Source organism: Amphibiibacter pelophylacis, from assembly GCF_037688875.1.
GTDB lineage: Bacteria > Pseudomonadota > Gammaproteobacteria > Burkholderiales > Burkholderiaceae_C > Amphibiibacter > Amphibiibacter pelophylacis.
The window spans coordinates 1-109,607 of record NZ_JAWDIE010000008.1; the positions used below are offsets into that span (position 1 = coordinate 1).

At 66.6% G+C, this 109,607-nt stretch carries 113 protein-coding genes and 1 pseudogene (1 of these 114 running past the window's edge); 35 read left to right on the forward strand and 79 right to left on the reverse strand.

Annotation, left to right across the window (positions count from 1 at the left end; translation table 11 throughout):
- From modC to dnaA, 9 genes are all read right to left on the reverse strand, one after another.
- A partial coding sequence (modC, locus tag RV045_RS06345) for a molybdenum ABC transporter ATP-binding protein (RefSeq protein WP_423234938.1) occupies positions 1-1,043 on the reverse strand: 1,043 nt, incomplete at its 3' end.
- A gap of 10 nt (positions 1,044-1,053) precedes the next feature.
- A complete protein-coding gene (gene modB / locus RV045_RS06350) occupies positions 1,054-1,743 on the reverse strand; it encodes a molybdate ABC transporter permease subunit (RefSeq protein WP_423234939.1) in 690 nt (229 codons plus the stop codon).
- Positions 1,727-2,560, reverse strand: coding sequence for a molybdate ABC transporter substrate-binding protein (modA, locus tag RV045_RS06355; RefSeq protein WP_423234940.1), 834 nt, complete (start codon positions 2,558-2,560; stop codon positions 1,727-1,729). The genes modB and modA overlap by 17 nt, the downstream gene beginning before the upstream one ends.
- Positions 2,561-2,597: 37 nt before the next feature.
- On the reverse strand, positions 2,598-4,085 hold the full coding sequence (locus RV045_RS06360; protein WP_423235072.1) for a tripartite tricarboxylate transporter permease: 1,488 nt from the start codon (positions 4,083-4,085) through the stop codon (positions 2,598-2,600).
- Positions 4,086-4,107: 22 nt separating this feature from the next.
- Positions 4,108-4,671, reverse strand: coding sequence for a tripartite tricarboxylate transporter TctB family protein (locus RV045_RS06365; RefSeq protein ID WP_423234941.1), 564 nt, complete (start codon positions 4,669-4,671; stop codon positions 4,108-4,110).
- Positions 4,668-5,648, reverse strand: coding sequence for a Bug family tripartite tricarboxylate transporter substrate binding protein (locus RV045_RS06370; protein WP_423234942.1), 981 nt, complete (start codon positions 5,646-5,648; stop codon positions 4,668-4,670). Before RV045_RS06370 ends, RV045_RS06365 begins: the two co-directional genes overlap by 4 nt.
- 137 nt (positions 5,649-5,785) lie before the next feature.
- Positions 5,786-8,269 (reverse strand): DNA topoisomerase (ATP-hydrolyzing) subunit B, encoded by a 2,484-nt coding sequence (gyrB, locus tag RV045_RS06375; protein WP_423234943.1) that lies wholly within the window; start codon positions 8,267-8,269, stop codon positions 5,786-5,788.
- Positions 8,270-8,316: 47 nt separating this feature from the next.
- Positions 8,317-9,462 carry a DNA polymerase III subunit beta gene (dnaN, locus tag RV045_RS06380; protein ID WP_423234944.1) on the reverse strand — a complete coding sequence of 382 codons (1,146 nt, stop codon included), beginning with the start codon at positions 9,460-9,462 and terminating at the stop codon, positions 8,317-8,319.
- A 182-nt stretch (positions 9,463-9,644) separates the two neighbouring features.
- Positions 9,645-11,117 (reverse strand): chromosomal replication initiator protein DnaA, encoded by a 1,473-nt coding sequence (gene dnaA / locus RV045_RS06385; RefSeq protein ID WP_423234945.1) that lies wholly within the window; start codon positions 11,115-11,117, stop codon positions 9,645-9,647.
- Positions 11,118-11,398: 281 nt separating this feature from the next.
- Between dnaA and rpmH the strand changes: the two genes are divergently transcribed.
- The 9 genes from rpmH to aphA all read left to right on the forward strand — a co-directional run bounded on the left by rpmH (position 11,399) and on the right by aphA (position 19,349).
- Positions 11,399-11,533: a 50S ribosomal protein L34 gene (gene rpmH, locus RV045_RS06390; protein ID WP_423234946.1), complete on the forward strand. Its 135-nt coding sequence runs from the start codon at positions 11,399-11,401 to the stop codon at positions 11,531-11,533.
- 139 nt (positions 11,534-11,672) lie between these two features.
- A complete protein-coding gene (locus RV045_RS06395) occupies positions 11,673-12,113 on the forward strand; it encodes a ribonuclease P protein component (protein WP_423235073.1) in 441 nt (146 codons plus the stop codon).
- Positions 12,107-12,364, forward strand: a complete 258-nt coding sequence (yidD, locus tag RV045_RS06400; RefSeq protein ID WP_423234947.1) for a membrane protein insertion efficiency factor YidD — start codon at positions 12,107-12,109, stop codon at positions 12,362-12,364. Before RV045_RS06395 ends, yidD begins: the two co-directional genes overlap by 7 nt.
- Positions 12,365-12,367: 3 nt before the next feature.
- Positions 12,368-14,047 carry a membrane protein insertase YidC gene (yidC, locus tag RV045_RS06405; RefSeq protein WP_423234948.1) on the forward strand — a complete coding sequence of 560 codons (1,680 nt, stop codon included), beginning with the start codon at positions 12,368-12,370 and terminating at the stop codon, positions 14,045-14,047.
- Positions 14,048-14,060: 13 nt separating this feature from the next.
- Positions 14,061-14,984 (forward strand): LysR substrate-binding domain-containing protein, encoded by a 924-nt coding sequence (locus tag RV045_RS06410; protein ID WP_423234949.1) that lies wholly within the window; start codon positions 14,061-14,063, stop codon positions 14,982-14,984.
- A 10-nt stretch (positions 14,985-14,994) separates the two neighbouring features.
- Positions 14,995-16,968 (forward strand): tRNA uridine-5-carboxymethylaminomethyl(34) synthesis enzyme MnmG, encoded by a 1,974-nt coding sequence (gene mnmG, locus RV045_RS06415; RefSeq protein WP_423234950.1) that lies wholly within the window; start codon positions 14,995-14,997, stop codon positions 16,966-16,968.
- Between the two features lie 26 nt (positions 16,969-16,994).
- A complete protein-coding gene (gene rsmG / locus RV045_RS06420) occupies positions 16,995-17,723 on the forward strand; it encodes a 16S rRNA (guanine(527)-N(7))-methyltransferase RsmG (protein ID WP_423235074.1) in 729 nt (242 codons plus the stop codon).
- Positions 17,720-18,505, forward strand: coding sequence for a ParA family protein (locus tag RV045_RS06425; protein ID WP_423234951.1), 786 nt, complete (start codon positions 17,720-17,722; stop codon positions 18,503-18,505). Before rsmG ends, RV045_RS06425 begins: the two co-directional genes overlap by 4 nt.
- Before the next feature lie 100 nt (positions 18,506-18,605).
- On the forward strand, positions 18,606-19,349 hold the full coding sequence (aphA, locus tag RV045_RS06430; protein ID WP_423234952.1) for an acid phosphatase AphA: 744 nt from the start codon (positions 18,606-18,608) through the stop codon (positions 19,347-19,349).
- Between the two features lie 35 nt (positions 19,350-19,384).
- Here aphA and apbC read toward each other — a convergent pair whose 3' ends face one another.
- On the reverse strand, positions 19,385-20,434 hold the full coding sequence (gene apbC, locus RV045_RS06435; RefSeq protein ID WP_423235075.1) for an iron-sulfur cluster carrier protein ApbC: 1,050 nt from the start codon (positions 20,432-20,434) through the stop codon (positions 19,385-19,387).
- A 198-nt stretch (positions 20,435-20,632) separates the two neighbouring features.
- On the opposite strand from apbC, the gene metG reads away from it, so the two are divergent.
- The 3 genes and pseudogenes from metG to RV045_RS06450 form a co-directional block, all read left to right on the forward strand.
- On the forward strand, positions 20,633-22,753 hold the full coding sequence (gene metG / locus RV045_RS06440; RefSeq protein ID WP_423234953.1) for a methionine--tRNA ligase: 2,121 nt from the start codon (positions 20,633-20,635) through the stop codon (positions 22,751-22,753).
- 33 nt (positions 22,754-22,786) lie between these two features.
- Positions 22,787-23,011 (forward strand): DUF3460 family protein, encoded by a 225-nt coding sequence (locus RV045_RS06445; RefSeq protein ID WP_423234954.1) that lies wholly within the window; start codon positions 22,787-22,789, stop codon positions 23,009-23,011.
- A gap of 3 nt (positions 23,012-23,014) precedes the next feature.
- Positions 23,015-23,806 (forward strand): annotated as a pseudogene (locus RV045_RS06450) (segregation and condensation protein A); the annotation flags it as partial.
- A gap of 58 nt (positions 23,807-23,864) precedes the next feature.
- Here RV045_RS06450 and RV045_RS06455 read toward each other — a convergent pair.
- The 15 genes from RV045_RS06455 to argC form a co-directional block, all read right to left on the reverse strand.
- Positions 23,865-24,851: an aldose epimerase family protein gene (locus RV045_RS06455; protein ID WP_423234955.1), complete on the reverse strand. Its 987-nt coding sequence runs from the start codon at positions 24,849-24,851 to the stop codon at positions 23,865-23,867.
- 83 nt (positions 24,852-24,934) lie between these two features.
- Positions 24,935-26,971, reverse strand: coding sequence for a TonB-dependent siderophore receptor (locus RV045_RS06460; RefSeq protein WP_423234956.1), 2,037 nt, complete (start codon positions 26,969-26,971; stop codon positions 24,935-24,937).
- 70 nt (positions 26,972-27,041) lie between these two features.
- Positions 27,042-28,787, reverse strand: a complete 1,746-nt coding sequence (locus RV045_RS06465; protein ID WP_423234957.1) for a multidrug ABC transporter permease/ATP-binding protein — start codon at positions 28,785-28,787, stop codon at positions 27,042-27,044.
- 10 nt (positions 28,788-28,797) lie between these two features.
- Positions 28,798-30,762 carry a Fe(3+)-hydroxamate ABC transporter permease FhuB gene (gene fhuB, locus RV045_RS06470; protein ID WP_423234958.1) on the reverse strand — a complete coding sequence of 655 codons (1,965 nt, stop codon included), beginning with the start codon at positions 30,760-30,762 and terminating at the stop codon, positions 28,798-28,800.
- Entirely contained in the window at positions 30,759-31,730 is a 972-nt protein-coding gene (locus tag RV045_RS06475) for an ABC transporter substrate-binding protein (RefSeq protein ID WP_423234959.1), read from the reverse strand. The genes fhuB and RV045_RS06475 overlap by 4 nt, the downstream gene beginning before the upstream one ends.
- 7 nt (positions 31,731-31,737) lie before the next feature.
- Positions 31,738-32,505: an ABC transporter ATP-binding protein gene (locus RV045_RS06480; protein WP_423234960.1), complete on the reverse strand. Its 768-nt coding sequence runs from the start codon at positions 32,503-32,505 to the stop codon at positions 31,738-31,740.
- A gap of 104 nt (positions 32,506-32,609) precedes the next feature.
- Complete coding sequence (gene argJ, locus RV045_RS06485) at positions 32,610-33,863, reverse strand: bifunctional glutamate N-acetyltransferase/amino-acid acetyltransferase ArgJ (protein WP_423234961.1); 1,254 nt, start codon at positions 33,861-33,863, stop codon at positions 32,610-32,612.
- A gap of 74 nt (positions 33,864-33,937) precedes the next feature.
- Positions 33,938-34,993 (reverse strand): L-glyceraldehyde 3-phosphate reductase, encoded by a 1,056-nt coding sequence (mgrA, locus tag RV045_RS06490; protein ID WP_423234962.1) that lies wholly within the window; start codon positions 34,991-34,993, stop codon positions 33,938-33,940.
- A 132-nt stretch (positions 34,994-35,125) separates the two neighbouring features.
- Positions 35,126-35,812, reverse strand: coding sequence for an OmpW/AlkL family protein (locus tag RV045_RS06495; protein ID WP_423234963.1), 687 nt, complete (start codon positions 35,810-35,812; stop codon positions 35,126-35,128).
- Positions 35,813-35,830: 18 nt separating this feature from the next.
- Positions 35,831-37,030, reverse strand: a complete 1,200-nt coding sequence (locus RV045_RS06500) for an SGNH/GDSL hydrolase family protein (RefSeq protein WP_423234964.1) — start codon at positions 37,028-37,030, stop codon at positions 35,831-35,833.
- A 116-nt stretch (positions 37,031-37,146) separates the two neighbouring features.
- Positions 37,147-38,310: a BMP family ABC transporter substrate-binding protein gene (locus tag RV045_RS06505; RefSeq protein ID WP_423234965.1), complete on the reverse strand. Its 1,164-nt coding sequence runs from the start codon at positions 38,308-38,310 to the stop codon at positions 37,147-37,149.
- A gap of 45 nt (positions 38,311-38,355) precedes the next feature.
- Positions 38,356-39,273, reverse strand: a complete 918-nt coding sequence (locus tag RV045_RS06510) for an ABC transporter permease (RefSeq protein WP_423234966.1) — start codon at positions 39,271-39,273, stop codon at positions 38,356-38,358.
- Positions 39,273-40,334, reverse strand: coding sequence for an ABC transporter permease (locus RV045_RS06515; RefSeq protein ID WP_423234967.1), 1,062 nt, complete (start codon positions 40,332-40,334; stop codon positions 39,273-39,275). The genes RV045_RS06510 and RV045_RS06515 overlap by 1 nt, the downstream gene beginning before the upstream one ends.
- Positions 40,321-41,844, reverse strand: coding sequence for an ABC transporter ATP-binding protein (locus RV045_RS06520; protein WP_423234968.1), 1,524 nt, complete (start codon positions 41,842-41,844; stop codon positions 40,321-40,323). The genes RV045_RS06515 and RV045_RS06520 overlap by 14 nt, the downstream gene beginning before the upstream one ends.
- 187 nt (positions 41,845-42,031) lie before the next feature.
- A complete protein-coding gene (gene argC / locus RV045_RS06525; RefSeq protein WP_423234969.1) occupies positions 42,032-43,000 on the reverse strand; it encodes an N-acetyl-gamma-glutamyl-phosphate reductase in 969 nt (322 codons plus the stop codon).
- 104 nt (positions 43,001-43,104) lie between these two features.
- On the opposite strand from argC, the gene RV045_RS06530 reads away from it, so the two are divergent.
- The gene (locus tag RV045_RS06530) at positions 43,105-44,040 is read left to right on the forward strand and encodes a ParB/RepB/Spo0J family partition protein (protein WP_423234970.1); all 936 of its coding nucleotides are present in this window, start codon (positions 43,105-43,107) and stop codon (positions 44,038-44,040) included.
- A gap of 28 nt (positions 44,041-44,068) precedes the next feature.
- Here RV045_RS06530 and RV045_RS06535 read toward each other — a convergent pair whose 3' ends face one another.
- Positions 44,069-45,211, reverse strand: coding sequence for a 3-deoxy-7-phosphoheptulonate synthase (locus tag RV045_RS06535; protein ID WP_423234971.1), 1,143 nt, complete (start codon positions 45,209-45,211; stop codon positions 44,069-44,071).
- A gap of 201 nt (positions 45,212-45,412) precedes the next feature.
- Positions 45,413-46,354, reverse strand: coding sequence for a 16S rRNA (cytidine(1402)-2'-O)-methyltransferase (gene rsmI / locus RV045_RS06540; protein WP_423234972.1), 942 nt, complete (start codon positions 46,352-46,354; stop codon positions 45,413-45,415).
- Between rsmI and RV045_RS06545 the strand changes: the two genes are divergently transcribed.
- The gene (locus tag RV045_RS06545) at positions 46,353-46,730 is read left to right on the forward strand and encodes a YraN family protein (RefSeq protein WP_423234973.1); all 378 of its coding nucleotides are present in this window, start codon (positions 46,353-46,355) and stop codon (positions 46,728-46,730) included. The two genes, rsmI and RV045_RS06545, sit on opposite strands and share 2 nt — an antisense overlap.
- Before the next feature lie 17 nt (positions 46,731-46,747).
- Here the strand turns inward: RV045_RS06545 and gloA are convergent, their stop codons facing one another.
- Positions 46,748-47,140: a lactoylglutathione lyase gene (gene gloA / locus RV045_RS06550; RefSeq protein WP_423234974.1), complete on the reverse strand. Its 393-nt coding sequence runs from the start codon at positions 47,138-47,140 to the stop codon at positions 46,748-46,750.
- A 68-nt stretch (positions 47,141-47,208) separates the two neighbouring features.
- Positions 47,209-47,955, reverse strand: coding sequence for a M48 family metallopeptidase (locus tag RV045_RS06555; protein WP_423234975.1), 747 nt, complete (start codon positions 47,953-47,955; stop codon positions 47,209-47,211).
- Positions 47,956-48,067: 112 nt separating this feature from the next.
- Here RV045_RS06555 and RV045_RS06560 point away from each other — a divergent pair, with 112 nt between their 5' ends.
- A complete protein-coding gene (locus RV045_RS06560; RefSeq protein ID WP_423234976.1) occupies positions 48,068-48,901 on the forward strand; it encodes a hypothetical protein in 834 nt (277 codons plus the stop codon).
- Here the strand turns inward: RV045_RS06560 and RV045_RS06565 are convergent.
- The 7 genes from RV045_RS06565 to RV045_RS06595 all read right to left on the reverse strand — a co-directional run bounded on the left by RV045_RS06565 (position 48,889) and on the right by RV045_RS06595 (position 55,951).
- Positions 48,889-49,329: a sirohydrochlorin chelatase gene (locus tag RV045_RS06565; protein WP_423234977.1), complete on the reverse strand. Its 441-nt coding sequence runs from the start codon at positions 49,327-49,329 to the stop codon at positions 48,889-48,891. The genes RV045_RS06560 and RV045_RS06565 overlap by 13 nt on opposite strands.
- The gene (locus RV045_RS06570; protein WP_423234978.1) at positions 49,326-50,654 is read right to left on the reverse strand and encodes a sulfate adenylyltransferase subunit 1; all 1,329 of its coding nucleotides are present in this window, start codon (positions 50,652-50,654) and stop codon (positions 49,326-49,328) included. Before RV045_RS06570 ends, RV045_RS06565 begins: the two co-directional genes overlap by 4 nt.
- Positions 50,654-51,631, reverse strand: a complete 978-nt coding sequence (gene cysD, locus RV045_RS06575; RefSeq protein ID WP_423234979.1) for a sulfate adenylyltransferase subunit CysD — start codon at positions 51,629-51,631, stop codon at positions 50,654-50,656. The genes RV045_RS06570 and cysD overlap by 1 nt, the downstream gene beginning before the upstream one ends.
- Positions 51,628-52,452 carry a phosphoadenylyl-sulfate reductase gene (locus RV045_RS06580; RefSeq protein ID WP_423234980.1) on the reverse strand — a complete coding sequence of 275 codons (825 nt, stop codon included), beginning with the start codon at positions 52,450-52,452 and terminating at the stop codon, positions 51,628-51,630. The genes cysD and RV045_RS06580 overlap by 4 nt, the downstream gene beginning before the upstream one ends.
- Positions 52,449-52,919, reverse strand: coding sequence for a DUF934 domain-containing protein (locus RV045_RS06585; protein ID WP_423234981.1), 471 nt, complete (start codon positions 52,917-52,919; stop codon positions 52,449-52,451). Before RV045_RS06585 ends, RV045_RS06580 begins: the two co-directional genes overlap by 4 nt.
- A gap of 2 nt (positions 52,920-52,921) precedes the next feature.
- Positions 52,922-54,649 carry a nitrite/sulfite reductase gene (locus RV045_RS06590; protein WP_423235076.1) on the reverse strand — a complete coding sequence of 576 codons (1,728 nt, stop codon included), beginning with the start codon at positions 54,647-54,649 and terminating at the stop codon, positions 52,922-52,924.
- A 102-nt stretch (positions 54,650-54,751) separates the two neighbouring features.
- Positions 54,752-55,951, reverse strand: a complete 1,200-nt coding sequence (locus RV045_RS06595) for a DUF2130 domain-containing protein (RefSeq protein WP_423234982.1) — start codon at positions 55,949-55,951, stop codon at positions 54,752-54,754.
- A 137-nt stretch (positions 55,952-56,088) separates the two neighbouring features.
- On the opposite strand from RV045_RS06595, the gene RV045_RS06600 reads away from it, so the two are divergent.
- The gene (locus RV045_RS06600; protein WP_423234983.1) at positions 56,089-56,382 is read left to right on the forward strand and encodes a copper-binding protein; all 294 of its coding nucleotides are present in this window, start codon (positions 56,089-56,091) and stop codon (positions 56,380-56,382) included.
- Here the strand turns inward: RV045_RS06600 and RV045_RS06605 are convergent.
- Genes RV045_RS06605 through RV045_RS06645 form a run of 9 tightly spaced genes read right to left on the reverse strand, consistent with a single transcriptional unit; the run spans position 56,366 to position 63,616 of the window.
- Positions 56,366-56,902 carry a YqaA family protein gene (locus RV045_RS06605; RefSeq protein WP_423235077.1) on the reverse strand — a complete coding sequence of 179 codons (537 nt, stop codon included), beginning with the start codon at positions 56,900-56,902 and terminating at the stop codon, positions 56,366-56,368. The two genes, RV045_RS06600 and RV045_RS06605, sit on opposite strands and share 17 nt — an antisense overlap.
- Positions 56,903-56,931: 29 nt before the next feature.
- Positions 56,932-57,588 carry an aminoacyl-tRNA hydrolase gene (pth, locus tag RV045_RS06610; RefSeq protein WP_423234984.1) on the reverse strand — a complete coding sequence of 219 codons (657 nt, stop codon included), beginning with the start codon at positions 57,586-57,588 and terminating at the stop codon, positions 56,932-56,934.
- A complete protein-coding gene (locus tag RV045_RS06615; protein WP_423234985.1) occupies positions 57,585-58,568 on the reverse strand; it encodes a metal ABC transporter solute-binding protein, Zn/Mn family in 984 nt (327 codons plus the stop codon). The genes pth and RV045_RS06615 overlap by 4 nt, the downstream gene beginning before the upstream one ends.
- An 11-nt stretch (positions 58,569-58,579) precedes the next feature.
- Entirely contained in the window at positions 58,580-59,479 is a 900-nt protein-coding gene (locus tag RV045_RS06620) for a metal ABC transporter permease (protein ID WP_423234986.1), read from the reverse strand.
- Positions 59,479-60,384, reverse strand: coding sequence for a metal ABC transporter ATP-binding protein (locus tag RV045_RS06625; RefSeq protein WP_423234987.1), 906 nt, complete (start codon positions 60,382-60,384; stop codon positions 59,479-59,481). Before RV045_RS06625 ends, RV045_RS06620 begins: the two co-directional genes overlap by 1 nt.
- A complete protein-coding gene (locus tag RV045_RS06630; protein WP_423234988.1) occupies positions 60,381-60,539 on the reverse strand; it encodes a hypothetical protein in 159 nt (52 codons plus the stop codon). Before RV045_RS06630 ends, RV045_RS06625 begins: the two co-directional genes overlap by 4 nt.
- A 58-nt stretch (positions 60,540-60,597) precedes the next feature.
- Positions 60,598-61,221, reverse strand: a complete 624-nt coding sequence (locus tag RV045_RS06635; protein ID WP_423234989.1) for a thermonuclease family protein — start codon at positions 61,219-61,221, stop codon at positions 60,598-60,600.
- Positions 61,218-62,111, reverse strand: coding sequence for an LOG family protein (locus RV045_RS06640; protein WP_423235078.1), 894 nt, complete (start codon positions 62,109-62,111; stop codon positions 61,218-61,220). Before RV045_RS06640 ends, RV045_RS06635 begins: the two co-directional genes overlap by 4 nt.
- 14 nt (positions 62,112-62,125) lie before the next feature.
- A complete protein-coding gene (locus RV045_RS06645) occupies positions 62,126-63,616 on the reverse strand; it encodes a S41 family peptidase (RefSeq protein ID WP_423234990.1) in 1,491 nt (496 codons plus the stop codon).
- A gap of 267 nt (positions 63,617-63,883) precedes the next feature.
- On the opposite strand from RV045_RS06645, the gene RV045_RS06650 reads away from it, so the two are divergent.
- From RV045_RS06650 to RV045_RS06680, 7 genes are read left to right on the forward strand one after another with little or no spacing between them, the layout of a single operon-like run.
- A complete protein-coding gene (locus RV045_RS06650; protein WP_423234991.1) occupies positions 63,884-64,573 on the forward strand; it encodes a TetR/AcrR family transcriptional regulator in 690 nt (229 codons plus the stop codon).
- A 1-nt stretch (position 64,574) separates the two neighbouring features.
- A complete protein-coding gene (locus RV045_RS06655) occupies positions 64,575-66,374 on the forward strand; it encodes an acyl-CoA dehydrogenase C-terminal domain-containing protein (protein ID WP_423234992.1) in 1,800 nt (599 codons plus the stop codon).
- Positions 66,375-66,428: 54 nt separating this feature from the next.
- Entirely contained in the window at positions 66,429-66,860 is a 432-nt protein-coding gene (locus RV045_RS06660) for a DUF2147 domain-containing protein (RefSeq protein WP_423234993.1), read from the forward strand.
- 21 nt (positions 66,861-66,881) lie between these two features.
- The gene (locus tag RV045_RS06665; protein ID WP_423234994.1) at positions 66,882-69,296 is read left to right on the forward strand and encodes a 3-hydroxyacyl-CoA dehydrogenase/enoyl-CoA hydratase family protein; all 2,415 of its coding nucleotides are present in this window, start codon (positions 66,882-66,884) and stop codon (positions 69,294-69,296) included.
- Between the two features lie 20 nt (positions 69,297-69,316).
- On the forward strand, positions 69,317-70,546 hold the full coding sequence (locus RV045_RS06670; RefSeq protein WP_423234995.1) for an acetyl-CoA C-acyltransferase: 1,230 nt from the start codon (positions 69,317-69,319) through the stop codon (positions 70,544-70,546).
- A 9-nt stretch (positions 70,547-70,555) separates the two neighbouring features.
- Entirely contained in the window at positions 70,556-71,344 is a 789-nt protein-coding gene (locus RV045_RS06675) for an enoyl-CoA hydratase (protein ID WP_423234996.1), read from the forward strand.
- A gap of 4 nt (positions 71,345-71,348) precedes the next feature.
- Positions 71,349-72,107, forward strand: coding sequence for an SDR family oxidoreductase (locus RV045_RS06680; protein WP_423234997.1), 759 nt, complete (start codon positions 71,349-71,351; stop codon positions 72,105-72,107).
- A 223-nt stretch (positions 72,108-72,330) separates the two neighbouring features.
- Here the strand turns inward: RV045_RS06680 and RV045_RS06685 are convergent, their stop codons facing one another.
- The 12 genes from RV045_RS06685 to def all read right to left on the reverse strand — a co-directional run bounded on the left by RV045_RS06685 (position 72,331) and on the right by def (position 80,284).
- On the reverse strand, positions 72,331-72,759 hold the full coding sequence (locus tag RV045_RS06685) for a hypothetical protein (RefSeq protein WP_423234998.1): 429 nt from the start codon (positions 72,757-72,759) through the stop codon (positions 72,331-72,333).
- A gap of 9 nt (positions 72,760-72,768) precedes the next feature.
- Positions 72,769-73,035: a TrmH family RNA methyltransferase gene (locus RV045_RS06690; RefSeq protein WP_423235079.1), complete on the reverse strand. Its 267-nt coding sequence runs from the start codon at positions 73,033-73,035 to the stop codon at positions 72,769-72,771.
- Positions 72,993-73,562, reverse strand: coding sequence for a TrmH family RNA methyltransferase (locus RV045_RS06695; RefSeq protein ID WP_423234999.1), 570 nt, complete (start codon positions 73,560-73,562; stop codon positions 72,993-72,995). The genes RV045_RS06690 and RV045_RS06695 overlap by 43 nt, the downstream gene beginning before the upstream one ends.
- A gap of 432 nt (positions 73,563-73,994) precedes the next feature.
- Positions 73,995-74,396, reverse strand: coding sequence for a VOC family protein (locus RV045_RS06700; RefSeq protein ID WP_423235000.1), 402 nt, complete (start codon positions 74,394-74,396; stop codon positions 73,995-73,997).
- A 45-nt stretch (positions 74,397-74,441) separates the two neighbouring features.
- Positions 74,442-75,074: a LysE family translocator gene (locus RV045_RS06705; RefSeq protein ID WP_423235001.1), complete on the reverse strand. Its 633-nt coding sequence runs from the start codon at positions 75,072-75,074 to the stop codon at positions 74,442-74,444.
- Between the two features lie 156 nt (positions 75,075-75,230).
- On the reverse strand, positions 75,231-75,632 hold the full coding sequence (locus tag RV045_RS06710) for a PIN domain-containing protein (RefSeq protein WP_423235002.1): 402 nt from the start codon (positions 75,630-75,632) through the stop codon (positions 75,231-75,233).
- Positions 75,632-75,853 (reverse strand): AbrB/MazE/SpoVT family DNA-binding domain-containing protein, encoded by a 222-nt coding sequence (locus RV045_RS06715; protein ID WP_423235003.1) that lies wholly within the window; start codon positions 75,851-75,853, stop codon positions 75,632-75,634. Before RV045_RS06715 ends, RV045_RS06710 begins: the two co-directional genes overlap by 1 nt.
- Before the next feature lie 177 nt (positions 75,854-76,030).
- Positions 76,031-76,969, reverse strand: a complete 939-nt coding sequence (locus RV045_RS06720) for a methylated-DNA--[protein]-cysteine S-methyltransferase (protein ID WP_423235004.1) — start codon at positions 76,967-76,969, stop codon at positions 76,031-76,033.
- Between the two features lie 97 nt (positions 76,970-77,066).
- Complete coding sequence (htpX, locus tag RV045_RS06725; protein WP_423235005.1) at positions 77,067-77,912, reverse strand: zinc metalloprotease HtpX; 846 nt, start codon at positions 77,910-77,912, stop codon at positions 77,067-77,069.
- Positions 77,913-78,004: 92 nt separating this feature from the next.
- Positions 78,005-78,685 carry a YceH family protein gene (locus RV045_RS06730; RefSeq protein ID WP_423235006.1) on the reverse strand — a complete coding sequence of 227 codons (681 nt, stop codon included), beginning with the start codon at positions 78,683-78,685 and terminating at the stop codon, positions 78,005-78,007.
- Between the two features lie 16 nt (positions 78,686-78,701).
- Positions 78,702-79,745, reverse strand: a complete 1,044-nt coding sequence (gene fmt / locus RV045_RS06735; RefSeq protein ID WP_423235080.1) for a methionyl-tRNA formyltransferase — start codon at positions 79,743-79,745, stop codon at positions 78,702-78,704.
- A 23-nt stretch (positions 79,746-79,768) separates the two neighbouring features.
- Positions 79,769-80,284 (reverse strand): peptide deformylase, encoded by a 516-nt coding sequence (gene def / locus RV045_RS06740; RefSeq protein ID WP_423235007.1) that lies wholly within the window; start codon positions 80,282-80,284, stop codon positions 79,769-79,771.
- A gap of 219 nt (positions 80,285-80,503) precedes the next feature.
- Here def and RV045_RS06745 point away from each other — a divergent pair, with 219 nt between their 5' ends.
- Genes RV045_RS06745 through greB form a run of 3 tightly spaced genes read left to right on the forward strand, consistent with a single transcriptional unit; the run spans position 80,504 to position 83,323 of the window.
- On the forward strand, positions 80,504-81,571 hold the full coding sequence (locus tag RV045_RS06745) for a hypothetical protein (RefSeq protein ID WP_423235008.1): 1,068 nt from the start codon (positions 80,504-80,506) through the stop codon (positions 81,569-81,571).
- Positions 81,552-82,802: a DNA-processing protein DprA gene (gene dprA, locus RV045_RS06750; RefSeq protein ID WP_423235009.1), complete on the forward strand. Its 1,251-nt coding sequence runs from the start codon at positions 81,552-81,554 to the stop codon at positions 82,800-82,802. Before RV045_RS06745 ends, dprA begins: the two co-directional genes overlap by 20 nt.
- Positions 82,799-83,323, forward strand: a complete 525-nt coding sequence (gene greB / locus RV045_RS06755; RefSeq protein WP_423235010.1) for a transcription elongation factor GreB — start codon at positions 82,799-82,801, stop codon at positions 83,321-83,323. Before dprA ends, greB begins: the two co-directional genes overlap by 4 nt.
- Here the strand turns inward: greB and RV045_RS06760 are convergent.
- Complete coding sequence (locus RV045_RS06760; protein WP_423235011.1) at positions 83,296-85,677, reverse strand: RelA/SpoT family protein; 2,382 nt, start codon at positions 85,675-85,677, stop codon at positions 83,296-83,298. The two genes, greB and RV045_RS06760, sit on opposite strands and share 28 nt — an antisense overlap.
- Before the next feature lie 169 nt (positions 85,678-85,846).
- Here RV045_RS06760 and RV045_RS06765 point away from each other — a divergent pair, with 169 nt between their 5' ends.
- A complete protein-coding gene (locus RV045_RS06765; protein ID WP_423235012.1) occupies positions 85,847-86,551 on the forward strand; it encodes a dienelactone hydrolase family protein in 705 nt (234 codons plus the stop codon).
- An 89-nt stretch (positions 86,552-86,640) separates the two neighbouring features.
- On the opposite strand, the gene rpoZ is transcribed toward RV045_RS06765, so the two are convergent.
- Both rpoZ and gmk read right to left on the reverse strand, forming a co-directional pair.
- Positions 86,641-86,847 carry a DNA-directed RNA polymerase subunit omega gene (rpoZ, locus tag RV045_RS06770; RefSeq protein WP_423235013.1) on the reverse strand — a complete coding sequence of 69 codons (207 nt, stop codon included), beginning with the start codon at positions 86,845-86,847 and terminating at the stop codon, positions 86,641-86,643.
- Between the two features lie 56 nt (positions 86,848-86,903).
- A complete protein-coding gene (gene gmk, locus RV045_RS06775) occupies positions 86,904-87,536 on the reverse strand; it encodes a guanylate kinase (protein WP_423235014.1) in 633 nt (210 codons plus the stop codon).
- A 121-nt stretch (positions 87,537-87,657) separates the two neighbouring features.
- Here gmk and RV045_RS06780 point away from each other — a divergent pair, with 121 nt between their 5' ends.
- The gene (locus RV045_RS06780) at positions 87,658-88,467 is read left to right on the forward strand and encodes a PhaM family polyhydroxyalkanoate granule multifunctional regulatory protein (protein ID WP_423235015.1); all 810 of its coding nucleotides are present in this window, start codon (positions 87,658-87,660) and stop codon (positions 88,465-88,467) included.
- On the opposite strand, the gene RV045_RS06785 is transcribed toward RV045_RS06780, so the two are convergent.
- Together RV045_RS06785 and coaD are read right to left on the reverse strand one after the other, a co-directional pair.
- Complete coding sequence (locus tag RV045_RS06785; RefSeq protein WP_423235016.1) at positions 88,468-88,737, reverse strand: YfhL family 4Fe-4S dicluster ferredoxin; 270 nt, start codon at positions 88,735-88,737, stop codon at positions 88,468-88,470.
- A 2-nt stretch (positions 88,738-88,739) separates the two neighbouring features.
- Positions 88,740-89,240, reverse strand: a complete 501-nt coding sequence (gene coaD, locus RV045_RS06790; RefSeq protein ID WP_423235017.1) for a pantetheine-phosphate adenylyltransferase — start codon at positions 89,238-89,240, stop codon at positions 88,740-88,742.
- A 72-nt stretch (positions 89,241-89,312) separates the two neighbouring features.
- Between coaD and RV045_RS06795 the strand changes: the two genes are divergently transcribed.
- The 3 genes from RV045_RS06795 to arsB all read left to right on the forward strand — a co-directional run bounded on the left by RV045_RS06795 (position 89,313) and on the right by arsB (position 91,286).
- A complete protein-coding gene (locus RV045_RS06795) occupies positions 89,313-89,660 on the forward strand; it encodes an ArsR/SmtB family transcription factor (protein ID WP_423235018.1) in 348 nt (115 codons plus the stop codon).
- Positions 89,661-89,737: 77 nt separating this feature from the next.
- Positions 89,738-90,247 carry an arsenate reductase ArsC gene (locus RV045_RS06800; protein WP_423235019.1) on the forward strand — a complete coding sequence of 170 codons (510 nt, stop codon included), beginning with the start codon at positions 89,738-89,740 and terminating at the stop codon, positions 90,245-90,247.
- Positions 90,237-91,286 carry an ACR3 family arsenite efflux transporter gene (arsB, locus tag RV045_RS06805; protein WP_423235020.1) on the forward strand — a complete coding sequence of 350 codons (1,050 nt, stop codon included), beginning with the start codon at positions 90,237-90,239 and terminating at the stop codon, positions 91,284-91,286. Before RV045_RS06800 ends, arsB begins: the two co-directional genes overlap by 11 nt.
- 10 nt (positions 91,287-91,296) lie before the next feature.
- Here the strand turns inward: arsB and RV045_RS06810 are convergent, their stop codons facing one another.
- The 10 genes from RV045_RS06810 to RV045_RS06855 form a co-directional block, all read right to left on the reverse strand.
- Positions 91,297-91,689, reverse strand: a complete 393-nt coding sequence (locus RV045_RS06810) for an L-rhamnose mutarotase (RefSeq protein WP_423235021.1) — start codon at positions 91,687-91,689, stop codon at positions 91,297-91,299.
- On the reverse strand, positions 91,686-92,462 hold the full coding sequence (locus RV045_RS06815; protein ID WP_423235022.1) for an L-fucose dehydrogenase: 777 nt from the start codon (positions 92,460-92,462) through the stop codon (positions 91,686-91,688). Before RV045_RS06815 ends, RV045_RS06810 begins: the two co-directional genes overlap by 4 nt.
- 26 nt (positions 92,463-92,488) lie before the next feature.
- A complete protein-coding gene (locus RV045_RS06820; protein WP_423235023.1) occupies positions 92,489-93,406 on the reverse strand; it encodes an amidohydrolase family protein in 918 nt (305 codons plus the stop codon).
- Entirely contained in the window at positions 93,403-94,692 is a 1,290-nt protein-coding gene (locus tag RV045_RS06825) for an L-fuconate dehydratase (RefSeq protein ID WP_423235024.1), read from the reverse strand. The genes RV045_RS06820 and RV045_RS06825 overlap by 4 nt, the downstream gene beginning before the upstream one ends.
- An 18-nt stretch (positions 94,693-94,710) precedes the next feature.
- Entirely contained in the window at positions 94,711-95,565 is an 855-nt protein-coding gene (locus tag RV045_RS06830; protein ID WP_423235025.1) for a fumarylacetoacetate hydrolase family protein, read from the reverse strand.
- Between the two features lie 12 nt (positions 95,566-95,577).
- Positions 95,578-96,891, reverse strand: a complete 1,314-nt coding sequence (locus RV045_RS06835; protein ID WP_423235026.1) for an MFS transporter — start codon at positions 96,889-96,891, stop codon at positions 95,578-95,580.
- A gap of 60 nt (positions 96,892-96,951) precedes the next feature.
- The gene (locus RV045_RS06840; protein WP_423235027.1) at positions 96,952-97,899 is read right to left on the reverse strand and encodes an ABC transporter substrate-binding protein; all 948 of its coding nucleotides are present in this window, start codon (positions 97,897-97,899) and stop codon (positions 96,952-96,954) included.
- A 64-nt stretch (positions 97,900-97,963) separates the two neighbouring features.
- Positions 97,964-98,965, reverse strand: coding sequence for an ABC transporter permease (locus tag RV045_RS06845; protein ID WP_423235028.1), 1,002 nt, complete (start codon positions 98,963-98,965; stop codon positions 97,964-97,966).
- A 44-nt stretch (positions 98,966-99,009) separates the two neighbouring features.
- Positions 99,010-100,551 carry a sugar ABC transporter ATP-binding protein gene (locus RV045_RS06850; protein ID WP_423235029.1) on the reverse strand — a complete coding sequence of 514 codons (1,542 nt, stop codon included), beginning with the start codon at positions 100,549-100,551 and terminating at the stop codon, positions 99,010-99,012.
- A gap of 13 nt (positions 100,552-100,564) precedes the next feature.
- Positions 100,565-101,326, reverse strand: a complete 762-nt coding sequence (locus tag RV045_RS06855; RefSeq protein ID WP_423235030.1) for an SDR family oxidoreductase — start codon at positions 101,324-101,326, stop codon at positions 100,565-100,567.
- 110 nt (positions 101,327-101,436) lie between these two features.
- Here RV045_RS06855 and RV045_RS06860 point away from each other — a divergent pair, with 110 nt between their 5' ends.
- The 4 genes from RV045_RS06860 (at position 101,437) to RV045_RS06875 (ending at position 104,897) form a co-directional block, all read left to right on the forward strand.
- Positions 101,437-102,240 carry an IclR family transcriptional regulator gene (locus RV045_RS06860; protein ID WP_423235031.1) on the forward strand — a complete coding sequence of 268 codons (804 nt, stop codon included), beginning with the start codon at positions 101,437-101,439 and terminating at the stop codon, positions 102,238-102,240.
- A 128-nt stretch (positions 102,241-102,368) separates the two neighbouring features.
- Positions 102,369-102,701, forward strand: coding sequence for a FeoA family protein (locus tag RV045_RS06865; RefSeq protein ID WP_423235032.1), 333 nt, complete (start codon positions 102,369-102,371; stop codon positions 102,699-102,701).
- Positions 102,698-104,569 (forward strand): ferrous iron transporter B, encoded by a 1,872-nt coding sequence (feoB, locus tag RV045_RS06870; protein WP_423235033.1) that lies wholly within the window; start codon positions 102,698-102,700, stop codon positions 104,567-104,569. Before RV045_RS06865 ends, feoB begins: the two co-directional genes overlap by 4 nt.
- Before the next feature lies 1 nt (position 104,570).
- Entirely contained in the window at positions 104,571-104,897 is a 327-nt protein-coding gene (locus RV045_RS06875; protein ID WP_423235034.1) for a hypothetical protein, read from the forward strand.
- Positions 104,898-104,925: 28 nt separating this feature from the next.
- Here RV045_RS06875 and RV045_RS06880 read toward each other — a convergent pair whose 3' ends face one another.
- The 7 genes in view from RV045_RS06880 to RV045_RS06910 are tightly spaced (at most 35 nt apart) and all read right to left on the reverse strand, a layout consistent with a single transcriptional unit that may run on beyond the window.
- Positions 104,926-105,360: an EamA family transporter gene (locus RV045_RS06880; protein ID WP_423235081.1), complete on the reverse strand. Its 435-nt coding sequence runs from the start codon at positions 105,358-105,360 to the stop codon at positions 104,926-104,928.
- Between the two features lie 28 nt (positions 105,361-105,388).
- The gene (locus RV045_RS06885) at positions 105,389-106,741 is read right to left on the reverse strand and encodes a sensor histidine kinase (protein ID WP_423235035.1); all 1,353 of its coding nucleotides are present in this window, start codon (positions 106,739-106,741) and stop codon (positions 105,389-105,391) included.
- A complete protein-coding gene (locus RV045_RS06890; RefSeq protein WP_423235036.1) occupies positions 106,717-107,382 on the reverse strand; it encodes a response regulator in 666 nt (221 codons plus the stop codon). The genes RV045_RS06885 and RV045_RS06890 overlap by 25 nt, the downstream gene beginning before the upstream one ends.
- Before the next feature lie 26 nt (positions 107,383-107,408).
- Positions 107,409-107,969: a cytochrome b gene (locus RV045_RS06895; RefSeq protein WP_423235037.1), complete on the reverse strand. Its 561-nt coding sequence runs from the start codon at positions 107,967-107,969 to the stop codon at positions 107,409-107,411.
- 24 nt (positions 107,970-107,993) lie between these two features.
- The gene (locus RV045_RS06900; protein WP_423235038.1) at positions 107,994-108,461 is read right to left on the reverse strand and encodes a hypothetical protein; all 468 of its coding nucleotides are present in this window, start codon (positions 108,459-108,461) and stop codon (positions 107,994-107,996) included.
- A gap of 35 nt (positions 108,462-108,496) precedes the next feature.
- Complete coding sequence (locus tag RV045_RS06905; RefSeq protein WP_423235039.1) at positions 108,497-109,279, reverse strand: COG4705 family protein; 783 nt, start codon at positions 109,277-109,279, stop codon at positions 108,497-108,499.
- Positions 109,276-109,607 carry the 3' portion of an undecaprenyl-diphosphatase gene (locus RV045_RS06910; protein WP_423235040.1) on the reverse strand. The gene runs 247 nt beyond the window's last position, so the window shows 332 of its 579 coding nt (coding positions 248-579); the start codon falls outside the window, past its right edge; it ends in the stop codon at positions 109,276-109,278. The genes RV045_RS06905 and RV045_RS06910 overlap by 4 nt, the downstream gene beginning before the upstream one ends.

Here is a 109,607-nt window from a genome sequence, read left to right on the forward strand (position 1 = left end):
CTAGTCACCCGCGCCAGCAGCGGATTTCCCCCGGCACCCACCAGCCTCACCCGCACCAGCGCCGAACCCGGGTGATCATCACCCGCAATCGCCTCCACCCTTGCAGGCAGCACGTTCTGGATGCTGGTCTGCCCCGGCTGGATCGCCAGGCTGACGTCGCTGGCGAGCACGCGCAGGCGCAGGCGCTGGCCAAGCTGCAGATCATGGTCACGAACCCAGAGTGACAGGGTAGGGCGGCCGTCCAGATCCACACGCATCAGGTGCCAGTGCGCGTCCACTTCGGCGACAGTGCCGCGCAGGATGGCGCCGGGCTCGTCGCCCAGGCGCACCGGGGCGTCCAGTTGCGCCAGGCTCTCGGCCAGCGGGCCGCTGGACGTGGCGCGGCCGTCCGCCATCACCACCAGATGGTCGGCCAGGCGCACCACCTCGTCGGGCGCGTGGCTGACGTAAATCATGGGCAGGGCCAGCTGGCTGGACAGGCGCTCCAGGTAGGGCAGGATGTCCTGACGGCGGCGGTGGTCCAGCGCGGCCAGGGGTTCGTCCAGCAGCAGCAGGCTGGGGCCCGTGGCCAGCGCGCGGGCGATGGCCACGCGCTGGCGCTCGCCGCCCGACAGCCCATTCGGCCGCCGATCCAGCAGCGGTTCGATGCCCAGAAGGTTTATCGCCTGATCCAGCGTCTCCTCCAGCGCCGCGCGCGAGGCCGCCTGGCTGCGCTTCAGGCCGTAGCGCAGGTTGCCCATGACGCTCAGGTGCGGGAACAGGCTAGCTTCCTGGAAGACGACGCCGACCGTTCGTTGGTGTGGCGGCAGCCACACGCTGGCGTCCTGCCAGAGCAGGCCGTTCACGCTCAGGCGGCCCGTTGGCGCGCGCTCCAGGCCCGCCATGCAGCGCAGCAGCGTGGTCTTGCCGCAGCCCGACGGGCCGGTCACGGCCGTGACGCCGCGCCCAGGCAGGCGTAAATCCACATCCAGCACGAAGCCGGGACGCGCCAGACGAAAGCGGGCGTCAATAAAGGCTTCGACAGGGCCTTCGGTGGGATTCATTCGGCGCCTCTCACCGGCCCGGCCGCACCGCCGTGCGCGCGCCGGGGCGCCAGACGTAGAGCAGCAGCAGCACCGCAAACGAGAACAGCAGCAGCACCGCCGACAGCCGGTGCGCGGGCGCGTAATCCAGCGCCTGGACGTGGTCGTAGATCTGCACCGAGGCCACGCGGGTGATGCCCGGCAGATTGCCGCCGATCATCAGCACCACGCCAAATTCGCCCACCGTGTGCGCGAAGGTCAGCACAGTTGCCGTCAGATAGCCCGGCGCGGCCAGCGGCACAGCCACGCTGAAGAAGGCGTCCAGTGGCGATGCGCGCAGCGTTGCCGCGACCTCCAGCGGCCGGTCGCCCACTGCCTCGAACGCGGTCTGCAGCGGCTGGACCATAAACGGCAGCGAATAAATCACCGAGGCCAGCACCAGACCCCAGAAGGTGAAGGGCAGGGGCGGCAGGCCCAGCATCTGCGTCAGCTGGCCCAGCGGCCCGGACGGCCCCATGCCCTGCAGCAGATAAAAGCCCAGCACCGAGGGCGGCAGCACCAGCGGCAGCGCGACCACGGCGCCGATGGGCCCTTTCCAGCGGCTGGCTGTGCGCGCCAGCCACCACGCAATGGGCGTGCCCAGCACGAGCAGGATCAGCGTCACGACGCCCGCCAGGCGCAGCGTCAGCGCCAGCGCCTGCCAGTCACCGGGCGAGAGCATCCTGCGCCGCCTTGGCCACGTCGGGGGATTTGGGCGGCTCGAAGCCGTAGCGCGCCAGCACCTGGCGGGCGGCCGGGCTGTCCACCGTCTGCACGAAGCGGCGCGCCAGAGCGCTGTCCGCCGCGCGGCGGGTGATGATGTAGCCCTGCTCCAGCGGCTGGTGCATTGATTCCGGGATCAGCGCATAGCCGCCCAGCCGCGCCAGTTGCGGGCTTTTGGCCAGCGAGAGCGCAATCACCCCGATCTGCGCGTTGCCGGTCTGCACAAACTGCGCCGTCTGCGCGATGTTTTCGCCAAACACCAGCCTGGGCTGCAGCGCATCCCAGAGCCCGGCGGCGCGCAGCGCCTCTTCAGCGCGCTGGCCGTAGGGTGCGTGGCGCGGGTTGGCGATGGCGATGTGTTTGATGCGCGGGTCGGTCAGGCTCTGCAGCGTCATGCTGCGGGCGTCCAGCGTGGGGCTCCACAGCACGATGCGGCCCAGCGCGTAGGGGACGACTTTCGAGGCCGCAAACCCCGCTTTCGCCAGCGCACGCGGAAAGGCAATGTCAGCCGAGAAGAAGAGATCGTACGGCGCGCCCTGCTGAATCTGCGCCTGGAACTGGCCCGACGAGCCATAAACCACGTTGACGGTGTCGCCCGGGTGGGCTTTTTCGAAGCCGGTGACGATCTCGTCCAGGGCGAACTTCAGGTCTGCCGCGGCCGCGACGGTGAGGGTGTCGGCCTGGGCGGAAGGCGCCGCAGCCAGGCCCAGTGCCAGTGCGCAGGCGGCCATCAGGGTGCGAAAAGACAGGGAAGGGATCAGCAGGATTCGGTTCATCGCCCGCAGCATACCGCAGGCGAAGACCGTATATGACTCAGCGTTGGCTGGAGCGCCAGCGCAAGAGCGCGGGCAGCAGCAGCACGCTGGCCGTGATGATGAGCAGCGTCAGGCTGACCGGGCGGGTGAGGAAAATCGTCCAGCTGCCTTCGCCCATGGACAGGCCGTTGCGCAGCTGCACTTCGGCAATCGGCCCCAGGATCATGCCGACGATGACGGGCGCAGCCGGGAAATCAAAGCGCCGCATCATGACGCTGAGCAGGCCGATGATGTACATCATGAAGACGTCAAAGGTGCTCTGGCGCATGGCGTAGACGCCCACCGAGGCGAACACCAGGATGCCCGCGTAAAGCTGCGGCTTGGGGATTTTGAGCAGCTTGACCCACAGGCCGACCAGCGGAAGATTGAGCACCAGCAGCATCACGTTGCCGATGTAGAGCGACGCAATCAGCGCCCAGACCAGCGCCGACGAGTTCTGGAAGAGCTGCGGCCCGGCCTGGATGCCGTAGTTCTGCAGCGCGCTGAGCAGCACAGCCGCCGTCACCGACGTGGGAATGCCCAGCGTCAGCAGCGGCACCAGCGTGGCGGTGACCGCCGAATTGTTCGCCGCCTCGGGGCCGGCAACGCCTTCGATGGCGCCCACTGTGCCGAATTCTTCGGGGTGTTTCGAGAGCTTGCGCTCGGTGGCGTAGCTCAGGAAGGTGGGGATTTCGGAGCCACCGGCCGGCACGGTGCCAAACGGAAAGCCGATCACCGTGCCGCGCAGCCAGGCCGGCCAGGAGCGGCGCCATTCGGAGCGGCTCATGTGGACCTTGTTCATGCGGTTCATTTCGTTGACGCTGCGGCCTTCGTACATGGCGTTGTACAGCACCTCGCCGACGGCGAAGAGGCCCACGGCCATCAGCACGACCTCGATGCCGTCCATGAACTCCAGAATGCCGCCAGTGTAGCGAATCTGGCCCGAGATCTGGTCCATGCCGACCAGGCCCACGGCCAGGCCGATGAACAGCGCCGTGACGCCGCGCAGGGCGCTTTTGCCCAGCACCGAGCTGACGGTGGTGAAGGCCAGCAGCATCAGGCAGAAGTATTCCGGCGGACCCAGGCGGACGGCGTAGGTCGAGACCACGGGCGCAAACAGCGTCACCAGCACGGTGGCAATGGTGCCCGCCACGAAGGAGCCGATCGCCGACGTGGCCAGCGCTGCGCCCGCCCGGCCGCTCTTGGCCATCTTGAAGCCTTCCAGCGCCGTCACCATGGTGCCGGTTTCGCCCGGCGTGTTGAGCAGGATGGAGGTGGTCGAGCCGCCATACATGGCGCCGTAGTAAATCCCGGCGAAGAAAATCATCGAGGCCGTCGGGTCCACCTGCGACGTCAAAGGCAGCAGCATGGCCACCGTGACCGCAGGGCCCAGACCCGGCAGCACGCCGATGGCCGTGCCCAGCGCGCAGCCCACAAAGGCCCACAGCAGGTTGATCGGTGTGCCGGCCGTGGCAAAGCCACCCAGCAGCTGGGTCCAGGTGTCCATCAGCATGATTGATGCGTCTTTCTTACAGCCAGCGGGTGCCGGTCAGGCTGGGCAGGTTGATGCCCAGCAGCAGGGTGAAGAGCCAGAACACCGGCGCCGTCAGACACAGCCCGGTGACGGTGTCTTTCAGCGTCTGCGCCACATGGCCCGCGGGCTTGCCCTCGGCGATGCGCAGGCCGCGCACGGCCAGCACAAAGCACAGCAGGCAGGACAGCACGAAACCCAACTTCACCATGAGCAGCGCGTTCAGACCGATGCCCGCGCTGACCCAGGCCCAGGCGTGCCAGTCGGGCCGCTCGGCGCCGGAAGGCTCTTCCAGGTGCTGGAAACCGCCGCGCCAGGCCTGCAGGCACAGCAGCACCCCGCACAGCACCAGCGCAGCGCTGACCACCCAGGGCAGGAAGTTGCTGCCGATGCCCGCATAGCCCGATTCCGGCGCGATCATGGCGGCGCCTGCGCCCAGGCCCAGCCCCAGCAGCAGCACTGCGACCGCGAGGGCCCGCTGCTGCTTCAGGTGAAAGGGCTTGAGCGGCTCGTGGCCCGGCCGGTTGGGCGCGAACGACGAGGTGTTGGCGTTGGCCTTCATCCCAGCATGCCGGACTTGACCATGATGGCGCGCAGCGAGGCGAAGTCCTGGGTGACGAAATCGTCAAAGGCCTTGCCAGTCAGCAGGGCAGGGGTCCAGGAGTTCTTCTGCAGCGCTTCTTTCCAGGAAGGCGTCTGCGTGGCCTTGATCACGGCCTGCGTCAGCGCCTCGCGCTGCGCCGGAGTGACGCCTGGAGCCGCGTACACGCCGCGCCAGTTGCCGATGACGACATCCACGCCCTGCTCCTTGAGCGTCGGCACGTTGATGCCCGGCTGGCGTTTGTCGGCGGTGATGCCGATGGCGCGCATCTTGCCCGATTCGATGTACTGCTGGAACTCGCTGTAGCCGCTTCCACCCACCGTGACGTTGTTGCCCAGAATGGCCGCCGTGGCCTCACCGCCCCCCTTGAAGGGGATGTAATTGATCTTGTCGGCGCCAAGACCGAGGAAGCGGGCGATCATGGCGGCCGCGACGTGTTCGGTCGAACCCTTGATGCCGCCGCCCCATTTCACGCTGCCCGGATCTTTCCGGAGCTGGTCCACCAGATCCTTCATGGATTTGATGGGCGATTCGGCCGGGACCACGAAGACGTTGTACTCGCTGGTCAGGCGCGCCACGGGCGTGGCCTGCGTGACCGAGAAGGGCGAGCGCGAACTGATGATGCCGCCCAACATCACGGCGCCCATCATCATCAGGGCGTTGGGGTCGCCCTTGCTGGCGTTGAGGAACTGCGCCAGACCCAGCGTGCCGGAGGCGCCGCCCTTGTTCTCGTAGGTGACGGCGCTGTAGAGGCCGGCCTCCTGCAGCGATTTGCCCAAGGCCCGTGCCGTGGTGTCCCAGCCGCCGCCCGGGTTGGACGGCACCATGAACTTCAGCGTCTCGGCCGCTTGCACAGACTGCGCACCCAGCAGGGCCGCCGCCAGCGGGCTGGCCCCAACCCCGCCCAGCAGCATGGATTTCAGAAAAGTGCGGCGCATGGAAACTCCTGGAAGTGGGAAATGACCTGTCAAAAAACGAACAGGCATTTCACCAGAAGAGTGACAGCGCACGCATTGGGGCTAACCCCGGGACGGGCCCACAACAGCCCCGGGATCAGCCGCCGTCAAACATCGGGTCACACGTCCAGATTCGTCGCCTGCAGCGCGTTGTCCTGGATGAAGAGCTTGCGGGGCTCGACCTCGTCGCCCATCAGCATGGTAAAGATGCGGTCGGCCTCGATGGCGTCCTTGATCTCCACTTTCAGCAGGCGGCGCACGGTGGGGTCCATGGTGGTTTCCCACAGCTGCTCGGGGTTCATCTCGCCCAGACCCTTGTAGCGCTGGCGCGAAACCAGCGACACGGCCAGGTCCTGCAGCCAGTTCATGCCGGTGTCCAGGCTGCCAGTGACCAGGGTCTTGCGCCGCTCGCCCTCGCCGCGCTCGATCACCATCTGCGTGCCCAGCAGACCGCGCAGGTGCGCGCCGATGGCGCAGAGCTGGCGGCAGTCGTCGCCGTCCACGAATTCCTTGGTCAGCAGCGACGCCTTCTCGTTGCCGTGGATGAATTTGCTCACGCGCACGGCCGGCAGCTCGGTCTTGGGATGAATGAGCGCCTGGGCGTGCAGGCCCGGGTTGGCGGCCTGGATGGCCGCCGCCGTGGTCTGGGCGGTCTCCAGCGTGTCCAGAACGGGCTGTACGCCGCCCAAAAGCACTTCCAGCACGTCCAGGTCGATCATGGCCACCAGGCGCGCCTTGAGGGCCTGCAGGCGCAGATACTCGTCCACCAGCTCGCGCAGGGCGGGGCCTTCGATGGTGCTGCCCGATCCGGCGTCGCCCACGCGGATCGAAGCGCCGTCCATGGCCACTTCGGTCAGGAAGGCATCCAGATCGCTCTGGTCTTTGAGATAGCGTTCCGATTTGCCCTGCTTGACCTTGTAGAGCGGCGGCTGGGCGATGTAGATGTGCCCGGCCTCGACCAGCTCGGGCATCTGGCGGTAGAAAAACGTCAGCAGCAGGGTGCGAATGTGTGCGCCGTCCACGTCCGCGTCGGTCATGATGATGATGCGGTGGTAACGCAGTTTGGCCAGCGAAAACTCGTCGCTGCCAATGCCCGTGCCCAGCGCGGTGATCAGGGTCAGGATGGCGTCGCTGGAGAGCAGCTTTTCGTAGCGCGCTTTTTCCACGTTCAGGATCTTGCCGCGCAGGGGCAGGATGGCCTGGAACTTGCGGTCACGGCCCTGCTTGGCACTGCCGCCGGCGGAATCGCCCTCGACGATGTAGATCTCGCACTGGCTGGGGTCTTTTTCCTGACAGTCGGCCAGTTTGCCCGGCAGGCCCATGCCGTCCAGCACACCTTTGCGGCGCGTCATTTCGCGCGCTTTGCGGGCGGCATCGCGGGCGCGGGCGGCGTCAACGATCTTGTTGCAGATGATTTTGGCGTCGTTCGGGTTCTCAAGCAGGTAGTCGCTGAGCGATTTGGCCACGCATTCCTCGACCGGGCCGCGCACCTCGCTGGAGACCAGCTTGTCCTTGGTCTGGCTGGAGAATTTGGGCTCCGGCACCTTGACGCTGAGCACGCAGGACAGGCCTTCGCGCATGTCGTCGCCCGAGATGTCCAGCTTGTGCTTCTTGAGCAGCTCGTTGTCCTCGATGTACTTGTTGATGACGCGCGTCATCGCCGCGCGCAGGCCGGTCAGGTGGGTGCCACCGTCGCGCTGCGGGATGTTGTTGGTGTAGCACAACACGCTCTCGGCGTAGCTGTCGTTCCACTGCATGGCCACCTCGCAGGCCACGGGCGTGCCGATGTCGCTGATGCGCTCGGTCGCGGCGTAGAACACCGTCGGATGCAGGACTTTTTTGGTCTTGTTGATGTAGTCGACAAAGCCCTTGACGCCACCATCGAAGGCGAACACGTCGTTGCGGTTGTGACGCTCGTCGCGCAGCTCGATGCGGATGCCGTTGTTCAGGAACGACAGCTCGCGCAGGCGCTTGAGCAGGATGTCGTAATCGAACTCGACCGTGGAAAAAATCTCGGTATCGGGCAGAAAGTGCACCTCGGTGCCCGTGCGTTCGCTGGCGCCCAGCGCGCGCATGGGTCGCACCAGTGCGCCGTCGCGCTCGATCACGTCCAGGCCCATGGGCACGCCGCGCTCGAATTCGATGGCGTTTTTCTGCCCGTCGCGTCGCACGGTCAGCTTCAGCCAGCGCGACAGGGCGTTGACGCAGCTCACGCCCACGCCGTGCAGACCGCCCGACACCTTGTAGCTGTTCTGGTTGAACTTGCCCCCCGCATGAAGCTCTGTCAGCGCGATTTCGGCGGCCGAGCGCTTGGGCTCATTCTTGTCATCCATTTTGACCGAGGTGGGTATCCCTCGGCCGTTGTCCAGGACGCTGATCGAATTGTCGCTGTGTATGGTCACGACAATATCGTCGCAATGTCCGGCCAGCGCCTCGTCGATGGAGTTGTCGACCACCTCGAACACCAGGTGGTGCAGACCGGTACCGTCTGACGTATCACCGATATACATGCCAGGGCGCTTGCGCACGGCTTCCAGTCCTTCAAGAATCTGGATGGCATCGCTGCCGTAATCGCTGGGGGTATCACTGGGGGAAGAACTCATGGACTGTCCTGAAAATAAGGGCGGCTGACCGGATTGGCGGTAAATGGTCAGATCTTCATCGACATGACGACGTAAATATTCTCTCCGTCGGCCCGGTCGGTTTCCCGGAACAGCGCCGGGGTGTTGGCATCTTTGACGGAGACTTCGATCTCCTGCCCTTTGGCCGTGGTCAGATATTGCAGCACATAATTCACATTCAGGCCAATTTCCAGGCTGGATGGGATATCTGCGGATTCAATGAATTCACGACCTTCTTCATTCTCGTTGTTGATGGCGTGCAGCGCCAGACCTTCCGGGCTGAACAGAAACTTGATGCCTTTGAACTTGTCTGATGTGAACAGTTCCACCCGTTTCAGCGCCTGCAACAGCGTCTCACGGCGCAGGGTCATTCGGCTGAGCCCTTCACGGGGAATGACTTTGTCGACGTTGGGAAATTTGCCATCGATGCATTTGGTGCGAAATTTCACGCCATTGGCAAAATGACATTCAATGCTGTTGCCCTGGCTGTAAAAGGCAATTTTCTCGCCCTCTGTCTGCTTGGCAAATCGCATGATTTCCTGGACGGCCTTGGCCTGCAGAATCCATTCAATGTCCTGTTTATCACCGTCGTGTGGCAGCCGGGTGATGGCCATGCGGTGACCGTCGGTTGCAGAGAATTTCAGCTGGCCCTGTTCGTCAAAAGTCAGGTTCAGGCCATTGAGGTAATAGCGGACATCCTGCACTGCCATGGCAAAACTGGTGGATTCGATGCCGGCGATGATGTTCTTGCTGCTGATGTCCAGACGCTTTTGATCGCTTTGCTCCGGATTCTCTGCAAATGGTTCGTGGGGATAATCTTCCACGCTCAGGCACGAGAAATCAAAGTGCGAACGTCCGATGCTCAGTCGGATCCGATGGTCTGAAATCTCAAAACCGATCAGCGCATCCGGGTTCGAGGTTTTCAGGATGTCCAGCAGCCGTTTGCCGTTGATCAGGAAAGAAAAGGGCTGTGCCACATCGACATCCACGTCTTCCCGGGTGTACTGCACCTGGTTCTGGATGTCGTTCACGTAGAACACCACGCGCCGGTTCGCGACGCTGACCAGCACCGACGAGAGCAGGTGGATGTTGTTCTTGCGGTCGAGCAGCGTGTGCGTGTTGCTCAGACCGTCTATGACTATGTGATTGGATATTTTAAAAGTCGTCGTTGTCATAGAGAGTCCATTGTGCCGTGAATAAGATTAAAAACTTTTAAAAACAACAACTTGGAGAAAATTTTGCTGTGCATAAGTGCACTGGCAGAACCTGTCCGGATTGGGGATAAGTGGGCGATCATAGCAGCGCCTGTGCATAGGATGGCGTTGTTCACAGACTGTCCACGGGGCTGTCCACACCCTTATTCCTTGATCATCTGTTCCAGCAGGTGCAGTTCCTTGTTCAGGTCGCTGTTCAGGTTGCGTTCGGAGGTGATTTTTTTCACGGCATGAATGATGGTCGTGTGGTCCTTGCCGCCAAAGTGGCCCCCGATGTCGGGGTAGCTCATCTGGATCAGCTCACGGATCAGATACATCGCGATCTGGCGGGGTTTGGCGATTTTGGCCGTGCGCACCTTGCTGTGCATGTCGCTGATTTTGATGTTGTAAAACTCGGCCACCTTGCGCTGGATGATTTCGGCCGATATTTGCGTATTCTGAACCTGAAGGATGTTCTTCAGGGCCTGCTTGACAAAATCAATGCTGATATCGCTGTCGCTGATGCCGTAAGCTTTCTTTTGGGCGACCAGGGTTTTGACGGCGCCGTGCAGTTCACGCACGTTGTTCTTGAAATTCTGTGCAATAAAAAAAGCCACCTCGTTTTTCAGCGCAATGCCGACTTCGCGGCCGCGCTGCAGCAGGATGGAAACGCGCATTTCGATTTCTGGCGGCTCGATATAAACCTCGACACCGGCCATAAAGCGGCTGCTCAGGCGCTCGGACACTTTCAGTTTTTTGACAAAGGTGTCGCTCGTCAGGACCACCTGGCTTTTGCGCGCCAGCATGCCTTCAAAAATATGAAAGAACTCTTCCTGCGTACGCTCTTTGCCGGCGATGTGCTGAACATCATCGATCAGCAGCAGATCCAGGTCGGAGTATTTTTCCTTGATCAGATCGTAGGTCTTGTTCTGGTAGTTGCTGACCACGTCGGTGACAAAATCGGTGGCTGATACGTAGAACACCTTCATTTCTTTGTTCTTTTCGTGCAGGGCATTGCCGATCGCGTGCATCAGGTGGGTCTTTCCCAGCCCCACACCCCCGCAGATGTACAGCGGGTTGAAGCTCGGACCGTCACCCGCCACAATCTGTCGCCCGATGGAGGTGGCCAGCAGGTTGGATTTGCCGCCCACGAAATTGTCAAACGTGAACTGGGATTTGAGGTTGGTTTTGCGCGATTTGCGCCGCCCGTCTTTTTTGGGCCCGCTGCTCTCGGCATCGGCTGATGCCGGTTCGGGGGAATTTTTCTCGGGCTGCGCCGGCCTGATCCCGGGAGGGCCCTCTGTCCGTGATATTGCCGGTTTGGCTGGCCGTGTGCCTGCAGGCGCAGGACCCGCTGTCATGCCTGGCGCTGCAGGCATCGACGAAACCGGTTTCGGGCGAACGATGATCTGGATCGCACCTTCAAAGCCGAACTCTTTGAGCGTCTGCGTGATGCGTGGCTGAAGATTACGCTTGATATAATCCTGAGCGATCCGGTTGGAGACGTACAGGCAGTATGTGTCGTCCGCGATCAGTTCTCCGGTGACTGGGCGGATCCAGGTATTGAAAAGCGGAGCCGGAATATCCTGGGTCAAACGGTCTTTGACGGATTCCCAGTCGACGGGTGAAGCTGGCATGGAAAGCGCTTGACACGAAGCCAAGTTGTGATACAATGAAGGGTTTTCTTTTGACCAAAAGCATCTGCTGGCAGGTCAAAGCAAAAAGGAAATGTCAGCAGGTGGGTCAGCCGATGTGGGCTAACACTCTGGTTCAGGCAGCGCCTGCAGCAGACACCTCACCGACAAGCTCCGGCACAGAACATCAAAACAGAAATCTTGAAGACAAAAGGTGATTCTCTTGAGAAAAAGCTTTTTTGTCAATTCCGACTTATTTTTGAATCTTTATCAGGTGAGTGATTATGAAACGCACGTATCAACCTTCCAAAATCCGTCGCGCCCGCACCCATGGCTTTCTGGTCCGCATGAAATCCAAGGGTGGCCGTCAGGTGATTAATTCGCGTCGCGCCAAAGGCCGCAAGCGGATTGGTCTTTGATTACCTGATTCTGCCAAATCCCAGTTGATGGCGCGCTGATTTTGAATCCTGCGCACTGCATTTCCGGTCTTTCGCTCGGCGTGAAAGACCGGATTCTTGTTTCTGGGCGGAGCGGTGTATGGCTCTGAAAAAAGGCGCCATGGCGTCGCAGGTGAGTGATTGTCTGAAATCACCCATCCGGGCCTCTGGCGATCATTTCAGAATCAATATGCTGGTGTCCGCTGCGGGTGAGCAGCCCGCTGCGGAGCTGGTGATCAGCGTGCCCAAGCGCTGGGTGAAGCGCGCGATTGACCGCAACACCATCAAGCGGCTGGGCCGTGTGTGGTGGAGCGGCTTTGTTCGCCTGGAGCATCCCGTGGCGCCACGCATGGCTTTTGTGCAGATCAGTCCCAAGCTGCTGCAATCCTGCCGTGACAAGCGTCAGGGTGCACTGGCGCACGCCTTGTGGAAGCAGCAGCTCGCGCAGGAGTTCCAGCGGCTGGGCGAGCGCCTGAAGGCGCGCTGTGCCAAAGTGCAAGGGCCGGTGCCTCATCAGCCGCATGGGCCATGCGAGCTGCTCCGGGCGTCGCCAGCATGCTGAGGCGGGCGCTTTCGGCGCTGCTTCTGGGCCTCATCCGGGGCTACCAGTGGGGCATCAGTCCGATGCTGGCCCCGCGCTGCCGCTATCTGCCCACCTGTTCGGCGTATGGGCTTGAGGCCATTCGCCAGCACGGGCCTTATCTGGGCAGTTGTCTGGCTGTACGCCGCCTCTGCCGCTGTCACCCGTGGTCGCCTGGCGGCTGGGATCCTGTGCCCGAAAGGGCGTCGTGTTTGGGTTTTTTCCGGTTTTAGAGTATGAATGACATCCGCAGAACCATATTGCTGTTCATTTTGTCCGTTTCACTGGTTTTCCTGTGGGATGGCTGGCAGCGTTATACCGGGCATCCGTCGATGTTCTCCCCTGAACCCGCCAAAACGCAGACGGCCGATGCAGCGGCCAAGCCCCAGCAGGACAACCAGGCGCTGCCGCCTGCTGCGGGGTCAGCAGGCGCTGCAGCGGCCACGCCCGCAGCCCCGGCGCCCGGGACGCCGTCCGGCATCACGCTGAAGGACGGTGACACCGTCACCATCAACACCGATGTGGTCGAGGCGACGTTTGCGAAGCAGGGCGCCACGCTGGTGAAGCTGCGCCTGAAAAACTACCCCACGCAGGCCGACAAGTCGCGCAGCGAGATGCTGTTCGATTACTCCCCCGAGCGCACCTACTGGGCGCAGTCGGGCCTGATCGGCGCGGGCGGCAAGGATCTGCCCAACCAGTTCACGGCCATGCAGTGGGTCCAGGGCCCGGTCACGCCGGGCAGCGACGGCAAGGTGTCGGTGGTGTTCCAGTCGCCAGTGGTCAACGGCGTGCAGCTCAACAAGACCTTTGTGTTTGACAAGGACACCTACGCGGTCCAGGTGAAGCACGAGGTCGTCAATACCTCGGGCGAAGCGGTATCGCCATTCCTCTTCCTGCAGCTGCTGCGCGATGGCAATCCGCCGGACGATCATTCGTCCTTCTATTCCACGTTCACGGGCCCAGGCTTTTATACCGAAGAAGCCAAATACCACAAGATCAATTTCAAGGATATTGACAAGAACAGCGCAGTATTTCCCAGCGCCTACGCCGATGGCTGGGTGGGCATGATCCAGCATTACTTTGTGTCGGCCTGGGTGGTGCCCAACAATCTGCAGCGCCATTTCAAATTCAGCAAGGTTTCCAACAACCTGTATTCGGCCGCCAGCGTGATCCAGCTGCCCAGCATTGCACCGGGCCAGCGCTACAGCCTGGACGCGCAGCTCTATGCCGGTCCGCAGCTGGAGAATGTCCTGGCCGCCACCGCGCCGGGGCTGGAACTGGTCAAGGATTACGGCTTCCTCACCCTGCTGGCCAAGCCGCTCTACTGGGTGCTGCACCACATTCACAGCATCCTGGGCAACTGGGGCTGGTCGATTGTCGTGCTGGTGATCCTGCTGAAACTGGCGTTTTTCAAGCTCAACGCCAGCGCCTACAAATCCATGGCCAAGATGAAGGCTGTGGCGCCGCGCGTGCAGCTGCTGCGCGACCAGCACAAGGACGATCCGCAGAAAATGCAGCAGGAAATGATGCGCATCTACCGCGAGGAAAAGGTCAACCCCGTCGGCGGCTGCCTGCCCATCGTGCTGCAGATGCCGTTTTTCATCTCGCTGTACTGGGTGCTGCTGTCCACCGTTGAGATGCGCGGTGCGCCCTGGATGCTGTGGATCAGCGATCTGTCGGTGCGCGATCCTTACTTCATCCTGCCGCTGCTGATGGCGGCGTCCAGCATGCTGCAGGTGGCGCTCAACCCCAAGCCGGCCGACCCCATGCAGGCCAAAATGATGTGGATGATGCCGCTGATTTTCAGCGTGATGTTCTTCTTCTTCCCCGCTGGTCTGGTGCTGTACTGGCTGACGAACAACATCCTGTCCATCGCCCAGCAGTGGATCATCAACCGCAAGCTGGGCGTGGTCTGAACCCGCAAACGCCATGACGCTGACTGAGCTGCGCTACATCGTTGCGGTCGCCCGCGAGCTGCATTTCGGCCGCGCGGCCGAAGCCTGCGACGTATCGCAGCCCACGCTCAGCGTTGGCATCAAGAAGCTGGAGGACGAGCTGGGCTGCCGCATTTTCGAGCGCGGCACGGGCGAAGTCCATCTGACCACCGTCGGTCGGCGCATCGTCGATCAGGCGCTGGTCGTGCTGGAGCAGTCGACGGTGATCCATGAGCTGGCCCGCGACGCCGACACCGAACTGGCCAGTGCCGTGCACCTGGGCGCCATTTTCACGATTGCGCCCTATCTGCTGCCGCACATCCTGCCGCAGCTGCGTCGTGTGGCGCCGGGCATGCGCTGGCTGATCCAGGAGAACTACACCAGCCGCCTGCTCGAGCAGGTGCGTTCGGGTGAGCTGGACTGCGCCATCGTGGCCGAACCCATCGACGCGGCGCACCTCAGCGTCAGCCCGCTTTACGACGAGGCGCTCTTTGTGGCGCTGCCTTCCGCGCACCCGCTGGCGCAGCGCGGCACGCCGGTGCACCCGGCCGACATCCGCGACGACCCCATGCTGCTGCTGGGCAGCGGCCACTGCTTCCGCGAGCATGTGCTGGCGGTCTCGCCCGAATTCTCGCCCCTGGTCTCCGAGCGGCGCGGCATTCGCCACAACTTCGAAGGCACCAGCCTGGAAACCATCCGCTACATGGTCGCCAGCGGCCTGGGCATCACGCTGATGCCGGCGCTGGCGCTGGCGGCCGATCCCCGCGCAGACGTGGTCTATCTGCCCTTTGCCGGGATGACGCCCAAGCGCCGCGTGGTGCTGATCTGCCGCAAATCGTTCAACCGCATGCCGGTGCTGGAGCGCATCCGCCAGGCCCTGCGCCAGGAGGCCCACGCCGGGCTGGAGTTGCTGGACTGAAGGAAACGCCATGGATTTCGCCTACCGCTTTGACGTGATCGTGGTCGGCGGCGGCCACGCCGGGACGGAAGCCGCGCTGGCCGCCAGCCGCATGGGCTGCCGCACGCTGCTGCTCACGCACAACATCGAAACGCTGGGGCAGATGAGCTGTAACCCCAGCATCGGGGGCATCGGCAAGGGCCACATCGTCAAAGAGGTGGACGCGCTGGGCGGCCTGATGGCTGAGGCGACCGACCATGCCGGCATCCAGTTCCGCATCCTCAACGACTCGAAAGGCCCGGCGGTGCGCGCCACACGGGCGCAGGCCGACCGCCTGCTCTACAAGGCTTATGTGCGACGCACGCTGGAGAACGCGCCCGGCCTGCTGCTGTTCCAGCAGGCGGTGGACGACGTGCTGGTTGAGGGCGGCCGCGTCACGGGCGTGTGCACGCAAAGCGGCATCGTCTTCCACGCGCCCACGGTGGTGCTGACGGCGGGCACTTTCCTCAACGGCGTGGTCCATGTGGGCCTGCAGCAGCACAGCGCAGGCCGCGCGGGCGACCCGTCGGCGTTGCGCCTGTCGGATCGCCTGAAAGAGCTCAAACTGCCGCAGGATCGCCTGAAAACCGGCACGCCACCGCGCATAGATGGCCGCAGCATCAACTTTGACGTGCTCGAGCGCCAGCCCGGCGACGGCATGCCCGGCAATGACGGCAGCGCGCCGCGTCGCCCGCTGCCGGTGTTCAGCTTTCTGGGCGATGCCGCGCAGCATCCGCAGCAGCTGCCGTGCTGGATCGCGCACACCAGCACCGCCACGCACGACATCCTGCGCGAAGGCTTTGACCGCAGCCCCATGTTCACCGGCGTGATCGGCGGCGTGGGCCCGCGCTACTGCCCCAGCATCGAGGACAAGATCAACCGCTTCGCCGACAAGGACAGCCACCAGATCTTCCTGGAGCCCGAAGGGCTGACCACGCACGAGTTCTATCCCAACGGCATCTCGACCTCGCTGCCCTTTGACATTCAGTGGCGTGCCGTGCGCTCGATCCGTGGCCTGGAAAACGCGCACATCCTGCGGCCCGGCTACGCCATCGAGTACGACTATTTCGACCCGCGCCACCTGCACGCCACGCTGGAAACGCGCGCCATCCAGGGCCTGTTTTTCGCCGGACAGATCAACGGCACCACGGGCTACGAAGAGGCCGCCGGACAGGGCCTGGTCGCCGGGGCCAACGCCGCCGCGCAGGTGCTGGGCCGCGATCCGCTGGTGCTGCAGCGCCACGAGGCCTACATCGGCGTGCTGGTCAACGACCTGACCACGCGTGGCGTGACCGAGCCTTACCGCATGTTCACCAGCCGCGCCGAATACCGCCTGCAGCTGCGCGAGGACAACGCCGATCTGCGCCTGACCGAACGCGGCCGCGCGCTGGGCCTGGTGAATGACACACGCTGGGATTTCTTCCAGCGCAAGCGCGACGCACTGGAAACCCAGCGCCAGCGTCTGGCCAGCACCTGGGTGCAGGCCGGTGCGCTGGACGAGGCCAGCGCCACGCGCCTGGTGGGCGCGCCGCTCACGCGCGAGTACGCGCTGGCCGATCTGCTCAAGCGCCCGGGTGTGACCTGGCAGACGCTGGACGATCTGGCCGCGCACCTGGGCTGGGACGACAGCCGCCACAGCCCGCGTGCCGCGCAGCAGGACCAGCTCGGCGCCGCCCTGGCCGATCAGGTGATCGAGCAGCTGGAAATCGAAACCCGCTACGCCGGGTACATCCGCAAGCAGGCCGAGGAGATCGAACGCCTGGCCCACCTGCAGGGCGTGGCGCTGCCCGCCGATTTTGATTACGCCAGCCTGCCCAGTCTGGGGATAGAGGCTGCGCAGCGCCTGAACCAGGCGCGCCCGGCCACGCTGCACGATGCGGCGCAGGTGTCGGGCATCACCCCGGCGACGCTGGCGCTGCTGATGGTCCACTTCCGCAAGCGGCGGGCCGCCGCAACGGCCGCGTGACCGCCGCGAACCGCCCGGGTCCTGCCCTGGCACCGGACAGCGGCATCGCTGACCGCATTCAGGCGCAGGCGCAGCAGTGCGGCGTGTCGCTGCCGGACGGCGCCGCGCCGCGTCTGGCGCACTACCTGGCGCTGCTCCAGCAGTGGAACCGCGTTTACAACCTGACCGCGGTCGAAGGCCTGGACGCCAGCCTGACGCTGCATCTGGCCGACTGCCTGGCCGTGCTGCCCGCGCTGGCCGACCTGCACGCCCGCATCACGCCCTGCGCCGGGACAGGCCAGGCGCTGGAGCAGCTGGACGTGGGCAGTGGCGGCGGTCTGCCGGTCATCGTTTTTGCGCTGGCGCTGCCGCAGGTCAACTTCACCTGCGTGGACACGGTTCAGAAAAAATGCGCCTTCCTGGAGCAGGCCGCGCTGCAGCTCAAACTGGCCAACCTGCGCGTGGTTCACGCCCGTGTTGAGCAGATGCGGCCCGGCCAGCGCGGTCGGCCCACGCAGTTTGACGTGGTCTCGGCCCGTGCCTTCGCTGCGCTGGACAAGCTGGTGCGCCTGAGCCAGCCGCTGCTGGCGCCGGGCGGCTGGTGGTTCGCCATGAAAGGCCAGCCGCCGCACGACGAGATCGCCACTCTGGCCGCCAGTGGCCTGCTCGCGGCGCAGGCGCAGCCGCACATTCAGGGCGTGACGGTGCCCGGACTGGACGCCCAGCGCTGCATCGTCACCGTGCCCCATCTCCCGAACACGAGGCCCAAGCCATGAGCACCATCCTGTGCATCGCCAACCAGAAGGGCGGTGTGGGCAAAACCACCACCACGGTCAACCTGGCCGCCGGCCTGACCCAGCTGGGCCAGCGCGTGCTGGTCGTCGACCTCGACCCCCAGGGCAACGCCACCATGGGCTCGGGTGTGGACAAGACCGCGCTGCGCCCCACGATTTACGATCTGCTGCTGGGCCAATCCGCCGCGCGCGACTGCATTCTGGACGCGGGCGAGACCGGCTACCGCATCATCGGCAGCAACCGCGATCTGGCCGCCGCCGAAATCGAGCTGGTCGATCTGCCGCGCCGCAACCTGCGTCTGGCTGACGCGCTGGCGCCGGTGCAGGACGATTTCGACCAGATCCTGATCGACTGCCCGCCCAGCCTCTCCCTGCTCTCGCTCAACGGGTTTTGCTGCGCGCACGGCGTGGTCGTGCCCATGCAGTGCGAATACTTCGCCCTGGAAGGCCTGACCGATCTGATGAATACGGTGCGCCAGGTCAAGGCCAAACTCAACCCCAAACTGAAGCTGGTGGCGCTGTTGCGCGTGATGTTCGACCCGCGCGTCAGCCTGCAGGCCGAGGTGGCCGAGCAGGTCAAGGCCCACTTTGGCGACCGCGTCTTTGACGCCGTCATCCCGCGCAACGTGCGCTTGGCCGAAGCGCCCAGCTTTGGCCTGCCGGGCGTGCTCTTCGACAAATCCTCCAAAGGCGCCAAAGCCTACATGGCCTTCGCGCAGGAGATGCTGGACAAGCTGCCGGGGTTTATGGCCAAAAGTGCGTAAAAGCGCTGCCTGAGGGTCAGATGATCGCGTCCGGGCAATCCCGGGTGACGTGCGCAGGGCGGCGGAGCACAATCAGTGCTTTGCTTCTCAGGAGATGACCATGCCGCAACCGATCACCCCCCGCCGCTGGGCCGCCACGTTGTCCGCCCTGGGCGCCGCGCTGCTGCTGTCGGCCTGTGCGACGGCGCCGGGCCAAGTGGCGTCGGCTACGCCCGCGGCCCGCTTTGACGCCCGTATGCTGGATTACAGCAAGGCGCCCGCCAGCGTGCGCTGGACGACGGTGGACGAGATCGCCCGCTCGCTGCAGGGCCAGCCGCCGATGAATGTGGGTTTTGACGTGGACGACACGGTGCTGTACAGCTCGCCGTGCTTCTTCTATGGCCAGCAGAAGTATTCGCCCGGCAAGAACGACTATCTGGGCAACCAGGCTTTCTGGGACGACATCAACGCGAGCTGCGACCAGTACTCCGTCCCCAAGGACGTGGCGCGTGCGCTGATCAACATGCATCAGGCGCGCGGCGACACGATCTACTTCATCACCGCGCGCACGCCCAGCCCGAAAGAAGGCCTGACCGCGACGCTGCAGAAAGATTTCGGCATCAAAAACATGCAGCCGGTGATTTTCACGGGCGATAAACCCGTGGGCGCCCGTTACGCCAAGACGCCGGCCATCCGCCAGACGAAACTCTCGATCTACTACGGCGACGCCAACAGCGACATCCAGGCCGCTCAGGAAGCCGGCATCCGCGCCATTCGCGTGCTGCGCGCGCCCAACTCGACCTACACCCCGCTGCCCGACAACGGCCAGCTGGGCGAGGAAGTGATCCGCGATTCGGCGTGGTGATTGGGGTGATGGGCGAGGGCTGAAGCGCTGTCGCTTCAGGTGTCGCTCGACACCCTGATGCTCGGGAACTTGTGCGAGTAATCCTTGCCCTGGCTGGCGATGGCGCGGCCCACGCGCTGGGCGAGCTGCAGGTAGAGGCGGGCGGCGGGGCTGTCGGGCTGGCTGACGACGGTGGGCTGGCCCGCGTCGGTCTGGGCGCGGATGTGCGCAGCCAGCGGTAGCTGGGCCAGCAGCGGCACGCCGAAATCCTGGGCCATGGTCTGGCCGCCGCCCTCGCCGAAAATGGCCTCGGCGTGACCGCAGTTGGGACAGCAGTAGACGGCCATGTTCTCGACCACGCCCAGCACGGGCACGTTGACTTTCTCGAACATGCGCAGGCCTTTGCGCGCGTCCAGCAGCGCGATGTCCTGCGGCGTGGTCACGATGACGGCGCCGGTCAGCGGCACGCGCTGGCTCAGGGTCAGGGCGATATCGCCGGTGCCCGGCGGCATGTCGACGATGAGGTAATCCAGGTCTTTCCACTGCGTCTGGCGCAGCAGCTGGTCCAGCGCCTGTGTGGCCATGGGGCCGCGCCAGATCATGGGGCTGTCGGCGTCGATCAGCAGGCCCATGGAAATCATCTGCACCCCATGGCCGACCAGCGGCTGCATGGTTTTGCCGTCGTCGCTGTGCGGGCGCTCGTTCACGCCCAGCATCATGGGCTGGCTGGGGCCGTAAATGTCGGCGTCCAGAATGCCGACGTGCGCACCCTCCTGCGCCAGCGCCAGCGCCAGGTTGACGGCGGTGGTGCTCTTGCCCACGCCGCCCTTGCCCGAGGCCACGGCGATGATGTTTTTCACGCCCGGCAGCAGCGGGTTGCCGGGGCGGACGGCGTGCGCGGCGATGCGCGTCTGCCAGTGCAGCACAACGCGCGCTCCGGCCACGCCAGCAGCCTGCAGACCCTGGGCCAGCAGGGGCGAAAGCGCCTGCGTCCATTCGGCGTGGCGGCTGCGCGCCGGGTAGGGCACGGCCGTTTCCAGCGTCCAGATGTGGCCCTGGATCTGCCAGCGCTCGGCCACCGCCTGATCCAGCGGAGTCTGGCCCAGGGCGTCGGTCCAGCCGCGCAGGGTGGATTGCGCCCAGGCCAGGCGGGCGGCTTCGTCGTCAGGAGAGAAATCAGGGGAGGGCACGGGGGCTTGCGTCACAGGACAGCTCCGGAAAAAGGAAGGGATAGCGGGGGCAGGGCACCTACAATACCGCTTTCGCGCCCTCGATGACGCCCGCCGGCCTTTTGGTCCCTGCCCATGTCCCGCAAGATTTTCGTCACCACCGCCCTGCCCTACGCCAACGCGCCCTTTCACATGGGCCACATGATGGAGTACATCCAGGCCGACATCTGGGTGCGCAGCCAGCGCATGGCGGGGCACGCGGTGTATTTTATGGGCGCCGATGACGCCCACGGCGCGCCCATCATGATCGCGGCCGACAAGGCCGGTATCACGCCACAGGAATTCGTCGCGCGCATCGCCGCCGGACGCAAGCCCTATCTGGACGGCTTTCACATCAGCCACGACAGCTGGCACAGCACCGACGGCCCCGAGAATCACACCCTGTCGCAGAACATCTACCGCGCGCTGCGCGATGCGGGTTTGATCCGCTCCGAGGTGATCGAGCAGTTCTTCGACCCGGTCAAGGCCATGTTCCTGCCCGACCGCTTCGTCAAGGGCGAATGTCCGCGCTGCCATGCGGCCGACCAGTACGGCGACAACTGCGAGAACTGCGGCGCCGTTTACTCGCCCACCGAGCTCATCAAGCCCTACTCCGCCCTGTCGGGCAGCACGCCGGTGATGAAGGCCAGCGAGCACTTTTTCTTCCGGCTCTCCGACCCGCGCTGCCAGCAGTTCCTGCAGGACTGGACGCGCCAGGCGGTCGAATCGGGCGGCCTGCAGCCCGAGGTCTACAACAAGATCAAGGAATGGTTTGCGCCCGGCGAAGACGGCAAAAGCCAGCTCAGTGACTGGGACATCAGCCGCGACGCGCCTTATTTCGGCATCGAGATCCCGGATGCGCCGGGCAAATACTTCTACGTCTGGCTGGACGCGCCCATCGGCTACCTGGCCGCGCTCAAGCATTTCCTGGACGGCGGTGGCCGCGCCGTGGGCAGCAGCACCAGCCCGGTGTTCGAGGATTTCATCGCCGATCCGCAGGTCGAGCAGGTGCACTTCATCGGCAAGGACATCACCTACTTCCACACCCTGTTCTGGCCGGCCATGCTGCATTTCAGCGGCCGCAAAACGCCCTCGCAGATCCACGTCCACGGCTTTGTCACCGTCCACGGCGGCAAGATGAGCAAAAGCCGCGGCACCGGCATCTCGCCCATGCAGTATCTGGAACTGGGCCTGAACGCGCAGTGGCTGCGCTACTACATGGCGGCCAAGCTCAACCCGCGCGTGGAAGACATCGATTTCAACCCGGAAGATTTCGTGCTGCGCGTCAACAGCGACCTGATTGGCAAGTACGTCAACATCGCCAGCCGCGCCGCCGGTTTCATCAGCAAGCGCTTTGACGGGGTCCTGACCGCCGAGGTCGGCCCTGAGGGCGCCGCGTTGCTGGCGGCGTTGCAGGACGCGCTGCCCGGCATTGCGCGCCTGTACGATCAGCGCGATTTCGCCCGCGCCCTGCGCGAACTGATGGCGCTGGCCGACCGCATCAATGCCTATGTCGATACGCACAAGCCTTGGGAGCTGGCCAAACAGGAGGGCCAGGAGGCCGCGCTGCAGGCTGTGTGCAGCGTCTGCCTGCAGGCCTTCCGCCTGCTGACGCTGGGCCTCAAGCCCGTGCTGCCCGCGCTGGCCGGGCAGGTCGAGGCCTGGCTGCAGATCGCGCCGCTGGTCTGGGCGGATGCGGCGCAGCTGATGCCCGGCGGCCACCGCGTGGGCGTTTACCAGCACCTGATGCAGCGCGTGGACGCCAAGGTGCTGGACGAGCTGCTGACGCCTCCCGCGCCTGTGGCGGATGCGTCCGAGGCCGCTGCGGGGGCTGACGCAGCCGCGAACGATCTCCCCGGTGGCGAAGCCATCGCGCCCGAGATGACCATCGACGATTTCACCCGGGTCGATCTGCGCATCGCGCGCATTGTTTCGGCGGAGAAGGTCGAAGGCAGCACCAAGCTGCTGCGCCTGATGCTGGACGTGGGCGAGCCCGAGCCGCGCCAGGTCTTCAGCGGCATCCAGGCGGCCTACGATCCGGCCACGCTGGCCGGGCGTTTGACGGTGCTGGTGGCCAACCTGGCGCCGCGCAAAATGAAGTTTGGCGTCAGCCAGGGCATGGTGCTGTGCGCCAGCCATGCCGACGCCAAAGCCCAGCCCGGCCTGTATCTGCTGTCGCCCGACAGCGGTGCCCAGCCGGGCATGAGAATCTCTTAAAATCAGTCTCTTAACCTTCTTCCGGTGCCCGTCATGCCCCTCTTCTGGAAACCCTATCGGTCCGAAGTCACCCAGTTTCTGGACACGCTGAAACAGCAGCGTCCGCAGCTGGAAGCCGAGCAGAAGGCCGGTCGCGCCCTGCTGTGGGACAAAGCGCCCGCCAACCCCGAGCAGCGCAGCGGTTTCGAGGCCGCCCGCGTGCCGCAGCAGCCTTACGTCTACCAGACCGCGCCGCAACCGCTGGATGGTTCGGCCTAAGACGTGACGGCCCGTCTGAACGACGAGCCCGGCGTCCACGCGCGACTTTACGGCGAGCCCCTGCACCAGTTGCCGGGCGATCTCTACATCCCGCCGGACGCGCTCGAAATCTTTCTGGAGGCCTTTGAAGGCCCGCTGGATCTGCTGCTCTACCTGATCCGCAAGCAGAACTTCAACATCCTGGACATCCCCATGGCGCGGCTGACGCGCCAGTACCTGGCGTACGTGGAAGAGATCCGCCAGCGCAATCTCGAGCTGGCCAGCGACTACCTGCTGATGGCAGCGATGCTGATCGAGATCAAATCGAGGATGCTGCTGCCGCGCGCCCGCGCCGCCGAACCCGCCGAAGCCGAAGACCCGCGCGCCGAGCTGGTGCGCCGCCTGCAGGAGTACGAGCGCATCAAGGCCGGGGCGCAGAGCCTGGCCGATCTGCCGCAGGCTGGGCGCGAGTTCTGGCCGGTGCAGGTGCTGATCGAGCGCAGCGGCGCGCCGCGCTTCCCCGACGTCCATCCGGACGATCTGCTGGCCGCCTGGCGCGACATCCTGCGCCGCGCCCGCCTGACCCGCCACCACCAGATCGCGCCGGAATCGCTCTCGGTCCGCGAGCACATGTCCCTGCTGCTGCGCCGCCTGCAAAGCACCCGCTTCGCCGAGTTCGCCGAGCTGTTCGACCCGGCTTTGGGCATCCCGGGCGTCGTGGTCACCTTCGTGGCGCTGCTCGAACTGGCCAAAGAGCAGCTGGTCGACATCACCCAGGCTGGCGCCTTCGCACCGATTTATGTGCGCCTGGCGTACCGGCAGCAGGTGCTGGGGGACAGCGAAGACGGCGTCGCTGACGAAGACGGAAAGGCGCTTACGGCGTCGTGAAATCCAGCCGCATCGCGTGCGAATAGTCGCGTTGCGGGCCGTACCAGACGTCGGCGCCCAGCGCGGGGCCGTTGGGCAGGTCTTCCGTTTCCAGGCACAGCGCCGCGCCGGCCGTGTGGGCGGCGCCCAGGGGCTGTGCGGTGGGCTGCAGGCCACCCGCGCCGTAAAGGTGCAGCAGCGGCCGGTCGGTGGAGAGCGTCAGCGCCAGATCCGCCACCGCCAGACGGGCCACGCGGCGCAGGCCGGTGGCGGGCGGCGTCAGTACCAGCGCAGCGTCCAGCGCCGTGTCGGCGGCGGTGAGGGCGCGGCCCGCGTGGAAATCCAGCGTGCTACCTGCCGTGGGCTGTGCAGGCAGGGGCAGTTCGCGCGCGTCGGTCGGCAGCCAGGCCAGCGCGTCGGCCTGCAGGTGGTGGCCCCGCAGGTGGCCGCTGGCGTCCAGGTTCCAGTAGCTGTGCTGCAGCAGGTTGACCGGGCTGGGGCGATCCAGACTGGCCTGCGCCTGCCAGACCAGGCTTGCGCCTTCAAGACGGTAGACGACCTGCGCCTGGCAGCGGCCGGGAAAACCCATGTCGCCCGCCGCGCTGTCCAGGAGCAAAGTGACCTGGCTGCTGTCCTGCGCCGGAGCGACCGTCCAGTCGCGCTGGCCGAACCCGGCTGCGCCGCCGTGCAGGCAGTGGCCCAGCGGGTGATTGGCGTCCAGCCGCCAGGTCTGTCCGCCCTGCGCCAGCCGCGCTCCGTCCAGACGGTTGGCGTAGCGCCCGCAGACGGCGCCCAGCGACATGCGATCCTGCCGGTAGCTGGCCGGGTCGGCGTAGCCCAGCGTCAGCGGCCGCGGACCGCCCGGCGCTGCGCGCCACCACAGCTGCATCAGCCTGGCGCCGTAGGGCAGCACCCAGGCGATGAGCTGCGGGCTGTGCAGCAGGATGACTCCGGGGGGGGGCTTGAGCGGGTCGGTTTCCGGGATCGTGGACATGGGCAGCTCGGCGCGGGGGCCGCAGAAAAAGGCGTCAGTCGCGATTGTGGTTCAAAGCGGCCCCCGGCGCAGCGCCCAGCCGGTCAGAAGCGGTAGTTGGCCTGCACCGACACCGTGCGCTCCTGGCCGTAGTAGCAGAAGTAATCGCAGGCGCTGACGTACTGGCGGTTGGCCAGGTTGCTGACGTTGAGCTGCCCCGTCCAGCGCGACGTGATCGGGTACTGCGCGGCCACGTCGACCACGGTGTAGGACGGCACCTGCGCCGTGCCGAACTGCCCGCCCACTGACACGCTGCCCGTGCTGGCGCCGACGTAGCGCAGGCTGGGCTGCAGGCGCAGACCCGCCAGTGCGCCGCCCGCCACGGTGTAATCCAGCCCCAGTGTGGCGGCCTGGCGCGGGATCAGCGGCGCGCGGGCGCCGTCGCGCTGGGCGTCGGTCCAGGTGAAGCTGGCGCTGGCGGCCAGGGCGCTGTTCAGGCGCACATCGCCGCTCCATTCCAGACCGCGCACGCGGCTGTCCGCGCCCTGCTTCTGGCTGGCGCCGCCAACGGTGATTAGGGGGTTTTTCTCGGTGATGTCAAAGAGCGCGAGGGCGGTTTTACCGGCCTCGAAGCGGTATTTCAGGCCCAGCTCGGTCTGCTGGCCGATCACTGGCCGGTAGAACTGGCCTGCGTCGCCCGTGACCAGCAGGGGCTGGAACGATTGCGAGAACTGTGCATAAGGCGCCAGGCCGCTGTCGGCCAGATACATCAGGCTGCCCGACCACGAGGTCTGCTGCTGGCTGTAGCTCTGGCTGCTGCCCTGGCTCAGATCGCGCTGCAGCGTGCGCACCCAGTCGTGGCGCACGCCCAGCGCGGCGCGCCAGGGCCCCCACTGCGACTGGTTTTGCGCGTAAACGCCCAGACGCCCGGAGCGGTCCTGCGAGCGTTTGTTCAGGGCCGGATCAATCGGCGTGTAGTTGCCGTAGACCGGGCTGAAAATCGAGATCGGCTGCCCGAAGCCCGAGAACAGATCCTGCGACAGCCCCTGGATGCGGTTGGCCTGCGATTCCACCCCGACCAGCGACTGGTTTTTCACGCCGCCCCAGGACCAGCGGTGCAGCAGCCGCGTATCGACGATGGCGGAATAGGCCGTGCCGTCGCGGAAGACCAGGCCGCGATCCACGCTGGCACCGTCGCTGGCCAGGCCAAATCCGGCGTAGCTGCTGCGTAAAAAGAGCGATTGCGCCTGCACCCGGGCGTTCTGCACCAGCGTGGTGGCTGGGCTGAACTGGTGCGTCAGCTCGTAGCCCAGGCTGAACTGGTCGCGGCTCAGGCGGTCGTAGCCCGGTTCGCCCAGATTGGTGCCGGGGCGTATCGTGCCTCCGGCGGCGGGCACCAGCGTGCCTTCGGCGGGCAGAAAGCCGCTGGTGCGCTGGCCGCTGTCGCGCTGCGCGCTGGCCAGCAGGGTCAGCTGCGTCTGCGGCGAGAGCTGCAGTGCCAGGCTGGGCGCCAGGTAAAAGCGGTTCATGGCGCTGCGATCCACGCTGCCGTCGCGGCGCGAAACCAGGCCCACGACGCGGTAGCGCACGTCCGCATCGTTCTGCCAGGCGCGGCTCACGTCCACGCCCGCGCTCAGGCCCAGCGGCGAGGCCAGGCTGACAAAAGCCTGCGTCAGCGGCTTGCGCGTGGGGCGCTTGCTGACACTGTTGATGATGCCGCCCGGGCTGGCGTCGCCATACAGCGAGGAGCTGGGGCCACGGATCAGCTCGACGGCCTCCAGGCCCCAGGGCTCGGTGCTGGCCCAATAGTAGCCGTCCTTGATCTGGCGGATGCCGTCCTGGTAGTTCACCGCGTCAAAGCCGCGCACCTTGAACCAGTCGTTGCCGTTGTCCGAGCCATAGGGCTGGGACAGCACCCCGGCTTCGCCGCGCAGGGCTTCGTCCAGTTTGGTCACGCCCGCGTCCTGCATCTGCTGCGCGGACACCGCGCTGGTCGATCTGGCGTCGTACAGGCTGACGCTGCCCACCTTGCTGACGGTGCCGGTGACGCGTACGGCTTCCAGCTGCGCCCAGGCGCCGGTGCTGAAGGTGGCGCTGGCGGCCAGGGCCACACAGGCCAGGGGAAGGTTGGGGCGGATCATCGGGAGTCCTTTGCAGAAAAATCAGGGGAGAAGGGGATCAGTCGGCGGCTTGAAGGGCGGCGTGTCGGTTTCAGGGCGCGGGGGCCAGCGGCGCCTGCAGGTGGGCGATGGCGCCCTGGCTGGCGCGCTCGCGCGCCGCGCCGTGCAGTTCGGTCAGCACGCCCTGGCGCATTTCGAACAGGCGGTCGGCCTGGCCGAAATAGGCGTCGTCGTGGCAGATAGCGAACACGGTCCAGCCGCGCTGGCGCATCAGCGGCAGTAGCTGGTGGTAAAAAACGTGGCGAAAGTGCGGATCCTGGTCGGCGGCCCATTCGTCCAGCACGATCAGCGGGCGCTCTTCCAGCAGGGCCAGCAGCAGCGCCAGGCGTTTGCGTTGCCCTTGGGACAGAGCCAGCGAGGCCACGGTGCCGCCGCTGCAGTCCACTTTGTCCTGCAGGCGCAGGGCCTCCAGCCACTCCTGGACGCGCTCGGGCGCGGCGCTGTCGCCCCCCGGACCCAGCAGCTGGTCGAACAGGTGCACGTCGGAGAACACCGCCGAAAACAGGGCACGGTACTGCGGCAGCCGCTCGCGGGTGATCGCCTGGCCGTCCAGCAGGATCTGGCCGCTGTGCGGCATCAGCAGGCCGCACAGAAGCAGCGCCAGGGTGGATTTGCCGCTGCCGTTGTCGCCCACGCAAAAGCAGATCTGGCCGCGCTCCAGCGTCAGGCTGACCTCGCTCAGTGCAAAGCCGGGCGCGCCTTCGCGCTGCGGATGACGAAAGCCCACGCGCTGCAGCGCCAGCCGCTGCCAGTCTGACGCGGGCATCGGGCCTGGGGACTGCAGCGCAGCGCCTTCGCCCTGCAACGCCAGGCTGCGGATGCGCGCCAGCGCCACCTGCGCGGCCTGCAGCGTGGACAGCGCCCCCACCGCCGAAATCAGCGGCGTGCGGATGAAAAGCACCGTCAGCGCCACGCTGGTGGCGACGCCCACACTGATCCACTGCACCGACAGGGCACAGAAATACACCGCGCCGACCGCGCCCAGCAGCATGGCGCTGGTCCAGTGGTGGGCCAGGAAGTGAAAGCTGTCCGCCCGCACGATGTGCTCGCGGTAGCCTTCGGCCTGCGGCAGCAGTGCGCGCTGGTACCAGCGTGCGGCGCGCTGGCGGTTCAGCGCCAGCTCGCGCGCGCCCCGGATCAGGGTGTCGTACTGGCCCAGCAGCCGGGCCTCGTGATCGCGCAGGTGGTCCAGGTGTGCGTACACGCGCTTCACTGCCCAAGCGCCGCCCACCAGCGTTGCGCCTATCCACAGCAGCGTCAGCGCGGTGAGCAGCGGCGACAGCCACAGCAGATAGCCCAGCGCACCCAGCAGGAAAAGTCCGCCCTGCAGCAGTTCGGGCAGACGCACCACGGCGGTGGTGATGTGCTGCAGATCGCCCGTCAGGCTGGCCAGCAGCGGGGCGGGGCCGATCTGCTGCAGGCGCTGCAGATCGGTGTGCAGCATGTCGCGCGCCAGGCGCAGGCGCAGCTCCATGACAAAGCGGTGGCCCAGCCGCGTCAGCGTCCACTGCGACAGCGTGCTGCCCGCCAGCCAGGCCAGCAGCATCAGCAGGAAGAGGGCCAGCGGCGCGCCCAGCGTGTCGGGCGCCAGACCCTCGCCCTGCGCCAGCACCAGCAGGCGGTTGACGCTGTACAGCACGGCGATGCCTACGGCGCTGGACAGCAGCGACAGCGCCATCACACCCGCACACTGCCGGGGCCGAAAGCGCACCAGCGCGGCCAGCAGCGACAGCGTGGCAGGGGGCCGGGCGGCCGGGGCCGAAGAAGAATCGATCATGGGGAAAGGGTCAGAGGCGGCGCATCAGCACCAGAAAAAAAGCACCGCCCGCCAGCGAAGCCATCAGCCCGGCGGGAATCTCGTAAGGCGACCACAGCGTGCGGCCCAGCGCGTCGGCCAGCACCATCAGCGCGGCGCCCAGCAGTGGCGCGGCACGCAGCTGCGCGCGCGCCTGCGCCAGGCCCAGCAGGCGTGTCAGGTGCGGAGCCAGCAGGCCGATGAAGCTCAAGGGGCCGACCAGCAGTGTGGCCAGCGCGGTCAGCCCGGCAGCCAGACCCATCAGGGTCCAGCGCAGGCGCGACACGGGCGCACCCAGGGCCTGCGCCATAGTGGGCCCCAGCCCCAGGATCTCCAGACCGCGCACCAGGCGCAGCACGGGCCAGGCCAGCGCGGCCAGGGCGGCGCTGGCGGCCAGGGCCAGCGCCGGGGTGGTGTAGTAGGTCGAGCCCGACATCCAGGCCAGCACCTGCTGTCCGCGCGGATCGCCGCCCGCCAGCACCAGGCGCTGTCCGCTGTCCAGCAGCGCGGCCAGCGCCATGCCGGTCAGCAGAACGCGCTCCGGCGCCAGCCCCTGACGCAGGTTGAGCGCAGCCAGCAGACCCATCACCGCCAGCGCGCCCAGCAGCCCGGCCGGCAAGGCCCAGGTGCCGTAGAGCGTGGGCGCCATCATCAGCACCGCCAGCACGCCCAGGCCCGCCCCGGCGGACACGCCCATCAGCTCGGGCCCCGCCATCGGGTTGCCCGACACGCGCTGAAGCAGCACCCCAGCCCAGGCCAGCATGGCCCCGGCTACGGCAGCGCCCAGCACGCGGGGCCACAGCCAGGGCGTGGCCAGCGGGGCGATCCATGCCGTCCCGCCCGCTGGCGAATGCGTCAGCGCGAAAGCCAGCGCCAGCAGCAGGGCCACGACGAGCGCGGCCCAGAGGATCACACTGGCGCGCCCGCCGACCTGCCGGGGCGTCTGGCGTGGGGCCGTCTGCGGGGGCGTGCTGGGGCCAGGCTGTGCGCGGCGTCGCAGCAGCAGGACGATCAGCAGCGGTCCGCCCAGCAGGCTGGTCAGCGCACCGGTGGCGATGTCCCGCCCCAAAGCCCAGCCCAGCGACTGCACGGCCAGATCGGCTGCCCACAGCAGGACCGCACCTGTGGCCATGCAGGCCAGCAGACGCTGTCGCACAGTGCGCAGGTTCAGGGCGCGCACCGCCGCTGGGGCCGCCAGGCCGATGAAGCCCAGCATGCCCACGGTGCTGATCACGCCGGCGGTCAGCACGGCAGCCAGCCCCAGAGCACCCAGCCGGATCGCTGTCACCGGGACGCCCCGGTGCTGCGCGTCCTGGCCCAGCACGGTCAGCAGGTGCAGCGGGGTGTGCAGCGCCCACACCGTGATCGCGCCCAGCGCTGTCACGGCCAGCAGGCCCTGGATATCGCGCCAGAACGGCTGGTTCAGCGTGCCCAGGCCCCACAGCAGCACGCCGTGAAAGGCCTCGGGGCGCAGCATCAGCAGCACGCTGCCAACGGCGCCCAGCGTCAGATTGATGACCAGACCGGCCAGCACCACGGCGGTGGGCTCCAGCCCCCGGTGCCAGGACAGTGTCAGCACGCCCGCCATCGCCGCCACGGCCCCCAGCCAGGCCAGCGCCGGGGCGGCAGGCAGACCCGCCGGGGCCAGCCACAGGCCCAGCAGCAGCGCCAGCTGCGCGCCGCTGGCCGCCCCCAGCGTTGTCGGCGAGGCCAGCGGGTTGCGCAGCACGGTCTGCAGCAGCCAGCCCGCCAGGCCCAGCGCCGCGCCCGCCACCAGGGCCATCGCCAGGCGCGGCAGATGGGCGTCCTGCAGCAGCAGCGGGGCCAGCACCGGGTCCAGGTGGCCATCCGCCAGCCGGGGCAGTGCGTGTGCCACCAGCATGGCCCACAGGGCCAGCAGGAGGGTCGTCAGCCCGATCGCTGACCCGGGGAAGGCGGTCGTGCGGCGCAGCGTCATGCGGGGGCTCCGCTGGGCTGTGTGGGCGCATCGGACCAGCCGCCGGGCAGACGGCCGTCCAGCGCCTGGATCAGCAGCCCGGCAAAGCGCAGCGCAGAAGGCAGGGCGCCAAAGCTCCAGACCCGGGGCAGCGTGGCCACCTGGCGGCGGCGCACAAAGGGCAGGTTCTGCCACAGCGGGTTGGCGGTGAGCTGGCGCGACAGATCGCGGGGCAGCGGCGGGATCACCAGCGCCCGCGTGTCCGGCACCACGCCCAGCAGGCGCTCCAGCGTTACGGTGTCCGAGCCCCACATTGACACGGGCGCTTGCCAGGCGTTGGGCAGGCCCAGCCGCGCCAGTGCGGCGCCAAACACGCTGCTGTCGCCGTACACGCGCACGCTGCGCGCGTCCACGCACTGCAGCACCAGCACGGGCTGCTGGCGCTGGCGCACCACGGCAGGGTGGCGTGCGGCCTGGTCCATCCAGGCGTTGGCTGTCTGCAGCCAGCGTGTCGCGGCCTGCGGCTGCAGCAGCAGTCGGGCCACATCGCGCGTGCGCGCCGAGAAGCGCGTCCAGGGAGGTGTGCGGTCCGGGTCGGCTGCGCCGTAAAAATCCAGCAGGCGCACGGGTGCGATCGCCGCCACCAGCGGGGTGACGCTGGCCAGCAGGCTGCTGCTCAGGATGAGATCGGGCCGGATTTGCGCCAGCACCTCACGGCTGGGCTGCACGCGCAGGCCGACATCCCGGGTGGATGCGGGCACGGCCGGTTCGCCAACCCAGTCGGCGTAGGCGCGGCGATCGGCCAGCCCGGCCAGCGGCAGGCCCAGGCTCAGCGCGGTTTCGGCTATCGTCCAGTCCAGACAGACCACGCGCAGCGGCGCACGGGCTTGGGAGAAGGCCCATGCCGGGCCGAGCGCAGCAGCGGTGGCGCAGCCCGTGGCGCGCAGCAGCCGGCGGCGGCCCGCTGAGGGGAGGGAATCTGCGGCCATCGGCATCTCAGACAAAGGCCACCGGCACCGCGTGGCCGGGGTGGGGCACCACCTGCATGCGCACGCCGTAAATGGCTTCGAGCTGGGCAGGCGTCATCAGATCCTGCGGCGACCCCTGGAACACCAGCCGCCCCTGGCGGAGCGCGAGCAGCTCGTCGCAGTAGCGTGCGGCCAGGTTGATGTCGTGAATGACCATGACCACACCCAGACCGCGTTCGCGTACCAGTCGCTGCACCAGCGCCATCACGTCCACCTGGTGGGCGATGTCCAGCGCGGCGAGGGGTTCGTCCATCAGCAGGAAAGGGCTTTGCTGCGCCAGCAGCACGGCCAGCCAGGCGCGCTGGCGCTCACCCCCCGACAGGCTGGCAACGGTGCGGTCGGCATCGTCCTGCATCTGCGTGTCGGCCAGCGCCTGGTCGATGAGGGCGTGATCGTGCGGCTGCAGCCGACCCAGCAGGCCGCACCAGGGGTAGCGGCCCAGCGCGACCAGATCGCGCACGCGTGTGTGGTCGTCCAGCGCGGGCGTGTGCTGCGGCAGGTAGGCGACCTGGCGGGCGAAATCGCGCACGCTCCAGTCCGTCAGCGCCCGGCCCTGGCAGCGCAGCGTGCCTTGGCTGGGGGCCAGCTCGCGCGCCAAAAGGCGGATCAGGGTGGATTTGCCCGAGCCGTTGTGGCCCAGCAGGCCGTAAAAGCGGTCGGGCAGGAACTGGCCGTCAAAAGGGTGCAGCAGCGTGCGCTGACGCACCGCAACAGCGGCCTGTGTGAGCTCGAACATGGCGATCGGATGAAAAAAGATCGCGCATGATAACGAGAGCTGTTTTCATTCGAAAGCAAAATTCATCAAACCTGACCCGATTGTGGGGTCAGGCGAGCCGCGCCTCAGCTTCGGTAATCGGCGTTGATGCTGACGTAATCGTGGCTCAGGTCGCAGGTCCAGACGGTGGCGCTGGCGTCGCCGCGGTGCAGGTGCAGGTGGACACGGATGTCGCTGGGCTGCATGACGCGCTGGCCATCGGCCTCGGTGTAGCTGGCCAGGCGCCCGCCGCTGCGCACCACATCGACATCGCCCAGCGACAGATCGACGCGGCTCACGTCCAGATCGTCGATCCCGGCGTAGCCCACGGCGGCCAGGATGCGGCCCAGGTTGGGGTCGCTGGCGAAGAACGCCGTTTTGACCAGCGGCGAATGCGCCACGGCCTTGGCGACGCGCAGGCATTCGTCTTCGGTCTGGCCGCCATCGACGGTGATTTCGATGAATTTGGTGGCGCCTTCGCCGTCGCGCACGATGCTCTGCGCCAGGTGCTGAGACACCGCCAGCAGCGCCGCGCCGAGCTGCTGTCCGGCGGGGCTGGCGGCGTCAGAAATCAGCGGGTTACCGGCCTGACCGGTGGCCATGACGACAAAGCTGTCGTTGGTGCTGGTGTCGCCGTCGATGGTGATGCGGTTGAACGAGGCGTTGGCGGCGGAGCGGGTGAGCGCGTCCAGCACCTGGCTGCTCACGGCCGCATCGGTGGCCACATAGCCCAGCATGGTCGCCATATTGGGGTGGATCATGCCCGCACCCTTGCTGATGCCGGTGACGGTGATGCGCTGGCCGTCGATCTCGATCTGGCGCGACACGGCCTTGGGCAGGGTGTCGGTGGTCATGATGGCTTCGGCCGCCCAGGCCCAGGCCTGTCCGCTGTCCTGACCCACGACCAGCGCCTTCAGCGCAGCAGGCAGACCGGCGACGATGCGGTCCACGGGCAGCGGCTCCATGATGACGCCCGTCGAAAAGGGCAGCACCTGGTCGGCGCTCAGGCCCATCAGGGCGGCCAGTGCCTCGCAGGTCTGCTGCGTGTGCGCCAGGCCCGGTTCGCCTGTGCCCGCGTTGGCGTTGCCGGTGTTGATGACCAGGGCGCGCACGCCGCCGCTGCTTTTCTGCGCGGCCACGTGCTTGCGCGCGACCTGAACGGGCGCGGCGCAGAAGCGGTTGCGCGTGAACACGGCCGACACCTGGCTGCCGGGCGCCAGCTCAAACACGGTGACATCGCGGCGTCCGGGTTTTTTCACCCCGGCCATGGCGGTGCCGATGCGCACGCCGCGCACGGGCAGCAGGTCTTCGACGCGGGGGGCTGACAGGTTCACCGACATGCGATCCGCCTTTCTGCGGGAGTCAAAACGTGCGTGCGATTGTAGTGCGCGCGCTCGCGGCTTTTGGCTTTTGATCAGGGCCGCTGGTCGGTCGAGGGCTTCTTCCAGAGGTTGATGCCGCCGTCCACCGCGTGCTGGTCGATGGCGGCCAGTTCGTCCGCGCTGAAATCGAGCCGCTTGAGCGCCCCGGCCAGTTCGGAGATCTGCGCCGGACGGCTGGCGCCGATCAGCGCCGAGGTCATGCTGCCGTGGCGCAGCACCCAGGCCACGGCCATCTGCGCCAGGCTCTGGCCGCGCGCGGCGGCGATTTCGCCCAGGGCGCGCACGTGCTTGAGGTTCTGCTCGCTGAGGTGATCGCGCGACAGCGATCCGCCGCCCGGGCGGTTGATGCGTGCGTCCTGCGGGATCCCGCCCAGGTATTTGTCGGTCAGCAGGCCCTGCGCCAGCGGGCTGAAGGCGATGCAGCCCACGCCAAGGCTGTCCAGCGTGTCCAGCAGATCCTCTTCCACCCAGCGGTTGAGCAGGCTGTAGGACGGCTGGTGGATGAGCAGCGGCACGCCCATGCTTTTCAGGATCGCGTGCGCCTCCCGCGTTTTGCCCGGCGAGTAGCTGGACACGCCCACATACAGCGCCTTGCCCTGCTGCACGGCGCTGGCCAGTGCGCCGCAGGTTTCTTCCAGCGGCGTGTCGGGGTCGAAGCGGTGGCTGTAGAAGATGTCGACGTAATCCAGGCCCATGCGCTTGAGGCTCTGGTCCAGGCTGGCGAGCACATATTTGCGCGATCCGCCGCCCTGGCCGTAAGGGCCGGGCCACATGTCCCAGCCGGCTTTGCTGGAGATGAGCAGCTCGTCGCGGTAGGGGCGGAAATCGCGGCGCATGTGCTCGCCGAAGTTGGTCTCGGCGCTGCCGTAGGGCGGGCCGTAGTTGTTGGCCAGATCGAAGTGGGTGATGCCCAGGTCAAACGCCGTGCGCAGCATGGCGCGCTGGGTCTCCATGGGCGTGGTGTCGCCAAAGTTGTGCCACAGGCCCAGGGTGATGGCGGGCAGCTTCAGGCCACTGCGCCCGCTGTTGCGGTAGGCCATGCGGCCGTCGTAGCGGGCGGGGTCGGCGGTGTAGGGGGTGGCGGTCATGGGGGGCTCCTGGGTGTTCTTGATGATGCCGCAAGGATAAACCGCCCGCACGGGATCGCGCAGCGCGCAGCAAAAAGGGCGCAGGGCCGGGTGTGGCCTTGCGCCCTGTCCGGGCTTGTGCGCTTCAGGGAATCAGAAGCGGTAACCCACCCCCAGGCTCACCGTCAGCGGATCCAGGCGCACGTCCATGGACTGGCCGGTGGACAGCGTGGTTTTGGTCTTCAGGAAGGTCTTGGCGACCATGGCGTCCAGGTAAAGCTTCTCGGTCAGATTAACGGTGCCACCGATCTGGATCGTGCCGGTCAGCTTGGACTGCACCTTGGCCGTGGTCGGGCGGCCCAGGTTCATGCCGGAGAGTTGCGGCGTGGTCTGCGCGTCAAAGAAGTAGGCGTAGGTGGGGCCTGCTCCGACGTACGGGCGGAACATGTCGCCCTTCTGGCCGAAGTGATACTGCGCAAACACGGTGGCGGGCAGCACCTTGACGGTCATGATGGTGCCGACGCCAGCCACTTTGCCTGCGCCCACCACATCGTGCTTGAAGGGCAGGGCCAGAGGAACGTCAAAAGCCAGGTGGTCGTCGGCCCACAGGGTGATGCCGCCAGACAGGCTGGTCGCGGGTTTGACGTCGGATTTCGTCCCGGCCTCGCTCGGCGCGGTCAGGTTGCTGCTGGTCACGTCCGGGCGAATCTGCGTGACGCCGATGCGTCCGGACAGCTTCAGGCTGGACAGGTCGGGCATGTCGAAGGCCAGCGCGGGAGCGCTGGTGATTGCGCCCAGGGCGGCAATGGCCGACAGGGCGGCGATGCGGATGCGTTTCATGGTGTGCGCCTTCAAAGTTTAGAACCAGCCTTTTTGCGCCAGTGTCCGCGACACCAGGGCACCCATCAGCGAATGGCCGTAGGGGGTGGGGTGGAAGCCGTCGGAGAAGGCATACCGCTGCCACCAGCCTGCCGTTTTGCCTGCGATGGCGTCCAGATTGGCGGCGGTGCAGGTGGCAAAGCTGTAGGAGGGCAGACCACTGGAATCGCGACCGGTGGCCGGGCAGGCCGTATCGGTGACGTTGGCCAGATCAAACTGAGCCGGGTCGGCGATCTGCGCGTTGAACTCGGTGTAGAAATCAACCAGCGCGATGCGGCTGTCGCTGCCCAGCGCGGCCGCCAGGGCCGTGTTGTAGGCCACAACCCAGCCCGAGGTCAGTGCGCGTGCCTTGGCGGCGGCATCGGCCCCTGCTGCGGCAGCGACGGCGTCACTGGCGCCCTGGGCTTTGGCCCCGGCCGTGGTCCGGGCCTGAACGCCGGACAGCAGGGCGGTGAAGCGCGGGGTTTTGCTCACGTCCGGCGTGTTGAGCACGGCCACGTGCGAGGCGCCTTTGTCCAGCAGGTCAGATTTGATTTTGGCGGCGAACACATTGGCCAGCGCCGTCAGGTAAGCCCCACCGGCTTGGGCCGAGTCCTTCTGGGCCAGCGCGGCCAGCGCCGGAGCACTGGCACTGCCCAGCGAGCCCAGCAGCGCCTGGAAGCCGGCAGGGCTTCCCGCCTGCGCCTGAAGGGCCGCACCCACCAGGTCGGCGACATCGTTGCCGCCGCCATCGAGCAGGATCAGGTCGGTCGCCTTGAAGCTGCCTTTGTTGGCGGCAGCCTCGGTGATCTGTTTCTGGATGGAGTCGGCCTTGGCGTTGCCCGTGGAAGCTGCGTTGATGCGCGCGCCCGACACGGCATAGCTGTTGCAGCTGGCCGAGGTGACTGTCGTGTCAGCCGGGTTGTAGTAGGAGCACAGCGTCCCGCCGATGCCCATGCCCTGCGCGACCCGCTCGGTCCAGACGACCGTGGGTTCGTTGCTGCTGCCCGTGATGGTCGCCAGCGTGCCTGCGACGTGTGAGCCATCGGCGGCTTTCAGCCCGACCGACGCCAGGCTGTCGCCCATGGTGATGACATTGGTCAGACCGGCGCGGTTGGCCGGCGCGTCAGAGCCCCCGCCTCCGCAGGCGGTCAGCAGGGCGGCGGTGGCCAGGGCCGCCAGTTTCCAAGTGTGTTGCATCGAGTGCCTCCGTAAAAATGAACGACTGTGCGCTTTTAACTGAGCGCATCTTAATGCCTGCTCTGGCCGGGCGCCTCAGGGGTATTCCCCAAGGCGACCCACCGGTTCGTGCGGTTTTACTGCGCGCCGGGAATATTGCCTTCCACGCCCTGCACGTAGAAGTTGATGCCGCTCAGGAAAGCATCGTCTGCCACCTTGCCGGCGGGCAGGACTTCGTCGCCCTTCTGGTTGCGGATCGGGCCTTTCCAGATCACCAGGCTACCGTCTTTCAGGCCCGCCTTGGCGGCTTCGACCTTGGCTTTCAGCTCCGCGGGCACCTTGTCGCTGATCGAGACCAGATCGATCGCGCCTTCTTTCACGCCCCACCAGGTCTTCTGGTTGCCTTTGACCTCACCCTTGAGCGCCTGCTCAATCGCCTGCTTGTAGTAGGGCGTCCAGTTGATCACCGCCGAGGCCAGGTGGGCTTTGGGGCCGTAGGCCGTCATGTCGCTGTCCCAGCCAAAGCCGTACTTGCCGTTTTTCTCGGCGGTCTGCAGCACGGCCGACGAGTCGGTGTTCTGCATCAGCACGTCGGCGCCGCCGTCGATCAGCGACTGGGCGGCTTCGGTTTCCTTGGGCGGGTTGAACCATTCGTTGACCCAGACCACGCGCGTCTTGATCTTGGGGTTGGTGCTTTGCGCGCCCAGCGTGAAGCTGTTGATGTTGCGGATCACTTCCGGGATGGGGATGGACGCGACCACGCCCACGGTGCCGGTCTTGCTCATGCCGCCTGCGATGACGCCCGCCAGGTAAGCGCCCTGGAAGGTGCGCGCGTCGTAGGTGTTCATGTTGGCGGCGGTCTTGAAGCCGGTGGCGTGCTCGAACTGCACGCCCGGATTGTCCTGCGCCACCTTGAGCATGGGCTCCATGTAGCCGAAGGTGGTGCCGAACACCAGGGTGTTGCCCTGGCTGACCAGATCGCGGAAGACGCGCTCGGCGTCCGCGCCTTCGGGCACTTTCTCGACGAAGCTGGTGACGATCTTGTCGCCAAACTCGGCCTGCACGGCCTTGCGCGCCTGATCGTGGGCGTACGTCCAGCCGCCGTCACCGACGGGGCCGACGTAGGCGAAAGCGACCTTCAGCGGGCCTTTGGGCGCAGCGGCTGCGGCCTCGGCGGCCGGAGCTGGTGCGCTGGCGGCGGGCGCGGCCGATTCGGTTTTGGGCGAGCAGGCGGCCAGTGTGGCCAGAGCGGCGGCCGCAGCGGTGGTGGCCAGCAGGCCCAGGCGGGGAGAGAGCGTCATGGTCAGGCTTTCGAGGGTGAGAGAGTGAAAGGATGAAAAGCGGAATCAGTGTCCCGGCCGGAAAGGCTGGCCCAGTGAGGCGGGCATGTTGCGGCGTATCCATTGCGCGTCGCTGGAGATCAGCACCAGCACCACGATGGTCACCAGGTAGGGCAGCATGGACAGCAGCGCGGGCGACAGGTTCAGGCCCTGTCCCTGCCAGTAAAACTGCAGCATGGTCACGCCGCCAAACAGCCAGGCGCCGACCAGCACGCGGACGGGCCGCCAGGTGGCGAAGGTGGTCAGCGCCAGCGCGATCCAGCCTTTGCCCGCGACCATGCCTTCGACCCACAGCGGCGTGTAGACCAGCGACAGATAGGCGCCCGCCAGGCCGCACAGCGCGCCGCCCGCCAGCGTGGCGCCCAGGCGGATGGCGCGCACCGGATAGCCCAGCGCGTGCGCCGAGGCGGGAGATTCGCCCACTGCGCGCAGCACCAGCCCCCAGCGCTGGCGCTGCAGCCCGTAGGCCAGAAAGGCGGTCAGCGCCATCGTCAGGTAGACCATGGGATGCTGGCGCAGCAGCGCCGGGCCGATCCAGGGGATGTCCGACAGGCCGGGCCAGAACCAGACCGTCGCCGCAGGCAGTTTGGCCTGGACGTAATCCACGCCCAGAAAGGCCGACAGCCCGCCGCCCAGCAGGCTGAGCGCCAGGCCCGTCGCATAGCTGTTGGCCTGCAGGTAGATGATGAGCACGCCCAGCAGCAGCGCCATGCCCACGCCCGCGCCCGCCCCGGCCAGCAGGCCCAGCGTGGTGCTGCCGGTGTGCAGGGTGGTGACGAATCCGGCCAGCGCGGCCATCAGCAGGGTGCCTTCGGCCCCGAGGTTGAGCACGCCTGCGCGCTCGTTGATCAGCAGGCCCAGACCCGCCAGGGCGAGCACGGTGCCGGAATTGAGCGTCGCGGCGATCAGCAGTGCGCTATCCATCAGACGCTCCTGCGGCGCACAAGGCGGTAGTGGATCAGGGCATCACACAGCAGCAGCATGAAGAGCAGTACCCCCTGGAAGACCGTGGTCATGGATTTGGGCAGACCCATGCGCGTCTGCGCCAGTTCGCCGCCGATGTAAAACAGGCTCATCAGGATCCCGGCCAGCACGATGCCCAGCGGATGCAGCCGCCCGACAAAGGCCACGATGATGGCGGCAAAACCGTAGCCCGCAGGCACGTAGAGCGTGAGCTGGCGCAGCGGCCCGGCCACCTCGACCGCGCCCGCCAGGCCCGCCAGCGCGCCGCAGACCAGCAGGCTGCCCCACAGCGCCTGGCGCGAGGAAAACCCTGCATAGCGCGCCGCCGCCGGGGCCAGCCCGCCGACCTGCCAGGCAAACCCGGCCACGGTGCGGAACATCAGCGCCCACAGTCCGATGGCGGCCAGCGGAATCAGCAGCACGCCCAGGTTCAGGCGCAGGCCCTGGAAGGGCCGGGGCAGCTGCGTGGCCGCCGCGAAGGTGATGGACTGCGGAAAGTTGTATCCCTGCGGGTCTTTCCAGGGGCCGTACATCAGGAACTGCAGCAGCAGGATGGCGACGTAGACCAGCATCAGGCTGACCAGAATCTCGTTGGCATTGAAACGGTCGCGCAGCAGGGCCACCAGCGCGGCCCACAGCATGCCGCCGACCATCCCGGCCAGCAGCACCAGGATCCACCAAGGGCCACTGCTGTCCGGCCCGGCCTGCATGCTGACCCAGCCCGCGGCCAGCGCGCCCAGCACAAACTGGCCTTCGGCGCCGATGTTCCAGACGTTGCTGCGAAAGCACAGCGCCAGGCCCAGCGCCAGCAGCGTCAGCGGCACAGCCTTGATGCTGAGCTCCGACAGCCCGGACAGGCTGGACCAGGGCTGGATCAGAAAAAGCTGCAGCGCCTGCAGCGGCGGTTTGCCCAAGGCAGCGAACAGCGCCGTGCCCAGCGCCAGCGTCAGCACCAGGGCGAAAACGGGCGAGAGCAGGCGCAGGACGCGCGGTGGGGTGGTGCGGGCTTCAAGCGTCCACATGGGGGAATTTCTTCATCGGAGGGTGGGGTCTTTGCGGCGCGTCGTCGGCGCCATCGTCGCGGTGGCTGTCCCACAGGCCGGACATCCAGGCGCCGATCTGCGTCATGGTGGTGTCCTGGCAGGCGACGCCGGGCGACAGGCGGCCATTGGCCATGACGTGGATGCGGTCGCTGAGGGCAAAGAGTTCGGTCAGATCCTCGCTGACCACCAGCAGGGCGCAGCCCTGGTCGCGCAGGGCCAGCAGGGCGCGGTGGATGTGCGACGCGGCGCCCACGTCCACGCCCCAGGTCGGCTGCGAGACCAGCAGCACGCTGGGCGCGGCGTCGATTTCACGGCCGACGATGAATTTCTGCAGGTTGCCGCCCGAAAGCTGCTGCGCCGACGTGCTGGCGCTGGGCGCTTTCACGCCAAAGGTTTTGATGACGCGCTGCGCCAGAGTCAGCGCCTTGTGGCGCAGGATCCAGCCCTGGCGCGTGGTCAGGTCGTCGCGTCGCGTCAGCAGCGTGTTGTCGTGCAGCGACAGGGGCGGCACCGCGCCCCGGCCCAGGCGCTCTTCCGGCACCCAGTGGATCCCAAGGCGGCGGCGCTGCTGCGGACTCATGCGCGCGATGTCGCGGCCATCGAGCTGGACAGCGCCGCCTGCGGTCTCGCCCGCGAGCTGCGCCATCAGCGCTTTCTGGCCGCTGCCCGACACCCCGGCGATGCCGACGATTTCGCCCGCGTGCAGCTCCAGCCGCGCCGTGGGGGTGGTGACGCTCAGGCGCAGATCGCCCCGGCCGCTCTGGCGCGGCGGCAGAGTCGGCGGATCGTTGCCCAGCATCAGGCGGGCCAGCGCGTCGTTGTCGCAGTCGGCGGGGATGACCTCATCCACCACGCGACCGGCGCGCAGCACGGTGCAGACATCGCAGAGCTGACGAATCTCGTCCAGCTTGTGGCTGATGTAGACGATGGCGCAGCCTTCGCTGGCGAGCTGGCGCAGCAGTACAAACAGATCCTGCGCGGCCTGAGGCGTCAGCACCGAGGTGGGTTCGTCCAGAATCAGCAGCTCGGGCTCGGTGAGCAGGGCGCGGACGATTTCCACGCGCTGGCGCTCGCCCACGCTCAGGGTATCGACCAGCGCGTCGGCGTCCAGCGTCAGCTTGAGGCGCTGGCACAGCGCGGTCAGGCGCTGTCGAACTTCGGCGCGGCTCCACTGCGGCGACAGGCCCAGCCAGATGTTGTCCAGCACCGAGAGTGAATCAAACAGCGAAAAATGCTGGAAAACCATGGCGATGCCCAAGGCACGCGCCTGTGCGGGCGAGCGCAGCGTAATGGCTTCGCCCTTCCAGCGTATCGTTCCTGAATCGGGCTGCACCGCGCCGTAGATGATTTTCATCAGCGTCGATTTGCCAGCGCCGTTTTCGCCCAGCAGAGCGTGGATGCGCCCGGCTTCGACGCGCAGGCTGATGCCATCGTTGGCGATGACATTGGGGTAGTGCTTGTGGATGTCGTGCAGTTCGAGGCGGCTCATCGGGGCACTTTGCAGCAAAGCGGCGGCAGTAAAAGACAGCGCCCGCAAGCTCTGGGCTGCGGGCGTCATTATTGTCGCTCATCCGTGAGGCGTCTCCGCCCGGGGCCGCTCCCGACGTGACCGGCCGTTGTAAAACGGCTTCGACTGTTTCACGTGAAACGTCGGCGCTCCGGATGATTGCGGATCGTTACAGGCTCAGGCCCGTGTTCTCGGGCAGACCCAGATGGATGTTCATGGACTGGATGGCCGCGCCCGAAGCGCCTTTGCCCAGGTTGTCCAGACGCGCCATCAGGATGGCCTGCTCGCTGCTGGCAAAGACGAACAGATCGACACGGTTGGTGTTGTTGCAGCTTTGTACCGGGAAGAAGCCGCCGTCCAAGGCGTCCATCGGGTTGAGCGCATGCACGCGGATGTTGGCCTGCCCCGCGTAATGCGCCGCCAGCGTGGCCTGGAGGTGCGCGCCGTCTGCGTTCAGGCCCTTGAGCGGAAGCGGAATGCTCACAGTCAGCCCCTGCGCAAACGGCGCGACGATGGGCATGAAAATCGGCGTGGCGCTTAGGCCGCTGTGCATCCGCATTTCCGGCAGGTGCTTGTGCGCGAGCGACAGACCGTAAGGGCGTGGCGCCATCAGCACTTCGGTGGCGTCGGGCTGCCAGGGCTGGCTCAGCTTGGCCTCGTAATCGGCGATCATGGTTTTGCCGCCACCGCTGTAGCCGGTGATAGACGTGGCGCTGAGCACCGTGTCCGGCGCGATCACACCCGCCTTCACCAGCGGATGCGCCAGCAGGATGAAGCCCGTGGCGTGACAGCCCGGGTTGCTGATGCGGGTGCTGGTGCGGATGGCGTCGCGGTGCTCGGCGCTGAGTTCGGGCAGACCGTAGGCCCAAGCCGGATCAATCCGGTGCGCGGTGCTGGCGTCGATCAGACAGGTTTTGGGATTCGTCGTCAGCGTGGCGGCTTCTTTGCTGGCGGCGTCGGGCAGGCAGAGGAAGGCAATATCAGCCTGATTGAGCATGGCGGCGCGCGCCTGCGGGTCTTTGCGCTTGTCGGGGTCGATCTGGATCAGCGTCAGATCGCTGCGCTGGGCCAGGAGCTGATGGATTTTCAGGCCGGTCGTGCCTTCATGGCCATCGACGAAGACGAGGGGGGTGTTCATGGTGTGCATCTGGGCAGGGGCTACAATCCGCGCAACACACAGGCTGGCGGGGCTTGTTTCACGTGAAACATCCACCCAAGCATAGCGCAAGACCGGAGGGTGGCATGGCAGAGGTAAAGGCGAAACAGCGGCGGTTGGGGCGGGGTTTGAATGCCCTGCTGGAAGATGCTGCCGGTCTGGAAACTGCCCGCGATCCCGCGCAGGAAGCCCTGCGCATGGTCGCGCTGGACGATCTGCAAGCCGGGCGCTACCAGCCGCGCACGCGCATGGACGAAGGCGCGCTGCTGGAGCTGGCCGAAAGCATCAAGAGCCAGGGCGTGATGCAGCCGATTCTGGTGCGCGAGCGCCCGGTCAGCGTCGATGGCCCTCGGTACGAAATCATCGCAGGTGAACGCCGCACACGTGCAGCGCGCCTGGCGGGCCTGAGCGAGGTGCCGGTGCTGGTGCGCGAGGTCGCCGACGAGGCCGTCGCCGTGATGGCGCTGATCGAGAACATCCAGCGCGAAGACCTCAACCCGCTGGAAGAAGCGCAGGGCCTGCAGCGTCTGCTGGACGATTTCGGCATGACGCACGAACAGGCGGCTCAGGCCGTGGGCCGTTCGCGCAGTGCGACCAGCAATGTGCTGCGTCTGCTCAACCTGACCCAGCCGGTTCAGGTGATGCTGATGGCGGGCGACATCGACATGGGCCACGCTCGGGCGCTGCTGGCCGTCACCGACGGCGCGGAGCAGATTCGTCTGGCCAACGAGGTCGTGGCCAAACGCCTGACCGTGCGCAAGACCGAGGCGCTGGTGCAGCAGCATCTGTCGCCGAGCACTGCCAAAGAGAGCGCAGCCAAGGCGGCTCCCGAAAAGCACCGCGACGTGGTGCGCCTGGAAGAGCGCCTGGCCGACCGCCTGACCGCCCCGGCCGAGATCCGTTGGCGCAGCGAGCGCGACAAGACCAGCGGCGCCCAGACCGGCGAAATCGTGCTGAAGTTCGTCGGGCTGGACGGTCTGGGCGCTTTGCTGGAGAAGCTGGGCATTGCCCAGGACGAGTGATCCCGGGCGTACCGTCTCAGAAGCCCGCTCAGTGGCCTGCTTTGGCCGCGCGACGCGCCAGCACGCCCTGGTGCAGGGTGTCCAGAATCTGCAGCGTGTCGTCCCAGCCGATGCAGGCGTCGGTGATGCTCTGGCCGTAAACCAGCTTGGCCGGATCGTGCTGGCCGGGCGTGAATTTCTGCGCGCCGGGCTGCAGGTGGCTTTCGATCATCACGCCGAAAATCTGCCCGCTGCCTGCCGCCATCTGCTGCTGCAGATCGCGCGCCACATCCAGCTGGCGCTCGTGCTTTTTGCTGCTGTTGGCGTGGCTGCAATCCACCATCAGGCGTGGCGCCAGGCCCGCGGCCTGCAGTTCGGTGCAGGCGGCATTGACGAATTCGGCCTCGTAATTGGGTGTTTTGCCGCCGCGCAGGATGATGTGGCAGTCCGGATTGCCCTGGGTCTCGACGATGGCGACCTGGCCGTTCTTGTGCACCGACAGGAAATGGTGCGGCCGCGAGGCCGACTGGATGGCGTCGGTGGCGATCTTGATGTTGCCGTCGGTGCCGTTCTTGAAGCCGATGGGCGCCGACAGGCCGGATGACAGCTCGCGGTGCACCTGGCTTTCCGTCGTGCGCGCGCCGATGGCGCCCCATGAGATCAGATCGCCAATGTACTGCGGCGAAATCACGTCCAGGAACTCCGACCCGGCGGGCATGCCCAGGCGGTTGATCTCCAGCAGCAGCTGGCGCGCGATGCGCAGGCCTTCGTCGATGCGGTAGCTCTCGTCCAGGTAAGGGTCGTTGATCAGGCCCTTCCAGCCCACGGTGGTGCGCGGCTTTTCGAAGTAGACGCGCATGACGATTTCCAGCGTGTCGGCGTAGGCGCTGCGCTGTTCCAGCAGCTTGCGCGCGTACTCCATGGCGGCGGCCGGATCGTGGATGGAGCAGGGCCCGATGATGAGCAGCAGGCGGTCGTCGTCGCCGCTCAGGATCTGGCGGATGGACGAGCGCGTCTGGCTGATCAGACGCTCGACCGGCGTCCCGGCGATGGGGAAGAAGCGGATCAGGTGATCGGGCGAGGGCAAGGGCATGACCGAGCGGATGCGCTGGTCGTCGGTTTCGCTGGTTTTTTCGTAGCCGGGCTGGCTGGTGTACAGGTGCGAGGGTTTGGCGATGGCGGGCGGTGTCATGGGTCTCTCCGGGAAGTGGGTGGGAATGTCTGGGGTAAAAAAAAGCCGCCCTGGGGGCGGCTGTCTGGTGCGGGGGTCTTCAGGCCATCTGGTCCGTGGACACCCCTTCAGCCGCGTGGTGCGCCGAATGGGCAAAAAACCAGAAATAAAAGCGGCTGGAAGAAGTCATAGCGAGCAATGTAGCACAAGCGCGCGGCCCATTCACGCCTGCCGCAGCGCCAGCGCGGCGCTGTAGAGCGCATTGCGCGGCGCGCCGCTCAGGCGGGCGGCTAGCGCCACGGCCTGTTTGACGGGCAGGCCCTCGTCCAGCAGCACGGTCAGGGTGTGCCGGGTCGCTTCGTCCAGATCGCCCGCATCGGCCGTCGCGGCCCGCACCGGGCTGGGGTGCAGGACCAGGGCAAACTCGCCGCGCAGGCGCTGCGCGTCTTCGGCCAGCCAGGCGGCCAGGTCGTGGCTGGGCAGGGTGTGCAGGTGCTCGAACTGCTTGCTCAGCTCGCGGGCCAACGTGAGCGTCAGGGGCGGCAGATCGGCCAGCTGGCGCGCCAGGTCCGCCATGCGGTGCGGCGCCTCGTAGATCACCAGGTTGTGCTGTGCGGCCTGCGCCTGCGCGATCCAGGCCTGCAGCGCGGTGAGGCGTTCGCGCCCTTTGGAGGGCAGGAATCCGGCAAAGACAAAGCCCTGAGCGTGCGCCGTGCCCGCAGGCACACCGCTGGCCGACAGCGCGGTGACAGCGGCACAGGCCCCCGGCAGGGGGATGATGCGCAGCCCGGCCGCACGCACGGCGGCCACCAGATGCGCGCCCGGATCGCTGATGCCGGGCGTGCCCGCGTCCGAAATGCAGGCGATGCGCTCGCCCGCCTGCAGCCTGGCCACCAGCAGGGGGGTCTGGCTGTGCTCGTTGTGCTCGTGCACCGCCACGAGGGGCTTGTGCAGACCCAGCGACTGGAGCAGATTGGCGCTGTTGCGCGTGTCCTCGCAGGCAATGGCGTCCATCAGCGACAGCGTGTACCACGCGCGCAGGCTGATGTCGCCCCGGTTGCCGATGGGCGTCGCCACCACGTAGAGGCAGTGGGTGGGATAGTGCTGCTGGCCGCACAGGGCGTGCGCGGCAGCGGCGAGTTCATTCGAGGAGGACAAAGCCATGATGGACAGACAGGCGGCAGGACAGGAGGCCGAGGACCGCGCGCTGCAGCATCTGCTGTCGATGCGCTGGCGTCTGGTCTGCCGCAATTATCGGTGGGCGCGCGGCCCCAATGCCAAAGGCGGCGAAATTGATCTCATCATGCGCGACCCGCAGGGCACGCTGGTGTTTGTCGAGGTGCGTCAGCGCGGCCGGGGGGACACCGCAGGCGGCGCGCTGGCCAGCGTGAACCGCAGCAAGCAGCGCCACCTGATTTACGCGGCGCGGCGTTTTCTGCTGGGGCTGGCCCAGTGTCCGCCCTGCCGCTTTGACGTGATCGCCATCGACGGCGAGCGCCTGCAGTGGATCGCGGCGGCGTTTGAGGGAGATGGCGCCTGAGTGCCATCCCCGCCGGTTCACAGCGTGCCGCGCTGGATCAGCTCGACCTTGTAGCCGTCCGGGTCTGTCACGAAGGCGATGACCGTGCTGCCGCCTTTGACCGGGCCGGCCTCGCGGGTGACGTTGCCACCGGCCGCCTTGATTTTCTCGCAGGCCGCGTAGGCGTCAGGCACCCCCAGGGCGATGTGGCCGTAGGCCGTGCCCATGTCGTAGGAATCGACGCCCCAGTTGTAGGTCAGTTCGATTTCCGCCTGACCGGGGTTGCCCCCTTCAAACCCAAGGAAGGCCAGCGAGTACTTGTACTCGGGGTTTTCGGAGGTGCGCAGCAGCTGCATGCCCAGCACGCCGGTGTAAAAGTCAATCGAGCGCTGGAGATTGCCCACGCGCAGCATGGTGTGAAGGAATTGCATGGTCTTGTCCGTCAAAGTCAACCGGCCACCATGATACGGCGGGGCGCATCGCCCTGCGCCAGGCCGGGTCAGCCCAGATCGGGCAGGACGGCGTGGCGCAGCGCCGCTTCGTGCAGGCGGTAATCGGGGCAGTGGCGCGCCACGATGGCCCAGAAGCGCGGGCTGTGGTTCATTTCCTGCAGGTGAGCCAGCTCGTGGCAGACGACGTAATCGATCACTTCGGGTGCGAAGTGGATCAGCCGCCAGTTCAGCCGGATGTGGCCCTGCGAGGTGGCGCTGCCCCAGCGCGTGCGGGCGCTGCTGAGGGCGACGCGCGTCACCTGGCCGCCCATGCGCGCCTGCCAGAGCGTCAGCCGCTGGGTGAACAGCGCCAGCGCCTGTGCGCGCAGCCACTGGCGGCAGCGCGGTGCCAGGCGCTCGGGTGCCGCTGCGGGCAGAGTCAGGAGGCCGTCCTCGTGGCGCGCCCGGCGCAGCAGGGCGTCCTGGCGCACGACCAGGGTCCCGCCGAGAAAAGGCAGCTCGCCGCAGTCCTGCCAGCGCTGCTGCGCGGCGCCCTGCTGGCTGCTGCGCTGCGACTGGCGCTGCAGCTTGTCCAGGATCCAGGTGGCCTTGTCCTGCAGCAGGCGGGACAGATCGGGCGCACGCAGGCCTTTGGGCAGCGAGACCAGCAACCCTTTGGCATCGATGCGCAGGCCGATGTGCCGCCGCGCCCGTCCGCCGCGCTTCAGGCGCACTGGCACCGTCTGGCCCTGCAGCACGATCTGCTGAGGGGCCAGGGTCTCGACGGCTGGGGTTTTGCGCAGAAAAGCAGGCATGTCAGGACGTTGTGTTCGGGATCAGCCCCGCCTTGGGCTGCTTAGACTGATAGTGGCTGCGTGGCGGCGCTGTGTCCGGATCATCGCAGACCCATCAATTCAGGGGAAGACTATGAGTGGAAGTGTAAAGCCTGCCCGCCGGGCAGCAAGGGGTGCGGCGTTTGCTGCTGCTGTGGCCGTGCTGCTGGGCAGTGCGCCGGTGTTCGCACAGGAGAGCGGTACGTCGCCGCTGCAGGGCAAGGAAATCTACCTGGGCCTGGGCACCTACGGGGCGACGCTGGGTGTAGGGATTCCAGTGACCCCGCGCGTGGGCTTTCGCGCCGAAGTGTCGGGTCTGCCTTTCCTGAGCGAGGAAGACCGGGGCCAAGCGCGCCTCAGCACCGATCCGTCCGACCTGCGCATCGACGACTTCGATCTGAAATTCGACGCCAGCTACAAGCGCCTGTCCTTCCTGGGCGATTACTACCCGTCGGACAGCAGCGGTTTTCGCCTGACCGGCGGGGTGATGTTCAACCAGCAGTCGGCCCAGGGCAGCGCCAGCATCCTGACCGCCAACGCCACGCGTAATTACGACTACGAGGGGCAGCAGTACAAGGTCGATCTGGATCAGACGCGCTTTGGCGGCGACGTCCGTTTCCCCCGGGTCACGCCGTATGTTGGCATCGGCTGGGGCCACCGCGTCAGCGGCACGGGCCTGAGCTTTTTTGCCGATGCGGGCGTGGCCATCGGGCGGCACACCGTCAATTTCGCGCCGGTAGATCTGAAGTTCACCGTTTACGACGCGGCGGGCAACACGGTGGATAACGCGCAGACGCAGGCCAAACAGGCCGAGGTTCTGGACGCGGCCAACCGCACGGTGCAGGACGAGCGCGACCGGCTGCAGAAAAAGCTCAGCCGCCTGCACGTCTGGCCGCAGATCGGCGTGGGGCTGAGCTACCGCTTCTGACCGTCTTCGCCGTCCGTGCCTTCGCCCAGCAGCGGCGCGTAAATTCCGGCCACGGCGGCGGTCAGCTCGGGCATGTCGCCCAGCAGGGGGAGCAAGTCCAGCTGCACGCCCGGATGCTGCTGTCGAAGGTCGTCGAGCAGCGCAGGAAGATCCTCGCGGATGTGGCTGCCCGCGCCCAGAAACAGCGGCGCCACCGCGATGCGCTGTGCGCCGCTCTGCACGGCGTGGGTGGCGGCTTCGGACAGGCTGGGCGTCATCAGCTCCAGAAAGGCGAGCTGCACGCGCGTGGATTCTGCGCTGGGCAGGCGTTCGCGCAGGGCCTGCGCCATGCGCTCGAAGGGCAGCGCCCAGCGCGGGTCGCGCGAGCCGTGCGCGAACAGGATCAGCGCGGTGACCGGCTGGCCCACGGGGCTGTCCGGCGCGCTCACGCGGCCTCGCCCCAGCCGTCGTCCACCTCGTGCGGGGCGCTGGGCTCGACCAGGACGGCACCGCCGGTGCGGTGACTGGCCGGATCGACGACGATCATGGCGCCCGCGCTGCGGTTGTCGTGATAGGTCTGTAGCGGCAGCGGCTGCTGCGTCTGCCAGACCACGCGGCCGATGTCGTTCACAGCCAGCTCGTCCGTGTCGTGCGCGTGCAGGGTCTGCACGTCCAGGCGGCTGACGATGCGCGTGATGCGCGCCTGCACCCAGCGGTGGCCGTGGCGCAGCCAGTATTTGCGGCCCACGCGGGCGGGTTCGGTGTCCAGCCAGGCCAGGGTGGCGTCGAATTCGCTCTGGCCCGATGCGGCGCTTTCGCCCGCAGGCAGCAGCCAGTCGCCGCGCGAGACATCCAGCTGGCGGTCCAGCACCACGCCCACCGACTGTCCGGCGTGGGCCTCGGTGACGGCTTCGGCGGCGCGCCAGAGCTCCTGCACGGTGGCCGATTCGCCGCTGGGGTAAACGGTCAGCGTGTCGCCCACGCGCACCTGGCCCTGCGCCAGGCGGCCCCAGAAGGTGCGCAGCTGGTGGCCGGTGCCACCGTCGCGGCTGACGTACTGCACGGCCATCAGCGGGGCGCCATCCAGGCGCTCGGTGGTGACGGGCAGCTCTTCCAGCAGCGGCAGCAGGCAGGGGCCGGTGTACCAGGTCCAGACGCTGCTGGGCTGGGTCACGTTGTCGCCGCGAAGCGCCGACACGGGCAGGATGGCGCGCACGGGCAGATCAGCGTGGCGGGCGAATTCGTCCAGCGCGTCGCGCACGGCCTCGAAAGCGGCCTGCGCATCGGCATCGACCGCGTCCAGCTTGTTGATGACAAACACCACGTGCGGCACGCGCAGCAGCTGCGCCAGCAGGCTGTGACGGCGCGTCTGCGGCAGCAGCGCCACGGGGCGCGTGCGCCAGTCCAGCTTGGTGATGTCGACCAGGATGACGGCGACGTCGCTGCTGCTGGCGGCGGTGACCATGTTGCGCGTGTACTGTTCGTGGCCCGGAGCGTCGGCCATGATGAACTTGCGCTTTTTGGTCGCGAAATAGCGGTAGGCCACGTCGATGGTGATGCCCTGTTCGCGCTCGGCCTCCAGGCCGTCGGTCAGCAGCGACAGGTCGATCGCGCTGCCTGCGGCGCGCTGCTCGAGCATGTCGAGCTGGTCGGTCAGCACGGCGCGGCTGTCCAGCAGCAGGCGGCCCATGAGGGTGGATTTGCCGTCGTCCACACTGCCGGCGGTCAGCAGGCGCAGCGCCTTGTGGCGGGCTTCGTCGTCAAGGGCACTCATCAGAAATAGCCTTCTTTCTTGCGCCGCTCCATGGCGGCGTCGGAGGTTTTGTCGTCCATGCGCGTGGCGCCGCGCTCGCTGACCGTCACCGACAGCGTCTCGCGCACGATGTCCTGCGCGGTGGCCGCGTCGCTCAGCACCGGGCAGGTGCAGGTCATGTCGCCGACGGTGCGAAAGCGCACGGTCTGCGTCTCGACGGTTTCGCCCTCCTGCGGCGGGGTCACGTCGGTCAGCGGCACCCACAGGCCCTTGCGCTCGATCACCTGGCGGGCGTGCGCGTAGTAGAGCTGCGGCAGCGGAATGTTCTCGCGGGCGATGTAGAGCCACACATCGAGTTCGGTCCAGTTGCTGATCGGGAAGGCGCGGAAGTTCTCGCCCGGCTTGATGCGGGTGTTGAACAGGCTCCACAGCTCGGGGCGCTGCTCTTTGGGCTGCCACTGGCCGAAGCTGTCGCGGTGGCTGAAGATGCGTTCCTTGGCGCGCGCCTTGTCCTCGTCGCGGCGTGCACCGCCGATCAGGCAGTCGAAGCGGTGCTCTTCGATGGCCTCCAGCAGCGTCACGCTCTGGTGCGGGTTGCGGCTTTCCATGGGGTGCGCCAGTCGCACGGTGCCGCGCGCCATCGAATCCTCCAGATGTGCGACGATCAGGCGCTCGCCCAGCTCGCCGATGCGCGCGTCGCGGAACTGGATCACTTCCGGGAAGTTGTGCCCGGTGTCGACGTGCAGCAGCGGAAACGGCAGCTGGCCGACCAGCGCGCTGCTGCCGTCCGCCTGCTGGCGGCGCTTCTTGAAGGCTTTTTCGGCCAGATGCAGCACCACGCACGAATCCTTGCCGCTGGAAAACAGCAGCGCCGGGCGCTCGAAACTGGCCGCGACTTCGCGCAGGATGTAGATGGACTCTTCTTCCAGCGCGTCCAGATGGCTGTGATCCAGATCGGACAGCAGGTTGCCAGGAAGGATGGGATGTGGTGCGTTCATGGGCGGCGGTCCGGCAGGGCGGAAACGGTGGGGGCAGCGCTGGCGTCGTCATGGACGTGCAGGCCGCATTCTTTCTGGGCGGCGTCTTCCCACCACCAGCGGCCGGCGCGGAAATCTTCGCCGATGGCGATGGCGCGGGTGCAGGGCGCGCAGCCGATGCTGGGCATGAAGTCGTCGTGCAGCGGGTTGTAGGGCACGCCGTGCTGGTCGATGTAGTGCCACACGTCGCCCCAGGTCCAGTCCAGCAGCGGGCTGTACTTCAGGCGCAGCACGCCGTCGCGGCCGGGGTCTTCCTCGCGCCAGTGGGCGCTGGCGCGGTCGGTGGACTGCTCGGCGCGCAGGCCGACGACCCAGGCGCTGCGCCCGGCCAGCAGGCGCTGCAGGGGCTCGAGCTTGCGCACGCCGCAGCACGATTTGCGCGTGTCGATGCTGGCGCGGATGGCGCTGTCGCCATCGTCTCCGTGCTGCGTGGTCCAGGCGGCCAGCGCGGCGGTTTCGGGCTCGAAGGCCGCGATGCGGTGCGTGGCGCCGGGCTGCAGGGCGTCGTAATGCGCGGGGAGCTGCTCCAGCAGCGCCAGCGTCTGCGCGTGCAGGCGGCCGGTCTGCAGGGTGGCAACATCAATGGCCAGGCCGTGGCGCCAGATCAGGTCGGTCAGCACCACGTCCTCGGCGCCCAGGCTGGTCGCCTGGACGATTTGCCCGGGGTGAGCGTCGGCGGCCAGACGCAGGTGATCCAGCGTGCGCGCGACTTTGGCATCGAAGCTGCTGCTGGGCCGTGTGTGGCGCAGGTAGAGCGGCTGCACGTGGCTCGTGGCGTTCATGCGGAGGCGCCCTGCGCGTCGCGCTGGTAATGGCCCTGGGGGAAGAAGGCCAGCGCCTCGCGGGCGTAGGCCTCGTTCTGGCCGGGCGCCAGCACGGCGGCGTCAAAGCCGGTGCGGGCCAGCTGCACGACCATGTCGACCAGCACTTCGCCGGTGGCACGCACTTCGCCGCTGTATTTGTGGCGTGCGCGCAGCACATGCGCCTGGCTGTAGGCGCGGCCGTCCACCCATTTGGGGAACTGCAGCGCGATCAGCGTCAGGCGCGGCAAGTCGGCCTCGATCTGCGCCACGTCGGCGGTGTTGGACAGGATGACGCCGACTGCGAAGTTCGCGGGCCAGGTGTCACGCACGGCGTGCCACTGCTCCAGCGTCAGCAGCAGGTGGTCGCGGGCGACCGGGTGGGGTTTGGGGCCGTCTTCGCCTTCGGCGGTGCGCCAGGGGTCCTGGGCAGTTTGGATGAATTTCATGATCAGTCGCGGGCTGTGGCGGTGCGTACGGCGTTGGCCGCTGCCTTGAAGGGCTCCAGGCCCAGGCGGCGCACCGCGTCGATGAATTTTTCGCTGGCCTGGCGCTGGGCGCGGTAGGCGTCCAGGATGGCCTCGATGGCGTCGGCAATTTCACTGGCGGCAAACGACGGACCGATCACCTTGCCCGGCACGGGGACGGGGGCGTGGTTTGATCCGTCCGAACCGCCCAGCGTCACCTGGTACCACTCGGTGCCGTCCTTGTCGACGCCCAGGATGCCGATGTGGCCGCTGTGGTGGTGGCCGCAGCTGTTGATGCAGCCGCTGATGTGCAGATCGACCTCGCCCAGGTCGTAGACCTCGTCCAGGTCGGCGTAGCGCTCGGACAGCTCGGCTGCGATGGGCAGCGAGCGCGCATTGGCCAGCGCGCAGAAATCGCCGCCCGGGCAGGCGATCATGTCGGTGAGCGTGCCGATGTTGGGGCTGGCGTAACCGGCGGCCTGCGCGGCAGCAAACAGCGCGGGCAGATCGTCGGCCTTGACCCAGGGCAGCAGCAGGTTCTGGTCGTGCGTGACGCGCAGCTCGCCCAGCGAGAAGCGGTCGGCCAGATCAGCGGCGGCGTCCAACTGCGCGGCAGTGGCATCGCCCGGCGCCTGGCCCACGCGCTTGACCGACAGCGTCACGGCGCGCCAGCCCGGCACCTGGTGCGGGTGGACGTTGCGGGCCAGCCAGCGCTGCCACGGCACGGCCGGGTCGGCCTTCAGATCGGGCTCAGGCCGCGCCACCACGCCCTCGGGGCGCACAAAGCAGGCGGCAATGCGGTCGAATTCGTCCTGGCTGATCAGGCTGGCCTGCGCGTCGGTGTCGCGGGCCAGGATGGCGGCGAACTCGGCGTTGACGGCGTCAAAATACTTCTGCCCTTCGGCCTTGACCAGAATCTTGATCCGCGCCTTGTAGGCGTTGTCGCGGCGGCCAAAGCGGTTGTAGACGCGCACGATGGCTTCCAGGTAGACCAGAATCTGCTGCCAGGGCACGAAAGCGTTGATTTCGCTGGCGATGACGGGCGTGCGGCCCATGCCACCGCCGACCAGCACGCGAAAGCCAATCTCGCCCGCGTCGTTCTTCACCAGGTGCAGGCCCACGTCGTGCCAGGCCACGGCAGCACGGTCTTCGCGCGCGCCGCTGACGGCGATCTTGAACTTGCGCGGCAGGAAGGCGAATTCGGGGTGCAGCGTGCTCCACTGGCGCATGATTTCGCAGTAGGGGCGCGGATCGATGATTTCGTCCGCCGCCACGCCCGCCAGCGCGTCGCTGGTGATGTTGCGGATGCAGTTGCCGCTGGTCTGGATGCCGTGCATGTCCACGTCGGCCAGCAGATCCATCACGTCGGCCGAATCGGTCAGCGCGATCCAGTTGTACTGGACGTTCTGGCGCGTGGTGAAGTGCACGTAGCCGCCCGTGTTCTGGAACTGCGCGGGCGCATCGGCGGGCACCACGTCGTAGGTGCGGGCGATGTGGGCCAGCTGGCGCGCCTGGCGTGACGACAGCGCGCCATAAGGCACGGCCACACGCAGCATGGGCGCGTGACGCTGGATGTACCAGCCGTTCTGCAGGCGCAGGGGGCGGAAGTGCTCGTCGGGCAGATCGCCGGCCAGATGGCGCTGCAGCTGGTGACGGTACTGCGCGGCGCGCTGATGGACAAACTGGCGGTCGAATTCGGTGTAGCGGTACATGGGCAGAAATAAAGGCAGCGCAAGCGCAAGGCGCACACTGTAATCGGGTGGTTTAGATTTTGAAACGACTTTTTAATTGTCGCTTTATAACTGGGAGTTGTGTTACCCCGCGTCTTTGGGGGATCCCTTCAGTTCGGCAAACTTCGCGGCCATGGTGGGGTTGCCGCGCGTGAGTCTTTTGATCGTCACATCCTGCGCTTTGTCGTTGGCCAGCCGCAGGTTGCGGTCGGCGCCCAGCAGGGCCTCTTTGGTCTTTTGCAGATGATCGATGGATTTGTCGATTTCGTCGATGGCGGTCTGAAAGCGCCGCGACGCCAGGTCGTAGTTTTTGCCAAAAGCCTCCTTGAAGCCCTCCAGCTGGCTTTCAAAGTGGGTGATGTCGATGTTCTGCGACTTCACCAGAGCCAGCTCGGTCTTGTACTTCAGCGCGTTCAGGGCCGCGTTGCGCAGCAGCGTGATCATGGGGATGAAGAACTGCGGGCGCACCACGTACATCTTGGGGAATCGGTAAGAGACGTCCACGATGCCACTGTTGTACAGCTCGCTGTCGGGCTCCAGCAGCGAGACCAGAACGGCGTATTCGCAGCCTTTCTCGGTGCGGTCCTTGTCCAGCTCCCTGAAGAAGTCCTCGTTCTTCTTCCTGGTGGCGGTGGTGTCGCTTTCATTCTTCATCTCGAACATGATCGAGACGATTTCGGTGCCGGCCTCGTCCGCATCCCTGAAGATGTAATCGCCCTTGCTGCCGCTGCTGGCGTCGTTGTCTTTTTCAAAGTAGGCGCGGGGGAAGGCCGTGGCGCGCAGGCGGTTGAACTCGGTCTCGCAGTGCTGTTCCAGCGTCTCGCCCACCATCTTGGTCGAGAGCCTGGCCTTGAGGTCTTTCAGGCGCTCGATGGCGTCTTCGCGCTCCTTGATCTGCAGGTCGTATTTTTCCTTGAGCGACTGCTCGGCCAGGCGTTTTTCCAGCTGCGCCTGCTGCAGCTGGTGGGCCAGCGCGTCGCGCTCCTTTTCGGCGCTGCCCACGGCCTGAATCACCGCCAGCTGCTGCGCCTGGTGGGCGGAAGCCACGCGGGCCTGCAGGGACTGGATCTCGGCATCCTTGGCGGCGGCAGCTTTTTGCAGCTCGGTGGTGAACTGCGCTTTGGCCAGCTCGACGGCGCTGTGTTTGTCTTTCGCGGCCAGTGCGAGCCGCTCGTGCAACTGCTGCTCGAACGCGCTGTCGCGCACCTGCTTCAGGATGTCGGCGTAACCCGCCTCGTCGATCTTGAAGGCTTTGTGGCAGTGGGGGCAAGTGATCTCATTCATGGGGCTGGGGCCTTTGAAATGCTCTTGGCCCAGGATTGTGACACCCGGCTGCCGCCGCCGCCCCAGCACGATCCCCCCACCTGCGCTACCATGCGCCCAGCAGCGTATTGCTGCGCTGCACACACTGGAGAAGCGGCATGAGCATCCTGAGCAAAACAATCGGCGCCGTGGCGGGTCTGGGGCTGGCGGTGGCGGGCACGCTGGCGCACGCCGAGACGGTCAAGGGCCAGGTCACCAAGGTCGATCCGGCCAGGAACATGGTCACGATCAAACACGGGGGCATTCCCTCACTGGATCAGCCGGCCATGGCCTTTGCCTTTCAGGCCGACGCGGCGGCCATCAAAGGGCTGAACGAGGGCGATACCGTCACCTTCACCCCCGAAAAGGTCAACAACCGCTTTGTGGCGGCCAACCTCAAAAAAGGCGGCTGAAGCCCCACAGCAGCGCGCTGGTCATCAGCACATAGCGCACGAACTTGCCGAGGGCCATGTACAGCACGCAGGGCCAGAACGGCAGGCGCATCCAGCCCGCCACCGCGCAGATTGGGTCGCCCACGGCGGGCAGCCAGGCCAGCAGGCAGGCTTTGGGCCCCAGTTTGTGCAGCCAGGCGCGCGCCTGGCGCTCCCAGCGGCTTGCGCGCCGGCGGCTCGGCGCAGGAGGGGGGGGCTCGCCGCACGGGGCATCCGCCCGCGCCAGCACATGCCGCCGCCGCGCGGCCTGCCAGGCGTACCACGCGCCCCGGCCCATCCACCAGTTGATCGCGCCGCCCAGGGTGTTGCCCACCGTGGCGACGAGGATGGCGGGCCAGAACAGTTCCGGGTTCAGCTGGACCAGGCCAAACACCACGGGCTCCGAGCCCAGCGGCAGCAGCGTGGCCGACAGCGTGGCCACCACAAACACCGTGGTCAGACCCAGCTTGGGCAGCGCCATCAGCGCCAGCAGCTGGCCCAGCCAGTGCGGCAGTTCGGCCAGTTCGGCGCTCATGCCGCAGGCGGATCTGCGGGGCCTCCAGGCGCCGCGACGGTCCTGGGCGCTGGTGGCTTTTTGGGCTTGGGTGGCGAGGCGTGAATCAGCCGCGTCGCCGCCGCCATGTCGCCCGCGAGCAGCGGGGGCAGGGCTTCCATGCTTTTGGCGATGGCGGCGTCCAGCGCCTCGCGCTGGTCTTTGGGGGCGCGCTGCAGCACCCAGCCGATGACGCCGTCGCGGTGGCCCGGGTGACCCACGCCCAGACGCAGGCGCCAGGTGTCGCTGCCGAAGTGCGCCGCGATGTCGCGCAGGCCGTTGTGCCCCGCGTGACCACCGCCCAGCTTGAGCTTGACCTGGCCGGGCGGCAGATCAAGCTCGTCGTGGATGACCAGCGTTTCTTCCGGGCTGATCTTGAAAAAGCGCGCCAGCGCCGCCACCGATTTGCCCGAAGCGTTCATGAAGGTGTGCGGCTGCAGCAGCCAGACACTCTCGCCCGCAACCTGCGTGCGGGCGACCAGGCCGAAGTAGCTGCGCTCGGGCGCCCAGCGCGCGCCCAGTACGTCAGCGGCGCGCTGTACCCAGGCGAAACCGGCGTTGTGGCGCGTGTCGTCGTACTCGGGGCCCGGGTTGCCCAGGCCGACCAGCAGGCGCAGGGGGCGGGGTGCGCTCATGGCTGGATCGGCGGCTGGGGCGTGGTCTCGAGCGCCGCCAGAAGCGTGCTGGCGTTGGACGCGACCATTTTTAGATAGCTGTCGGCGGCGCTGCCTGGCGCGGAGAGCGCGTCCGAGTACAGCGTGCCGCCCACGCGCACGCCCGATTCGCGGGCGATCTGGTCGATCAGGCGCGGATCGCTGATGTTTTCCAGGAAGAGCGCCCGCGCGCGGCGCTGGCGCAGCTGGGTCACGGCGCGTGCCACCGTTTTGGCCGAGGCGGCGCTGGCCGAGGTCCAGCCCGTGAGCGGAATCAGGCTCAGGCCGTAGTTGTGGCCGAAATAGCCGAACGCGTCGTGCGAGGTGACGATGCGCCGCTGCGCCGCCGGAATGGCGTTGAAGCGCGCGCGAATGGCCTGGTCCAGCTTCTCCAGCTGCGCCAGGTAGGTGGCGGCGCGCGCCTTGAAGGCGGCGGCTTGCTGCGGCCGCGCGGCGCTCAGCCCTGCGGTGATGTTGCGCACGGCGATCATGGCCTGGCGCGGGTCCTGCCAGTAATGTGGGTCTTTGCCGCCGTGATCGTGGGCGTGGTCGCTGTCGTCGTGGCTCTCGGCCTCTTCAAAGCCGTCCAGCGCTTTCACGCCCTGGCTGGCGATGATCAGATGGCCCTGGAAGTGGCTGGAGGTGATCAGACGCTGCTGCCAGCCCTCCAGCCCCAGGCCGTTGAGCACCAGCACCTGCGCCTGCGCCACGCGCTGCGCGTCACGCGGGCTGGGCTCGAAAACATGGGGATCGCTGTCCGGCCCGATCAGTGACTGCACCGCCACCGCGTCGCCGCCCACCTGCTGCACCCAGTCGCGCAGGATGGTGGTGCTGGTCAGCACCTGCAGCGGGCCGCTGGCGGGGGTGGACTGCGCCAGCGCCAGGCCGCCATGCGCCAGCAGCGGAAGAGCAGAAAGCGCCAGCAGCGCCCGGCGGCGCGACACGGATTGGAGAACAGACATTTTCGACATCGTCAGACTTTCAGGTGGCGTGTGCGCGAGAGGCGCACGCGCAGGCTGTCGCGTTGCCCCAGCCCCAGCGACAGGGCGTAGACCCCGCCCGCCACAAGAACGATGGCGGGGCCGGAAGGCAGCTCGAAGTGATAGGACAGCAGCAGGCCGCTGGCGCCGCACAGCATGGCCAGGCTGCTGGACAGCAGCCACAGGCGCGGCACGTCGTTGACCCAGAAACGCGCGGCCAGCGCGGGCAGCATCATCAGGCCGACGGCCATCAACGTACCCAGCGCCTGGAAGGCGGCGACCATATTGATCACCATCAGGGTCAGGAAAATGTGGTGCGTGCGCGCCAGCGGCTGGCCCTGCGCGGCCAGGAAGGCGGGGTCCACGCACGAGATCAGCAGCGGGCGGTAAAACAGCGCCAGCGCGACCAGCGTCACGCTGCTGACGCAGCCGATCAGCAGCAGCGCGTCGTCGTCCACCGCCAGGATGTTGCCGAACAGGATGTGCGTCAGATCGACGCTGGTGCCGCGCACCGAAATCATCAGCACGCCCAGCGACAGCGCGACCAGATAGAGCGCGGCGAAGCTGGCGTCTTCTTTCTGCGAGGTCCAGCGCGTCAGCAGCCCGGCGCCCAGCGCCACGACCATGGCGGCGATGAAGCCGCCTGCGCTCATCGCCCAGATCGACAGCCCCGCGCCAAAAAAGCCCATCGCGGCGCCGGGCAGCATGGCGTGGGCCACGGCGTCGCCCAGCAGGCTCATGCGGCGCAGCACCAGCAGCACGCCCACCGGCCCGACGCTGAGCGCCAGCACGCAGCAGGCCACCAGGGCGCGGCGCATGAAACCGAAATCGGCGAAAGGCTGGATCACCAGGGGGTAGATCACGCCCTGCCAGAGAGAGAAACCGTCGCTCATCAGTCCTGCACCTCGCACCAGGTGGAGGGCTCGACCCAGCGCTGCGCCATCGTGCGGGCGCGCTGCAGGTGGGTCTCGGTCAGCACCGCGTCGCTGGGACCGAAGGCGATGCGCTCGCAGGCCAGCAGCAGGGTCTGCGGAAAATGCCCGCGCACCTGCGACAGGTCGTGCAGCACGGCGACCACGGTGCGGCCTTCGCGGTGCCAGCCCGCAATCACGGCCAGCAGATCCTGCGCGGTGCGCTCGTCCACGGCGGCAAAGGGCTCGTCCAGCAGCATGATGTCGGCGCGCTGCATCAGCAGCCGCGCAAAGAGCACGCGCTGGAACTGCCCGACCGACAGATCACTCAGCGCCCGCCCGGCCACGCCGTGCAGGCCGACCTGGTCCAGCGCGTCCAGGGCGCGCTGCTGGGCCTCGCGCCAGCGCGTTCGGCCTTCACCCCACCAGGCGCAGCCGCGCCACCAGCCCAGATCGCGCCAGGTGCCCATCAGCACGAGATCGAGCACCGACATCGGGAAGCTGCGGTCGATCTGCGCCTGCTGCGGCAGGTAGGCCCAGGACAGCGCCGGGTCGATGCGGACCTGGCCGGTCGAGACCGGCACCTGCCCGGTGATCGCAGACAGCAGCGTGGATTTGCCCGCGCCATTGGGGCCGACGATCGCGGTCAGCGAGCCCCGCGCCAGCGCGCAGCTGACGTGGTGCAGCGCCGGGCGCACGCCAAAGCTCACCGTCACGCCCTGCACGGCGACGGCCGTGTCGGTGGGCGCGAACAGCCCGGCGGCTTCGGCCTGATCGGGGCTCAAGTGTTCGTGGTGATGTTCGTGGCGGTGGTCGTGGTGGTGACCGTGATCATGGGCGTGATCGTGTCCGTGACCGTGACCGTGGCTGTGCACCGGCGCGTTCATGCGTCGCTCCAGGCCCAGGCGATGGCCGCCCAGACCAGCGCCACCAGCGCCAGCGCCAGCGCCAGACGCGCCCAGGCGGACAGCATCAGCACCGTGCTGTGCGGGCGCAGCGCGGGCGGCTGCGGGGAATTAGAGGGGGGATTCGTCGGGGCCATGTCTGCAAGCGGGCTGCCAGTGTGAGCACTGATTCTGATTGTAGGGATGCTGTCAAGCTCAGCAGGGGCCGTGCGTGCGGCGGAAATCCCAGGGCGACTGCGCCAGCGGGTCGGCGAAGACACCCAGGCGCTGCTGCTGTGCCCGCGCCTGGCGGGAGGCAAAGCCTGTATCGCCCCGGGGCTGGCCGGTGGGCTGGCTGCCGGTCCAGTGCCAGGCCAGGCCTGCATCAAGCAGCGCGGCGTTGACGGACAGCCCGTCCAGATGCACCGTGGCCAGCAGGCGGCCGTAGCGGTCGGCCTGGCAGGCGTTGGTCAGGGCGATGCGACGCCCCGGCGGCAGCCAGCCGCGCAGCGCCTGCGTGGCCTGTGCGCCGCCACTCTGGCACGTTTCGGGGGCGTCCAGGCCCAGCAGGCGCACCGAGGTGCTGCGCGGTTTGCCGCTGGCCGTTCTGGCCGCCGGTTCACCGTCCAGCCAGACGCGGATCGTGTCGCCATCCGACACGCGATCCACCGTGGCCCAGCGCAGCGGGCAGGCGGCCAGGGGCGGTGTGCGGGCGCTGGCGCGCGCAAGGCCGGGCGCTTCGGCCCCCAAGCCAGGCCGGGACGATGGAACAGACTGCGCCGCCGAGCAGGCCGCCAGCAGCAGCGTCAGCGCCACGGCGGACAGCCGGGCAGCGGTCATACGTCAGTGGGCGCAGGCGGGGCGCTGAGCAGCTCTTCCAGCCGGTAATCGTTGATCAGCCAGTCCCAGGCCTGCTGCGCGGTTTCCACAAAGTGGAAAAGCGACAGGTCTTCGGCGTTGATCATGCCGGTTTCGACCAGATGATCGAAGTTCAGCACCTTGCGCCAGAACGATTCGCCAAACAGCAGGATGGGGCGGCGCGTGCATTTGCCGGTCTGCATCAGGGTCAGCGCTTCGAAGAGTTCGTCCAGCGTGCCAAAGCCGCCGGGGAAGCACACCAGCGCCACCGAGCGCATCAGGAAATGCATCTTGCGCAGCGCGAAGTAGTGGAACTGAAAGCACAGCTGTGGCGTGATGTAGGGATTGGGCCGCTGCTCGTGCGGCAGCACGATGTTCAGGCCGATGCTCTCGCCGCCCGATTCGTGCGCGCCGCGGTTGCCGGCTTCCATGATGCCCGGGCCGCCGCCGGTAACGACATAGAGCTTGTTGGGCCAGCGGCTGCCCGCCTGCGTGGCGATGGCGGCGAGCTGGCGCGCCTGCTCGTAATAGGCGCTCATCTCCAGGCCCTGGCGGGCGCGGGCGATGGCGGCGCTGTCGCTGCCGCTGGCCAGCGCCTCATCCAGCCGGGCCTGTGCGGTGGCAGCGTCGGGGATGCGCGCGCTGCCAAACAGCACCAGCGTGGCGCTGACGCCGTGGTCCTGCAGCAGCAGCTCGGGTTTGAGCAGCTCGAGCTGCACGCGCACCGAGCGCAGCTCGCGCCGCAGCAGGAAGGGCTGGTCGGCGTAGGCCAGTGTGTAGGCCGACTCGGGGCCGTCGTAGCCGTCGGGCGGCTGAGCGACAGCGAACTCGTCGCTGGCGTGCGGGAAGTTGTGCGTGGGCGGGCGATCCATCATGTCAGCGGGCCTCAGGGCTTGGTCGCAGGCGCGGCGGCTGGCGGGGCGGCGGGCTTTTTCGCGTCCGGGGCAGGCGTGGCGCCGTCATCGTCCTTCTTCTGGGGCGGGCGCTCGACCTGGGTTTTGCTCGTGACCACGGGCTTGCCTTGCAGGAAGTTCAGCGCCTGTTGCAGCTGGAAATCCTTGTCGCTGCCGTATTCGGGCGGCGGCTCGGGCGGCTTGGCGCCGGATTCCATCTGCGCTTCCAGTTTCTTGCGCGCGGCCTCGCGGGCGGCTTCGCGGGCCGGATCGACGACCTCGTTCTTGCCCTGCAGGTGCTTGTCCAGATCGGCCTCGCGCAGGCGCAGCGCGGCGAACTGCGAGCCTTCCAGGCTGTCGTCCACCTTCACGTCAGGGATGATGCCCTGCGCCTGGATGGAGCGGCCCTTGGGCGTGTAATACAGCGCCGTGGTGAACTTGACGGCGGTGTCCGCCGAGAGCTGGCGCACGGTCTGCACCGAACCCTTGCCGAAGGTCTGCGAGCCCATGATGGTGGCGCGCTTGTAATCCTGCAGCGCGCCCGACACGATCTCGCTGGCCGAGGCCGTGCCTTCATTCACCAGCACCACCACCGGCACCGTTTTGAGCACCTCCGGGATGCCCGCCAGCGGATCAGGCCCGCGACCGGCGTAATCTTTGGGATCGGCCGCGTAGCTGGCCTTCGATTCAGCGATCTGGCCATTGGTCGTCACCACCACCGATTTGGGCGGCAGGAAGGCGGCCGAAATGGCCACGGCGCCATCCAGCAGGCCGCCCGGGTCGTTGCGCAGATCCAGCACCAGGCCTTTCAGGCCGGGCGACTGCTGCACCAGCTCCTGCGCCTTGCGGGTGAAATCGGCCACCGTCTGGTCCTGGAACTGGCTGATGCGGATCCAGGCGTAGCCCGGCTGCACGATGCGGCCGCGCACGCTTTGCACGCGGATGGTGTCACGCACCACCGTCACAGTGAAGCTGCGGTTCTCGGATTTGCGGTAAATGGACAGCGCCACGCGCGTTTTTGGCTCGCCGCGCATGCGCTTGACGGCCTGATCCAGCGTCAGGCCCTTGACCACCGTGTCGTCGATGCGGGTGATCAGGTCGCCCGGCTTGAGCCCGGCCTTGAATGCGGGCGAGCCCTCGATGGGCGACACCACCTTGACCAAGCCGTCTTCCATCGAAATCTCGATGCCCACGCCGACAAAGCGGCCCTGCGTGGCTTCGCGGAATTCCTTGAAGCTCTTGGCGTCGAAATACTGCGAGTGCGGATCCAGCCCGCTGACCATGCCGGAGATGGCGTTGTCGATCAGCTTGCTGTCGCTGACGGGCTCGACGTAATCGGTCTTGATCAGGGCGAAAACATCGGCAAACTGCCGCAGCTGCAGGTGGGGAACCCCTTGGGCGATGGCCTGGAGCTGTGTGGTGGCCAGCGCTCCGGCGACCACGCCGACGGCCAGTGCGCCCGCCAGTTTTAACTTGGAACCCATGTGTGTGCCTGTGTTGAAGCGACCCCAGGGCCGCGCGGTTGTTGGGGTGCAGACTGTGCTGCAGAGCAAAAAGTCTAACACCGCCCCTGCGGCTCTGGGGGAAACCCTGGCGCGGGCCGCCCCTGTGCGGTGTGCGGGAGTGCGCACGGCCCCGCACTGCGCGCGGTTTCGCTGCGGGAAAGCCCTGCCATCGGTACTTCTTGGCTTGCCAGCAGCGGCTTTCTATGCAAAATAGCACGACCGTTCGAAATTGGGATTCTCTTCGGCATGACCCAGACCCCGCCTGTCCGCCGCCGTCCGCCGCGCGCCCACGCCAAGGGCGAGAACACGCGCGCCCAGATTCTGGACACCGCGCTGCAGATGGCCACGCGCACCGGGCTGTCCAGCCTGTCGCTGGGTGCCATCGCCGAGCACACGGGCATGAGCAAATCGGGCGTGTTCGCGCACTTTGGCTCTTACGACGACCTGCTGATCGCCGTCATCCGCGAATACCACCACCGCTTCGAGCAGGAGATTTTCCGGCCCGCGCTGCAGCAGCCGCGCGGCCTGCCGCGTCTGCAGGCGCTGTTCGATCTGTGGCTGGACCGCGTGGCGCGCGAGATCGACGCGGGCTGCCTCTATATCAGCGGCGCGGTCGAGTTCGACGAGCGCCCCGGCCCCGTGCGCGACGCGCTGGTCGCGCTGGTGCGCGCCTGGCAGCAGGCGCTCAGCCACGCCATTGCGCTGGCGGTGCACGAAGGCCATCTGCCTGCCAGCACCCAGCCCGACCAGCTGCTCTTCGAGCTGCACGCGCTGGTGCTGGCCGCGCACCACAAGGCGCGCTTCCTGGGCGATGCCGACGCCATGCCAATGGCGCGCCAGGGCTTTGCCCGCATCGTGCAGCGCACGTTGCACAGCGGCCCGCCCGATTCCGCCAGAACGATTTCCCCCATCCCGATGACCGCAACCGGAGACTGACATGCCTGTGAGCTACACCCCCCCGATCCGCGACATGCAGTTTGTGCTGCACGAGCTGCTGCACGCCACCGACACGCTGCGCGCCCTGCCTGCGCACGCCGAGGTCGACGTGGACACCGTCAATGCCATCCTGGAAGAGGGCGGCAAGTTCGCTGCCGGGGTGGTGCTGCCGCTCAACCTGCCGGGCGACGCCCAGGGCTGCCGCCTGGACCGCGACACCCACGCGGTGACCACGCCCGATGGCTTTGCCGACGCCTACCGCCAGTACGTCGAGGGCGGCTGGCCCTCGCTGTCCTGCGATCCGGAGCATGGCGGACAAGGCCTGCCGCACACGCTCAACCAGTGCTTTTACGAGATGCTCAACAGCGCAGGGCAGGCCTGGACCATGTACCCCGGCCTCTCGCACGGCGCCTACGAGGCCCTGCACGCGCACGGCACCGAGGCGCAGAAAAAACTTTACCTGCCGCGCCTGACCAGCGGCGAGTGGACGGGCACCATGTGCCTGACCGAACCGCACTGCGGCACCGACCTCGGGCTGCTGCGCACCAAAGCCGAACCTGTGGGCGACGGCACTTACCGCATCACCGGCCAGAAGATTTTCATCAGCGCGGGCGAGCACGACATGGCCGCCAACATCATCCACCTGGTGCTGGCCCGCCTGCCTGACGCCCCGGCGGGCAGCAAGGGGATTTCGCTCTTTGTGGTGCCCAAGTTCCACGCCAGCGCCGACGGTACCCTGGGCGAGCGCAACGCCATCCACTGCGCCGCGCTCGAGCACAAAATGGGCATCCATGGCAATTCCACCTGCCAGATGGTTCTGGACGGCGCCATCGGCACCCTGGTCGGCGAGCCGCACAAGGGCCTGGCCGCGATGTTCGTCATGATGAACGCCGCGCGTCTGGGCGTGGGCTGCCAGTCGCTGGGCCTGACCGAAGTGGCTTACCAGAACGCCGTGGCCTACGCCAAAGACCGCATCCAGATGCGCGCGCTGACCGGCCCCAAGGCGCCCGATCAGGCCGCCGACCCCATCCTGGTCCACCCCGATGTGCGCAAGATGCTGCTCACCGCGCGCGCTTTTGCCGAAGGCGGCCGTGCGCTGCTGTGCCACACCGCATTGCGCCTGGACGTGGCGCTGGCCAGCGACGACGAGGATGAAAAGCAGTCCGCCGCCGACGAAGTGGCGCTGCTCACGCCCATCGTCAAGGCCTTTCTGACCGACAACGGCTGGCTGGCCACCAGCCACTGCCAGCAGGTTTTTGGCGGCCACGGCTACATCCACGAATGGGGCATGGAGCAGTTTGTGCGCGATGCGCGCATCAACATGATTTACGAGGGCACCAACACCATCCAGAGCCTGGACCTGCTGGGCCGCAAGGTGCTGCTGGACAACGGCAAAAAGCTCAAGGCGCTGGGCAAGACGGTGCAGGAGTTCATCGAAGACGCCGGCATCCGCGAGGACATGCAGGAGTTCGTCAACCCGCTGGCCGATCTGGGCGACAAGGTCAGCAAGCTGACGATGGAAATCGGCATGAAGGCCATGGGCAACCCCGACGAGGTGGGCGCTGCGGCGGTCGATTACCTGCGCGTGGTCGGACACCTGGTGTTTGCCTACCTGTGGGCGCGCATGGCGCAGGTGGCGCTGGACCGCCAGGCCGCGGGCGATACCGACCCCTTCTACACCGCCAAGCTGCACACGGCGCGCTTTTACTTCGCGCGCCTGCTGCCCGAAACCGCCAGCCTGATCCGCAGCGCCCGCTCGGGCAGTGGCGCGCTGATGGCCATGGACGCGGCGCTGTTCTGATCCACAATCCACCGAACCCGGCCGGATGATCCGGCCTCCTCCAGGAGACGATTCATGAAAAAGATTCTGATGGCCAGCGCCCTGCTGGTGGCCTGCAGTGCCTACGCCCAGTCCAGCCCGGCGGGCACCTGGAAAACCATCGACGACGACGGCAAGACCGAGAAATCGCTGGTGAAAATCAGCGAATCGGGCGGCGTCTTCACCGGCGCCATCGACACCGTGTTCGACAAGAGCAAGGCCGACGCGGTCTGCACCAAGTGCGACGGCGACCGCAAGGACAAGCCCATCATCGGGCTGCAGATCATCCGCGGCGTCAAGGCCGACGGCGACAACAACTGGGCGGGTGGCACCATCGTTGATCCGGTGTCCGGCAAGGAATACAAGGTCAAGATGAGCCTGAAAGACGGCGGCAGGAAGCTGGACGTGCGCGGCTACATCGGCATCGCCGCGCTGGGCCGCACGCAGACCTGGATCCGCGCCGAATAACCCCCTGACACTGGAGCTTTCATGAACCGATTCCAAGTCCGCAAAGTCGCCGTTCTGGGCGCGGGCGTGATGGGCGCGCAGATCGCGGCGCACCTGGTCAACGTCAACGTGCCCGTCATCCTGTTTGATCTGCCCGCCAAAGAAGGCCCGAAGAACGGCGTGGTCGACAAGGCCATCGCCCACCTGAAGAAGATCAAGCCCGCGCCGCTGGCCGACGCGAGCATGGCCGACCGCATCCAGGCCGCCAATTACGAAGAGCATCTGGACCTGCTGGCGGGCTGCGATCTGGTCATCGAGGCCATCGCCGAGCGCATGGACTGGAAGCTGGACCTGTACCGCAGGATTGCGCCACACGTGGCGCCGCACGCCATCCTGGCGTCCAACACCTCGGGGCTGTCGATCAACGCCATGGCCGCCGCGCTGCCCGAGGCCATGCGCCCGCGCTTTTGCGGCATCCACTTCTTCAACCCGCCGCGCTACATGTACCTGCTGGAGCTGATCGCCACCGACCTGAGCGACGCCACCGTGCTGGACCAGCTGGAAACCTTCGCCACCAGCACGCTGGGCAAGGGCGTGGTGCGCGCCAAGGATTCGCCCAACTTCATCGCCAACCGCGCGGGCGTGGGCAGCATCCTGTCGGTGATGACGCAGGCTGAAAAATTCGGCCTGACCTACGACGTGGTCGACGATCTGACCGGCAAAAAGCTGGGCCGCGCCAGCAGCGGCACCTTCCGCACCGCCGACGTGGTCGGGCTGGACACCATGGCGCACGTCATCCAGACGCTGGAAGACAAGCTGCCCAGCGACCCGTTCAAGGCGCTGTATGCACGCCCGGCGGTGCTCAAAACCCTGCTGGACGCGGGCGCGCTGGGGGCCAAGAACGGCGCGGGCTTCTTCAAAAAGGTCGGCCGCGACATCCTGCGCTTTGATCCGGCCACGGGCGACTACGTGCCGGGCGGCGCCAAGGCCGACCCGCTGATCGACCGCATCATCAAGAAACCCGCCGCCGAGCGCCTGAAGCTGCTGCGCGAATCCAGCCACCCGCAGGCGCAGTTCCTGTGGGCCATTTTGCGCGACAGCTTCCACTACGCCGCCGTGCACCTGGAGGCCATCGCTGAAACCGCGCGCGACCTTGATTTCGCCATGCGCTGGGGCTTTGGCAACCGCCAGGGTCCGTTCGAGATCTGGCAGGACGCGGGCTGGGCTCAGGTCGCGGGCTGGATCAGCGAAGACATCGCTGCGGGCAAAACCCTGTGCGACGCGCCCCTGCCCGCCTGGGTCAGCAGCGGCCCGGTGGCCGAGGCGGGCGGCGTGCACACCCCGGCGGGGTCGTGGTCGCCGTCGCGCAAAGCCTTCGTGCCGCGCTCTGATCTGGCGGTTTACCGCCGCCAGCACTTCCCCGAGAACGTGCTGGGCAGCGCGGCGGTCGATCCGCTCACGGCGGGCACCGAGGTGTTCCGCAGCCCCGAGCTGCGCGTCTGGACGCTGGACGGCGAGGTGCTGATCGCCACCATCACCTGCAAGCTCAACCTGATCAGCCAGGAGGTGACCCAGGGCCTGGCCAAAGCCGTCGAGCTGGCCGAGAGCGGCTACCAGGGCCTGGTGATCTGGTCGCCGGGCAGCAACGGCGCGCCCAACGAGACCTTCTTCTCCGCCGGGGCCAACCTGGAAGGGCTGATGCCGGTCTTCATGAGCCAGGGCGCCGCCGGCATCGCGCCGGTCGAAAAAGAGCTGCAGGATCTGATGCTGCGCGTGCGCTACGCCAGCGTGCCCGTGGTGGCCGCGATCCGTGGCATGGCGCTGGGCGGCGGCTGCGAGCTGTCGATCTACTGCGCGCGCCGCGTGCAGGCCATGGAAAGCTATATGGGCCTGGTCGAAATGGGCGTGGGCCTGCTGCCGGGTGGCGGCGGGCTGACCTACATCGCACGCCGCGCCAGCGAAATGGCGCAGGCCGTGCCCGGCAGCGATCTGGTCGCCTGCCTGAAAGAAGGCTTCACCGCTGCGGCCACGGCCAAAGTGGGCACCAGCGCGCTGGAGAACCGCCACCTGGGCTTCGCCCTGTGGTCCGACGTGATCGTGCCCAACAAGGACGAGCTGCTGTTCGTGGCCATCAACGAAGCCAAGGCCATGATGGCCAGCGGCTACCGGCCGCCCCAGCGCGCGCGCATCCAGGTCGCGGGCCGCAACGGCATCGCCACCATCAAGGCCTCGCTGGTCGGGATGCGCGACGGCCAGTTCGTCACCGGGCACGATTTCCACATCGCCAGCCTGATGGCCGAGGTGGTCTGCGGCGGTGACATCGACGCCGGACACAGCGTCAGCGAAGAGTATCTGATGGCCCTGGAGCGCCAGCACTTCTGCGCTTTGCTCACCCACCCCAAAACGCAAGAACGCATCATGGGCCTGCTGCAGACCGGCAAGCCCGTGCGCAACTGAACCGCCGACAAGGACACACCATGAGCCAGAATCTGCAGGACGCCTACATCGTCGCGGCCACCCGCACGCCCATCGGCAAATCCGGGCGCGGCGTTTTCCGCCACACCCGCCCCGAAGCCCTGCTGGGCGCCGCGCTGCAGGGCGCGCTGCGCCAGGTGCCGGGGCTGGACCCGGCGGCCATTGAAGACGCCATCGTCGGTTGCGCCATGCCCGAGGGCGAGCAGGGCCTGAACATCGCCCGCGTGGCGGTGCTGCTGGCCGGGCTGCCCAACAGCGTGGGCGGCGTCACCGTCAACCGCTTCTGCGCCTCGGGCCTGACGGCGGTGCAGATGGCCGCCGACCGCATCCGCGTGGGCGAGGCCGACGTCATGATCGCCGCCGGGGTCGAGAGCATGAGCTCCATCCCCATGACCGGCGTGCGCCCCTCGTTCAGCCCGGACATCTTTTTGCGCGACGAAAACATCGGCATCGCCTACGGCATGGGCCTGACCGCCGAAAAGGTCGCCCAGCAGTGGAAGGTCAGCCGCGAAGATCAGGACGCCTTCGCGCTGGCGTCGCACCAGAAAGCGCTGGCGGCCATCGCCTCCGGCCAGTTCCGGAACGAGATCACGCCGGTCGAAGTCACCCACCGTGCGCCCGATCTGGCCAGCGGCGAGGTCCGCACCCGCCAGCAGACGGTGGACACCGACGAAGGCCCGCGCCCCGACACCAGCCTGGAAGGCCTGGCCAAACTGCGCCCAGTGTTTGCCGCGCCCAAAAACGCGCAAGGCAAGCCCACGGGCATGGGCAGCGTCACGGCCGGCAACAGCAGCCAGACCAGCGATGGCGCGGGCGTGCTGATCCTGGCGTCCGAACGCGCCGTCAAGTCCCATGGCCTGACGCCGCTGGCGCGCTTTGTCAGCTTCGCCAGCAAGGGCGTGCCGCCCGAAATCATGGGCATAGGCCCCAAGGTAGCGATTCCGGCGGCGCTGAAAAGCGCGGGCCTGAGCCTGTCTGACCTGGGCTGGATCGAGCTCAACGAGGCCTTTGCCGCGCAGGCGCTGGCCGTGATGCGCGACCTCGAACTGAACCCCGACGTCGTCAACCCGCTGGGCGGCGCCATCGCGCTGGGCCACCCGCTGGGCGCCACGGGCGCTATTCGCGCCGCCACGGTCGTGCACGCGCTGCGCCGCAATCAGCTCAAGTACGGCATGGTCACCATGTGCGTGGGCACGGGCCAGGGCGCGGCCGGCATTTTCGAGCGCGTTTAAGGGGACGGCATGACGATCAAAACCGCCCTTCTGAACGGCGTCCTGCAGATCGAAATCGCCCGGCCCGAGCGCAAGAACGCGCTCACGCTGGACATGTACACCGCCATGGCCGATGCCCTGGTGGCCGCGCAGACCGATGCGCAGGTCTGCGCCGTGATCATCACCGGGCAGCCGGGCATTTTCACCTCGGGCAACGATCTGGAGGATTTCCTGCAGCGTCCGCCCCAGGACGAATCTGGCTGGTCGGTCAGCCCGCTGGGCCGCTTCATGCTGGCGCTGCGCGACTGCGACAAGCCCGTGATCGCCGCCGTCACAGGTGGCGCGGTGGGCATCGGCGCGACGATGCTGCTGCACTGCGATTTCGTCTACATGTCCGACGAGGCGCGCCTGTCCATGCCCTTTGTCAGCCTGGCGCTGGTGCCCGAATACGGCGCCAGCCTGCTGCTGGCCCAGCGCATGGGCCAGGTCAAGGCCAGCGAGAAGCTGCTGCTGGGCGCCGCCATCACGCCCGACGAGGCGCTGGAGTGGGGCCTGGTCAACCAGGTCCTGCCGCCGACCGAGGTGCTGCCGCAGGCGCGGCGCACCGCCGAGCGCTTCCAGACCCTGCCTCAGGAGGCCGTCTGCGCCAGCAAGCGCCTGATGCGCGCCGGGCAGGGCGCTCTGGTCGAGCAGGCCATGCAGCGCGAGGTGCAGGTCTTTGCCCAGCGCCTGTCCAGCCCGGAAACCAAAGAGGCCATCGCGGCTTTCTTCCAGAAACGCTCGCCGGATTTCGCCCAGTTCCGCGCGCCCAAGGCGTGACGCCATGACGGCATCGACGCGGCGCGTGCTGCTGGTCACTGGCGGCAGCCGGGGCATCGGCGCCGCCACGGTGCGTCTGGCGGCGCAGCGCGGTGACGCGGTCGCTTTCAGCTATTTCAGCGATGCCGTCAGCGCGCAGACGCTGGTGGATCAGATCGAATCGTCCGGCGGACAGGCGTTGGCCGTGCAGGCCGACATCGCGCAGGAAGCGGACGTGCTGCGCCTCTTCCAGACCGTGGACGAGCGTTTTGGTCGGCTTGACGCTTTGGTCAACAACGCCGCCACCATCGCGCCCATGACGCGCCTGGCCGACATGGACGCGGCGCGCATCGCCCGCCTCTTTGCCACCAACGCCGTCGGCCCCATGCTGTGCGCCCGCGAGGCCGTGCGGCGCATGTCCACCCAGCGCGGCGGCGCGGGCGGGGCGATTGTGAATATCTCGTCGCGCGCGTCACGCATCGGCGCTCCCGGCCAGTACATCGACTACGCCGCGACCAAGGCGGCCATCGACACCCTGACGGTCGGCCTGGCCAAGGAAGTCGCCGCCGAAGGCATCCGCGTCAACACCGTCGCGCCGGGCATGATCCACACAGACATCCACGCCGCTGCGGGCGATGCCGACCGCATCGCCAAAGTCCAGTCCGCCATCCCTTTGCAACGCGGCGGCGAGCCCGAAGAAATCGCCCGCGCCATTTTGTGGCTGCTGTCGGACGAGGCGTCTTATGTGACCGGGGCGTGCCTGGATGTGGCGGGGGGGCGGTAGGGACTGACCGAGGCCGCCCGGCTGATCTAGGCCATGCTCACCCAGACCTCGCCCAGAAGGCCAAAGGGATGGGCATGCAGCTGCTGTCCGCTACAGAAGATTCCCTGAATAAAGTCTGGCGTAACTACAGTCATCGTCCACGGAACACGCGAGGCGCCGCCGAACGTTTGGTATGAGGAGTGACAAAAGGCGCAGCCTTTCAGGCATCCCCTCGATGGAAGGGTCAGGCGTCACGCTTGCGCCGACTCTTGAATGCATTCACGAGTGTCTCGAAGAAGTTTGATTTTGCTTCCGTGCCGCTGATCGGTGTTGAAGTAGTCGGTGGTTCTTCCATCCAACTGCCGTCCGTTTGGCGGATCAGCTTCATATTGCCAACGACCACCTCGGCGCTCGCGTTGTGATGAACGAGCTCCACTAAGTCTGGACGAACCCACAGCGTAGCTTCAGCTGATTCGAGGAATACATTAAGTGCGTAGTCATCTGGTGAGCCACCTATGACTTGGACACCGGTTGCCGACGGAGTTGTAAACCCGTAGATCTCACCTTCCAATCCGGCGACGCCGGCGGCCACGGTTTCAGAACTGGCTCGAATTTGGACGCGATCGCCAAAGCCCGCGAAATCACTTTCAGTTGTAGGTGGATCGCCTTGCATTCTTGACGCCTAACGTTTGACATAATCGGCGCCAGCGGACTTGTCGCTGGCGTCCGTGCTAATGCATGGGCTGGGCCCTCGGTTCGCGCGCTTGTACTTTGCTTGGTACTCGCGCCGCTGCTTGGTGATTTCGTAAAGCACGATTCCGCTGGTCGTTCCAAGGTTAAGACTTTCAATCATTCCAAACATAGGAATGGACACACAGAATGCTGACTTCTCAACAGCAAGATCACTTACGCCCCTAGATTCATTGCCAAACCCGCCAAGCGTGGGCAGGTATAATCCGCCTCATGGAGGATGTAGTTGTTCTTTCCCTTTACATGAGGTGACGTAACGATAGATGTATACCGATATCTCTCCAGATGGGCCAAGCATTGCTCAGTGCTATCAAAGCGCTTCACGAAACTCCACTTCACCGCTGACACCGACGTTTCGGAAAGAGATTTCCGCTTCCGAATTTCCTGCCAGTCGTCTGGAAGTGACATCCGACTATCTACGACGTAGACCTTTTCTACGCCAAGTGCATTCACGTTTCGAATGACCGTCCCTATGTTCCTGATATCCATTGGGTTTTCTATTACGGCGATCAGATACTTGCACTTGTATGGCTTGATTGCATCGGCCCGCTGCCTGACGGGCTCTTTTGTGTAGTCACTCTTGTCACCTCGTTTAGGGGGTCTAACGCCCAGGTTAACCGGCGCCGCAGCGCAAAGCGCGGAGGGCACCAACACTGGCCATGAAAATGGCGAAGCCATGGCCAGTGTTGGCGTCCGAGTTGAACCGACAGTTAGGCTAGGGCACATAGGAAAGGTTTGCCAAGTTCACTCAAGTTGAGTTGGGTTCGGGTATTCACATAATTCGGGATGGCGCCACAATAGACTCGGTCAAGCTATTTTCGACGCAAGGTGCTGCTTTCTATGTCGTCCAATCGGAGTGCAAAAACCTAGCGTTCCATTCCGCCAGCCTCGCCTGCGGCAAATAACTTTTCTTTGCCGTTGATCTTCATACTCCATACCCTCAGACACAAGTCGTTTTCCCTGCCTTGAGACCAGTAATTTTCGATTACGATGGAGGCGCCAGTGTCAGACCAAGGTGCCGCCCATATGTTCTGATTCTCAAAGTGATTTCGAAGAGTTGAGTCGCCAACGATTTCCCACATTGTATTTGCTTAATGGTTTGGTTGGAGGTTTGTTAAGCTGCACGGCAAACTGCTGTGTGGGCCAAATTCAGACCTTCTACTGTGCTGGTTCGTTCTTCCATGCGGCACGCTGTATGACGACGCGGTAGCCGTCTCGGTCTTCAAATGTGCGGCCGAGTCCGCGCCAGTACGGGTTGTAAGATTCTGTCTCGGTGAAACCTGCATTCAGCATGGCGTTGCATCTGGATTTCCAAAGCAGAGGCTCGGGTACGTAGAACACCAGCAGATCCTCGGCTGTTGGTGCTGGCGCAAGCGGATGAGTTCTGCAACATGTGAACTCCAGATGAAAGTCAGCATCTGGAATGCCCAACATGACCCCGTCAAAGCCTTCGTGGTTCACGAATCTTCCGAGTTCCTGCAGCCCAAGGCCGAGCTTGTACTGTGCTTCTGCACGTTGAAGGTCTTTTACAGGGCGCGCAATTCGAAGATGAATGCTCATGAAAAAGAGAAGGTTGGTGCGAGGCCTAACGTTTAGCTTGCGGGGTCAGGCGGCACTGGTGCGCTTGCTGCTCGCCAGGAGGCCGGCGGCAACGAGAAATACGACGCCGGTGGCCCGATTGAAAAGCTTGGCTCGACGCGGCTGCTGCAGCCACCGCTTGGCTTTGGATGCCGAGAGCGCGTAGATGGTGAGCCACAACAGCTCGAAGAAGATGAATGTGACGCCAAGCACAAGGAATTGAGGAACCTGCGGTGCGCTCGGAACGATGAACTGCGGAAACAACGCACCGAAGAAGAGAAGGGCCTTCGGGTTGCTTGCGCCGACCAGGAAGCCTTGAGCGAAAAGGCGCCCTCCTGTTGACGACTCGACACTGCCGGAGACTGCGATCTCAGAGGCGGACGAGAAGAGCGAAGTGATGCCAAGGTACGCAAGATAGGCGGCACCCAGCCACTTGAGCACGGAGAAGAGGGTTTCAGACGCTGCCAGAGCCGTGCCCAACCCAAGTGCAGAGAGGGCCATGATGCTCACGATCGCAGTCGTACTTCCCAGCGAAGCGATCAATGCTTTGCGTGCTCCGAGATTGACTGAAGTGGAAACGCACATCAGTACGCTCGGACCGGGCGTGACGGTGAGAACCAGAACCGCTGCGACGTACAAGAGCCAGGTGGCGAGGGTCATAGAAGAGGTTCCTCAGGTGAAGTTGGTATTGTGCCGCCTAACGTTCGAGCTAACCTGCGCGCGGAGGCAGACGACGCTTGGCCGCCGTAGCGCGTCCGGTTGAGCGAGTGGTTAGGCCGCACACGGGCGACAGGTGTTGGACGCGGAGAACCACTTTCAGCGTGACAACGCCTGCGCGCCTGGCAGTTTGGCGGCGCCCTTGTCGAAGGTCCAGAGTGGCTGTTCGCCCGCCTGCACGGCAAGTGCGATATGCACACAGTCCGCGAGGTCGGCGGTGCCGCTGCGATATAGATCCAGAGCAACCTCAAGTGCGCGCTCAGACTCAAACGAAAGTTCCGCCGCCGAGAAGAGATCGGAAAGCGCGCCGATTGTCTCCTCCTTCTTGAATTCGAAGTTCGACCGCAGCACCCACTCAAGCTCCAGCGTCACGGTGATCGGCACGAACAGAGTAAGTTGCGCGCTCACGCACTTTCGTATGAGGCGCTGCGCCGCAGCCAGTTGGGCTGGGTCGTCCTCTACGATGTAGCGCACTAGGACGTTCGTATCGAGCGCAGGCATCAGCGCCAGGCATTCATGTCTTCGACGGCTACGCGCCTACCCTTTCGTGCCTTGAGCATGCCAGCCATATCAAGGATCGACTTCGTTTTGGCGCGAACGATGATGGTGCCGTCTGGTGTCACAGACCACACCAGCTTGGTACCCGGCTTGGCCTGAACCAAGGCGCGCACATCCGCTGGAACGGTCGTCTGACCCTTAGCCGTGATAGTGGATTCGGCCATCTCGACTCCTTACTTGTGCATTCATAGTAAGGGAAAGGTCGGCCGGGTGCAAGTAGGCCGGGTGATGACGGGTCTTTGCGCGGCCAAACGCTCAAGCTCAACTGCGGGCTTGCCGCAGCGAAGCGGAGGCAAGACCGTCGGCTGGAGCGCCTTGTTAGCTACTGCGCTGGGTATGCACTAATTCGCGTCTGCGCCCACCAACTCCGCCCCAGCCGCCTCCAGCCCGATCAGCGCCGCCTTGCGCGCCGCCCCCCAGCGGTACTGGCCGATGCGGGCGCTGCCCTGGATGACGCGGTGGCAGGGGATGAGGCAGGCCAGGCGGTTGGCGGCCAGCGCGCTGCCGACGGCACGCTGCGCCTGCGGCTGGCCGATGCGCTGCGCCAGCGCGCCATACGACATCAGCTGGCCGGGTGGAATGCGCAGCAGCGCTTCCCAGACCTTGATCTGGAAGGGGCTGCCGCGCAGCCACAGCGCCAGTGGCTGATCGGGGGGCGCGGCGCGGGTGGGGCCAAACACGCGGGCCAGCCAGTCGGCGGCGGCGCTGTCGTCGCGCTGCCAGGTCGCGTGGGGCCAGTCAACAGCCAGCGCGGCGGGAATGGCTTCGGCGCTGACCGTGTCGTCCCAAGGCTCAAACGCCAGATGGCACAAGCCGCGCGGCCCCCAGGCCAGCCAGGCGGGGCCCAGCAGGCTGGCAGCGCGGCCCCACTGCAGCGTCAGGCCCGCGCCGCCCGCTCGGACTTCGCCCGGCGTCATCGCCTGCCAGGTCAGCAGGCTGTCGTGCAGGCGGCCCGGACCGGACAGGCCCGCGCCCAGAGCGGCGTCCAGCACGGTTGCGCCCTGGCGCAGCAGTTCGGCGGCGTGACGCTGGCCCAGAAACTGCACGAAGCGTTTGGGCGACACGCCCGCCCACTGCGTGAACACGCGCTGGAAGTGGCCGGGGCTCAGGCCCGCATCGGCCGCCAGATCGTCCAGCGGCGGCGCATTTTGACCCGCCTCCAGCAGGCGGTGGATGACGCGTTCGACGCGCTCGTAATGCGCCTGCGCCTGCGCCGCGCTCAGGCCATTGGGCCATGCGGGCAGGACAAAGCGGTGAAGGTGGGGCTGCGGCGTGTTCATGCCCGCAGTGTGCCCAAAGCGAAGGGGCGGCACCACCCGGAAATCAACCCGGCCGGTCCGCCCCTGTGAACCGCCGGGAGTGGCGGCCTGGCAGCGATCAGCGCTGCACCATGGCCATCAGGCGCGCGATGCGCTCTTCGGTGGGCGGGTGGGTGGAGAACAGCCCGCGCAGGCCACCGCCGGACAGCGGATTCATGATCATCATCTGCGCGGTTTCGGGGTGGCGCTCGGCCGATTCCATCGGGATGCCCTGGGCGTAGCGGTGGATTTTGTCCAGCGCCGAGGCCAGCGCCGCCGGATCGCCGCTGATTTCGGCGCCGCCCCGGTCGGCCTCGTACTCACGCGCGCGGCTGATCGCCATCTGGATCACGCTGGCGGCCATGGGCGCCAGGAACATCACCAGAATTCCCGCGATCGGGTTGGCCGGACGGCCTTCGCTGTCGCGTCCGCCAAAAAACATGGCGAAGTTGGCCAGCATGGAAATCGCACCCGCCATGGTCGCGCTGATGGTCGAGATCAGAATGTCGCGGTGCTTGACGTGCGCCAGCTCGTGCGCCATCACACCGCGCAGTTCGCGCTCGGACAGCACGCGCAGGATGCCCGTCGTGGCCGCAACAGCGGCGTTGGCCGGGTTGCGGCCGGTGGCGAAGGCGTTGGGCGCATCTTCCTGGATCAGGTAGACGGCGGGCATGGGCAGTTCGGCCTTCTGGGCCAGCTCCTGGACCATGCGGTAGAACTGCGGCGCGGTGGTTTCGTCCACGCGCTGCGCGTTGTGCATTTTCAGCACCATTTTGTCCGAGAACCAGTAGCTGAAGAAGTTCATGCCCAGCGCCACCACCAGCGCGATCATCATGCCCTGCGCGCCGCCCAGCCATTGGCCGATCAGCAGAAACAGCGCGGTGATGCCCGCCATGAGCACGGCGGTCTTGAAGATGTTGAACATGTGAGAATCCTCCTGATACCCCAGATGGGGACAGACATCGTAATGTCAATGGGCCGGGCTGGATAGCGCCCTGTGGCGCAGCAATACTTCGCTTATTGCGAATCTTCCGGCGGCGATACGCCCAGCTGTTCCTGAAGATGCGTCAGTTGCGCCTGCAGCCGGGCGGTCAGCGCTTCCAGCTCGGTCACGCGCCCGGTCAGATCAGCCAGCGGGCCGCTGCCCGCGCCCGTCGCCGCCGGGCGGACCGACGCACTGGCCTCGACCGGGCCGCACAGCAGGTGGGCCCAGCGGGTTTCGCGCTCGCCCGGGGCGCGTTCCAGAGGCCGCACCAGCGCGCCGCCGCGATCTTCGGCACGCTCGTGCATCTCGTTCAGAAAACCTTCAACCGAGGCGATGTCCAGAAAGCGGTACCAGCGCTCGGTGTTCAGGCGCAGCTCGCCCGCCGTCTGCGGGCCACGCAGCATGAGCAGCCCCAGCAGCACAGCCGACTGCTCGGGCACGCCGATGCCGCGCTGCGCGTTGTGCTCGAAACGCGGCACGCGCCCGCCCGGCGCATCAACGACCAGGCGGCGCTGGCGCAGGCCGTCCAGCGCCAGGCTGACATCGGCTTCAGACAGGTTCATCACCGGGTCGCGGCTGGATTTCTGGTTGCAGCCCAGCAGCAGGCTGTTGAGCGTCAGCGGGTAGCTGTCGGGCACGGTGCGCGCCTTCTCCATCAGCGTGCCCAGCACGCGGGCCTGTTCGGGGCTGAGGGGCTCGGTGGTGAAATCCATGCGCTGTCCTTGTTCTTTACGGTGTTGAGCCCAGGGGGTCAGGGGCTTGCGCACCCAGAATCTGCCCGCGCTGCAGGCCCAGCAGCGGCGCCAGCGTGGCGGCGTCCTGGCGCTTGCCCCCGGCCTTCTGCGCCTGCTGCACGCGCAGCACGCCCAAGGCGGTGTCTGAACCGCAGGCGATGTCCCAGCCCGCAGCGCCGATCTGGATGATTTCCCCAGGCAGCGCGCCAGCGGGAGCGGCATCCGGCATAACCTGAGCGCGCCAGATTTTGACCGGTGCCGCCGCCTCGCTGACGGGGGTGTAGCAGCCCGGCGCGGGGTCGAAGGCGCGAATGCGGCGCTCGATCACGGCGGCCTCTTCCCGCCAGTTGATCTGCGCTTCGGCTTTGCTGATTTTGGCGGCGTAGCAGGTGCCTTCGGTCGGCTGGACGCGCGCTTGCAGCGTCTGGCCGCTGGCGTCGCGCCAGCCGCGCTGGGCGGCGGTCAGGGCCTCGATCAGGGCCTGCGCCCCGGCTTCGGCCAGCGCGTCGTGCAGGCGGGCGGCGCTGTCCTGCGGCCCGATGGGCACGTGGCGCTCCAGCCAGACGGGGCCGGTGTCCAGGCCTTCTTCCATCTGCATGATGCCGACGCCGGTGACGGCGTCACCCGCCTCGATGGCACGCTGGATGGGCGCGGCGCCGCGCCAGCGCGGCAGCAGCGAACCGTGGATGTTCAGGCAGCCCAGGCGCGGCAGCTCCAGCGCCCAGCGCGGCAGCAGCAGGCCGTAGGCGGCCACCACCCACACATCGGGCGCCGCAGCCTGCAGCGCCTGCTGGGCGGCGCGGGCTTCATCCGGCGCCTTGCCGTCCAGCCGCAGGCTGATCGGCTGGGCCAGCGTCAGGCCATGCGCCAGCGCCACCTGCTTGACCGGGCTGGGCTGCAGCTTCAGGCCGCGGCCGGCCGGGCGGTCGGGCTGGGTGAGCACCAGCGGCACCTGCCAGCCGTGCGCCGGGGCGGCCGCCAGCACGGCGCGCAGCGCCACGGCGGCGAACTCGGGCGTGCCCGCAAAGGCGATGCGCAGGGGCGCGGCCGGTGCGGCGGCGCTCATCCGCCGCGCACGTCGTCGCGGCTCATTTTCTGCATCTTGGTCTTGATGCGCCGCGCCTTGAGCGGGCTGAGGTATTCCACGAACACCTTGCCGTCCAGATGGTCGATCTCGTGCTGCAGACACACGGCGTGCAGCTCGCTGGCTTCGACCTCGAAGGGCTGGCCGTCGCGGCCCAGCGCACGCACGCGAATCTGCGCGTGGCGCTGCACCTCGTCGAACACCGTGGGCACCGACAGGCAGCCTTCTTTCCAGACGATTTTCTCGTCACTGCGCCAGATGATTTCGGGGTTGATGTAGACCTGCGGCGCGTCGCTGTCTTCCGACAGATCCATCACCAGCAGGCGCTTTTGCACATCGACCTGCGTGGCGGCCAAGCCGACGCCGTTGGAAGCGTACATGGTTTCCAGCATGTCATCGCACAGTTGGCGGATGCTGTCATCCACCTCCTCCACCGGGGTGGCAACCAGGTGCAGACGGGGGTGGGGGTATCTTAAAATGGCCAGAGTGCTCATGATGGCGGGGGTGCAGATCAGCAGGGGCTGTTGGGTCAGGACTGCCGCAAACCGCCAAACTGGCCGATCTTTGAGGGCCGAGTCCCGCTCTCGGGCTGGGGCAGTTGCAGACAGAATCAACAGCCAATTTACCATGCGGCCTCCGGGCCGTGTGATCGTGTGTTTTCCGGCGGGTCCGGCCGACTGGCCCGTTCTGGCCGCCGCTGAATGGAGATGATGATGTCCCGTCTGTCTGCCCCTGCACTGATCCGGCCCGGCCGGCTGGCCCTGATGACCGCCCTGCTGGGCCTTGTGCTGGGTACTGGCCTGGCGCTGTCGCCCACCCCGGCCCGGGCTGCTGCACCAGGCGCGCACAAAAACAGCGTTAAAAAGCAGGGCGCCCAAAAGCATGCAGCGCGCAAAATCCCGCGCGGCAGCAAAAAGACGGTCCGCCAGGCGCGCGCAGAGGCTGTGCCTGCGCTGCCCACCGTTCACCTGTCGCCGCGCGTGCGCACCGAGGCCCTGGGGCCTGCGGGCGTTGCGCCCGTGATGCTGGCCACGGTGCGGCCTTTTCTGTCCCGGTCGCAGATCCTGCCCGACGAGCGCCTGGCTGCCGCGCCGCGCATTGTGGCGCTGCCTGAGCGCCGCGCCCTGGTCAGCCTGGGCGACACGGTGTACGCGCGCGGGGGCGAGCTGCAGACGATCCCGACGGGCACGCTGCTGCAGATCTACCGCATGGCCTCGCCGGTGAAAGATCCGGTGACGGGCGAGGTGCTGGGCCACGAGACCCGCGCCGTGGGCGAGGCTGAATTGATCGCCCGGGGCCACGACAGCGATCCCCAGATCGCCGCTGCCGAAGTGCCCTACACCCTGCGCATCGTGCGCGCCAGCGACGAGGTGCTGGTCGGCGACCGTCTGGCGCCGCTGCCCGCGCACCCGCTGACGGGGGTGGCGCTGGACCGCTTCATCCCGCACGCTCCGGCTGTGGGCCAGGAGGGGCTGGTGGTGTCGGTGCCGGACCACGGCGAAGCCGGGCCCAACCAGCTGGTCATCGTCAACCGGGGCCAGCAGCAGGGCCTGCAGGTGGGCGATGTCTTTGATGTGATGCCGCCGCAGCGTGTCACCACCGATCCGACCAGCCCCGGCCAGGTCGTCATGAGCGTGCCGGGCGAGAAAAAAGCCACGCTCATGCTGGTGCATGTGTTCGACAAGGCGTCTTACGCCCTGGTGATGAACAGCGTCTGGCCGGTGCGGCCGGGCGACAGCGTGGTTGCGCCCACCTCGGTGGATGTCGGCAGCGCCCGCTGATCTGACGCGCACAGGGACAGACCCGGTGACGCCCACGGCCGCCTCCGACCCCGACGAGCTGCTCGCCTGGCTGCGCCTGCTGCTGGCGCCGGGCCTGGGGCGGCGCGGCGTGCGCCAGCTGCTGGCGCGCCTCGGTTCGCCGCAGGCGGTGGTCGGCACGACAGCTTCGGCGCTGAACGCACTGCTGCCCGGCGCGGGCACGGCCCTGAGCGACGCCGAAGTGCGCCAGCAGGCCGAGGCCCAGCTGGCCAGCACTCAGGCCTGGCTGGCCGACGCCAGCGCGCGCCGCCATGTGCTGGTGCCCGGCGACACCGATTACCCCGCGCTGCTGCTGGAAACGCCCGATCCGCCGCTGATGCTGTTCGCCCAAGGCGATCTGGCGGCGCTGCGCCTGCCTGCGCTGGCCATGGTCGGCTCGCGCAACCCCACCGCCGGGGGCGAGGACAACGCCCGCGCCTTTGCGCGCCACTTCGCGTCCTGCGGCCTGTGCGTGGTCTCGGGCCTGGCCCAGGGCGTGGACGCAGCGGCGCACCAAGGTGCGCTGGCCGCGGCCACGGGCGCTCCGGCCACGCTGGCGGTGGTCGGAACGGGGCTGGACCGCGTCTACCCGGCCAGCCACCGCGATCTGGCCCACGCCATCGCCCAGAACGGGCTGCTGCTCAGCGAGTACCTGCTGGGCACGCCCGCAAGGTCGCAGAACTTCCCGCAGCGCAACCGCCTGATCGCCGGGCTGTCGCTGGGCACGCTGGTGGTCGAAGCCGCGATGGGGTCGGGCTCCCTGATCACCGCCCGGCTGGCCACCGAGATGGGCCGCGAGGTTTTTGCCATCCCCGGCTCGATCCACGCGCCGCAGGTCAAGGGCTGCCACGCGCTGATCAAACAGGGCGCCCGCCTGGTCGAAGTCGCCGACGACGTGCTCAGCGAGCTGCGCCTGCAGCCTGCGCCGGTGAAAACTGCCGCAGCCTCTCCGCGCCGCCGGGGCGCCAGCGCGTCCCGCACGCCACCTGCAGCCTCTTCATCCGAAATCGTCACGCCCTCCCAGGCCGCTCTGCTGCCCGGCTGCGCGCAGCTTCTGGAGGCGCTGGGCCACGATCCGCTTGATCTGGACCAGCTGCAGGCGCGCACCGGCGAAACCACGGCCGACCTGATGGCCCGGCTGCTCGACCTTGAGCTGCAGGGCCAGGTTCAGCGCCTGCCCGGTGGGCGCTACCAGCGCCGGGGCTGGGCATGAGCACCGAGCCGGACACGCCCGAAGCGCCGCCGCGCAAGCGCTACATCAGCCGCACCGGCTTCGAGCGCCTGCAAAAAGAGCTGCATGTTCTGGCCCACACCGAGCGTCCGCAGGTGGTGGAAAAAGTCTCGTGGGCCGCGTCCAACGGCGACCGCTCCGAGAACGGCGATTACCTCTACGGCAAAAAGCGCCTGCGCGAAATCGACCGCCGCATCCGCTTCCTGATCAAGCGCCTGGAGCAGGCCACGGTGGTCGACCCGACCGTGCACCACGGCGGCGACCAGGTGTTTTTCGGCGCCACCGTGACCTTCGCGCGCGAGGACGGCCAGGAGCAGACCGTGACCATCCTGGGCGAAGACGAGGCCGACGCACTGGCCGGACAGATCACCTGGCTGTCGCCGGTGGCGCGGGCGCTGCTCAAGGCCCGCGAGGGCGACGAGGTGCGCCTGCAGACGCCCGCCGGCTGGCAGACGCTGGAGATTCTGGCGGTCGCTTACCCTGCGCCCGAACCCGGGCGCTGAGCCGGATCGGCCTGGCCGCGCAGCCGGGTCACCTTGTGCACAAAGGCCAGCTGGCGCACGCGCCGCAGGATGTCGGCCAGGTGCAGGCGATCCTGCACGAGGAAGCGGATGTTGATTTCCTCGACGCCGTCGGCCTGCGCGTCACGCGCCAGATCAACGTGCGTGATGTCGCCCTTGATCGCCGCGATGACCGCCGCCAGCCGCCCCTGGCCGTTCTGCACCCAGATGCTCAGCGCGGTCTCAAAGGCGCGCACCGGGCTTTCGGCCCACTCCAGCGGCATCCAGCGGTCGCCTTCGCGCGCCATGCTGCGCTTGACCTGGCGGCATTCAGCGTGATGAACCTGCAGCGCCTCGCCCCGGCCCAGATAGCCGCGGATGGGGTCGCCCGGAATGGGGCGGCAGCAGGGGCTGATCTGGATGGACGCGCCTTCCGAGCCGTCGATCACCAGCAGGCCGTGGCTGGCCACCGCCTCGTCGGGCGCGTAGCGCGACAGGCTGAGCTGCACCGGATCGGGCTTGTGGCCCTGCTCGGTCAGCAGCGTGGCCATGCGCTGCGCCACCAGCGCCGCGACCTTGCGCCCCAGGGCCAGATCGATCAGCAGCTCGTCGCGGCCCTTGCTTTCGGCCCAGCGCGTGACCTGCTGCCACAGCTGCTGCACCTGCTGGTTGTGCGCCTGATCGGCCGGCGCATCGCCGTGCCGCACGGCGGGCAGCGCATAACCCAGCGCGCGCAGGGCCTGACCCAGCATGCGTTCGCCCAGGCCCAGCGCGTCCTGCGTCTGCGCGGTTTTCAGGTAGTTGCGGATTTTGGCGCGCGCCTTGCCGGTGCGCACGAAATCCAGCCAGGCCGGGTTGGGCCGGGTCTGCGCGCCCTGGATGATCTCCACCCGGTCGCCGTTGACCAGGCGCGTGCGCAGCGGCACGGCCTCGTCGTTGATGCGCGCGGCCACGCAGCGGTGACCCACGTCGGAGTGCACGGCGTAAGCAAAATCGACCGGCGTCGAGCCCTTGGGCAGCGTCAGGATGCGGTTCTTGGGCGTGAAGACGTAAACCGATTCCGGGTAAAGATCGACCTTGACGTGCTCGAAAAACTCCAGCGAATCGCGCGTGGTGTTCTGGATGTCCAGCAGCGACTGCAGCCAGCCCATGCCCTGCGGATCGTCCTCGGCGCCGGGCTGCCCGCTGCCGCCGCTGGCCCCCGTGCGGCCGCGCGCGGGCTTGCGGTCCTTGTAGGCCCAGTGGGCCGCCACGCCTTTTTCAGCGACCAGGTGCATCTCTTCCGTGCGGATCTGGAACTCGATGGGCGTGCCCAGCGGGCTGACCAGGGTGGTGTGCAGCGACTGGTAGCCGTTGGCCTTGGGCAGCGCGACGTAATCCTTGAAGCGCCCCGGCATGGGTTTGTACAGGTGGTGCAGCACGCCCAGCGCGGTATAGCACTGCGGCATCGTCCCCACCACCACGCGAAAGCCGAACAGGTCGTTGATGTCGGCAAACGAGGCGTGCTTGTCCTTCATCTTGTTGTAGATGGAGAAGGATTCCTTCGTGCGCCCTTCCAGCGTCACGCGCAGGCGGGCGGCGGCGAAGGCGCGCTCGACGTCCTGGCGCACGCGCTCGACGATTTCGCGCGGGTGCTGCACCGAGCGGCGCATGGCCTCGGTGATGATGCGGCTGCGCCAGGGGTAGACGCAGGCGAAAGAGATGTCCTGCAGCTCGCGGTAGACCTCGTTCAGACCCAGGCGGTGCGCGATGGGGGCGTAGATGTCCAGCGTCTCGCGGGCGATGCGCGCGCGCTTGTGCTGCGCCATCGCGCCCATGGTGCGCATGTTGTGCAGGCGGTCGGCCAGCTTGATCAGAATGACACGCACGTCGCGCGCCATGGCCAGCAGCATCTTGCGGAAGGACTCGGCCTGGGTCTCTTCGCGGGTGGCGAACTGCAGCTTGTCCAGCTTGGTCAGCCCGTCGACCAGATCGGCGGTGACGCTGCCAAAGCGCTCCAGAATGTCGGATTTGGTGATGCCGCAGTCTTCCATGGCATCGTGTGTCAGCGCGGCCATCAGGGCCTGCACGTCCATGCGCCAGTCGGCGCAGATGCCGGCCACCGCCAGCGGGTGGGTGATATAGGGCTCGCCGCTGGCGCGTTTCTGGCCCAGGTGGGCCTCGTCGGCGAAGCGCCAGGCTTCGCGCACCTGCGCCTGTTCGGCTTTGCTCAGGTAGCCGATGCGTTCGGCCAGCTCAGCATAGGTGCTGGCGTCGGGGCGCACCGGGGCGTCCGGCCCGGCCGCATTCGGGCGTGGCCGGGCCCGGCGCCTCAGGGCACTGGGCAGAAGATCGGCCGCCAGCGAACGCAGACTCATGGGACACCTGAAAATCGGGGGGTTTGGAGATATTGGCGGGTCGCGCGCAGACGACATCCGTCTCTAGCTTAATGGAAAACCCGCGCCTTGGCACCCTCTGAGGCTGTTGGGCCTGGCGGCGCACTCTTGTTATCCTTGCGGGCTGATTTCACTGCACAAGGAAGCTGTCATGAGTTCACCCCTATCCATCACCGCGCTAGACGGCAGCGGCACGTTTTCGGGCTATCTGGCCCTGCCGCCCGGCGGCACAGGCCCCGGCCTTGTGATGGCGCAGGAGATTTTCGGCGTCAACTTCAACATGCGCGAGCTGGCCGACACCTTCGCCCAGCTGGGCTATGTCGTCGCGGTGCCGGACCTGTTCTGGCGCATCCAGCCCGGCATCGAGCTGGGTTACACCCCCGAAGACTGGAAGAAGGCCTTCGAATACTTCCAGGCGCTGGACCAGGGCAAGGCCGTGGAAGACATCCAGGCCACGCTGACCGCGCTGCGCGCCCACCCGGCCGTCGCGGGCGGCAAAGCGGGCGTCGTGGGCTACTGCCTGGGCGGCAAGCTGGCTTACCTGGCGGCGTGCCGCACCGACAGCGATGTCAGCGTGGGCTACTACGGCGTGGGCATCGAGGCCGCGCTGGACGAAGCCGCGAACATCCGCCAGCCTGTGCTGCTGCATATTGCCGAGAAAGACGGCTTCTGCCCGCCCGAAGCGCGCGAGGCCATCGTCAAGGCCTTCGCTGGGCACGCCCAGGTCACGACCCAGGTCTATCCGGGCGTCGATCACGCCTTTGCCCGCCCCGCTGGCGAGCATTACGATGCCGCAGCCGCCACGCTGGCCAACCAGCGCACGGCGGATGCGCTGGCGCAGCACCTCAAAGGCTGACGGCGGGGGTCGCCGCACCGGTCACTCTGATCGTGCGGCCATGAAAAAACCCGGCCTCGGCCGGGTTTTTCGTGGCAGCGCTGACCCGATCAGCGCGCGGGCACGCGGCGCAGCATTTCGCGGCCGATGTGGCCTTCGGCGATTTCGCGCAGAGCGGTCACGTTGGGCTTGTTGCGGCTTTCGATGCGCGGGGTGTGGCCCTGGCTGAGCATACGTGCGCGGTAGGTGGCGCACAGCACCAGCTCGAAGCGGTTGGGGATTTTTTCCAGGCAGTCTTCAACGGTGATGCGGGCCATGGTGGTTTCCTGGTGGAGAACGTGAAAAAACGGAACAAAGACCGATCAGACTCGGGTCAGACCGTCGAGGGAGGCAGAGCCAGCGCCTCGAACACCCCGGATCGGTTGCGACGCTGCGCAGCGTACTTGAGACGCTGGGCGTGAACGACCGCTTTGAGATCAAACAGCGCCGTATCGAAGTGGGCATTGATTATAACGAAATCAAAGCGATGCGCCTGCTGGACTTCGTTGGCGGCATTGGCCATGCGCTTGGCAATGACGGCTTCGCTGTCCTCGCCACGCCGGGTCAGACGCTGGCGCAGCTCGGGCCAGGAGGGCGGCAGGATGAACATCAGCACCGCGTGCGGGAACAGCTCCTTGATCTGCAGCGCGCCCTGCCAGTCGATCTCCAGCACCACGTCGGCGCCTTCGCGCAGGCGCGCCTCGATGGCGGTGCGCGAGGTGCCGTACAGGTTGCCGTGGACTTCGGCCCACTCGAAAAAGGCGTTCTGCGCGATCAGGGCGCGGAACTCGTCTTCGGGGATGAACCAGTATTCGCGCCCGTCCTGCTCCTGGCCGCGCGGCGCGCGCGTGGTGTGCGAGATGGAGACATCGAGCTGCGCGTCCAGCTCCAGCAGCGCGCGCACCAGGCTGGATTTGCCCGTGCCACTGGGCGCGGCGATCACGAAAAGGTTGCCAGGAGTGTCCATGGGGAAAAAGCGAGTGGCGTAGGCCCGGCATTGTCGGCGATTTGACGCGCCAGCGGGGCCGCATGGCGCGCCAGAGCGCACAATACTGGAATCCCAACACCCGCCCTTGCAAAGGACCGCCATGAGTTCAGCGCCCGAATCCCCCTCGTCCGCCCTGCCGTTCGCCGGTGCCATGGCGGGCTGGGGCGATCTGTTCAAAGCCTTCATCCCCGCGTCCGCCACGGCGGCCAACCCCGCCGTGCCGATGCCGGGTGTGCAGACCGCGATGCCCCCGGGCCTGGCGCACTGGCTGACACCCAGCGCCAACCCGCAGGAGCTGGACAAGCGCATCGAGGACTTGAAAACCGTCAAATTCTGGCTGGACCAGAACGCGACGCTGGTGGATAACACCATCCGCGCGCTGGAGGTCCAGCGCCTGACCATGGCCACGCTGCAGAACATGAATGTGCCGCTGCAAAGCATGATGGACGCCATGGCCGCCCCGTGGGCCCACCTGGCGCAGGCCACGGCGGCTGCACCCACGACGGCGGCTGAAGCGCCGGCTCCGGCCGCTCCGCCGCAAGCTGCGCCTGCGCCAGCACCGGCTCCGCAGGCCAGCCCGGCGCCCGCCTCCGAATCCGCTACAGCCGACGCCGCCGCCGCCCTGCCCACACAGTGGTGGAACGACATGACCGGTCAGTTCGCCCGTCTGGCGCAGGCGGTGGTTCAGCAGGGCCAGGCTGCGGTGCAGGCCACAGTCGAGCAGGGTCAGGCGCTGGTGCCCAAAGTCCCGGCGGCCCCCAAACCAGCACGGAAAACTGCCGCCAAGCCAGCCGCGAAGGCCGCGCCCAAAGCCGCCGCCAAACCCGCTGCTGCTGCGAAAGCCGCTCCGGTAAAGACGGCTGCAAAAGCGGCGGCCAAACCGGCAGCGGGGCGGAAGAAGGCGGGGTAATCAGACGCGGGCTGCAGCCCGCTTTTCCGCCTCCAGCCCCTCGTATTTCGCCTGGAGCTGTTCGCGGCTCTCGACGTGTTCGGGGTTGAGCGGGATGCACTCCACCGGGCAGATGGCCACGCACTGCGGCTCATCGAAGTGGCCCACGCACTCGGTGCAGCGGCTGGGGGCGATGACGTAATACTCGGCGCCCATGCTGATCGCGCCGTTGGGGCATTCGGGCTCGCAGACGTCGCAGTTGATGCAGGCGTCGGTGATCATCAGCGCCATGCTCAGTCCCCGGCCAGACGGCGCTGCAGCGGGGCCAGCACGCTGGGCGGCACAAAGGGCGCGACGTCGCCCCCCAGGCGGGCGATCTCGCGCACGAAAGTGCCGCTGATGTACTGCACCTGCGGCGAGGGCGCCAGAAAAACGGTGTCCACCTCGGGCATCAGGTGGCGGTTCATGCCGGCCATCTGGAACTCGTAATCGAAATCGCTCACGCCGCGCAGGCCGCGCACCACCACCTGGCCGCCCAGCGCCAGCACGGTGTCGCGCAAAAGGCCCGTGAAGCCCTGCACCTGAACGCCGGGCAGCCCGGCCAGCGCCTCGCGCGCCAGGTCCACGCGCTCGTCGGCGCTGAACAGCGTGTTCTTGTGATGGCCCTGCGCCACCAGCACCGTCAGGCGGCCGAACAGGCGACTGGCGCGCTGCACCAGATCAACATGGCCCTGGGTGATGGGGTCGAAGGTGCCGGGGTAGACGGCGAGGGTATTGGGGGCGTTGGCATCCATGGCGTGATTGTCGGGCAAAACATCGTGACTGCCATCCGTCAAACAATTCAATAATTCCAGTATGATGGAATCATGGAAACGACCACAGACCTGACGTCCACCGCCACGCTGGAAGAATCTGCCGCGCTCAGCGCCCTGGCCGCACTGGCCCAGCCGCTGCGCCTGCGCGTGTTCCGCGCCCTGGTGGTCGCCGGACCGCAGGGCCTGACGCCGGGCGAGCTGGCCGCGCGCTGGCAGGTGCCGGGCAACACGCTGTCCTTTCACCTCAAAGAGCTGGTGCATGCGGGCCTGATCACGCAGGAGCGCGACGGCCGCAGCCTGATCTGCCGCGCCGAATTCGGGCGCATGAACGCCCTGCTGGGCTACCTGACCGAGCACTGCTGCCAGGGCGAGAGCTGTGGCGCTATCCCCCGACCCTGACCCTGACCCTGACCCTGACCCTGACCCTGACCCTGACCCTGACCCTGACCCTGACTGATCCTTCCGGAGCGACCCCCATGACCACGCCCTTGAACGTCCTTTTCCTGTGCACGCACAACTCGGCGCGCAGCATCCTGGCCGAGGCGCTGCTCAACCACTTGGGCGGAGAGCGCTTTCGCGGCTTTTCGGCCGGCAGCAGCCCGCGCGAGGCGCAAAAACCCAACCCCATCGGCCTGGAAGTGCTGGCCGAAGCCGGACTGCCCACCGACGGCCTGCACAGCAAATGCTGGGATGTGTTCGCCGCGCCAGACGCGCCGCGCATGGATCTGATCATCACCGTGTGCGACAGCGCGGCGGGCGAAACCTGCCCGATCTGGCCCGGACGCCCGGCCACGGCGCACTGGGGCTACGCCGACCCCTCAGCGGTGGCGGGCGGGCCGGACGCCCAGCGCGCGGCCTTTCGCCAGACCCTGCTGGCCCTGCGCCAGCGCATCAGCCTGCTGATCAGCCTGCCGACGTCCGAGCTGTCACCCGAGCGGCTGCAGGGCAGCGCCCGCGCCCTGGCGGGAGGCGAACATGTCGGCTGAAGCGCAGCGCATGGGCTTTTTCGAGCGTCACCTCACGGCCTGGGTGCTGCTGTGCATGGTCGCAGGCGTGGGCCTGGGGCAGCTGTTCCCGGCGGGCGTGCAGGCGGTGGGGCGGCTGGAGATCGCGCAGGTCAACCTGCCGGTTGGCGCGCTGATCTGGGTGATGATCATCCCCATGCTGCTGCGCATTGATTTCGCCAGCCTGGCGCAGGTCGGTCAGCACTGGCGCGGCATCGGGGTGACGCTCTTCGTCAACTGGGCGGTCAAGCCCTTTTCGATGGCGCTGCTGGGCTGGATTTTCGTGCGCCACCTCTTCGCGCCCTGGCTGCCGCCGGAGCAGATCGACAGCTACATCGCCGGGCTGATCCTGCTGGCGGCGGCGCCGTGCACGGCCATGGTGTTTGTCTGGAGCCGGCTCACGGGCGGGCATCCGCTGTTCACCCTGAGCCAGGTGGCGCTCAACGACGCCATCATGGTGTTTGCGTTTGCGCCCATCGTGGCGCTGCTGCTGGGGCTGTCCAGCATCGTGGTGCCCTGGGCGACGCTGGTCACGTCGGTGCTGCTGTACATCGTCATCCCGGTCGTTTTGGCGCAACTCGCCAGGCGCGCGCTGCTGCGCCGGGGGCCGCAGGCGCTGGAATCAGCGCTGGCGCGGCTGGGGCCTGCGTCCATCGTGGCGCTGCTGCTGACGCTGGTGCTGCTGTTTGCTTTTCAGGGCGGCGCCATTCTGTCGCAGCCGCTGGTGATTGCGCTGCTGGCGGTGCCCATCCTGATCCAGGTGCTGTTCAACGCGGGGCTGGCTTACTGGCTGAACCGGCGCGTGGGCGAATCGCACAGCGTGGCCTGCCCCTCGGCGCTGATCGGCGCGAGCAACTTTTTCGAGCTGGCCGTGGCCGCCGCCATCAGCCTGTTCGGCTTTGAATCGGGCGCGGCGCTGGCCACCGTGGTCGGCGTCCTGATCGAGGTGCCGGTGATGCTGCTGGTGGTCCGCGTCGTCAACCGCAGCCGGGGCTGGTACGACAGAGGCTGCGCGCGCTGATCTGAAAGGATCAGGTCTGTTCGGGCTGATCGGGCGGGTCGGGCTGATCTGCAAGACGGAAGATGCAGGCGGCCCGCGTCCACTTCTGGCCCTCGGGCGTCCAGGGCGTGGGCGCCTGGTACTGTCCCATCTGCGCCTCCCATTCGCTCAGGATGGGGATGAGCGCCTGATCCTGCGCCATGCGCGCCGCGTCGAAGCGCGCGTCGTCGGTCTGCATGACCATCACCAGGCGCGTGCCCAGGCGGTGAATCGTCATGTCCAGCACGCCGTGGCGGCGCAGGTGCGCAGCGACTTCGGGCCAGATGCGCTTGTGCGCGGCCTCGTAGGCGGCGATGGCGTCCGGGCTGTCTTTCAGATCAAGCAGCAGCACCTGCTGCGTCACGCCGGACATCGCCGTGCTCATGTCAGCGCCCGGTCCAGGTGGGTGTAGCCGCCATCGACAAACACCCATTGCCCGGTGGTGTGGCTGCTGCGCGGCGAGAGCAGAAACACCGTCATGTCAGCCAGCTCTTCGCAGGTCGTCATGCGCTGGCCCAGCGGAATTCTGGCGGTGATGCTGTCCAGTTTGGCCTGCGGATCGGGGAAGCTGTCCACCCAGCGGCGGTAGAGCGGCGTCATGGCTTCGGCCGGGATGACGGCGTTGACGCGCACGCCGTCCATGCGCAGAGCGGCGGCCCATTCGCGCGTCAGGGCGAGCTGCGCGCCCTTGGCGGCGCAGTAGCCGCTGGTGTTGCCCTGGCCCGTCAGCGCGGTCTTGCTGCTGATGTTGACGATGGCGCCCCGGCTGGCTTTCAGGTGCGGCACGCACAGGTGGGCCAGCGTGTAGTAGTGGATGAGATTGCGGTCCAGCGATCCGGTGAAGGCCTGCGGGCCCGCGTCCAGGCCCACGCTGTCGTTGATGCCCGCGTTGTTCACCAGGCCGTCCAGGCGCCCGAAATGCTGCAGCGTGTCGTCCACGGCGCGCGTGCAGGCGCTGGCGTCGCTCAGGTTGATCTGGATGAAGTGCGATCTGGGCTGCGCCGCGTAGAGTGCCTGCGCAAAATCGGGCGTCATCGGGCTTTTGCCGAAAATGACGGGGATCGCACCCTCGTTCGCCAGCGCCAGGCTGATGGCGGCGCCGATGCCGCTGGCGCCGCCGGTGACGATGACGGTTTTGTCGCTCAGGTAGAGATCCATGGACGGCTTTCAGGAATCTTCAGAAATCAGGACAGACCGCTGAGGCCATACACGCGCCGGGCCGTGCCCTGCCACAGCGCGCTTTGTTCGGCGGCGCTCAGGCGGCTGGTCCAGTCGGAAAACAGCGCCAGATTGTCGGCGTAGGACGTGGCCAGCGAGAGCACCGGCCAGTCCGAGCCAAACATCAGCCGCTGCGCGCCAAAGGCGTCCAGCGCGATGTCCCAGCAGCGGCGCATTGCGGATCGGGCGCTGTCCGGAAGGTCTCCCGCGATCGTGGCCTCGGTGGCCAGGCCCGATAGTTTGGCGGCCACGTGCGGCAGCGCGGCCAGAGCGCGCAGATGGCCTTCCCACGGGCGCCAGGCCGGGTCGCCCGCCGCAGCGCCCACCGGCGGCTTGCCCAGGTGGTCCAGCACCAGCCAGTGGCGGTCATGCTGCGCGGCCCAGGCGGGCACCCCGGCCATCTGTCCGTGGCGCACCAGCAGGCTGTAGACCAGGCCCGCGTCCTGCACGGCGCGCAGGCCGCGGTTGACCTCGGGGCTGGCGATGAAGGCGGGCACGTCAGCCTCGTCCTGCACCTGATGGCGCAGGCCTTTGAGGCGCTCGCCCTGCGGGTGCGCGCGCCAGGCGGCCAGGCGCTGGGGCAGATCAGGCGCGCGCAGGTCGTCCCAGCCGATGACGCCCGCGATCTGCGGCGCCGTGGCGCACAAGTCCAGCAGCCAGGCGGTTTCGCGCGGCGTGGCGCGGGCCTGAACCGCCAGGCACTGGGCGATACTGCCCGCCTGCATCAGCGGCAGGCTGTCGTGCGGGAGCACGTCGCGGCGCAGCGCGGCCAGCGGCTCGCTCATCCAGGCGTAATCCTGGGGGTGATCGCGCCAGGGCCAGAAGTGCTGGTGGGCGTCGATGCGACCGCCGCTGACAGCCCCAGCGGCCCCCGCTGCGCTCATGCGGCGGGGCCCCGGAAGGTGTACTGCGCCAGCGAGGCGGGCTTCATGGTGATCGAAAAGCCCGGCTGCTGCGGCGGCATGTAGGCGGCGTTGCGGATGATGCAGGGCGCTTCAAAGTGCTCGTGCAGGTGGTCGACGTACTCGATGACGCGGCCCTCGTGCGTGCCCGCGATGCACAGATAGTCGATCATGGACAGGTGCTGCACGTACTCGCACAGGCCGACACCCCCCGCGTGCGGACAGACGGGCAGGCCGTATTGGGCGGCCATCAGCATCACCGCCAGGATCTCGTTGACACCGCCCAGGCGGCAGGAATCGATCTGCACCACGTCGATGGCTTCGCGCATGATGAACTGCTTGAACAGGATGCGGTTCTGGCCCATTTCACCCGTGGCGACCTTCATCTGGCCCAGCAGCGCCTGGCGGATGGCGCGGTGGCCTTCCACGTCGTCGGGGCTGGTCGGTTCCTCGATGAACCAGGGTTTGGCGAAGGCCAGATCCTTCAGCCACGGAATCGCCTGGGGCACATCCCAGACCTGGTTGGCGTCGATCATCAGGTGGCGGTCGGGGCCCAGCACCTCGCGCGCGATGCGCAGGCGGCGGATGTCGTCCTCTTTGTCGCGCCCGACCTTGAGCTTGATGTGGGCAAAGCCCGCATCCACCGCCTCCTGCGCCAGGCGGCGCAGTTTGTCGTCGGGGTAGCCCAGCCAGCCGGCCGAGGTGGTGTAGCAGGGGTAACCGCTGGCTTCCAGCTGGGCCAGTCGCTCGGCCTTGCCCGCAGCGCGCTCGCGCAGCAGGGTCAGCGCTTCTTCGGGGGTGATGCAGTCGGTGATGTAGCGGAAATCAATGCAGCGCACCAGCTCTTCGGGCGTCATGTCGGCGACCAGGCGCCAGACGGGTTTGCCCTCGCGCTTGGCCCACAGGTCCCACACCGCGTTGACGACAGCGCCGGTGGCCAAGTGGATGGCGCCTTTGTCGGGGCCGATCCAGCGCAGCTGGCTGTCGCTGGTGACATGGCGCCAGAAAGCCCCCATGTCGGCGGCGATGCCGTCCAGATCCAGGCCGACCACGCGCGAGGCCAGCGCCTGGATGGCGGCGCAGCAGATTTCGTTGCCGCGCCCGATGGTGAAGGTCAGCCCATGCCCTTCCAGGCCGGGCTGGTCGGTCTCCAGGATGACGTAGGCCGCCGAGTAATCCGGATCGGGATTCATGGCGTCCGAACCGTCCAGGTGCTGCGACGTGGGGAAGCGCACGTCCAGGGTGCGCAGGCCGGTGATCAGGGGCATGGAATATCCTTGAAAAGCTCAGGCGGCTTTTGTGCGCTGGCGCTGCTGGCCCAGGCCCTCGATGCCCAGCTCCATCACCTGGCCGGGGCGCAGGTAAACGGGCGGCTTCTGGCCCATGCCCACGCCGGGCGGCGTGCCGGTCGAGATGACATCGCCGGGCTGCAGGCTCATGAACTGGCTGAGGTAATGGACGAGGAAAGGCACGCCGTAAACCATGGTCGCGGTCGTGCCGTCCTGGAAGGTTTTGCCATCGACCTTGAGCCACAGGCGCAGGTTTTGCGGGTCAGCGACCTCGTCGGCGGTGACCAGCCAGGGGCCCGTCGGGCCGAAGGTGTCGCAGCCCTTGCCCTTGTCCCAGGTGCCGCTGCGCTCGATCTGGTATTCGCGCTCGGACACGTCGTTGACCACGCAGTAGCCCGCGACGTGGCTCATGGCGTCGGCCTCGCTGATGTAGCGCCCGCCGCGCCCGATGACCACGCCGAGTTCGACCTCCCAGTCGGTTTTCTGCGAACCGCGCGGAATCTCGACATCGTCATCCGGCCCGACGATGGCGCTGGTCCATTTGTTGAAAACCACCGGCTCGGGCGGCACGGCCATGCCGGTTTCGGCGGCGTGGTCCGAGTAGTTCAGCCCGATGCAGATGAACTTGCCGATCTGGCCCACGCAGGGCCCCAGGCGCAGGTCGGCCTGCGGCACGCCAGGCACCAGCGGCAGCTCCTCCAGATCCAGCGCCTGCAGGCGGGCGATGCTTTCAGGCAGCAGGGCATGCCCCGCAATATCGGTCAGCACGCCGGACAGGTCGCGCACACGCCCCTGGGCGTCGAGCACGCCGGGCTTTTCCTGGCCCGCAGGACCGTATCGGAGGAGTTTCATGGTTGCCTTTCTTCAAAAATTATCAGATGGGTTATCAGAAGAAGCCTTTGGCTCACGGGAGATAAGGTGCGCTGGAATCATCCACACGATCATGATAAATGCCAGCAGTGAGGCCGCCGCGATGGCATACAGCCCATAGACCGGGCTGTGGGTGACGGATACCACCTTGCCCACCATATAAGGGCTGATGACGCCGCCCAGATTGCCCATGGAGTTGATAAAGGCAATGCCACCGGCCGCTGCCGCACCTGCCATCATGCGCGGTGGCATAGTCCAGAATACCGACAGGCAGGCAATAACACCTATTGCAGCCAGCGTCAAGGCCGTCATAGACAGCAGTGTACTCTGCGCGAAAAGCCCACTCAGGAGGTAACCGAGAGCCCCGAGCAGGACGCACAGGGCCATATGCCATTTGCGTTCCCCGGTCTGGTCTGAGTGACGACCTACCCAGACCATGGCGATACCTGCAGCGGCATAGGGAATAGCTGATAACAGACCCACGTTGAACGGGTCGCTGACGCCTGAGTTCTTGATCAGCTGTGGAGCCCAGAAAGTGAATCCGTAAAGACCCATCAGCATCAGGATATATAAGACAGAAAGCAGCAGAACCTCAGGTCGGCGAAACAGGTGCGCGACGCTGTGCGTGGCTTGGGCGTCTTTGGTGGTGTCGAGGTTTTTTCTAAGCAGGATTTTTTCCTGATGGGTCAGCCATCGCGCAGCGTCAATTCCGTCGTCCAGAAAGCGCAGACAGATCAGACCCAGCAGAACACATGGTAAACCTTCGATCAGGAAAAGCCACTGCCATCCTCTCAAGCCCATAAAACTGTGCATCTGGCTGATGACGAATCCCGAGACTGGGCCACCGATGACTCCTGAAATAGCAATCGCCGTGAAAAAGACAGAGTTGACTTTGGCCCGCTCCCGAGCAGGGAACCAGTACGTCAGATACAGCACGACACCCGGAAGAAACCCGGCTTCAGCCACACCGATCAAAAACCGCACCACGTAAAACTGTGTTTCTGTGGTGACAAACATCATGCTGGCCGAGACAACGCCCCACGTGATCATGATGCGTGCTATCCAGCGACGTGCCCCCACCCGGTGGAGAATCAGGTTGCTGGGAACTTCGAACAGAAAATAGCCGACGAAAAAAATACTTGCGCCAAGTCCGTAAGCGGCATCGCTAAACCCCAGGTCGCTCTGCATTTCGAGCTTCGCAAAGCTGATATTGACTCGATTGAAATAGGCGAAGACGAAACAGACAATCAGAAATGGGATGAAGCGCAGCAGGACTTTTCGATAAAGAGTCTGGATATTTTCGGTCATCAAATTCTTTCACAAAACCCACGCCAGATGGACCGGCGTGGGATTCATACAGAGGCTTGATCAGTCGTACAGCACCGCAGCGATCTTGGGATCGGTCATATTGGTTTTGTCGTACCAGTAAAAGCCGGTGTCGATGATTTTGGGCAGTTTCTCGCCCTTGAGCGCTTTCACGGCGGCTTCAACGGTTTTGTAACCGATGCCGACGGGGTTTTGCGTGATGGCGCCCGCAATCGTGCCGTCCATGATCATGGCTTTCTGGTCCTTGCCCGAGTCGTAGCCGATGATGACGACCTTCTTGCCGGCCTCTTTCACGCCCTTGCCCACGCCCACGGCCGAGCCTTCGTTGGTGCCGAAAATGCCTTTCAGTTTCGGGTGCGCCAGCAGCAGGGTTTTGGCGATTTCGGCCGATTTCAGGTGATCGCCACCGCCGTACTGGATGTCCACGACCTTGATCTTGGGGTATTTGGCCTTGATGCGGTTGACGAAGCCATCGCGGCGACCCACGCCGGTGGTGCTGGTCTGGTCGTGCGCCACCACGGCGACTTCGCCCTCACCGCCGATCAGCGCGGCCATCTTGTCGGCGGCCAGCCCTGCGGCAGCCACGTTGTCGGTGGTCGCGGTGGTCACCGGGATGGGGCTGTCCACGCCCGAGTCAAAAGCGATCACGGGAATCTTCTCGGCCTGGGCCTTTTTCAGCAGCGGAATCGCGGCCTTGCTGTCCAGCGCGGCGAAGCCGATGGCGGCGGGTTTCTTGGCCAGCGCGGCGGTGAGCATGTCCATCTGCTTGTCGACCTGCTGCTCGGTCTCGGGGCCTTCAAACGTCACCTTGACCTTGTAATCGGCCCCGGCTTTTTCCGCCCCGGCCTTCACCGCCTGCCAGAACTGGTGCTGGAAGCCTTTGGAAATCAGCGGGATGTAGGGCTCGGCGGCGTGGGCACTGCCCAGGCCCAGGGTGGCGGCGGCGGCCAGAGCGGCCGCAGTCGCCAGCAGTTTGCGCTTGGAAATCATGTCAGTCTCCTTCGGGGGTTTTTGGAACGGGAACTCGTACGGAACTGGAACGGAAAAGGGGCGCTCAATGCTGGCGCTTGCGGCGCAGGTTGTCGGTGTAAACGGCCAGGATGATGATCAGGCCCGTGAGCACCATCTGCCACTCCTGCGCCACCGACAGGATGCGCAGGCCGTTGACCAGCACGCTCATGATGAAAGCGCCGATGACGGTGCCCAGAATGGTGCCGACGCCACCCGCCAGCGAGGTGCCGCCGATGACCACGGCAGCGATGGCGTCCAGCTCGTAGCCCTGGCCCAGCGCGGGCTGCGCCGAGTTCAGCCGCGACGCCATCATCAGTCCGGCAATGCCGCAGACCGCGCCGCTGTAGGCGTAGACGATGATTTTCCAGCGGTCTACGTTGACGCCCGACAGGCGCACCGCCTCTTCGTTGCTGCCCAGCGCAAAGGTGTAGCGGCCCAGCAGCGTCTTGTTGAGGACGATGGCGCTGACGCCCGCCACCAGCGCAAAAACCAGCACGCCGTTGGGCAGGCCGGGGATCAGCGTGCCCAGGGCGATGGCGTCAAAGCCTTCGATGTCGCTGAAGTAGATCGGGCGCGTGCCGGTGATGATCAGCGACAGGCCCTTGAGCAGCATCATCAGTCCCAGCGTGGCGATGAAGGGCGGCACGCGCAGCTTGGTGATGGTCAGGCCCGAGGCACAGCCCATCAGCGCGCCCACCGCGATGGCGCCGGGCACGCCGACCGCCATCGGCAGGCCCCAGTTGACCATGAAGACCCCGGCCATGACCGAGCAGAAGGTCATCAGGACGCCGACCGACAGATCAATCCCGGCGGTGATGATGACGAAGGTGCAGGCCACCGCCAGCACGCCGTTGACCGAGGTCGCCTGCAGGATGCCGACGACGTTCTCTTCGGTCAGGAAGGCGTCGGGTTTGAGCGCGCCAAAAATGGCGATCAGCGCCAGCAGGCTGGCAAAAGCCAGCAGCTTCTGGCGCGCATCGGCGCCCAGCAGGCGCTTGAGTTTGGAGGGTGCTGCGGTGTCCATCGGGGCCTTTGCGGGGGTCATGTCAGGGTGGAGGCGTGGGCGGTCAGGCGGCGGTCAGGCGGCCCTCAGGCAGCGCGCAGGGTCGCCAGGCGCATGATGTTTTCCTGCGTGGCCAGAGCGCCGGGAATCTCGCCCGTCAGGCGGCCTTCGCACATCACCAGCACGCGGTGCGACAGGCGCAGCACTTCGGGCAGTTCGGACGAAATCACCACGATGGCGCGTCCCTGCGCGGCCAGATCCTGCAGCAGGCGGTAGATTTCGGCCTTGGCGCCAATGTCGATGCCACGCGTGGGCTCGTCAAAAAAGAGGATGTCGCAGTCGCGCACCAGCCACTTGGCGATGACCACCTTCTGCTGGTTGCCGCCCGACAGCAGGCGCACGTTCTGCTGGATGCCCGGCGTTTTGATGCGCAGGCGCTGGACCATGTCGGTGGCGGTTTTCGCCAGCTTGCCCTCGTCCAGCCAGAAGCCGCCGCGCACGAACTGCGCCATGTCGGCCAGGCCGGTGTTGGCCTGCACGTCCATGCCCAGTGCCAGGCCAAAGTGCTTGCGGTCCTCAGACAGATAACCGATGCCCGCGCGCACGGCGTCCTGCGGGGAGCGGATGTTCTGCTTCACGCCGCGCACCAGAATCTCGCCGCCGTCGCGCGCATCGGCGCCGAAAATGGCGCGGGCCAGCTCGGTGCGCCCGGCGCCCATCAGCCCGGCCAGGCCGACGATTTCGCCCGCGCGCAGCGTCAGGCTGACGTCCTGCACCATGCGGCCGCGCCGGATGTTTCTGGCCTCCAGCAGCACGGGCTGGCCGGATGTGTCGGGGATGTCGGGCGTGGTCTGCGCCAGTTCGCGCCCGACCATGAGCGCGATGATGCGCTCCATGGGCGTGCTGGCGGCGGGCACGGTGTCGATGTACTGGCCGTCGCGCAGGATGGTGACGCGGTCGGCGATGCGCTGGATCTCGTCCATTTTGTGCGAGATGTAGACGATGCCCACGCCCTCGTCGCGCAGCTGGCGGATGATGGTGAAGAGGTCGTCGATCTCAGCGTTGTTCAGCGCGGCGGTGGGTTCGTCCATGATGAGCACGCGCGATTCGAAGGACAGCGCCTTGGCGATCTCGACCATCTGCTGGCGCGCCACCGACAGCTCGCCCACCCGCGTGCGCGGATCCAGGCGCAGGCGCAGGCGGTCGAAAAGCTTTTGTGCGCCCTGGTTGATGCGCTCCTCGTCCAGCAGCAGGCCGCCCAGTTTGCGCGGCTCGCGCCCGATGAAGATGTTGTGCGCGCAGCTCAGGTGGTTCATCAGGTTGAGCTCCTGATGCACGATGCCGATGCCAAGCTGCTGCGCGGCGGTGGGGCTGCCGATGTCCTGCGGCTGGCCGCTGACGCGAATCTCGCCCTCGTCCTTGCGGTACACGCCCGCGATGATTTTCATCAGGGTGGATTTGCCCGCGCCGTTTTCGCCCATGAGCGCGTGGACTTCGCCGGGCTGCAGGCTGAACTTCACCTCGTGCAGCGCGCGCACGCCAGGGAATGATTTGCCGATGCCGCGCAGATCCAGCAGCGGGACAGCGGATGTTTCGGCGGCGCTCGTGGCAGTCGGGGCGGCGGTCATTGCGGTGCGGCGGTCAGATGGTGACGCCGCCATCGACCAGCAGCGCCTGGCCGGTGACAAAGCGCGAATCGTCGCTGGCCAGGTAAATCACCATGGGCACGATGTCGTCCACCGTGGCCAGGCGGCCCATGGGCTGGCGCGCGATGAAATCCTTTTCGGCCTGCACCGGGTCGGCGGCGGCGGCGATGCGTCCGCGCAGCGAGGGCGTGTCCACCGTGCCCGGGCACAGTGCGTTGCAGCGCAGGCCCTGCTTGACGAAGTCGGCGGCGATGGCCTTGCTCAGGCCGATCACGGCGGCCTTGGTGGCGCCGTAGGCGTAGCGGTTGGGGAAGCCTTTGACGCTGGACGCCATCGAGGCCATGTTGATGATGCTGGCGCTGCCCGTCACCTGCGCCCGGCGCAGCAGCCCGGGCAGGAAGGCGCGCACCATGCGGTGCATGGAGGTGACGTTGAGATCAAAGCTCAGCGCCCAGGCGTCGTCGTCGCACTCCAGCACCGTGCCGTGGTGGACCATGCCCGCGCAGTTGAACAGCACATCCACATTGCCCACCTGCTGCGCCAGCGCGGCGATGGCCGGGGCCGAGCGCACGTCCAGCACCTGCGTGCGGATGGCGGGGTGAGCGCGGGCCAGATCGTCCAGCAGGGGGGCGTTGATGTCGGTGGCGATGACCTGCGCGCCCTCGCGGGCGGCGGCGATGGCGCTGGCCTGGCCCATGCCTTGGGCGGCGGCGGTGACGAGAACGGTTTTGCCCTGAAGGCGCTGGGTGGCAGTCATGTCTGTGGGTCCGGACAAACCCGGATGGTCAGCCGGGTCTGGATGGATCAAAGTTCATTTGTGAATTTATTATTCATCATTGAACACGCCAGACCTATCAGGACTAACCCTTGAAGAAGCCTTTGACCGATCCGTCCAGCCCGGCGACCGACCCCAGCGACCGCTACCGCGCGCCCGCGCTGGACAAAGGTCTGGACATCCTGGAGCTGCTGGCCCGCCAGCCGCAGGGCCTGACGCGCAGTGAGATCGTCGCCGCCATGGCGCGCAGCCCGGGCGAGATCTACCGCATGCTCGAGCGCCTGGTGGCGCGCCAGTACGTGCAGCGCAGCGAGGGCGGCGACCGCTTTGCGCTCAGCCTGAAGCTGTACGCGCTGGCGCACATGCACCCGCCGCTCAACCGCCTGATCACGCAGGCGCTCCCGGTGATGGATGCTTTTGCGCGCCAGGCCGAACAGTCCTGCCACATGGCGCAGTACGACCGGGGCGACATGCTGATCGTCGCGCAGGTCAACGGCCCGAGCGCCTGGGGCATGTCCATCCGCCTGGGCGCGCGCGTGGGGCTGGCCGATACCGCGTCCGGGCAGATGTGGCTGGCTTTCAGCGATCCGGAGCGCGTGCCGCACATGCTGGCCGAGCACAGCGCGCAGGAGGGCGAAGTGCCGCTGCCGCCGAACGAACTGCCGCGCCGTCTGGCCGCCATCGCCCGCGCCGGGCACATCCAGCGCGACAGCCTGCAGTCGCACGGCGTGATCGACCTCTCCTGCCCGCTGCTGGGCCCCGACGGCCACGCGCTGGCGGTGCTGACCTGCCCCTACATCCGCCGCATCGACCGCCACATCGGCCCCAGCCCGGACGCGGTGCTGGAGATGCTGAAGGCGGCGGCGGGGAAGCTGTCGTTTGTGGCGGCGGGGTGAGCGCCTGCGTCCGGACAACGCATTTATTACAAATGATAATGCGTCCCATACTCAGTCTGGAGTAGACTGAATTCCTGATTCTTCCTGAGCCACCGCTCTGCAGAAGTTGACAAGGAAAGATCCCGGCCATGAACACGGACCTGCTGCGCAAAGACACCTGGCTCAGCCCAGACGATGCACCCGCAGCCACTTCCCCGGACCCGCTCCGCTTGGGCGATCTGCCCCGAGGCGCCACGGCCACCGTGACCCACGTGGAAACGCCGCCCATGGGCGAAGACCACGATGTTGTGCTGAGGCTGATCGAGATCGGTTTTGTGCCCGGGGAGCGGGTCCGCGTGCTGGCCCACGGTTTTCCTGGACGTGAGCCCATTGCCGTTCGCGTCGGCAACGCCACCTTCGCTCTGCGCCGCTTCGAGGCCGACTACATCCGTGTGGCCGTCAATTCCGGGGTGCAGCCGTGAGCGCAGCCCAAGGCAGGCTGTTGCGTGTCGCGCTTCTTGGCAATCCCAACTGCGGCAAGACAGCGCTTTTCAACCTGCTCACCGGCAGCCGCCAGAAAGTCGCCAATTACGCCGGGGTAACGGTTGAGCGCAAGGAAGGGACGCTGGTGACGCCAGGCGGGCGCCAGTTGCGTGTCATTGATCTGCCGGGCGCTTACAGCCTCAATGCCATCAGCGCCGACGAAGGGGTGACGCGGGACATCGTGACGGGCGCCATGGGGGAAGAGGAGCGGCCGGACCTGCTGGTCTGTGTGACCGATGCCACCAACCTCAAACTCAGCCTGCGCCTGGTGATCGAGGCGCGCCGCCTGGGCCTGCCCATGCTGGTCGCCGTCAACCTGAGCGACGCCGCGCGGCGCCAGGGCATCACCATAGACCTCGCCGCCCTGGAGCAGGAACTCGGCGTGCCTGTGGTCGAGTCGGTCGGGATACGGCGCGATGGCGCTCAGGGCCTGATCGATGGCATCGAACGCCACGTGGCGCCGCGACCCGTGGTTCAGCCGCCCTGGCAGGCCCCCGGTGTCGCTGAAGTGCTCCAGGCCCAGCAGGAGGTGCGCGGCATCCTGCAGCGCACCGTGACCCTGCCTGTGGTGGATACACGCAGGGATGACGCCATAGACCGCGTCATCCTGCATCCCTTCTGGGGCATGCTCGTCCTGCTAACCGTCCTTTTCCTGATGTTTCAGGCGGTTTTCAGCTGGGCCCAGGTGCCCATGGACATCATCAAGGACGGGATGGATGCGCTGGGTGCCGGTCTGGGCCGCCTCCTGCCCGATGGGGCCCTGAAGAGCCTTCTGGTGGACGGTATCCTGGCCGGTGCGGGCGGCGTGCTGGTTTTCCTGCCGCAGATTCTGATTCTCTTTCTTTTCATCCTGCTGCTGGAAGACTCGGGATACCTGCCGCGTGCGGCCTTTCTTCTGGACCGCATCATGGGGGCTGTGGGTCTGTCCGGACGCTCCTTCATTCCGCTTCTGTCGAGTTTTGCCTGCGCTGTGCCGGCTGTCATGGCCACCCGCACCATCACCAGCTGGCGCGACCGTCTCGTGACCATCATGATCGCGCCCCTCATGACTTGCTCGGCCCGCCTTCCGGTGTATGCCCTGTTGATCGGCGCCTTCGTGCCCAACCGCAGCGTGGCGGGTGTCGTGAATCTGCAGGGCCTTGTGCTGTTTTCGCTCTACCTGGCCGGGATCGTCGCCGCGATGTCCGTGGCCTGGTGCTTCAAGCACCTGCGCGGCGGGGCTGCCCACCATCCGCTGTTGATGGAGCTGCCGTCCTATCGGCTGCCCAATCTGCGCCATCTGGCCATCGGTCTGGCAAAGCGGGCGGAAATTTTCGTTCGCCGCGTCGGGACCATCATCCTGTCGCTGATGATATTGCTCTGGTTCATTGCCACCTACCCCGCACCGCCTGCTGGCAGCATCGGGCCGGCCATCCAGTTCAGCTACGCCGGCCTTCTGGGGCACGCGCTGGAAAGCGTGTTCGCGCCGATTGGCTTCAACTGGCAGATTGCCATCGCCCTGATCCCCGGGCTGGCGGCCCGTGAAGTGGCGGTCGGCGCCCTGGGCACGGTGTTCGCTCTATCAGCCAGCGGCAAGGACGTCGAGGCGCAGCTGTCACCACTTCTGGCCCACAGCTGGTCTCTTGCCACGGCACTGTCCCTGCTGGCCTGGTATGTCTTTGCACCGCAGTGCGTTTCGACGTTTGCCATCGTGCGGCGTGAAACCAATTCCTGGCGCTATCCGCTGTTGATGACGGTCTACCTGTTTGCCATGGCGTATGCGGCGTCCTTCGTCACCTACCGTGTGGCGCTTGGACTGGGAGGCTGAGATGCTCGAGCAGGTGCTGGTGAATTGCATGGGGGTCTGGGCGGGGCTTTACGCGGGCTGGCGGCTGGCGCCTGCGTCGCTGCGTCGGCGCATCAGCGACCTCGGGCCCGCACGATGGCGTGCCGCCCGGTCCGCCCGTCCGCAGAGCTCCTCCGGCTGCAGCAGCTGTGACAGCTGCAGCGCCTGCGGCGCACCCCGGCCGTCGGGCCCGATCCCGGCCTCGGCCCGGCCGGTGATCTGGCGCGCCATGAACGCCGATCAGCCCCGTTCACCCCGGCTGGGCGATGCCGGGCCCGTTTCTGCCTCTGATCCGCACACGCCGCTGTGACAGGCTGGCCTGCCGCCGGGCTGTCCAGCTATCGTTTGAAGGCCAGCAGCAGAACGCCTGCGGCAACCATCAAAATGCCCGACCACTCGCGCAATGACGGCCGCTCGCCCAGGAAGGCAAACGCAAACACCGCCACCAGCACAAGGCTGAGCTTGTCGACCGGCGCCACTTTGGAGGCCTCACCCAGCTGAAGCGCGCGGAAGTAGCACACCCACGAGGCCCCTGTGGCCAGGCCGGACAGCCCCAGAAACAGCCAGGTTCTGGGTTCAAGGTCGAAAGGGTTGGTCCACTTGCCGGTGCAGGCGACAAAAATGGACAGCACAACAATGATGACCGCTGTCCGGATCAGGGTGGCCAGATCGGAATCCACCCCCTGAATGCCGACTTTTGCAAAAACAGCCGTCAGTGCCGCAAAAATGGCGGACAGCAGTGCCCAATAAAACCACCCCGCTGAATGCGCCATCTGGCTGGCCTCCACGTTGATCCCTCCGCTATTGCATGGGAAGAGTCACTGTAACAGTCAGGCCGCTTTGCTTTTCTGGGTCAGAAAACCCGAGATGGATTTCGGCGCTGATGCGACGGGCAATCACCTGAACGATAGACAGCCCCAGGCCTGAGCCCACCTGATCGTTGCCCAGGATGCGGTAGAAGGGGTCAAACACCCGATCCCGCTCAGCCAGTGGAATGCCGGGCCCACTGTCCTGAATGCGTATGACGGCCTTTTCGGCGACGACGCCCACAAAAAGATCCACACGCCCTCCTGCGGGCGTGTAGCGGATGGCGTTATCGACCAGATTCCTGATCATGGCAAACAGGTCTGTTTCACGGGCCCAGACTCTGGCGTCCTGCGCCCCTTCGACGCCGATGTCGATGCGCTTGATCTCGGCCAGAGGCATCAGGTCTTCCAGCACACGGCGGTAGATGGCCAGGATGGAGACGGCGGACTGCGCCAGATCGGTGTCCGACTGCGCCTGGGCCAGCGTCAAGAGCTGATCCAGCAGGCTTCGGCCCCGCGCGATCCCCTCGCGCAGCACCGTCAGGCGCTCGCGGGCCGGGCCGGACATTTCGGCCTCTGCCAGACGCTCCGCCTGAAGCGACAGGGCGGTCAGTGGAGAGCGCAGCTCGTGCGCCGCATCCGCTACAAAGCGGCGCTGGGCCGCCATGGACTGGCCCACGCGGGCCAGCAGCCGGTTGATCGCCACGGCGAAGGGGCGCACCTCGGCCGGAAGGTGGCGATCCTCAATGGGATGCAGCTCCTGCTCGGCCCGCCGGTCGATCTCTCGGGAAAGCGCCGCAATGGGCCGGAACATTTTGCGCACCAGATCCGCCACGAGCAGCAGCAGCACCGGCATGAGAACCAGAAAAGGCATCACAGTGCGCAGCGCGCCATCGCGGGCAATTTCATTGCGGAAACCGGATTCCTGGGCCACGGCAACACGCTCACCGGCCGCGGTGGTTTTGATCAGCACGCGAAACGTCTCGCCGCCGACCTGCAGGGTGTGCAATCCATCCGCCAGAGTCGCCGGGAGCGCGAGCGGGCCTCCTGCGTCCACGCCCGCCCCGGAAGGGCCTGTCTCGCCCAGGCGCTGGACGATCACGCGCGATTCCTCATCGGCCCCATTGAGAGGGGAAGCGGGGGGCCGCGCAAGCGGCGACAGGCTCTGGCGATCCATGAGCTGTGCCACCTGGCGCAGAACATCGTCCTGCAGCTCATGGGCTTCGTCGAAGGCGGACAGGAAGGAGAACACGCCCGCCACGATGGCCACAAGGACGATGGTCAGTGACAGTGTGACGGACAGCTTGAGCTGGACCGAGTCGTTCAGGCGCTTTTTGAGACCATCCATCCGACCCCCCTGACATTCCTGATGATCTCGCTGCCCAGCTTGCGCCGCAGCGCGTGGATCAGATATTCGACGGCGTTGCTTTCAACTTCCTCGCCCCAGCCATAAATGCGATCCTCCAGCTCGCTGCGCGAAAGGATGGCTCCGGGCCGCACGAGCAGAGCCTGCAGCAGCGAGAACTCGCGGCCGGACAGCTGCACCCCGTCGCCGCCACGGACGCAGGCCTCTTTGGTGACCGGGTCGAGCGACACCAGGCCATTGCCCAGCACGGGCGCTCCCTGGCCTCCCTTGCGCCGCAGGACGGCCCGCATCCTGGCCAGCAGCTCGGCCATGTCGAACGGCTTGAGCAGATAATCATCCGCGCCGCCGTCCAGACCGCGCAGCCTGTCGTCCAGCCCGTCGCGTGCGGTGATGATGAGCAGGGGAACCGGATTGTCCCTGGCGCGGATGCGGGCCAGGACCTCAAGCCCATCCTGGCCGGGCAGCCCCAGATCGAGCAATACCAGATCGTAATGCTGGCTGCTCAGTGTCGAGAGGGCGGTTGAGCCATTCTTCACCCAATCGGCGGCGTAAGACGCATCTTTCAAGGCCCCCTGGATCGCCTCCCCGATCATGGGATCGTCTTCGACCAGCAGCACGCGCATATCAGTTCCCCACAAGTCGCGGCATGTTACGGCAGCATGGCGCGCAGCACGCCATCCTTGAGCACGGTATGGTGGAAAATCGCCGCCGTAGCATGTGCTCCCGCCAGCCAGACGATGGCATCACCCAGCAGCTTGTGAACATGACCCCAGTCCAGAATACTGACCAGAGGCGATGCAGTAAAAGTCGGCCAGGCGCTGAAGCTGATCCCGCCCAGAAGCGTCAGGGGATTGGCCTCCGTGCTCAAGGCCAGCAGCGCTGTCAAGGGCAGGGTCAGTAGCAGACTCCACAAGGCGACGTGCACCAGACGGGAAATCCGTCGCAGGGTTGGCGGCATTGGAAACTCCGGGGTCCTGGGCCTCACTGCCACCCAGACGAGTCGCAGCAGCGTGAGCGTAAAAATCGTCATGCCCAGCGACTCGTGCCAGACAATATCCAGCCGGGTACCCGGGTCTTTGCCATAAGCGATGAGATGGCCAAAATCACCCGGGCCCAGCGTGAAAGTAATCAGCACAAGAAGGGCAGTCGCCCAGTGAAAAGCCTGACTCGTCCGGTCATACCGGGTGTGGCGGGAAAGGGTTAATTTCATTGTCTATTTCATTGAAAAGCCGCTTCAGGCTTTGCCATTGAGGGCGTCGAAAGTTTTCAGCAGACGCGCCATCGCGGCCTTGCAGTCTGCCGGGTTCGGTGTATCGGCGCGCAGCGCAGTCAATGCTTTGTCGATGGCTTTGTCCAGCTGATGCCAATCGTCGGCCGCACGGGGCTTGAGCCCTGCCTCAGCCGAATCCCAGGCGACTTCGAGGTTTTTGATCCGTGCCGTTGCTGCGGGCAGGTCGCCTTTGTTCACGAGGGCGGCCACGTCTGAGGCGATGCTGTGAAAGCTTGACAGGTCACCCAGCCTGGAGGCCGTTTGGCCCGGGGCTGGCGTGGCGTTCTGGGCCAGAGTGCTGGCCGGTGCGCTGACAGTTACGCCGGGTGTTGCACTCGCGCTGCTGTGATCGGCTGGTTTGGAGCAGCCGCTGGCGAATAAAACCAAAAGCACGACGGCAACCGAATGGGCGATCGAGTATTTTGCGGACATGTTGTTTCCTTTTTTCCGGGTTTGAGAGCAGAACCTTATTGGGTGATCTGTGCAGAGCGGCGTCCCTTCATCGCGATCTGCGCGAGGGCCACCAGAATGACGATGACCGTGAGGAACAGCGCGCTGGTCCAGAGGGCCCCCATACCCAGGCCGCCATAGGTTTTGTCCTGCGTCAGCAGATCGCCCAGCGCAGCCCCAAAGGGCCGGGTCAGGATGTAGGCCATCCAGAAAGTCAGGACGGCGTTGCCGCCCATGCGCCAGGCCAGGCCGGTGAGGCCAATCAGGGCGCCAAAGGCGACTGCACCCCAAGTGAAGCCCAGACCCAGGGCCTCAGTGGCCAGGTCGCCAGCCGCAGTGCCCAGCGCAAACGTGCACAGGATGGCGGCCCAGTAGAACAGCTCCCGGCGGGGTGTCACGATGTCGTGGATGGACAGAGTGCGTTCGACGCGGTGCCAGATCAGGAAAATCACGGCCAGTGCCACGGCAAATGCTGAGGTGCTGAAGTACAGGCTGACGCCCAGACCATCGGTCAGGAGGTCGGTGATCTGGGTGCCGACCACGCTGACCAGGACCACCGTCAGCCAGTAGATCCAGGGCGTATATCGCCGTGTTCGCAGCTGCACAAAGAGTGCCGTCGCGAGCAGGGCCGCCATGACGGTTCGCGTGAAACCCTGCCCCAGACCGGCGTTGACCGCCAGGAAATCAGCGCCTGTCTCGCCCACCGTGGTGGACATGATCTTGATGATCCAGAACGACAGGGCGACTTGCGGGACTTTGTTGAGCCAGCCCGGTGCATGGCTTCTGGAGAGTGTGTTCATGGTGTTTTCCTGTCAAAAATCCGGCGATGAATGCCGGTGGCGAATTGGTAAAGCGGTTCCAGATACCAGCGTGCTCCGTACAGCGCCAGCCACGCACTGAGCGCGCCCACCGCGAGGGCTCCAAGCATGTCGAAAGGGAAGTGCACGCCCAGATAAATGCGCGCCCAGGCGATGGGGAGGCCCAGCAGACTCAAGACCACTCCGGCCCTTCGTGGACCGCGTTGCAGCACGAGGCTGAAAGCAGCGGACCACCAGAGCGTCAGGTGATCGCTTGGGAAAGACGAATCGGCAACATGAGGAATAAGGGTGTGGCCCAGGCCGATCATGA

Bases quoted from the DNA above. Each gene is read 5' to 3' on its own strand.
- RV045_RS06815 (WP_423235022.1), bottom strand. From the start codon at position 92,462: ATGGATCTCTACCTGAGCGACAAAACCGTCATCGTCACCGGCGGCGCC.
- argJ (WP_423234961.1), bottom strand. From the start codon at position 33,863: ATGTCGGTGAACCTGTCAGCCCCCCGCGTCGAAGACCTGCTGCCCGTG.
- RV045_RS06865 (WP_423235032.1), top strand. From the start codon at position 102,369: ATGAACACGGACCTGCTGCGCAAAGACACCTGGCTCAGCCCAGACGAT.
- RV045_RS06680 (WP_423234997.1), top strand. From the start codon at position 71,349: ATGACGGCATCGACGCGGCGCGTGCTGCTGGTCACTGGCGGCAGCCGG.
- RV045_RS06895 (WP_423235037.1), bottom strand. From the start codon at position 107,969: ATGAAATTAACCCTTTCCCGCCACACCCGGTATGACCGGACGAGTCAG.
- RV045_RS06665 (WP_423234994.1), top strand. From the start codon at position 66,882: ATGAACCGATTCCAAGTCCGCAAAGTCGCCGTTCTGGGCGCGGGCGTG.
- RV045_RS06845 (WP_423235028.1), bottom strand. From the start codon at position 98,965: ATGACCCCCGCAAAGGCCCCGATGGACACCGCAGCACCCTCCAAACTC.
- RV045_RS06830 (WP_423235025.1), bottom strand. From the start codon at position 95,565: ATGAAACTCCTCCGATACGGTCCTGCGGGCCAGGAAAAGCCCGGCGTG.
- RV045_RS06370 (WP_423234942.1), bottom strand. From the start codon at position 5,648: ATGCGCCGCACTTTTCTGAAATCCATGCTGCTGGGCGGGGTTGGGGCC.
- arsB (WP_423235020.1), top strand. From the start codon at position 90,237: ATGTCGGCTGAAGCGCAGCGCATGGGCTTTTTCGAGCGTCACCTCACG.
- RV045_RS06840 (WP_423235027.1), bottom strand. From the start codon at position 97,899: ATGATTTCCAAGCGCAAACTGCTGGCGACTGCGGCCGCTCTGGCCGCC.
- RV045_RS06590 (WP_423235076.1), bottom strand. From the start codon at position 54,649: ATGTACCGCTACACCGAATTCGACCGCCAGTTTGTCCATCAGCGCGCC.
- RV045_RS06645 (WP_423234990.1), bottom strand. From the start codon at position 63,616: ATGGGTTCCAAGTTAAAACTGGCGGGCGCACTGGCCGTCGGCGTGGTC.
- cysD (WP_423234979.1), bottom strand. From the start codon at position 51,631: ATGAACGCACCACATCCCATCCTTCCTGGCAACCTGCTGTCCGATCTG.
- RV045_RS06730 (WP_423235006.1), bottom strand. From the start codon at position 78,685: ATGGATTTCACCACCGAGCCCCTCAGCCCCGAACAGGCCCGCGTGCTG.
- RV045_RS06765 (WP_423235012.1), top strand. From the start codon at position 85,847: ATGAGTTCACCCCTATCCATCACCGCGCTAGACGGCAGCGGCACGTTT.
- yidD (WP_423234947.1), top strand. From the start codon at position 12,107: ATGCTGAGGCGGGCGCTTTCGGCGCTGCTTCTGGGCCTCATCCGGGGC.
- RV045_RS06720 (WP_423235004.1), bottom strand. From the start codon at position 76,969: ATGAACACGCCGCAGCCCCACCTTCACCGCTTTGTCCTGCCCGCATGG.
- RV045_RS06520 (WP_423234968.1), bottom strand. From the start codon at position 41,844: ATGAGCCGCCTCGAACTGCACGACATCCACAAGCACTACCCCAATGTC.
- RV045_RS06500 (WP_423234964.1), bottom strand. From the start codon at position 37,030: ATGCAACACACTTGGAAACTGGCGGCCCTGGCCACCGCCGCCCTGCTG.
- rpoZ (WP_423235013.1), bottom strand. From the start codon at position 86,847: ATGGCCCGCATCACCGTTGAAGACTGCCTGGAAAAAATCCCCAACCGC.
- RV045_RS06700 (WP_423235000.1), bottom strand. From the start codon at position 74,396: ATGAGCATTCATCTTCGAATTGCGCGCCCTGTAAAAGACCTTCAACGT.
- yidC (WP_423234948.1), top strand. From the start codon at position 12,368: ATGAATGACATCCGCAGAACCATATTGCTGTTCATTTTGTCCGTTTCA.
- gmk (WP_423235014.1), bottom strand. From the start codon at position 87,536: ATGGACACTCCTGGCAACCTTTTCGTGATCGCCGCGCCCAGTGGCACG.
- RV045_RS06685 (WP_423234998.1), bottom strand. From the start codon at position 72,759: ATGCAAGGCGATCCACCTACAACTGAAAGTGATTTCGCGGGCTTTGGC.
- RV045_RS06505 (WP_423234965.1), bottom strand. From the start codon at position 38,310: ATGACGCTCTCTCCCCGCCTGGGCCTGCTGGCCACCACCGCTGCGGCC.
- gloA (WP_423234974.1), bottom strand. From the start codon at position 47,140: ATGCAATTCCTTCACACCATGCTGCGCGTGGGCAATCTCCAGCGCTCG.
- RV045_RS06620 (WP_423234986.1), bottom strand. From the start codon at position 59,479: ATGAGCGACGGTTTCTCTCTCTGGCAGGGCGTGATCTACCCCCTGGTG.
- RV045_RS06885 (WP_423235035.1), bottom strand. From the start codon at position 106,741: ATGGATGGTCTCAAAAAGCGCCTGAACGACTCGGTCCAGCTCAAGCTG.
- metG (WP_423234953.1), top strand. From the start codon at position 20,633: ATGTCCCGCAAGATTTTCGTCACCACCGCCCTGCCCTACGCCAACGCG.
- RV045_RS06820 (WP_423235023.1), bottom strand. From the start codon at position 93,406: ATGAGCGCAGCGGGGGCCGCTGGGGCTGTCAGCGGCGGTCGCATCGAC.
- RV045_RS06425 (WP_423234951.1), top strand. From the start codon at position 17,720: ATGAGCACCATCCTGTGCATCGCCAACCAGAAGGGCGGTGTGGGCAAA.
- RV045_RS06475 (WP_423234959.1), bottom strand. From the start codon at position 31,730: ATGGCCGCAGATTCCCTCCCCTCAGCGGGCCGCCGCCGGCTGCTGCGC.
- RV045_RS06395 (WP_423235073.1), top strand. From the start codon at position 11,673: ATGGCGTCGCAGGTGAGTGATTGTCTGAAATCACCCATCCGGGCCTCT.
- RV045_RS06625 (WP_423234987.1), bottom strand. From the start codon at position 60,384: ATGAACGCGCCGGTGCACAGCCACGGTCACGGTCACGGACACGATCAC.
- RV045_RS06810 (WP_423235021.1), bottom strand. From the start codon at position 91,689: ATGAGCACGGCGATGTCCGGCGTGACGCAGCAGGTGCTGCTGCTTGAT.
- dprA (WP_423235009.1), top strand. From the start codon at position 81,552: ATGTCGGCAGCGCCCGCTGATCTGACGCGCACAGGGACAGACCCGGTG.
- aphA (WP_423234952.1), top strand. From the start codon at position 18,606: ATGCCGCAACCGATCACCCCCCGCCGCTGGGCCGCCACGTTGTCCGCC.
- RV045_RS06905 (WP_423235039.1), bottom strand. From the start codon at position 109,279: ATGAACACACTCTCCAGAAGCCATGCACCGGGCTGGCTCAACAAAGTC.
- RV045_RS06635 (WP_423234989.1), bottom strand. From the start codon at position 61,221: ATGACCGCTGCCCGGCTGTCCGCCGTGGCGCTGACGCTGCTGCTGGCG.
- argC (WP_423234969.1), bottom strand. From the start codon at position 43,000: ATGAACACCCCCCTCGTCTTCGTCGATGGCCATGAAGGCACGACCGGC.
- modB (WP_423234939.1), bottom strand. From the start codon at position 1,743: ATGCTCTCGCCCGGTGACTGGCAGGCGCTGGCGCTGACGCTGCGCCTG.
- RV045_RS06495 (WP_423234963.1), bottom strand. From the start codon at position 35,812: ATGAAACGCATCCGCATCGCCGCCCTGTCGGCCATTGCCGCCCTGGGC.
- RV045_RS06630 (WP_423234988.1), bottom strand. From the start codon at position 60,539: ATGGCCCCGACGAATCCCCCCTCTAATTCCCCGCAGCCGCCCGCGCTG.
- RV045_RS06360 (WP_423235072.1), bottom strand. From the start codon at position 4,085: ATGGACACCTGGACCCAGCTGCTGGGTGGCTTTGCCACGGCCGGCACA.
- mgrA (WP_423234962.1), bottom strand. From the start codon at position 34,993: ATGACCGCCACCCCCTACACCGCCGACCCCGCCCGCTACGACGGCCGC.
- greB (WP_423235010.1), top strand. From the start codon at position 82,799: ATGAGCACCGAGCCGGACACGCCCGAAGCGCCGCCGCGCAAGCGCTAC.
- RV045_RS06560 (WP_423234976.1), top strand. From the start codon at position 48,068: ATGAGTGGAAGTGTAAAGCCTGCCCGCCGGGCAGCAAGGGGTGCGGCG.
- def (WP_423235007.1), bottom strand. From the start codon at position 80,284: ATGAGCACTCTGGCCATTTTAAGATACCCCCACCCCCGTCTGCACCTG.
- dnaA (WP_423234945.1), bottom strand. From the start codon at position 11,117: ATGCCAGCTTCACCCGTCGACTGGGAATCCGTCAAAGACCGTTTGACC.
- RV045_RS06710 (WP_423235002.1), bottom strand. From the start codon at position 75,632: ATGCCTGCGCTCGATACGAACGTCCTAGTGCGCTACATCGTAGAGGAC.
- RV045_RS06780 (WP_423235015.1), top strand. From the start codon at position 87,658: ATGAGTTCAGCGCCCGAATCCCCCTCGTCCGCCCTGCCGTTCGCCGGT.
- RV045_RS06850 (WP_423235029.1), bottom strand. From the start codon at position 100,551: ATGACCGCCGCCCCGACTGCCACGAGCGCCGCCGAAACATCCGCTGTC.
- RV045_RS06510 (WP_423234966.1), bottom strand. From the start codon at position 39,273: ATGGATAGCGCACTGCTGATCGCCGCGACGCTCAATTCCGGCACCGTG.
- RV045_RS06465 (WP_423234957.1), bottom strand. From the start codon at position 28,787: ATGATCGATTCTTCTTCGGCCCCGGCCGCCCGGCCCCCTGCCACGCTG.
- RV045_RS06675 (WP_423234996.1), top strand. From the start codon at position 70,556: ATGACGATCAAAACCGCCCTTCTGAACGGCGTCCTGCAGATCGAAATC.
- pth (WP_423234984.1), bottom strand. From the start codon at position 57,588: ATGAGCGCACCCCGCCCCCTGCGCCTGCTGGTCGGCCTGGGCAACCCG.
- RV045_RS06410 (WP_423234949.1), top strand. From the start codon at position 14,061: ATGACGCTGACTGAGCTGCGCTACATCGTTGCGGTCGCCCGCGAGCTG.
- RV045_RS06515 (WP_423234967.1), bottom strand. From the start codon at position 40,334: ATGTGGACGCTTGAAGCCCGCACCACCCCACCGCGCGTCCTGCGCCTG.
- fhuB (WP_423234958.1), bottom strand. From the start codon at position 30,762: ATGACGCTGCGCCGCACGACCGCCTTCCCCGGGTCAGCGATCGGGCTG.
- RV045_RS06855 (WP_423235030.1), bottom strand. From the start codon at position 101,326: ATGACTGCCACCCAGCGCCTTCAGGGCAAAACCGTTCTCGTCACCGCC.
- rpmH (WP_423234946.1), top strand. From the start codon at position 11,399: ATGAAACGCACGTATCAACCTTCCAAAATCCGTCGCGCCCGCACCCAT.
- RV045_RS06445 (WP_423234954.1), top strand. From the start codon at position 22,787: ATGCCCCTCTTCTGGAAACCCTATCGGTCCGAAGTCACCCAGTTTCTG.
- RV045_RS06455 (WP_423234955.1), bottom strand. From the start codon at position 24,851: ATGTCCACGATCCCGGAAACCGACCCGCTCAAGCCCCCCCCCGGAGTC.
- RV045_RS06545 (WP_423234973.1), top strand. From the start codon at position 46,353: ATGATGGACAGACAGGCGGCAGGACAGGAGGCCGAGGACCGCGCGCTG.
- RV045_RS06795 (WP_423235018.1), top strand. From the start codon at position 89,313: ATGGAAACGACCACAGACCTGACGTCCACCGCCACGCTGGAAGAATCT.
- modA (WP_423234940.1), bottom strand. From the start codon at position 2,560: ATGAACCGAATCCTGCTGATCCCTTCCCTGTCTTTTCGCACCCTGATG.
- htpX (WP_423235005.1), bottom strand. From the start codon at position 77,912: ATGTTCAACATCTTCAAGACCGCCGTGCTCATGGCGGGCATCACCGCG.
- RV045_RS06555 (WP_423234975.1), bottom strand. From the start codon at position 47,955: ATGCCTGCTTTTCTGCGCAAAACCCCAGCCGTCGAGACCCTGGCCCCT.
- RV045_RS06890 (WP_423235036.1), bottom strand. From the start codon at position 107,382: ATGCGCGTGCTGCTGGTCGAAGACGATCCCATGATCGGGGAGGCGATC.
- RV045_RS06695 (WP_423234999.1), bottom strand. From the start codon at position 73,562: ATGTGCCCTAGCCTAACTGTCGGTTCAACTCGGACGCCAACACTGGCC.
- RV045_RS06880 (WP_423235081.1), bottom strand. From the start codon at position 105,360: ATGGCGCATTCAGCGGGGTGGTTTTATTGGGCACTGCTGTCCGCCATT.
- RV045_RS06600 (WP_423234983.1), top strand. From the start codon at position 56,089: ATGAGCATCCTGAGCAAAACAATCGGCGCCGTGGCGGGTCTGGGGCTG.
- RV045_RS06875 (WP_423235034.1), top strand. From the start codon at position 104,571: ATGCTCGAGCAGGTGCTGGTGAATTGCATGGGGGTCTGGGCGGGGCTT.
- RV045_RS06365 (WP_423234941.1), bottom strand. From the start codon at position 4,671: ATGAAGGCCAACGCCAACACCTCGTCGTTCGCGCCCAACCGGCCGGGC.
- RV045_RS06785 (WP_423235016.1), bottom strand. From the start codon at position 88,737: ATGGCGCTGATGATCACCGACGCCTGCATCAACTGCGACGTCTGCGAG.
- RV045_RS06715 (WP_423235003.1), bottom strand. From the start codon at position 75,853: ATGGCCGAATCCACTATCACGGCTAAGGGTCAGACGACCGTTCCAGCG.
- RV045_RS06595 (WP_423234982.1), bottom strand. From the start codon at position 55,951: ATGAATGAGATCACTTGCCCCCACTGCCACAAAGCCTTCAAGATCGAC.
- RV045_RS06760 (WP_423235011.1), bottom strand. From the start codon at position 85,677: ATGAGTCTGCGTTCGCTGGCGGCCGATCTTCTGCCCAGTGCCCTGAGG.
- RV045_RS06670 (WP_423234995.1), top strand. From the start codon at position 69,317: ATGAGCCAGAATCTGCAGGACGCCTACATCGTCGCGGCCACCCGCACG.
- RV045_RS06650 (WP_423234991.1), top strand. From the start codon at position 63,884: ATGACCCAGACCCCGCCTGTCCGCCGCCGTCCGCCGCGCGCCCACGCC.
- RV045_RS06660 (WP_423234993.1), top strand. From the start codon at position 66,429: ATGAAAAAGATTCTGATGGCCAGCGCCCTGCTGGTGGCCTGCAGTGCC.
- RV045_RS06745 (WP_423235008.1), top strand. From the start codon at position 80,504: ATGTCCCGTCTGTCTGCCCCTGCACTGATCCGGCCCGGCCGGCTGGCC.
- RV045_RS06640 (WP_423235078.1), bottom strand. From the start codon at position 62,111: ATGGATCGCCCGCCCACGCACAACTTCCCGCACGCCAGCGACGAGTTC.
- RV045_RS06705 (WP_423235001.1), bottom strand. From the start codon at position 75,074: ATGACCCTCGCCACCTGGCTCTTGTACGTCGCAGCGGTTCTGGTTCTC.
- RV045_RS06835 (WP_423235026.1), bottom strand. From the start codon at position 96,891: ATGACCGAAAATATCCAGACTCTTTATCGAAAAGTCCTGCTGCGCTTC.
- RV045_RS06615 (WP_423234985.1), bottom strand. From the start codon at position 58,568: ATGTCTGTTCTCCAATCCGTGTCGCGCCGCCGGGCGCTGCTGGCGCTT.
- RV045_RS06585 (WP_423234981.1), bottom strand. From the start codon at position 52,919: ATGAAATTCATCCAAACTGCCCAGGACCCCTGGCGCACCGCCGAAGGC.
- gyrB (WP_423234943.1), bottom strand. From the start codon at position 8,269: ATGAGTTCTTCCCCCAGTGATACCCCCAGCGATTACGGCAGCGATGCC.
- mnmG (WP_423234950.1), top strand. From the start codon at position 14,995: ATGGATTTCGCCTACCGCTTTGACGTGATCGTGGTCGGCGGCGGCCAC.
- RV045_RS06480 (WP_423234960.1), bottom strand. From the start codon at position 32,505: ATGTTCGAGCTCACACAGGCCGCTGTTGCGGTGCGTCAGCGCACGCTG.
- RV045_RS06530 (WP_423234970.1), top strand. From the start codon at position 43,105: ATGGCAGAGGTAAAGGCGAAACAGCGGCGGTTGGGGCGGGGTTTGAAT.
- rsmI (WP_423234972.1), bottom strand. From the start codon at position 46,354: ATGGCTTTGTCCTCCTCGAATGAACTCGCCGCTGCCGCGCACGCCCTG.
- RV045_RS06900 (WP_423235038.1), bottom strand. From the start codon at position 108,461: ATGTCCGCAAAATACTCGATCGCCCATTCGGTTGCCGTCGTGCTTTTG.
- RV045_RS06535 (WP_423234971.1), bottom strand. From the start codon at position 45,211: ATGACACCGCCCGCCATCGCCAAACCCTCGCACCTGTACACCAGCCAG.
- RV045_RS06580 (WP_423234980.1), bottom strand. From the start codon at position 52,452: ATGAACGCCACGAGCCACGTGCAGCCGCTCTACCTGCGCCACACACGG.
- dnaN (WP_423234944.1), bottom strand. From the start codon at position 9,462: ATGACAACGACGACTTTTAAAATATCCAATCACATAGTCATAGACGGT.
- RV045_RS06825 (WP_423235024.1), bottom strand. From the start codon at position 94,692: ATGCCCCTGATCACCGGCCTGCGCACCCTGGACGTGCGCTTCCCCACG.
- RV045_RS06570 (WP_423234978.1), bottom strand. From the start codon at position 50,654: ATGAGTGCCCTTGACGACGAAGCCCGCCACAAGGCGCTGCGCCTGCTG.
- RV045_RS06800 (WP_423235019.1), top strand. From the start codon at position 89,738: ATGACCACGCCCTTGAACGTCCTTTTCCTGTGCACGCACAACTCGGCG.
- RV045_RS06655 (WP_423234992.1), top strand. From the start codon at position 64,575: ATGCCTGTGAGCTACACCCCCCCGATCCGCGACATGCAGTTTGTGCTG.
- RV045_RS06460 (WP_423234956.1), bottom strand. From the start codon at position 26,971: ATGATCCGCCCCAACCTTCCCCTGGCCTGTGTGGCCCTGGCCGCCAGC.
- coaD (WP_423235017.1), bottom strand. From the start codon at position 89,240: ATGGATGCCAACGCCCCCAATACCCTCGCCGTCTACCCCGGCACCTTC.